This is a genomic window from Frankia sp. CcI156 (assembly GCF_001983015.1).
Taxonomy (GTDB): Bacteria; Actinomycetota; Actinomycetes; order Frankiales; family Frankiaceae; genus Frankia; species Frankia casuarinae.
Window position 1 is genome coordinate 57,672 of the sequence record NZ_MOMD01000021.1, and the last position, 85,539, is coordinate 143,210.

An 85,539-nucleotide genomic window follows, 5' to 3' on the forward strand; every position below is an offset into this window, starting at 1 on the left:
GGACGACTGGCGAGTAACTGCCCCAAACTCAGGAACTCATTACAGAAAGCCGGGAGTCCAGATGGAACGACCGTTGGYCTATGGATACTTCAGTCTCACCGCAGAGGATGACGACGAAGTCTCCCGCCTCAACAGGCAGGTCAAGGACTACGCCGACGCCGAGAGCTATGTCCTCGCCGAGATCTACGTTGACCGCAACATGCCACCGGGCCGACTCATTCGACCTGCGCTGACCACGCTGCTCGACTGCCTCCGCCACGATGACCGCTGTAGCGTCATCGTGCCTAGCGCCGACCACATCTCGCCCTGGCCGCTGATTAGAAAAGCGATAGCAATGGAAATCCAGCTTCTCGGCGCGAAGCTGGTCGTCGCCAGCAACACAGCTCACGAACCGCCCGGCGTCGCCGCATGGCGGGCCGAACGGGACACCGGGCAACAGCTGTGACCACATCTCACACCTCCAACATTGCGTTCGCCGGGCTCACGGCGGCCGGAAAGACGACCCACGCAAAGCGGCTGGCGGACGAACTTGGCTACCAGTACGTCTCCGCGACCGAGATCCTGTTGGAGATTCTCGGAATAGAGCAGACCGGCGAGTCCGTCTGGCTCACTCGACTCGGTGAGACCAACGCGGCCCGCAGCAACGGATCAGTAGACGCCGAGTTGGAGGAACGGCTCGTCTCGCTGAACCGGACCCGACAGAGAACCGTCTTCGACACGTGGGCACTCGCGTGGATCGGTGACAGCCCRCTCCTGCGTATCTGGATCGAATCCGACCTCGAATCGCGAGTCAGAAAATGTCTTGTCTCTCAGGGTGATCGAAGAACGAGCCCCGATCGGTGCAGATCCCTCCTCGACGAGAAGGACAGTTTCAACCGTCAGCTATTTCAGCGACGACACGGTTTCGACCTGTTCACCGACAGGCACCGCTATGACGCCGTCCTCGATAACAGCCATCTGATACCTAACCCTACAGAGTCCGCGGCCCGCTCCGGGATCGAGGCATTCGCGCCCGTCATCCATGCCGTAGCGACCTGCGTCATGGCCGACGACCAGGCGGAAGCCGAGCGCCTGATCCAGACCCATCCGCAGGAAGTTCGACGGATCACRCTGCCGAGCAGACCGCAGCCGCGCTGACGCCACGACGCCGGCCGCACAGCAGACACTTCGATCAGGTCACGGGGACCAGCCATGCACAGCCTTCTACACTGCCACTTCGAATCAGCCTTACGGGCGCTCGAAATCGCGAAACCCGAGAGGGTAGGTTACCTACGAGGCGTATACGAGACAGACGCCTACCTACAGTCAACGCCTGCGGAACGGCTAACCCTGCTCTGGCAGACGGTCATGAGCCTGACCGACGACGCGGACATCTTCACCGAGGYAACGTTCCGCCGAGTCGTCCGCCGCCTTCTGGACGAGATGCAGGCGTCGCGGATCGAACACATTGACCTCCGCATCGGTCCGTCCACAGGCCGCTGGCGATGGATGCACAGCGCCGGTGACGGCATCGACATCTTCCGCGAGGAGCTTTCCTACCGTACCGCTCTTYCCATAACGTTCCTCGCTGGCGTGAACATGACCAAAACCCAGGACCAGCTAGATGCGCTGTTTGACGTCCTATCCGAGCAGGATGACCTGACGACCCGCATCGCCGGCGTAGACCTCAATTTTCTGCCCTACGATCTCCCGAAGTTCAACCGCTATCTTCGGACTCTGCGGAATCTGCAAACCGGCGGAATGAAGGTAAACATCCACCTGGGAGAGTTGTTCAACAACGCGATCTCCCACTACGTCCTAGCCCGCATCACACCCGACCGGATCGGCCACGGCGTTCTGCTTCTCGACGACGAGGCGCTTGTGGACTTCGTGCGAGCCAACGGCATCTGTCTCGACATGTGCCCAACCAGCAACACATTGCTGGGAGTCGCCGATTGGAACCGAACGAGCCCGGCGAGGGTTGCACTCCAACTCGGCATACCAGTGTCCATCAACACCGACGACCCCGTTCTGTTCCGCACGAGTCTCGAAAGCGAGTTCAGCCTCGCTGGGCTGACYGGCGATGAATACGATCAGGTCATCGCCTGCGGAAGGAAGTACCGCTATGGCGACGCCTGAGACTACCATCCACATCGTCTACGGTATTCCGTGCGTTGGGAAGTCGACCGGAGCGGTAGCATTCGCGCATCACCGGGCTATCAGAACCGTCGTTCAGACTGACTACCTCAGAGAGGTCCAGAGAGCCTACGTGGACCTCGAACGCGTTCCGGTGCTCGCCAAGGTGACGCACACCGCCTGGGAACTCTATGGATCGCCGACCCAACACAACATCGTGACCGGATTCGCCGATCATGCCRCAGCCATCGCACCGGYCATCGGGCAAGTGGTCAGAAAGCTGGTCCTCGACGGATTCGACGCAGTAGTCGAGGGAGCGCACTTTCACAGCCCGATCATTGCCGCGCTGCGAGACGAGAACCGAACCGCGCACATACGCGCAACGCTACTGATCGTCCGGACCGCCGAAGAACTCAGGAAGCGCGTAGCCCAGAAGGGCCGAGACCGAGCGGACGGCAACCCGCTCAAAGAATGGCAGGACAACATCCCCTTCATGCTCACGATCCAGGACTACCTCATCGCCGACGCCCGCGGGAAGGACATCGAAGTCAGCACAGCCGACGAATGGAGGCGGTCGTGGAATCCGACCGACGTGCCCTCCTCGACCTAGACCACGTCGTAACCGAGGACGGCAAGATCTACCGAGTCCTCGGCAACCTCGACAGCCGGACTCATTTTCTCGGATACAACGTCTACTCGCCGCATCCAGAAGGCGACAGATTCTACYGCAACGCCCGGTACCGGAAGAACTTCATCGAAGACGAACGACTGCCAGCGGACGTACTCGATACCTACACGCTCGTCCCGGTGCAAGAAGTAGCCGAACATCACGACCCGATTCGGTCCGCAATCGCAATGGTCGAGACGTTCCGTTCAACCGTCTGGTTCGACCTCTACACGGAACTGGTCAAGCTCGTCGGACCCRAATCGGTGGGCATCTTCGGGTCATCGATGTTCGGTCTTCACCTCACCCCCAGAGGAACAGTGCGTAAAGACGTCGACTTCGTGATCCAAGACTTGGCCAACGTCGAAGTCCTCCGAAAGGAGCTGCCCGGTATTCGAGATCGGCTGGGTTTCACCACCGTCACAACCGAACGCCAAATCCAGCAGTACGAGCGCTACCGACGGGTATTTCGCAACGACAACAACTCCATCCGGTCGATCATCGCGCGACGGTGGACCGGACTGCAACTCTCCAACGACGTCGTCACCACAATCCGCGTGCGAGACCGGTCACAAACGACGCCCGCCGCGCTGATAGCCCCCACGCCACGGGCCGACCACGTGACCGTCTCTGGCCGCGTCACGAACGCGAGCAGAAGCAACCTCTTCCCCCGCCGATTCGACCTTGTAACCGGCAGTGGAATCGTCGAAATATACGTGCTGTGGTGGAAGTTCAGCACGCCGGTGCAGGACGGAGACGCTGTAACGGTACGTGGTAGCCTTCTACCGGCAAATCACGCACACGCCATCCGGCTCACCGACTACTCCCGGCACTGGCTCCGGATCGACGACTAACCAGGACCCCGCGGAAGGTAGAAAAGATGATCGACCATGTCTCTCTGATCACCGGCAACGAAGGGAAGGCCCGGGAGTACGCCGCGCTTCTCGGAATCGAGGTCAAGGCCGTCAAGGAAGACCTGATCGAGATTCAGTCCCTCGACGTCGAAAAAGTGGTGCGACGAAAGGCCGAGGACGCCTATTCAAAGCTGCACAGCCCGGTGCTAGTCGATGACACCGGCCTAACCCTGAGCGCCTGGAACGGGCTGCCGGGCGCACTGGTCGCCTGGTTCCTCGACTCGGTGGGCGCTCAAGGTCTGCTCGATATGGCCGCGTCGGTCACTGACCGCACGGCCACGGTGACCACGGCGCTCGGCTACGCCGACGCTGACGGCGTCCGCGTCTTCACCGGCACGCTACAAGGCGTGCTGACCACCGAACGGCGGGGGCAGGGAGGCTTTGGCTAMRACTCGATTTTCGCGCCGGACGGTGGCAACCTGACCTTCGCCGAGATGACCAGCGACCAGAAGAACGCCATCTCCCACCGACGCCTCGCCGTGGACGCGCTCCGGCAAGGACTCGGGCTGTAGTCGGACCTTGGCCGCGCGGTGAGCCGAAGTCCGACTACCGACTTCCCACGCGGACCGAGACCGGACCTCAGCGCCGCAAAGGCGGTCCGTCGTCCGCCTTCCCGAGGTGGGAGCGGTCGGCATCTGCCCGACCACTCCCACCTTCGGTCATAGCCGCGGCTTCCTCTGCCTGCCTCGCCGCTGCTCCCCCTGGTGGCGCAGGTCGGCAAGGAGGTGCGTGACGGCTTCGTCGCGAGTCCGGTAGCTGCGTCCTGGCGGGAAGACGGAGACGAGACCGGGAGCCTTCGGGAGCCATCCGCGCGGCCGGTTCCTCGTGGTGCCCGTGTAGTCGGGGCGCAGGGTGCCGGACTCCACGCCATCGACGAGGACGCGGTAGCCGGTCTCGATCCGTACCAGGGTGTATCCGGTGTCCTCGGTCATGGCCGCGACAGCGGCCACCGCAGCATCCATCGCGGACGGCAGCGAGCCTGCCCGCGCACGCGGCTGGTCCRCCGCCTTCTGCCGCCGGGAGGTGGCGGGCCGCCCGGCGGCATCCTCCGGGCCRCCGGTTCGGTCCGCCGTGGATGCGCCCGCACGCTCGACAACTGTGGTTGTCGAACCTGTGCGAGGCGCGGACGGGGCCGGTGTCCGTTCTGGCTTGCCGGTCGGTCGTTTCGCCGGAGCCACGGAGTCTGCCGCCGCCCCGGGCGCGACAACGACGGTTGTCGCCTCTGGCGTCGAGGCTGGCGGTCCGCCGATGAGATCCTCCGGGGGTCGGCTTCCAGCCGGCGCCGCTGTAGCGACAACGGAGGTTGTCGCTACAGGTGGGGTGGCGACCAGGCGCGGGAACCGCTTGCGCGCYCCTTGCCGCGTGATCCCCAGAGCGCGGCCGATGTCCCCGTAGCTCGCGCCCTCGGCCGCCGCCCGCGCCGCGAGTGTCCGAATCTCCGCTTCGATCGACCGTGCGCGTTCGCTCGCGTCCGCCAACTCGCCGAGCGTGGCCATGAGCGCATCGTCCGCCATGCGACAACCATAGTTGTCGCCACTGCAACGACAACCCTGGTTGTCGCACAAGATCGCTGTGCAGCCTTGCACGCCAGGGCRTGTAGTCACAATGGACTGGGCGGATAGGGCCATTGATCGCTGGCATGCCGCCCAGCGACACAGCGTCGCAGGTCAGCCCTTGGTAGGCCAGCAGGGCTTGACTTCGCCGGTCGCCGTGTTTCTGGTGGGCGCCGGGCTGGTCGGGACAGCCAACGCCGCCATCTGGCCAACGCTCGCCGCGGCCGCGCCGCCCACAACCTGCCGCCGCACCAGGCAGGCGCCGGGGCCGGGGCGTACAACGCGGTCCGGCAGTTCGACGCGGTGAGCAACCTCGCGTATCTCACCGCGGCGTTCGCGCTATGGCGCCTCCTGCGGCGCCATAGCGGCGTGCCGGCCAGCGTCGCGTTCATGCCGCCGCTCGCGGTGCTGATCGGGGTCGGCAGCTTCGCGTTCCACACGCTGGCGACCAGGTGGGCCCAGGTTCTGGACATCGCGCCCATCGGCCTGTTCGTGTTCATCTATGTCGGAAGTTTCCTGCGTTGGTTCTACCGGCTGCCTTGGACGTGGTGCCTGGCCGGCGTGGCCGGGTTCGCCTGTGTGACCGCCGCGTTCATCGCCCTCCTCGGCAGCCAGATCCCCAACCGTTCCGCACCGTACGTGCCGGTGTTGCTGCTCATGATCGGGCTGACCGTGGCACTGTACGGGTCACACCATGAGGACCGGTCCAGGTACTGGCGGGACTTCGCGACGGCCGCCGGGGTGTTCGCGGCAGGCCTGCTCGCCCGCACGATCGACGAGGAGGCCTGCGGGTCCTTCCCGATCGGCACGCACTTCATCTGGCACCTGCTCACCGAGCTGCTGATCTTCGTGGTCGGCCGCGCCCTCGCGCGCCGCTGGCACTCACTCGCCGAGGCTGGTGATACTCGGCTCCCGGCCACGCCCGCGGGCAGGTCCCGGTCGACTGACTATCGCGCATGATTCCTCTGAGCCAGGACGGCACCGGCCTCACCGCGCAGTCGATCCGCCCGCCGGCGAAGCTCGTCCGCCCGGGTGTCGAGAGCACGTCGCGCGGCGAGCAGTTCCCTTTCCGGCACGGCGTCGTCCCCCAGCAGGCCCCGCTCCCCCGATCGGGACCCGTTCGAGCCCACCTGCCCGGCGACCGGCCGCATCCGATCGTCGAACCGGTGCCGTTCGTCCACGAGGCTCGCCAGCTCCGCGCCGATGCGGTCGAGGTCCCGGCGCAGCCGGCGACGCGCGCGTCGCAACGCCGGCCCCGGGACGCCGGCCCGCCGGCTGCGGCGCAGGTCGGCGCGCAGCCGTTCCAGGTCATGGTGCACCTGTTCCTCCAGCCGGGACAGCCGCCCCTGGGCCTGCCTCGCCACCAGCCGCGACATCTGCCCGGTGATCAGCGGAGACGTCGCCAGCGTACGGACACCCGTGACCATCACGGCCAGGCCGAGCACCTCACCGACCAACGCGAGGGGCGCCAGCCGCAGGTCGCCGCCCAGCAGGGCCACCCCGATCACCACCCCGGCCAGCGGCTCGCTGCTCACCGCGGCGGGCAGCGACGCCGGCAGCGGGGCCATCTCGTAGGCGCTCTGCAGCAGCAACGCACCGACGATCGCCGTGGCCACGACCGACCAGGGCTGCCAGGACACCAGGACCGCATCGATCCCGCGGGTGGTCAGCAGGTGACCGATGCTGCTGGTCAGGGCGGCCTGCGTCGCGGACAGCAGGCCCACGGCCGTGGCCAGCATCGGGGCCCGCCGGGCGGCGGCGAGCCGCCGCGTCCCCCACACCGCACCGCACACCAGCCCGCCGACCACCGCGCCGGCGAGGACCCAGCCGAACGTCGAGACGGCCCCCGGATCGCCCGGATGCGGATCTCCGGCGATCAGGAAGAGCACGAGGCCACTGGCCGTCGCCGCGGCCGCCGCCCAGTCGCGGCGCGGCACCGCCCGCTGCGCCAGCAGGGCGGCGAGCGGCAGGGCGAACAGTAGCTGGCAGATCTGCAGGGATTMGACGAGGGCCACCGCGCCCCGGCTCAGCGCCGCCGCGGCCAGCACACTGCCGATCACCGCGACGGCGACCCCGACATCCCACCACGGTCGCCGCACCAACCACAGCAGCAGCCGCAGCCGCAGGACGTCATCGGGCGGCGCCCGGAAGGCAACCCGCTGCTGGATCACCGCGGCCACCGCGAAACACACCGCGGAACCAAGGCCGAGCAGATAGGTCGCCACTCCCCCTCGATCCCGCGATGTACCTTCCCGGGGAAGGTCAGGGCCTCACACGCCCGGCCCGGTGCGGTCCGGCCGTTCAGATCCCGCTCATCATGCCTGCCAGATCCAAGATCAGGGAAATGACCCCGGCCGGGCCCCCACCTTCGTCCGCCGCCGGGTACCACGCCCGGGCTCGGGAATCCGCGCGGGCGGGGAGGTMACCCACGGTCGACGGCATGGGCCTGCTTGTGGAGCTGGTAAATCCAGGGCGGGATCGTCGCCCAGAACACAATGATGTTACCGATGATCACCCCTTTGGCTCCGCCGAGGAGAAGGCCCGTGACCGGGCCGGCGAGCAGGAAGGGCGTGAAGAAAAGATTGATCCAGAAGGTGAGTCTGGTCCGGCCGAAGGCGTAGAGCACGGCGGCCGGTCCCACCGCCAGCGCCGGCCCGGCCTGCGCGATCATCGCGAGGAGAAGGAGTTCATGGGTCTGGCTCCAGGTATCGCCCAGCAGGGCCGTCCCGAAATCGTCGGGGAGGATCAGGAAGATGAGGGTCCACAGCACGCTGGAGGCGACCACCAGCGCGGACACGACGTAGGCGGCGCGGATGATCCGACGGGCCGGGGCACCCCTGCGGCGGGCGAACTCGGGGATCGCGAAGCTCATCAACGCGACGGCCAGGTTCGTCGTGGGGGCGAGCAGGGTCTGCAGACCGCGCAGAGCACCGACGAGCGCCGGCGAGCCGACCGCGGCGATGATCAGAGTCGACGTCTGCTGCGCCCCCTGGACCGTCACGAACTCGGCGGTCATGAAGCCGGTCGTCTCGCGGTGACCAGTGAACCAGGCGAGCGCCCGCCGCGGGGCGGGCCAGACCCGATGCTGCCCGATGCCGACCAGCACGGCCAGCGCCGCGGCGGCACCCCAGACGAGGACCATCACCGGCGCGCCGCCGGCCRCATCCGGCCCGCCGATGGCCAGCAGGACGATGCCCACGCCCATCCCGGCAGCCCAGACGAGATCGTTGACGACGGCGCGGAGGGGACGTCCCTGGGCGAACGACGTGTAGCGCCAGGCATCCTGCACCAGCAGGGCCGGCATGACCACACCCATCGCGATCAGGTTCGTCCCGACCACGCCCTTGAGGACGCCACCGACCGCCATCAGGCCGGCGCCCACGACGGCACCGAGTACCAGGGCCAGGCCGGACGCGGCGCGAGCGGCGGTGCGGAACGCGGCTGGGGCGGCGGYAGCATAGCTGATCCCCAGGGGCGCCGTGGCAGCGGCGCGCGACAGGCCGACGACGATCGCGAAGATCGTGTAGGCAATCGCGAACGCACCGAACTCGGTCGGGTCGACCCGGCGGGCGATGATGAAGTTGATCGCCGCGTTGGTGCCACTGGACACGACCTGGTCGACGATCGTCCACAGCGCGTTGATCCGGCCGCGGGACCGGGACGGGTACGGATCGGCCGCCGGTAGATCCGCCGCTGGAGCCRCCGCGATATGCTCACGCGTGGCACCGATGGTCAGACCGTCGGTGACGGCGGGGCCGTCAGGATACGCCCACCGCGATCCGCTCACGCCGACAACTCTACCGTGACGTAAGAGTCATCTCGGCGCATGCCGCACCCGGACAGGCACAACACAGGGCACGGGGCCCGCACAGTAAAGGCACAGGATCCGCGTAGCGCACAGGATTCACACAGTAAGGGCACAGGATCCGCGAAGCCGCCGGACCGATCGTCTACCCATGACGTACTTCCCGGTCCCGAGACGGCCTTCGAGATGACCATCGTTTCCCCCCTCGTGAACGCACCCGACGCGGACGTGCCCGTGCGGCATCCCGCGGGCCACCCATCCGGTCCGCCCCCGCCTTCCCGGTCCCGCGGCCGGATCGGCCGCCTGGTACGCGGCCCGGCCGGCGACCCCGCGTGGATCCGGCCGTCGCTGCTGGCCCTGCTGGCGGCGACTGCGGTCCTCTACCTGTGGGACCTCAGCGCGTCCGGCTACGGCAACGGCTTCTACGCCGCCGCCACCCAGGCGGCCACGCACAGCTGGAAGGCGCTGCTGTTCGGCTCGCTGGACTCCGGCAACGCCATCACGGTCGATAAACCGCCGGCCTCGCTGTGGGTCTCCGGTCTGTTCGCCCGGGCCTTCGGGTTCTCGAGCTGGACCGTGCTGGCACCGCAGGCGCTGGAGGGCGTCGCCGCGGTGGGGCTGCTGTATGCCACGGTGCGCCGGACCTCCGGTGCCGCCGCCGGCCTGCTCGCCGGCGCCGCCTTCGCGCTGACCCCGGTCGCGGTGCTGATGTTCCGGTTCAACAACCCGGACGCGCTGCTGGTGCTGCTGCTCGTCGCCGCCGCCTACTGCACGGTCCGGGCCACCGAACGGGCGAGCCTGCGGTGGCTGCTGCTGGCCGGCACCTGCGTGGGCTTCGGCTTCCTCACCAAGATGGCGCAGGCGTTCCTGGTCGTCCCGGCCCTCAGCCTGGTGTACCTGACGGCCGCGCCGACCGGTCTGCGCCGACGGCTCGCGCACCTCGCCGGCGCCGTGGCCGCGATCGTCGTCTCGGCCGGCTGGTACCTCGCCCTGGTCGAGCTGTGGCCGGCCTCGTCACGCCCCTACATCGGCGGCTCCACCAACAACAGCCTGCTGGAGCTCGCGATCGGCTACAACGGCCTCGGCCGCATCTTCGGTGGCTCCGCCGGTGGTGGCGCCAGCGGTGGCGGGGGTGGGGGTATGACTACCGGTTTCGGTGGCGCCACCGGCATCACCCGGCTGTTCGGGGCGAGCATGGGGGCGGAGATCTCCTGGCTGCTGCCCGCCGCGCTGATCGTTCTCGTGGCCGGCCTGTGGTTCACCCGGYGGACGCCGCGCACCGACCCGRCCCGGGCTGCGCTCGTGYTCTGGGGCGGTTGGCTGCTGGTCAGCGGGTTGGTGTTCAGCTTCATGAGCGRCATCACCCACCCCTACTACACGGTCGCCCTCGCCCCCGCCGTCGCCGCGCTCGTCGCGTCCGGTGGAACCGTGTGCTGGCGTGGACGGGCGCGGATCTCGCACCGCGCCACCCTGGCCGCGATGATCGCGGTGACCGGGCTGTGGGGCTTCGTCCTGCTGGACCGGGTGGCCTCCTGGCTGCCCGTGCTGYGCTGGATCATCCTCCCGGCGAGCGTGCTGGTGGCCGTCGCGCTGGTGGCCGGTGCCGCCCGGCTCACCAGGATCACCGCCGTGCTCGCGGCAGCGACCGTGATCAGCGCCTCGGCAGGCACCTCGGCCTATGCGCTTGCCACCGCGGCGAACCCGCACAGCGGCTCCATCCCGATCTCCGGTCCCGCGGTGGCCGCCACGGCCGGCGGCGCCGGGGGTGGGCCGGGCGGGGCCGCGGCGGGCGGCGGCCTGCCCTCCGGCGCTCCGGGTGGAACCCCACCGAGCTCGTCCAGCGGCTCGTCCAGCGGTTCCTCCGCTTCCTCCAGCGACTCGCCGGTGGCAAGGGGCACGGGGAGCACGGCTCTGGTCGCGCTGCTCAGGACGAGCACCACGACCTGGGCTGCCGCCACCACCGGCGGTGCGACCACCGCCGCCGAGCTGGAGCTCAGCAGCGGTAAGGCGGTCATCGCGATCGGCGGATGGGACGGCAGCGACCCGGCACCGACGCTGGCGCAGTTCGAGCAGTGGGTCAGCGAAGGCAAGATCCACTACTTCGTTGCCGGCGGGACCGGGATGGGCGGGGGGCGGAACTCCACCTCTGGCAACGAGATCGCCGCCTGGGTGGCGGCGCATTTCACCGCCACCACGGTCGGCGGGCAGACGGTCTACGACCTCACCACGTCCGGCATGAGCTGATCACACGATGTGCCGAGGACGGCACAAGTCGAGGACGGCACAAGTCGAGGAGGGCACAAGTCGAGGAGGGCACAAGGGGCAGGGCAGCATCAGGRGCAGGGCGGTTCCGCCGGGGCCGTCGCGGCTCGCCGCCCCGCACGGGTCGCCGCGGGCCGTCGGCACCTCACAGGCCGTCGGCGAGCTCGCGGATCTGCTCGATGAGACGCACCCGCTCCAGGTGCGTCGGCGCCACCGGATTGACGGCGAGCGTCGTGACCCCGGACTCCGCGAACACGGCGAGCCGTTCGGCCACCCAGCCGCGCGGCCCGATCAGGGAGAGCCTCTCCAGCAGGCCGGCCGGCACCGCGGCGGCGGCTTCCTCCTTACGACCCGCGAGGTAGAGGTCCTGGACAAGCTTCGCCTCCGCGGCGTAGCCGTAGCGGTGAGCCAGGTCGTTGTAGAAGTTGCGGCCCCGCGCGCCCATGCCCCCCATGTACAGCGCGAGCTGCGGCCGGTCGGTGTCGCGCAGCGCGGTGACGTCGTCGCCGACGGCCAGGGACGCCCCGGCCCAGACGTCCAGGGTGCCGAGCGCCGGGTCCCGCTTGGCCGTACCGGCCCGCACCGCCTCGCCCCACACCTCGTCCGCGCTGTCCGGCAGGTAGAAGGCGGGCATCCAACCCTCGGCGAGCTCGGCGGCGAGCTCGACGTTCTTCGGACCGAGCGCGGCCAGCACGATCGGGATCCGGTCCCGCACCGGTCGATTAATGATCTTCAAGGGCTTGCCGAGGCCGGTCCCCCGCCCCGCGGTGAGCGGGATGTCGTAGTGATGGCCGTGGTACTCGAGGACCTCCCGGCGCCAGACCTTCCGGCAGATCTCGATGGTCTCGCGGGTCCGGCCCAGCGGGGCATCGYAGGGGACGCCGTGGAAACCCTCGATGACCTGCGGCCCCGACGCGCCGATCCCGAGGGTGAACCGCCCGCGCGAGACGAAGTCGAGGCCCGCGGCGGTCATCGCGATGAGGCTCGGGGTGCGCGTGTAGAGCTGCATGATCCCCGAGGCGATCTCGACGCGTGAGGTCCGGGCGGCGAGGAACCCCAGCTGGCTGACCGCGTCGAAGCTGTAGGCCTCGGCGACCTGGACGACCTGGAGCCCGGCCTTCTCGTAGTCGGCGAGCCCCGAGACGGTCTCCTCGAAACCTCCGCTGTACCCCAGCGACATCGCGATACGCACGTACGCCACTCCTCCGGCCGGCTCCCGCCACGGCCCCTTCGACCCTGGCGTCTCACCCCCGAGTTTGACTCTGGCCGCGACTCAGGCACCACCGACCGGGGCTGGGAGCGTTGCTTTGTTCTTTTATGATCTTGGGTGTGGATGCTCGTCAACACCGTTGATTATCTTGCTGTCCTCGGGCGTCCGTCCGCGGCACCGCCGGCACCGCCGGCACCGCCGGGATCACCGGATTCGGCGTGGATGCGGCCGCGGGTGGCTCGCAACGGGCGGCCACTCCCGCCCCACCGGTTCTGGATGATTTCCGCGGCGATGGAGACGGCCGTCTCCTCGGGCGTGCGCGCACCCAGATCCAGTCCGATGGGTGAGCGCAGCCGGGCCAGGTCGGACTCGCTCACCCCGTCCTCGCGCAGCCGGCGCAGCCGGTCGGCGTGGGTGCGCCGCGACCCCATCGCSCCGACGTATCCGGCCGGGGAGCGCAGCGCCGCGCGCAGCACCGGGAGGTCGAATCTGGGGTCGTGGGTGAGGACGCAGATCACCGTGCGCGCGTCGACCTCGGTGCGGGCGAGGAACGCCGCCGGTCGCTCGCATACCACCTCGTGGGCGTCGGGGAAACGGCGAGGAGTGGCGAAGACCGGCCGCGCGTCGCACACCGTCACCCGGTAACCGAGGAAACGCCCGATGCGGACCACCGCGGCGGCGTAGTCGATCGCCCCGAAGACCAGCATCCGCGGCGGCGGCGCGAACGAACAGACGAACACCGGTACCGCGTCGAGTCGCCCCTGCCCGTGGAGACCCCCCTGCCCGTGGAGACCGTAGTGACGCAGGCCGCTGAGCCCGGCCGCGAGCATGCCACGGGCGTCGTCGACCGCGGTCACCTCGCACCCGGTCACCTCGCACCCGGACGAACCGAACGAACCGGCGGTCCGCTCCGGCCACACCGCGACCTGGCTGCCCAGCCGCTCGCCACCGACCACGGTCAGCAGCGCCACCGGCTCGTCGGCGGCGATCGCCGCAAGGACCGCGTCGAGCGGCAATGGCCCCGGGTCCGACTGACCCGGCGGGGGCGACAGATCTGACACGTCCGGCAGGTGCGGCAGGTGCGGCAGGTGCGGCGTAACAACCAGATCGATGACGCCGCCGCAGGTAAGTCCGACGGCGGCCACGTCGTCATCGCGGATCCCATAGGTCTCGAAGGCCGGCGTCCCCGTGCGGACCACCTCGGCGGCCGCCTCGTACACGGCGCCCTCCACGCAGCCGCCGGACACACTGCCGACGACCTCGCCATCGGCAGCCACAGCCATCGCCGCGCCCGGCTGGCGCGGCGCGCTGCCCCGGACATCGACGACCGTGGCCACCGCGAACGCGGTGCCCGCCGCCCGCCACCGGCGCAGGGTGCCGGCGATCTCGCGCACCACCCCCACCTCCCCCGCCGACCGGGCGAACCCGCGGGCACGCGCGCCCCCGAGCCCTGGCGTCACCCGTCACGATAGAAGCCGGCAAGGGCCGCACAGGGACCTGACAGTCGCGATCATCACCGGTGCGGGCGGCACGTTCCGCTCCAGCATGGCGGACGCCGCAACGCCGTGTCCCGATCCACCCGGCCCTGCTGGCTGCATCCCGCAACCCAAGCCGCCCCGCCACGCGTGTCCGCCTAATTACGACATCCACCGTAATTCGAAGAGCCGAACTGTTCCGCGTCCAGACCTGTCGTACGATGRATCCGCAACGAATTCTCCTTCTACGAGAAGGACCAGGAAACCGAGACCATGACCACTATTGCTACCGAGGAACGTATCTCCTGGCAGCGCGCGACCATCGAGGAGCACATCCGCCAGGAGAACGCCAAGGATTGGGAGAAGGTCTACGACACCTTCCTGCGCGACGAGCGTGCCTTCTACGACGTCGTCCCGATGAACGCCCGCTACGAAGGCATCCGCGRTGTGCAGGACTTCTACGAAATGCTCGCCCTTGCCCTACCGGACTTCATCATCACTGTTACCGGAGAATACGACCTCCCCGGTTACTCCTGGCGAGAGGTGACCCTGGTAGGGACACATCAGGGCGAGTTCGCCGGCATTGCCCCTCGGGGTCGTCCGGTTCGTTTCGAAGGCGTTGTGCTCTACATCTTCAGCGGCCAGGAACCGGGCAAAATCATTGCCGAGCGCGCGTACTGGGACAACGACTCGATCTTCCGTCAGATGAAGGGGGAGACCGACGCTCCGCGCGGCGGCGTGGGCCTGACCGACCGCGAACCCATCCGAGCGGCCATCGCCTGACCCAAAATCCGCGGGCAGGGCACGCCCTCGTCGCGAGCGCCGCCACACCTCTCCCTGAACCCGGCCCCTCAAACGCGACCCCTCCCTAAAACCGGCAGCATCCCCGCCAGGATGCCGCCAACCAGGCAAAACGGCGGCGTTCAGGGCACCGGGGGCGGCTCAGGGGGCCGGATGCAGCTCCGTGCGCAGCTCGTGGCTGCCGTCCGACCGGGAGGCCTCGTAGTACAGCCGCCGGCCGCCGTCCGGGAGCTCGACCACGCTGACGTAGCGCAGGGCGCCGTCCCCGTCCGGACAGACCGCGACCGGCTCGGTGCCGACCGCGTGGAACCGGTCGACGGTCACCCCGACGGCGAGACCGGTGCGTTCCGCCCAGTTCTCCGCCGCGGTGGCCCGACCGTCGTACAGGGCGACCGGCTGGGAGCCGCCCGTGAGCACGGAACTGATCCGCACGCCGCGGGCGTCCCAGCAGCCGGGGCGGGGCGCCAGCGCCGTTCCAGTCCAGGTCCAGGTCACGCCGTCCGGGCTCGTGGCGTGGCGGCTGTCCATCCGGTCCGTCGCCAGCGGGTCGTCGAGCAGATGGCAGGAGGCCCACAGATGCCACTGCCCGTCGTAATGGACCACGACCGGGTCCTTGACGGCGAGGCTGGCCGGATCGCCGGGCAGGACGGTACGGCGGCGGGCCGGGTCGAACGCCGCGGGGTCGTCGGCCTCCAGCAGGTCCACCCACCAGTGYGGGCTGCCCGCAGCCGCGCAGCTCACATAGAGCCGCCATGATCCCTGCGGGGTCACCACCAGAGCGGGCCGCTCCAGGCTCTCGGCTCCGAACGGGTCCCGGGGCACGACGGCGATCTCGGTGAAGTTCTCCCCGTMGGTGGAGCGGGCGATGACGACGCCGAAGCCCCGGCCGATCCCAACGGGACGGCGCAGCCGATAGGMCAGGTAAAATACGCCGCCCACCGCGATGGCGCACGGCGCGCCGGCCCAGTACCCCGGGCCGTCACCGGGCGGCGCGACCACGGTCACGGCGGGCCTCAGCCCGGGGAGCGGTACGGCCGTCGCCGCCAAGTGCTGTTTGCTCACTACCACGCGGCAACCCTACCGGCCGGGTAAGGATGACGAACGTTCCGTTCACGCCGTCCTGCCCTGACCGCTACTATCTTGAGGTCCCCGGTCGGATTACTGGAGTATGCGAGGTACGTACCCCGGGGCCGCCCACCGACCCCAGTCGCTTACCGACCCCAGTCGTCCAGGAGCGCCCGTCATATGGCCCTTCCCGACTTCCTCGTGATCGGCGTGCCGAAAGCCGGAACGACGGCGCTGCACGCGGCACTCGTCCGACACCCGGCGCTGTTCCTCCCGTCGGTGAAGGAGCCGAAGTTCTTCCTGTCGCAGGGGCCGCCGCCGGCCCGGGGCGGCCCCGGTGACGCCCAGACGTACCAGGAGCACGTGTGGCGGCGGGCCGACTACGAAGCGCTGTTCGATGCCGCTCCGGCGGGGACGCTCAAGGGCGAGGTCACTCCGTTCTACCTCTACGACCTGGACGCCCAGAACCGGATCAGGCGGCTCCTGCCGAAGGCGCGGATCATCGTCATGCTGCGCAACCCGGTCGACCGCGCACATTCGAACTGGACCCATCTGTGGGCGGCGGGGCTGGAGTCGGAACGTGACTTCGTCCGGGCCTGTGCTCTGGAGCGTGAGCGCCGGGACGCCGGCTGGGCCCAGTTCTGGCACTACGTCTCCCTCGGCCTGTACGGGGAGCAGCTCAGCCATCTGTTCACCCTGTTCTCCCGCGACCAGGTCCTGCTGCTGCGCTACCGGGACCTGCGCGACTCCCCCGCCGCCACGCTGGACCGGGTCTGCGAGTTCCTCGGCGTCGAGACGGGTCTGGTGGACCTGGTGCCCGCCGAGAACGTCACGCCGTTCGTCGCGGACACCCCCGTGAACAGCGTGCTGCGCGCGGCGCTACGCACCGGCGGGCGGATCGGGCACCACTTCCCGGTTCCCGCGCGYAGGACCTTCCGCGGTCCGCTGCTCACCGCGTTGCAGCGGCAGAAGGGCGGACGCCCGAAGCTCACCGCCGAGCAGCACCGCGCCGTGCTGCCGTACTTCGTCGACGACATCGCCCGCCTCGAAGAGATCACCGGCCTGTCCTACGTCGACTGGCTCACCGTGGGCCTCGAACCCGAGATCATCGACTGACGAGATCATCGACTGACAGGGCCGGCGACCGGCGGGGCCGGCCGAGGTCAGCCGAGTGATCGTGGGTCGGCGGGCACGTCAACGGCGTGGGCGCGCAGCGCCTCCAGCGGGATGACCTCCAGGGCGCGTTCGTGCGTCGAGGCCAGCACGACAGGCGCGGCGGCCCCCGCCTCATAGGCCTGCAGCCACCGTACCGCGACCACGCACCAGCGGTCACCCGGGCGCAGGCCGGGGAAGGAGTACTCGGGTCGGGGCGTCGACAGGTCGTTGCCGACCTGCCGCTGGTGCCGTAGGAACTCGGTGKTGACCACCGCGCACACGGTATGGCTACCGAGATCCTCCGGACCGGTGCTGCAGCACCCGTCGCGGTAGAAGCCGGTCACCGGATCGGTGCCGCAGGGCTCCAGTTCCCCACCGAGAACGTTCCGTTCATCTGCCACATCGACAGTTTCTCCCACTCGTCCGGTGGCGACACGGCAACCACCCGGATCGGGCCCGCGAGGTCGCTCACCGCAGCTGTGCGGGCAGCGCGTCGGCGTGCACGACGGTGAGGGCGCTCACGGCGCGGGTGAGGACGACATAGAGCCGGCGCAACCCCTGCAACAGCCACGCCTCACCCGCCACGATCGCGGCGGGTTCCACCACGATGACATGGTCGAACTCCAGTCCCTTGGCGAGCGAGGCGGGCACGAGGCAGGCCCGCCCGGGTGGGGTGTCCCCGTCGAGCGGGACGATCGGCATCGGCAGCCGCGCGGCGTCCAGCGCCGCCGCGAGTGCCGCCACCTCCCGGTCGGCGACGATGATCGCCAGCGAGCCGGGGTGCGGCAGGGTCCGGCGGGTGTGGTCGACCACCGCGGCGGTGAGCCCCTGCGGGGTGGTTGGGGCCGTCGTCAGCGCGCCGCGCGTGGTCCGCGCCGAGGTCGCCGGACGCAGATCCGGGGCGATGTGGCGCAGGAGCCGGTTCGCGAAGTCGAGGATCTCCGCGGGCACCCGGTAACCGCGGGTCAGCACCTCCAGGTGCGCCGTGGGTTTGCCGAGATGGGCCAGCAACGTCGGCCACGAGGTCGCGGCCCAGCTGGTGGTGCCCTGGGCGATGTCCCCGAGGACGGTGGCGGAGCCGTCCGCGCAGCGGCGGCCGAGCGCGCGGCACTGCATCGCGGAGAGGTCCTGCGCCTCGTCGATGATCACGTGCCCGAAGCCCGGTCCGCTCTCGATGAGGTCCCGGGCCTCATCGACGCAGAACGCGTCGGCGAGCGACCAGCGCGCCGTCCGGACCCCGCCCCGCGGTGCGCCGGTCAGCAGCAGGCGCTGTTCGTCGTCGGTGAGCACCCCGTCGGCCGCCGACGCCAGGAACGCCGGGTCGGTGAGCAGGCGGTGCACCAGGCCCGGCGCGTCGGCCCGCGGCCAGACCGCCTCGACGGCCTCGCGGACGGCCCGGCCGCGGGCGAGGGTGCGCAGCGCCCCGTCGGTGAAAAAGTGTCCGCTCGCCTCGGCCCGGCGACGGACAGACTCGGCGATCCGGCCGGCCAGGCGTGCCCGGGCGGTACCGTAGCGCAACGCGCCCGCGCCCAGCTGCGCGATCAGGTCGGCGGCCAGGTCCACGAACTCGTCGGCGCCGACCGTCCACCGGCCGACCCGGGTGTCCACGGAGACCGGCCGTGGTGGGCGGGCGGATCGCCCCGTGCAACGCCCGACGGATCACCGTCGCCATCCGGGCGTCGCCCTTGAGCGCGGCCACGTCGTCGGGGTCCGTGCCGCGCACGGCGACCGCGCCCACCACGTCGTCGAGGGTGCTGTGCCGCACCGTGAACTCCCCGAGGGAGGGCAGCACCGCGGCGATGTAGCCGAGGAAGGCGCGGTTGGGGCCGACGACGAGTACCCCGCAGCGCCGCAGCTGCTCACGGTGGGCGTAGAGCAGATAGGCGGCCCGGTGGAGCCCCACGGCGGTCTTTCCCGTCCCCGGGGCGCCCTGGACGCACACGCTCACGGCGAGATCCGCCCGGACGATCTCGTCCTGCTCGGGTTGGATCGTCGCAATGATGTCGCGCATCGGCCCGGTGCGGGGCCGTTCGATCTCCCGGTCCAGCAGGTCGCCGGCCGGCCCGGTCGCCTCCCCCGCCGGCTCTCCCGCCGCCGCCGGCTCTCCCGCCGCCGTCCCCGCCCCCGAGCGGCGGGGGATGAGCGGTTCGTCCTCGAACGCGGTGAGCTCCGCCCCGTCGTAGCCGAACCTGCGTCGGACCGTGAGCCCCATCGGGTCGCCCGGATGCGCCCGGTAGAACGGCCGGGCGACCTCGGTGCGCCAGTCGACGACCAGCGGATCGTCCCCGGCAGCCTCGCGCACGTGCCGCCGCCCGAGGTAGAAGCGCTGGCCGGGGCCCCGGGGCGCGTCGGGCCCGTAGTCGACCCGGCCGAAGAACAGCGGCGTCGAATGCTCCTGCTCGGTGAAGCTGGCGAGCCGCCGTTGCTTCGCCAGCTTCAGGTAGGCGTTCGTCACCTTGTCCACGACCGCGTCGCCCGCGGCAATCTCCGTTCCCTCGACCTCGGCCCGCATCCCCGCCAGCGCCCGCCGGCTGCGCCGGAGGTGCTCGCGTTCCGCGGCCAGCTCCGCGTCCGGTCCGGCCACATCGACAGCCACATCGACGGCCAGGTCGACCGGATCCGCATCCGGTTCGGCGTTCATGCCGTCAATCATCACCGAGCACCCCTTTCTTAACTCGGTAAGGAATACTATCCGGACGAAGGCGGCACTCCCCGCCGCAACCCGCGATCATGAAGGAACAGTCAGGACATGGCAGGCACTCAGGCGTAGTCGGGGAGGGCACGCCGCAGGGCGCGGAACGCCTGATGCGCGGCGGCAAGCGCGTCCGGGAACACCTGCGCGGCGGACCGTCCCTCCCCCAGCCGGGCCCAGTTCTCCCGGGCCAGCACCCGCYGGACGGCGATGATCTGCGCGGCAGCCAGCCGGGCCGCGAGCTCGCCGGCCGCCGGCACCGCCGCGGCCAGCGCGGCGGCGAGGGCATCCTCATCCTGCCCGGTGTGCTGGGCCAGCCTGCCGAGCAGACTCGGGGTGGAGAAGACCATGCCGTGGTAGGCGAGCACCTCGCGGTCGTCGTTCAGACCGGTGACCGGCTCCCGGCGCTCGAGCCCGGCGGCGAGATGTTCCTCGATGGCGGCCAGCGGCGAACTGCCCGCCGGGCGCTGCGCCACCACCCGGGCGAACTCCCCACGATGGTCGAGGATCCGGTGCAGGACCAGGTCCTCCTTGCTCGTGAAGTAGGTGAACAGCGTCGGCTTCGACACCCCGGCCGCCGCTGCGACCTCCGCCACCGACACCGCACCGAAGCCGCGGTCGAGGAACAGCGCGATGGCCGCCGCGGACAGCGCGTCGTGGGTGCGCCGCTTCTTGCGCTCACGCCGGCCGGCGGGCTCGCACATTCGATCAATCTAGCAAGGGCTGATCCGCCCCGCCGGGACGGACGGCACCGGCCRCCGGGCCCGGGAACAACGGGAACAACGGGAACAACGGGAACAACGGGACGCTACGCGACGTGGACGAAGGGGCGCCGCCGCGGGTCGCTCTCGGCCTCCCGCAGCACCTCGCGGGTGACGACGGCGGTCCGCAGGCGGGGCAGACTCGCCGGATGGAGGTTCTCAGTAGCCGCATCCTGCTCCGGCCCACGGATCCGCAGCGCAGTCATCACTTCTACCGCGAGACCCTCGGGCTGGCGGTCTACCGCGAGTTCGGGCCGCCGGAGGAACCCGGGCTGGTGTTCTTCCTCGGCCAGGGCCTGTTGGAGGTGTCCGGGCGCTCGCCGCGGCCGGCACGGCCGGTGGGCGCGGACGGGGAACCGGCGGGCACGGGCCGGGAACCAGTGAGGACGGCGCGGCTCTGGCTGCAGGTGCGTGACCTGGCAGCCGAACACGCCCGGTTGAACGCGGYGGGTGTCGTCATCACCCGGGAGCCGCGGCGTGAGCCGTGGGGACTCGACGAGATGTGGATCGAGGATCCGGACGGCGTCCCGATCGTGGTCGTGGAGATCCCGCCCGATCATCCCCTGCGCCGGGACCGGAGATCCCTCGCCGACGGCTGACGCGCGGGCCCGTCGGGACGGCGGGGCTCACCCGGACGACCCGGTGCACCCTCGCCGGCGGCGGACCGGGAGGCCAGGCTCGCCGACGGCGGACCGGGAGGCCAGGCGGTCGCAGGCAGGGTGACGGTGACGACCGCGCCRCCGTCCGGACAGTTGGCCGCCTCGACGGTGCCGCCGTGTGCACTGATGATCGCGGCGACGATCGCGAGACCCAGCCCGGCACCGCCGTGGTCCCGGGTGCGGGCGGTGTCCGCGCGACGGAACCGTTCGAACACGTACGGCAGGAACTCGGGAGGGAACCCGGGGCCGCGGTCGCGGATCTGCACGATGACGACCTCGCCCGGCCCGTCCACACCCACCCACGGCCCGACGACCCGCCGCGGTGTGCGGCATCCCCGCAGCTCGACGACGCTGCCCGCGGGTGCGTGACGCGCGGCGTTGGCAAGCAGGTTGTCGACCGCCCGCCGGAGCATGTCCCCGTCGCCGAGGACCTCCAGCGGCCGCTGCGCGTCGGCGACGCCAAGCCGGAGTCGTAGCCCGCGCGCCTGGAGAAAGCCCGTCGCTGCCCGGGCGGAGCGGGTGAGTACCTCGTCGAGCGCGACCCGCCCCTGTCCGACGAGACCACCGTCCATCCGGGCGAGCGTGAGCAACGACTCGGCCAGCCGGATGAGCCGGTCGGTCTCGTCCGAGACGTTGACGATCGCCTCGATCAGCTCCTCGCGCGTGCGACCGGGACGGGCGGCGAGCTCCAGCTCGGCCTTGAGCACGGTCAGGGGCGTCCGCAGCTCGTGGCCGGCGTCGGCGACGAAGGCACGGTCCCGGGCACGGGCCGCGTTCAGCCGGCGGAGCAGGTCGTTCATCGTTCTGGCCAGAGCGGCGATCTCGTCATGGGTCGCGGGCACCGCCAGCTCGCCGTTCCTGCCGGCGGTGACCGGGTCGCCGCCACCGGCGGCGACCGGACCGGCGGCGACCACCTCCGCGGCCGCCATGGCGGCCGCCTGCCGGCGCATCCGCTCCACCGGCCGCAGCGCCGCCCCCGAGAGCAGCCAGGCGGCGAGGCCGGCCAGCGCGATCGTCGGAGCCGTCGCCACCACCATCACGTTGCGGACCCGGTCCTCGGCCCTGTCGGTGAGGTGCGTCGGCGTGCCGACGACCGCGATCATGGTGGCCCGGCCCGTGTGCACCGCCACGGCCAGGACGCGGACATCTCCGGTCGGCCTGATCCCGGTGCCGGCCCGCACTTCCCGGGTGACCAGGGTCGGCTGCGCCCGGGCCCGGGCGAGCTGGTCCGCGGTCAGCAGCGGCCGCGACCCGGCGTCCGGCGACGAGACGATCGGCGTCCCGTCCGCCCGGAGCACCTGGGCGATCGATCCGCCGCCCACGAGCAGATCGGCCGCATCGGCTCGACCAACGCCCCCGGCGCCCCCGGGCCGGGCGGCATCAAACCGATCGGCGAGCCTGACCGTCAGCAGATCCGACCGGGTCCGCAGGTCGGCGTCAACGGAGTCCCGCAGGTTCACCCGGAGCAGCAGGTAGAACAGGACGCCAGCGACGGCGAGCACGATCGCGGTCCCCAGCGCGAACAGCAGGGTCAGCCTCACCCGGATCGGCACGTCGGGCTACGATCCCCCGTCGACGACCGGGCCGGGCGCGGCAGACGCACCGGGCGCGGCAGACACATCAGGTGTGCGGGACCTCCCGGGCGGCGTCTCGGCCGGGGTCCGTAGCCGGTATCCGACCCCGCGGAYGGTCTCGATGAGCGACGGACCGTCCGGAATGTCGATCTTCCGGCGGACGTAGCGCACGTACTGGTCGACGATGTTGGAGGTGCCGTCGAAGGCGAAGTCCCAGACGTGATCGACGATATAGGTACGGGTCAGAACCTCGTCGGGATGGCGCATGAGCAGGTGGAGGAGCGCGAACTCCTTCGCGGACAGGTCRAGTGGCGATCCAGCCCGCAGGACGCGGTGCTCGGCCGGGTCGAGGCGAAGATCCCCGATCCGCAGGACGGTGGGGCGTTCCACGGCCCCGCGCCGCACGAGCGCCCGCAGCCGGGCGGTCAGTTCCCCGAAGCTGAACGGCTTGGGCAGGTAGTCGTCGGCACCCGCGTCGAGACCGCGGATACGGTCGTCAACGTCCCCCCGGGCGGTGAGCATGAGCACCGGGGCCCAGCGGCCCGCCTCGCGCAGGCGGCGGCACACCTCGAATCCGTCGAGACCGGGAAGCATGAGGTCCAGGACGATCGCGTCGTAGCCGATCTCGGTCGCCTGCCAGACCGCGTCGGCGCCGTCACCGACGACGTCGACCGCGTAGCCCTCCTCGACCAGGCCACGGCGGAGCAGGGCGGCGGTGCGCGCCTCGTCCTCGACGACCAGTACCCGCATGGAACGGATCGTAGAGCTGCTGCGAGCGCAGAACCGCTCCGGTCTGCGGCCGGTGTCACGGCCGGTGGCGCCGCGGGACTCGGTCATCACACCATGTTCACATGATCGAAGGCGCACGGTGCCGGGCATGTCCTCGTTCAGCTACGCCGAGGCGGGCGTGATCGGTGCCCTGCAGGGCGCCACGGAGTTGTTCCCGGTGTCCAGCCTTGGTCACAGCGTGCTCGTGCCGGCTCTCATCGGCGGCCGATGGGCAGCGGACCTCGACGTCTCCGCGCCCGAGTCGCCCTACCTCGCCTTCATCGTCGCCGTGCACGTGGCCACCGCCGCGGCGCTTATCGTCGCCTTCCGTGACGACTGGCGGCGCATCATCACGGGCCTGGCCGTCTCGGTCCGGGACCGGCGGGTCACCACCGCCGACGGCCGGCTCGCCTGGCTGATCATCCTTGGGACCGTTCCGGTGGGCATCGTCGGGCTGCTCCTCGAGCATCCGCTGCGCACCCACCTGGGCCGGCCGCTGCCGGCCGCCGTGTTCCTCACCGTGAACGGCATGATCATGCTGCTGGGGGAGCGTCTGCGCCGCCGGTCGACGACCGGCGGCGCTCCCGGGCCGGCCGGATACCGGGACGAGCACACCATGCCGATACCACGCTCGGCGCCGGTCACGGGCCGCAGGGTCGGGACGCGCCCGGCCTCCGGTCCCCTGGTAGCTCACGGATCCGCACCCGGGTCCGGGCCCGGCAACCACTCGAAGGCCGTGACGACCGAGACGGCACTACCCGAAGCCGAGGATGTGACACTACCCGAAGCCGAGACAGCACTACCCGAAGCCGAGACAGCGGCCCGGCACGCCGACCGGCGGCTCGCCGCGCTGCCGCGCCTGGACGCCCTGCTCGTCGGGGTGGCGCAGACCGCCGCCCTGRCTCCGGGAATCAGCCGGTCGGGCGTCACGATGATCGCTGGCCTGTCCCGGGGACTCTCCCACCTCGACGCCGCCCGGTTCGCGTTCCTGCTCGCCACCCCGGTGATCCTCGCCGCCGGCCTGCTGAAACTCCCCGACCTCCTCGGCCCGCTCGGAGACGGTGTTCGCGGTCAGACCCTGTTCGGGGCGATCGTCGCCGGCGTCGTGGCCTACGTGTCCATCCGGTTCCTGGCCCGATGGTTCGAAACCCGCACGGCGACCCCCTTCGCCGTCTACTGCCTGGTGGCCGGTGCCCTGTGCGTCGTACGTTTCGGGATCTTCTGACGTTTCGGGATCTTCTGAACGGCACGGGACAGCAACGGGACAGCGCTGGAGGGCCCAGGACTCGGGTTCGTGCCACCAGCCGCAAAGTAGCTCTCTGTAGTGGCATGGTCCGTTTCGGAGTGGTTCGTAGTCGACGGTGACCCGGTCGACGGCGTCTTGGACGTCGTCGTCGGTGGGCAGGGTGTAGATCCGGACGGTGTCGACGCGGGCGTGGCCGAGGAGTTCGGCGACCAGGACGAGGTCGGCGCCGTCAAGGCACGAACCCGAGTCCCGGGCCCGGTAGCCGTCGTCGCCATGTTCGGATGGGCRCGGTGGGCATGGCGCGGGCCACCAGAGCGACGGCGAGAAGGTCGGCCTCGCGGCCCGGTGGGGCGACCAGGTGCAGGCCAACCGGTTCCCCGACACCGGTTAGGCCTGCTGGGATGCTGATCGCAGGATGGCCGGTGATGTTGAACGCCCAGGTGAGTGCCACGCTCATCGTCTCCCCGGGCCCCTGGTGGCCGTGCGGGGGGTTGGGTGTGGTCGGGGTGGCGAGCAGGTCGTGCCCGGCGAACAGGCCACCGAGAGAGCGCAGCAGGGCGGCCCGGGTACCGGCGGTGTCCTGGCCGCTGTGACGCAGGGACACCCAGCAGTCCGCCGGGTCGGGCAAGCACGGCACGGCATCGGTCACCGCGAGCGCGCCGGCTCGGGCGAGGGCGTCCAGGTGGGTGCGGGCCACCTCGGCGACCGCCGGGGCCGTATCGGCGAAACCGAGCGTGGCCGACCACGCCGTGCGCAGCGGCCGGTCGGGGCGGCGCAGCGCCGGCAGGGTCGCGGTGCCCGCGACGGCGTCGAGGTAGGCGGCCGCGTCGGCGGGCTCGCGGGCCAGCACGCCGGCAGCGTTGAGACCCGCGCGGTCGCGGGCGGGCACCCGGCCGCCCGTGAGTTTCAGGCCCACGACGCCGCACCACGCCGCCGGGATGCGCACCGAACCGGCGCCGTCGCTGCCGGTGGCCAAGGGAACCAGGCCGGCGGCGACGGCGGCGGCCGATCCGGCGGACGACCCGCCGGGGCTCCAAGCCGGGTCGTGCGGATTGAGAGTCGGGCCGCGGTCGGTGTGCCCCCAGGTCTGCCAGGTAGTGCCCGGGCCCGGGGCGGCGGTGGCACCGACCGGTACGCAGCCGCCCGCGAGCAGCCGGCGGGTCTGGGTCGAGGTCAGCCCCTCGGTAACCTTCACCCCCAGAGGCACCCCGGCCAGCGGCGGCCGTTCGCCCGCGCGGACCCGGCGGTCCACGTCGGCCGCGTGGGCGTATGCCTGCTCGGGCCACAGGGCGGCGAAGGCCCGCACCGCCGAATCGCCGTCCGCGATACGCGCAAGCGCGTCGCGGGTCATCTGCTCGGCGGATAGCTCCCCGGCGTGGACCAGGGCGGCGATGCGCAGCGCGGACAGTCCGCCGCTCACCGGGGCCGCCGGGGCGGGGTGGGGCTCGGTGGAGGAGGTGGCGGTTCCCGCCGGGGTGGGGTACGAGATGGGGACGGGTTGCGGGCCGGGAAGGCGGCGCGCGTCGTGGTCTGGGCGCGGGTCCGGGGCGACGCCGGGGCAGCGCCCAGGGGCGCAGGTTCGGGTCGGCCTCCTGGCGGACGATGCGTTCCATCAGCACGGCCATCTCGACCGGGCCGACCCCACCGGGCACCGGGGTGATCCGCTACGGGATCCCGACGGCGCTGGGGTGGATGCCGCCGGCCACCGACCCGTCGGCGCGCGGCATGAACCCGGAGTCCACAACGAGGCACTGGTGGGCGCCGATGTGCTCGCCGATGTGCTCGCCGGTGAGCAGGTGGGCTGCCCGGTGGCGGAGACCACGATGTCGGCCTTGCGGGCGGCCCGCAGGTCGTCGTGGAAGGCGCCATCGCGGTAGTCGAGGTCCACGCGGGTGAAGGTCTGGGGCCCGCCGTCGTCATCGGGGGAGGAGAACGGCCCGTGGTGAGTGATCCAGACCAGCGATGCGGGGTCCAGGGTGGCGTAGGGCCGCATGGCCGCGAGGAACGCCACGGCGACCCCGGCCATATCTCCGCTGATCCCGAGACGGTCGGGGTTGTCGGCCAGCTCGGACAGGACCGCGACCGGCGGTTCGGGTGCGGCGCGCAGCACCAGCCGGGCCAAGCAGTGCGCCTGCCCCCCGACGGCATGCTGCCAGGTGATCAGCGCTGCGACTCGTCTGGCCTGCGCGGAGTCGAGGACCAGAGTCCGGGTGTCATCGACGTGGCCCCGWCTGCGGGTCGCGGAGACCTTCGTGGTGAACCTGTTGTCCTCCCAGCAGGAGGAGGTCGCCCGGCGCTTCGCCCGCAGCGGGATCGACCGATTCGCCTCGCCGACCCGCTGGACCAGGCTGCCCACCGGCGAGCCCCTGCTCGACGGGGGACGGGCGTGGCTGCGCTGCTCCGCCCGGCCACCCGTCGAGGCCGGGGACCATTTCCTCGTCATCGGCCAGGTCCTTGAGGCGGACACCGACCCGGAGGCGTCCCCGCTCATCTACCACGACCGGACCTTCCACGTCCTGCCATCGTAACCCGCGGCCGGCCAGAGGAGCATGACCGGCTCAACCGGCTCGGCACCGCTCTCGACCCTGCCCTCGGCACCGCTCTCGGCACCGCTCTCGGCACCGCTCTCGGCACCGCTCTCGACATCGCCCGCCGAGCGGGGCTCCGGTCGCCGTGGCGCAGGCCCCGGCCGCGCATCGGCACACCACGGAACAACCCACCTGTTCAGCGCGCAGATGCGGAACTATCATGCACAGAGTTTCGTATCTGCGGATTAGATCAGCGACATGGTCCGCGGCTGCGGAAGCCGGACAACGGGTGAACGGGTGGAGGAACGGGACACATGAGATTTCRCAGGATGAAGACGGCGGCCCTGGCGGTGCTCGGCGCCGGGCTTCTCGCGACCGCCGGATGTGGCGGCAGCGACGGCGGCGCTGCCGCGACGCCCTCCGCCACGGCCAGCAGCGCCGCGAGCGGAGTACAAGGGACCGTCAAGGTGCTCGCCGCCGCCTCGCTGACGGGGTCGTTCACCCAGCTCGGCAAGGACTTCGAGGCCGCGAACCCCGGATCGAAGGTGACCTTCTCCTTCGCCGGCAGCTCGCAGCTGGCCCAGCAGATCACCTCCGGCGCCCCGGCCGACGTGTTCGCCGCGGCGAGCCCGGCCACGATGAAGACCGTCACCGACGCCGGCGACAACGTCGGCGCGCCCAAGGTCTTCGTCCGCAACCAGCTCGTCATCGCCGTACCGAAGGGCAACCCGAAGGGCATCACCGATCTGCCCGCCCTGACCAAGCCTGGGGTGAAGGTCGCGCTGTGCGCCGAGCAGGTGCCCTGCGGAGCCGCCGCGAAGAAGGCGCTCGCCGCCACCGGAGTGAACCTGACCCCGGTCACCCTGGAGCAGGACGTCAAGTCCGCGCTGTCGAAGGTCACCCTCGGTGAGGTCGACGCCGCGCTGGTCTACCGCACGGACGTCAAGGCGTCGGCGGGCAAGGTGGACGGCGTCGAGTTCCCCGAATCCGCCAAGGCGATCAACGACTACCCGATCGTCGCGCTGAAGAACGCGCCCAACGCCGTCGGCGCCACCGCGTTCGTCAACTTCATCCTGTCCGACAAGGCGAGCACCGTGCTGACCAACGCGGGATTCCAGGCCCCCTGACCCAGGCCCCCTGACCCAGGCCCCTGGCCGAGGCCCCTAGCCGAGGTCCGCCACGGCATCCCACGATCCGGCGAAGGACCTCTCCGCCTCGGGCCCGCGGGACGGTGTCCCCCTCCCGCGGGTTCGAGGCCGCCTCGGGGTTCGAGCTGTTCGAGCTCCCTCCGGGCCACCAGGTGTTAGGCGTTGTATGAACCGCTCCCTTCGGGGGCGTTGTGGCTGGCCGATGTACGGCGAGGACGAATTCGTGTTCGCCGCTCCACGCACCGGCGCCCGCGGCTACCTACTCAGTCGACGAGGGTCGCGATCTGGCTCTTGCCACCCTTGCCGATGATCAGATCGCCTTCGAGGTGGCCTTCGAKGTGGCCTGGGACGGCGCACCGCGCCTCCAGGTCAAGGGACACCACGTCCTATCAGATCCAGCCCTGTGACTGGATCCACACGTGGTGCACTGACCTATTGAGACCGCGCAGAAACACGCCATTAATGCTACACAATGCAACAGATGGTTACGCGGAAAGGCTCAGTAACGTGGTCGACGTCGATACCACTCCTGGTGAGCAGTTCCTCGGTATCCCGAGCGGACCGGGYCAATCGCGAGTACCACCGGAATCTTGCGAACTCTGGCACCGGCACCAACGGCCCGACGGCGCGGAGACATATCGGTCGATCATGCCGACCGCTTCCACCGACCCTGCCGCAACAGACCCGGCTCGGCCAATAGGGAGACGAAGCGGCGCTTCGCGTCGAGCCGTATCGCGGGCGCCAGGTCCTTATGGCAACCATACCCTTACGTTAATGATTAATATGGCCTGGATGGTCGGTCGCAAAGCCGTTCGTGTTAGATATGAACGGATCTGAACGGACCGGAGCGCGGTCACGGCTCCAATACCAGTGCCCGCCCGGGAGGCGCCATGACAACACCGCCCGTCCCTGGGGCCACTGACCTGGCTGGCGCGAGGAAAGGCCTGGCATGAGGAAAGGCCAGGTCACCCAGGCGGTGCCGGTACCGCCGCCGCTGCGTCCCGACGACCGGTTCGGAAACGTCGTCGACCGGATCCGCACCGTCGCCATGGTCTGCCACGACGTCGTGGCGGTCCGCGACGAACACCGTGCCGTTACCTTCGCCCAGCTCGTCGCCTGGGTGGACGTCGTCGCCGACCGCATCCTTCGGCAGCCCGCCGCGGCTGACCCGGACACGCCCGTCGCGGTGCTGTTGCCCCACGGCGCGAGCGGGATCGCCGCCGTCCTGGGCGTCATCGCGAGCGGCCGGCCCTGCGTGCCCCTCGACAGGATGCATCCCACCGACCGTCTCGCTCAGGTCGTGGGACTGGCGGGGGCCTCGGTGTGYGTCACCGGAMCGACTGGCTCCGCCGACCAGCGGACTRCCGCCGCGCTGCCGGGGATCGTGGAGACTATCGACGTCGGCGACGAGCGCGTCGCCGACTGGTCCCCGGCGCTGGCTGACCGGGTGGCGTCGACCGCGCCGCGCCGGGCCGATACCGATCCAGCCGTGCTCATCTTCACCTCCGGGTCGACCGGAGTACCGAAGGGTGTCGTGTGGCACCACCGCGCCCTGCTGGGCATCCACTACGCCATCCAGGTCCAGGACGTGATGCGGCTGGTTCCGGGCGACCGCCTGCCGCTCTTCCTGCCCTACTCCTTCATCTCGGGGATGAACCGGACGGTCGGTGGCCTGGTCTTCGGCACCACCCTCGAGATGTACGACCCTCGGGTCCGCGGCGTCCGAGACCTGGCCGACTGGCTGCSCGCCACCCGGCCGGCCGGCATCGTGGCCACGCCGGCGCTGATCCGGATCGTGTTCGGCTGCCTTGAGCCGGACGAGGTGCTCGACGACCTCCGATTCGTCATGTCGGTCGGCGAGGCGATCTACGCCCGCGACGTCGAGTTGGCCCGCCACCACCTACCGCCGGCCGCGGCGTTCCTGGTCTCCTACGGAGCCTCGGAGCTCGGCACGGCGACCTGTGCCCCGATCTGGTCGGACGACGACCTGCCCGACGGCGTGATGCCGGCCGGGCGGCCGGTGGTTGACGTCGCGGTGAGGGTGGTCTCGCCGGATGGCATCGAGATGCCGCCCGGTGAGACGGGGGAGATCGTCGTGATGGGCCACTTCATCACGGGGGGCTACTGGCGGGCGCCGGCGGCGAGCGCATCGCGGTTCGGCATCGGGCCGGACGGCACACCCACCTACCGCACCGGAGACCTCGGGCGCATCGACGCCAGCGGCCAGCTCAGGGTTGTCGGCCGCAACGACGCGGCCGTGAAGATCCGTGGGTACCTCGTCGAGCCGATCGAAATCGAGTCCGCCCTGCTGGCGAGCTCGGATGTGCTAGAAGCCGTCGTCGTGGCCGACAGGACCACGCAGCGGGCCCGCCTGGTCGCCTACGTCGTCCCCGTGACCGGCGCCCGGGTCTCACCGGCCTCGATCAGGCGCYTGCTACGGGCCAAGCTGCCGTCCTACATGGTGCCGGCCACCGTCATGCTGGTCACCGCGCTACCGAGGACCGACCGCAGCAAGGTCGACCGACTGAACCTGCCCCCCGCCGGTCCGAAACCCGGCCAGGACCCGCCCCGCGACCAGTGGGAAGAGGCCGTCGCCGGTGTGTGGGCCGCCGCCCTGCACCTCGACGACGTCGGTATCCACGACGACTTCGTCGAACTCGGCGGCGATTCCCTCATCGCCGAAGAGCTCCTCACCAGAGTCGCCGACGAACTCGGTGTCAAACTCCCCACCTCCACCGTCGCCGACGCCCCCACCGTCGCCGAGTTCACCGCCCGCCTGCGCAATGCCGGCACCGACGTCCTACGCCACCCCACCGTCRTCCCGCTGCGCACCACCGGCAGCGGCGGGCCCCTCTTCTGTTTCTGCGGCGCCGGCGGCCTCGCTGTCGGCATGCTTGGCTTTGCCCGCCACTTCGACGGCGAACGCCCCGTCTACGGCGTCCAAGCCCACGGCCTCGAATACCGCGGTCTCCCCGACTGGTCCATCTACGCCGCCGCCCGCCGTCACGCCCGCACCCTGCGCCTACTCCAACCCGCCGGCCCCTACTACCTCGCCGGCCACTCCTTCGGCGGCCTCGTCGCCCTCGAAACCGCGAGACTCCTCACCGAGGCCGGCGAGCACGTCGAACTGCTCGTCCTCATCGACAGCTTCCTGCCCGACACGTCCTCCGGCGTCTTCGCGGGAGGAGTGCAGCCCTCTCAGCTTCCAGTTCCGGGGGGCCCGACCAGGAGCTCGAATCCGGCCCCAGCCTTGGACCGTGCGAGGGGATCGGCTATGGGCCCGGCGCGCGCGGGGGCTGCCGCACGGGTCCTGCTCGGCTGGGCCCGGCAGGCGGCCCAACTCCCGTTGGCTGGCGTCGTTCAGTTCAAKGGCATGAACCAGTACGACGTCTTCTACAACCAGTCGCGGGTGCTCACGAGGTTCTACCGGCCCAAGCCCTGGAACGGGCGGGCGCTGGTCTACCTGGCGGCCGCCTCGCCGCCGCACCGTACGGAGGCCTGGCGCCCGCTGCTGACCGGCGAGACGACCTACCGCACCGTKGGCGGCGACCACGACACCGTGCTGCGCGAACCCGTCGTAAGCGAGATCGCGGYCGACATCCGGGCGGTCCTCGCTGGCTGTACCAGCTCCCGCAAGGCGTGAACGGCTGCCGCTTGAGTGCTTCCGGAGTGACTGGCAATCCTGGCGACCGGGAGAACGCGATCCCGTGGCCAGGCCGACAGCGAAAGGTCCGTGTTCGTGAGGGTGCAGGACGCAATCAATGTCGAGGACTTCCGGGAACTGGCGCGCCGCAGGCTTCCCCGGGCGGTTTTCGACGCCATGGAGGGCGGCGCCGGCGACGAGGTGTCGCTCAGGCGTAACCGCACGGCGTTCGACCGCATCGAGTTCCGCCCGCGGCCGCTCGCCGACGTCGCCACACGAGACCTCTCGACTACCGTGTTCGGCGAGCGGCTGTCGATGCCGATCATGCTGGCGCCCACGGGCGCGGGCCGCCTCGCGCGCTCGTCCGCGGAGATCGCTGTGGCGAGGGCCGCGGCGYGGGCGGACATCGTGTACATGCAGAGCACCGTGGCAGCCTTCCCGCTCGAGGATGTCGCCGCGCGCTCGACCGGCACGCTGTGGTATCAGCTCTACCTGCCCCCCAACCGCGCCGAGGTCGGGAACCTCGTCCGGCGGATCGCGGCGGCGGGTTACCGGGCCCTGGCCATCACCATCGACACGCCGGTCCTGGGCAACCGTGAACGCGACACCCGCAACAAGCTCATGAGTCGGCCGCCGCATCCCAAGATGCTGCTGCAGGGGGCCAGCAAGCCGGCRTGGGCGACCGATTTCATCCGCGGCAAATTCGACTTCATGCGCAAATTCGACTTCATGCGCGGCCAATTCGGCGCCGGCTGTCCCGGCGGCCCGTCCCGGCTAAGCCTCAACCAGACCCGAGCGACAATCAAATCGTCGTCGGACTGCGTCACCTGGGAGGACGTCGAGCGGATCCGGTCGTTGTGGGAAGGCCCGTTGCTCCTCAAGGGCCTGATGCGCGGGGACGAGTGCGACCGGCTCGTCGAGCTGGGCGTCGACGGTGTCGTGGTCTCGAACCATGGCGGGCGGCAGTTGGACGGCGTCCCCGCGACCATCGATATTCTGCCGGAGGTGGTTGACGCGGCGGCGCGCAGACTCACGGTGTTCCTCGACGGAGGTGTCCGGCGAGGCAACGACGTGGTCAAGGCGCTGGCCCTCGGCGCCGCAGGGGTCTTCGTGGGTCGGCCCTACCTGTACGGCCTCGCCGCGGGCGGCGAGGCCGGTGTCCTACGGATGATTGAACTGCTGCGCGTGGAATTCGACCACGCGATGGCACTGCTCGGCGCCGCGACCGTGGCGGACCTCGACCGCAGCCTCGTCTCGGGCGCACKTATCCCCAGCACCCTCTCACCGTCGACGCGATAGGCCATGCCTGTCGACGGCCGAGTCGGGCTACTTGGCGACCTTCCGTCACCGCCTGCTACCTTAACGGCATGCTCTCCGTGTCGTGGCAGGGACCCGGCACCGCCGGTCTCCGGACAGYCGTCAGCGAACGTTCGTATGCCAGAGGTGTGCACTACGCCCAGCAGAGCGCGGTCACGAGGATCGACTGGGACCCCGACGAGAACACCCTCCAGGGCCGGGTGCGTGGAAGCGGCGGCGAGGTCTACGCGACGAACGCGCAGTTCTCGGGTGACGGTCCGTCCTCTTGGACGTTCCAGTACGGCTCGTGCACCTGCCCGGTGGGCGCCGACTGCAAGCACGTCGTGGCGCTGGTGCTGACGGCCACGACAGGCGCGACGGCCACGGCGAGCGCGGCAACGGGTGCGGCGGCCCCCGGCCCATCGGCGCGGCGGTCCGGGTCCTCCCCGCGGTCGGCTCGGCCCCGGCCGGCTCAGCCGCGGCCGTCCCGGTCGGCTGCCTGGACCGAGGACCTGGGAGAGCTGCTGGGTTCCTCGCCCGCCGTCGGCGGCGGCCATGGCGGGGCCGCCGGGACGACGCCGTTGGCCGTCGAGCTGAGCTTCACGGCGGATCCGCCGGCCCACGGCGGCGGGTCCGAGCTGGGCCTGCGGGTCACGGCCCGGCTGGTGCAGCCGGGCCGGAACGGCTGGGTCAACGCCATCGGGTGGGACGCCCTCAACGCGGCGTACCAGACCCGCGAGTACCAACAGCCGCAGGTACGGCTGCTGCAGGAGTTCTTCGCCGTGTACCGGGCCCATGAGGAGCGGTATGGGTACTCGTACTACTCCTCCTACTCTTCCGGCGGCGCGAAACGACTCGATCTCTGCGCGTTCGAAAGCCGGCAGCTCTGGTCGATGCTCGACGAGGCCGAGGYGGTCGGCCTCCGGTTCGTGCATGCCCGCAAGAAGCTCGGCGACGTGAGCCGGTACGGTTCCGCGGAACTGTGCCTGAACGTCACCCAGGACGAGAGCACGCAGTCGCTGGTCGTGGCTCCCCTGCTCCACCTCGGCGGGACGGCGACGGACGCCGCCGTGTTCTCGTTCATCGGCCGCGACGGCCACGGCGTCGTGTACGTCGACCGGRCGGAGGTCCTGACCTCCGACGACCATCGGGACTGGCACGTCCGGCTCGCGCGGCTCGCCCAGCCGGTGCCGCCACGGCTGCAGCGGATGGCGGTCGGGAACCGGAGCCTGCGGGTGCCCCGCAGCGAGGAGTCCCGCTTCCGCGCGGAGTTCTACCCGCGCCTGCGGCGCCTGGCCCCCGTGGTGTCCAGCGACGGTTCCTTCGAGCCGCCGGAGGTGCCGCCGCCGGCCCTGGTGCTGCACGCCTCCTACGGCGATGACCACGAACTCGACCTCAGCTGGGGATGGGCCTACGAGGTCGGCGGCGAGCGGATCCACGTGCCGCTGTACGCGACGGAGCCGGACGGCACCGAACCGGACGGCACGATGCTGCCCGCCGCGACGCCTCCCGCCGCGGAACCGGACGGGTTACGGGATCCGCGCCAGGAGCAGGACGCGTTGCGGGACGTGCTGGCGGCGCTGGATCTGCCCTCCGGCACGGCCGCCCTGCTCGCCGGTGACCAGGGTTCCGGTCTGCGGCCACGGGTGCGGCTGCGCGGCGTCGACACGATGCGCGCGACGACGGAGCTGCTCCCGTTGCTGGCGGACCGGCCCGGGGTGGCCGTCGAGGTCAGCGGTGACCCCGCGGCCTACCGGGAGGCCGGCGACTCGCTGCTCATCGGCCTGTCCACCGACGATGTGGTGGGCGAGACCGACTGGTTCGATCTCGGGGTCACCGTCACCGTGGAGGGCCGGCAGGTGCCGTTCACGGACGTCTTCCTGGCGCTGAGTCAGGGGCAGTCGCACCTGCTCCTCGCCGACGGCGCCTACTTCAGCCTGCAGAAGCCCGAGCTGCAGTCGTTGCGGCGACTGATCGAGGAGGCGCGGGCACTACAGGACTCACCCGGCGGCCCGCTGCGGATCAGTCGGTTCCAGGTCGGGCTGTGGGAGGAGCTCGCCGGGCTCGGTGTGGTCGAGCGCCAGGCGCGGTCGTGGCGCCAGCAGGTGACGGGGCTGCTGGAGCTGGGTGCCGAGGGCCAGCTCGAACAGGAGCCGCCGGCGACGCTCGCGGCGACGTTGCGCTCCTACCAGCTCGACGGTTTCCGGTGGCTGGCGTTCCTCTGGAAGTACCGGCTGGGCGGGGTGCTCGCCGACGACATGGGCCTGGGAAAGACGCTGCAGACGCTGGCGCTGGTCTGCCACGCCCGGCAGGCCGATCCCGAGCTCGCGCCGTTCCTCGTCGTCGCGCCGACGAGCGTCGTGTCGAACTGGGCCGCGGAGGCGGCCCGGTTCGCGCCCGGGCTGCGAACGGTGGCGATCCGCGACACGCAGCGGCGGCGTGGCGAGGCCCTCGACGAGGCGGTGTCGGGCGCCGACCTGGTGATCACCTCGTACACGCTCTTCCGCCTCGAGCACGAGGAGTACGCGAGCCTGGCCTGGTCGGGCCTGATCCTCGACGAGGCCCAGATGATCAAGAATCACCAGGCGAAGGCCTACCGGTGCGCCCGGCTGCTGCCGGCGCCGTTCAAACTGGCCGTCACCGGGACCCCGATGGAGAACAACCTGATGGAGCTGTGGTCGCTGCTGTCGGTGGCCGCGCCCGGCCTGTTCCCGAACCCGATCCGCTTCCGCGACTACTACGCCCGGCCGGTCGAGAAGCAGAACGACGTCGAGCTGCTCGCCCAGCTCCGACGGCGGATCAGGCCGCTGATGATGCGCCGCACCAAGGAACAGGTGGCGCCCGAGCTCCCGCCAAAGCAGGAACAGGTCCTGGAGGTGGACCTGCACCCGCGGCACCGCAGGCTCTACCAGACCTATCTGCAACGGGAACGGCAGAAGGTACTGGGCCTGGTCGACGACATGAACCGCAACCGCTTCACGATCCTGCGCTCGCTGACCCTGCTGCGCCAGCTCAGCCTGCACGCCGGCCTGGTGGACGACCACCACGCAGACCTGCCGTGCGCCAAGATCGACGCTCTGTTCGAGCAGCTCACCGACGTCGTCGACAGTGGTCACCGGGCCCTGGTCTTCAGCCAGTTCACCGGATTTCTCGGCAAGGTACGCGAACGGTTGTCCGCCCTCGGTGTGGAGCACTGCTACCTCGACGGCCGGACCCKCGACCGGTCCACCGTGCTCGAGCGGTTCAAGACGGGGTCGGCCCCGGTTTTTCTCGTCAGCCTGAAAGCCGGCGGGTTCGGCCTGAACCTGACCGAGGCGGACTACTGTTTCCTGCTCGATCCGTGGTGGAATCCCGCGACCGAGGAACAGGCGGTGGACCGGACGCACCGCATCGGGCAGTCCCGCAACGTCATGGTCTACCGCCTCGTCGCCCGGGACACGATCGAGGAGAAGGTGATGGCGATGAAGGACCGGAAGGCACGGCTGTTCTCCAGCGTCATGGACGACGGTGACGTGTTCAGCTCGACGCTCGACGCCGACGACATCCGCGAGCTGTTCGCCTGACGCCCCCGGACCGCCTCTGCCTCGTGGCCGGTGGCCTGACGGGCGCGGGCGGGTTCACCCGGTTCCACCGATGGGCGCCCATCGGGGCCTGTGGCCGGGCCGTCGACCGGCAGTTAGGCGAGGTCAGGGCGTCGGCGCCTGTCAGGGTGACGACGTCGGGTTCCACACACCGGGGCGGACCTCTACGGTGATGCCTCGTGCGGGTCATCTGGGCGGCGTTGGCCGCGATCGTCGTGTCCGTCGGGGTACTGACCGGCTGCAACGCGTCCCCCGCGGCGGACGCGGCCGCGGGGGACGCGGCCGCGGGGGACGCGGCCGCGGGGGGGACATCGGTGAGCACGTCGGCGGTGCCGATCGCGGCCGCCGGGGAGYGYGGAGGCAGGGTGACCGACCTCGCCGGGGTCGAGAAGCTCCTCTCCGAACCRGTCGGCTGCCCGGGCGGCACGAACAGCTTCTGGCACGGCGAACTCGGMGACGCGTGGAYACCACCGCGGTTCGTCCCCTACCGGGACGGCCAGGTTCCGCAGGACGCCTGCGGCGCGCAGGTGAACGATCCCAAGCAGTTCGCGGACAACGCACTGTACTGCCAGCTCGACGACACCGTCGCCTACAGCGTCGACTTCATGACGGAGCTGTTCCAGGCGGGTGGAGCGTCCTACCCGCTGTTTGTGATCATGCACGAGCTGGGCCATCGGGGCGCCCGGATCGGCGGGACGATCGGCGTGGTGTCGCGCGCGGAGGAGAACCAGGCCGACTGCTTCGCCGGCCGCCAGGCCAAGAGCGCGCACGACGCCAAGCGCATCGCGTTCACCGACRCGCTGCAGGGCGCGCTGCTGTTCTACAGCATCGGCGACACCCGCGACAGTGGCTGGTTCGACCAGGAGGCGGCCTCCGCCCCGGGCGCCCACGGCACCCCCCGTCAACGCGCCCAGGCCTTCTCCTTCGGCTACCTGCGCGACAGCGACACCTGCCACCGGCTCGGCCAGTCCGAGAGCGGAAGCGTGCCGCTGTTCTGACCCAGCTACGCCAGTAGCGGGGTGATGTTGGCCGGCTGAGGYTGCCACCAGGGCGTGACCGGCACCTCGCCGCCGCCCTCGACCGGCTCGACGCCCTGCCCGCCGCCACCTGACAGCTGGCCGCCGAGCCCCCGCGCACCCGTCGCACCACCCCACCCCGACCTCACAGCCACCCCCACACCCCGGAAAGGACCCCGGCCCGCCCGGAGCAACATTCGGGCTCTCGGCGTACCCGAAACCGGCCGGGAAGCCCTCCCCACCGATTTCGATCACGAAACCGACCGGCAAACAATCACCATCACGCTACTGGCGGATTTGGGTCTGACCCCGGCGCCGCACCGGTCAAATCCATCGAATTATCTGGTCACGATCCGTTCCCCGGTCACGTCGCACCGACCGAGACGGCCAGCGCCGGACGGACCGGGGCGGGCAGCCATCCCGCTCCGGGCCGGTTCGGCACCTGACGCCAGCCCAGGCCGGGCACGAGCAGGGCCAGCTCTCCGGAGGGACGCCGGGCCAGYGGGATCCGCTCCTCCCAGCGTGCCGCACCGGCTCCCGTCGGCACGGTGAACCCGACGACGAGCTCGTCGGGCAGCGTCGCACCGGCGATGCCGAGCTCGTCCGGTCCGAGCGGGGTGCCGGTCGTCACCGTGAAGGTGTGCGTGATCCCGGGAGCGTCCGCGGGCCCGGCGTTCGCGGGCCCGAATTGGACGGTTCTGGTCGTGGCACCCAACCGGATGTATAGGGTGCCACCGGAGCCACCAGCACCACCGGGATCGCGCGCCGTCACCTGGACGCGGACGCGGTTGCCGGCGACTTGGCGCAGCGCGGTGAAGGACCCGAAGTAGCTCGCGGGCGCGGCCGGGTCGACGATCTCGTCGGGACGCAGCCGGTAGACCGCCCGGCCCGGCATCCGGTCGGGCAGGGTGGCCGTGCCGGCACCGATGTCGGCGGCGTACACCACCGGCCCGGCGAGGTCCGGGGTGTTCCGCAGCATCTGGTACGGCACCTGGGTGTAACGGCTCGGGACGCCGGGCGTCACGACGACCACCGCCGGGGCCGGGTAGCGGTCCGGCAGCAGGGCGTCGAGGAACGCGTTGCGGTCGTTCACCCATCGCTGGCCGGCGACCTTGTCCGGGATCGCGTCCACAGTGAGGAGGATCAGGCCCGCGGCGGCGAGGACCGCGATGACGGGTCTGCGCAGACCTGATCCGCGCAGAACGGGTCGCCGCGGGACGGGTCGGGCCGGCGGAGAGCCGGTGCCGGGCCACGGGGAGAACCACCGTTCGCTCATGGACCACACCCGGCGGGCGCCGTCGGCGGCGAGAATCATGATCGGGGCGAACGCGGCCAGATGGTAGTGCGGACCGAGACCGTTGAGCAGGCCCGGCATCGCGAACGCCGAACCCCACCAGAAGAAGTAGCCGCCACCGACGGCGGCGACGATGACGACCAGCAGGACGCGCTCGGGACGGCGGTGCGCCCGCAGCGCGCCGAAGATCGCGAGTACGAGGACCGCGACGCCCCCGAACACCCAGCTCGGGGCCGCCACGACGGTGCCGTGCAGGGCCTCGAGGGCGAGCCGGCGGGTGAACAGGAACGTCGGCTCCGAGGGCAGGATGCGACGCGGCCCGAAACCGAAGCGGTCCAGCGGATCGGAGGCCGACAGCGGCGCCCGGAGCGCAGAACCGGTCACCCGCCGGCAGTACGCCAGGAGCACGACAACGAACGGCGCCAGGCCGGCGAGTGCCCAGGCGGTCCGGTGCGCCACGGCACGCATGAACCGACCACCCGCGGACCGGCCACCCGCGGACCGCCACAGCCGCGCCAGCACGAACACCACGACGGGAACGGCGACGATCACCGCGTCGAAGGGCCGCAGGAGCAGGACGAATCCCAGGCCTGCCCCGCCGCCGATGAGCGACAGCCGCGCCCCGGTCCGGCCGCCACGCAGCAGCGCCGCGCACGCCAGGGTCAGCGTCGCGGCTCCGCACGCGTAGGCGAGGGGCAGCGAGGTGTGTACCAGGACGAGCGGGGACAGCGCGACGAACACCGCCGCCGTGACCGCGGTGACCGCGTCGTCGAAGAGCTCGCGGGCCAGCCGGTACGTCCCGGCCACCCAGCCGGCCGCCACCAGGGCCGGGGCGACRGCCATGGTGGCGAACAACGCCTGGGACGCGGCGAGCAGCGCCGGCCACCCGGGAAGGTACTTGGTGAACACCCGCCCGTCGTGCTCCCCGGTCAGCCAGGGCCGGAAGAACGGCTCGACGGTGTTCGCGTCCAGGGTGAGGCGGCCGTCGAGCAGCATGCGCGCCTGCAGGACGTAGGCCGCCTCGTCCGCGTCACCCGAGCCGTGCCGGTACAGCGTCGCCTGCAGGACCAGGCTGACGACAAACGAACACCCGCAGATGGCCGCGACGATCAGCGCCGGCGTGCGGCCCGACCGGCGGGCCCGGCGGCGGGCCGCCGTCGACCCGCCGTCCATCTGATGGACCGGCTTCGACGCACACCGACACGGCATAACAGACAACGGCATAACAGACATAAGCGTAGACAGCCGGTAACTGRCCATGACTGCCGGGTACCAGGTCAAAGGGTTCCGGTCACCGGGTTCCGGTCACCGGCGGGTCCCGACGTTGACAGCGGGTCAGCGCGGCCCGGTGCCGGGCGGGACGGCGTCCCCCCAGGAGGCCCGCCGGGCCCAGCGGTAGGCCTCCTTCTCGCTGCGGGAAACGACCACGTCACGCTGCCGCGGCATGACCACGTCACCCTGCCGCGGCGCCTCGCAGACCGTCAGGCGGACATGGCCCGAGCGGGCCCGCGGCACGCGCAGCACCCGACCGGCGGCGTGCGCGGGCGGCCGGCGCGACGCGACGAGGTAGGAGTACTTCTCGTCCTCGTACCCGAGCGCACCGTCCTTCATCGCCCGGTGCAGTGCGCTGCGCTCGACCCGCCGGCCGAAGTGGCACCAGTCCCCCGCCGTCATCGGGCAGTCGTCGTCGGCGGGGCAGGGCGCGGTGATGGTCGCGCCGGTCTCGACGAGCGCCGAGCGCGCGGCGCGGATCCGCGCGAAGCCGGCCGGGGTTCCCGCGTCGATGATGACCAACTCCGCCGCGGTGGCCCGCCACCACGCGGCCACGGCTGCGGCCCGGTCGCCGTCGGCGAGCTCGCCCAGCACATAGGCCGCCACTGTCAGGTCGGCCCGGTCCGCGCCGTCGCCGGGCGGGGTGAGCACGGACGTGCGCTGCCAGGTCGCGGTGCCCAGCGCCGGCGCGCCACCGCGGCGGGCCAGCCGGCGACCGACGTCGATCATCAGCGCGGACCGCTCGACCAGGACGGCCCGGGTCACGCCGGGGAAGACCGCCAGCGCGGCCCAGGTCGCCGTCCCGGGACCCGCGCCCAGGTCGAGGACGGACCCGGGCCGCCAGTCCGGGCGGCGCAGCGCCACCTCACCGAGAACCGCGCGGGTGACCGCCAGCGTCGCGGGCAGTCGGGCGGCGAGGTAGGCCTGGACGTGATCCGCCGTCAGCTCGCCGTCACCCGGTGTGGCGGTGTTCGCGCGATACCGGTCGGACAACTCCCGGTAGGCGCGGGACATCGCCCGCGCCGGYGGGGTCCCCACGGACGCGCCCGTCTCGGCCGCGGCCGCGGCGAGCAGACCGGCCACCACACCCTCGTGTCCCTCGTGTCCCTCGTGTCCCTCGTGTCCCTCGCGTCCCTCGCGTCCCTCGCGTCCCTCGCGTCCCGACCCGTACCGCACGGTCGAAGCGTAGCCGCGGTGCCACGGCCCCGAACGAAATACGCTGACGCGAATCCCGCCCGKGGTGCCGCCGGTGCCCGTGGTGGGGGTCACGTCCAGGTCGACACGTCCAGGTCGACAACGTTGACCGACGAGCCAGCCGGCGGGGCAAGCCGACGGGTCAGAGCGAGGGCCCCGCGGTGGCCGCGGGAACCAGCCCGGCCGAGACGGTGTCGATGACGGCGGCCTGCTGGTCCGACAGATAGAAATGGCCACCGGGAAAGACCTTCAGCGTGAACGCACCGGTCGTGTGCGCCCGCCATTGTTCGGCCTCGGCCACGGTGGCCTTGGCGTCGGAATCCCCGACCAGCACGGTAATCGCCGTACCGATCACCGCGTCCGACGGGGCAGAATACGTTTCGATCGCCCGGTAGTCCGCCCGGGTGGGCGGCAGGATCAGCTTCAGTATTTCGGGATCGGCGAGGATGCGCGGGTCGGTTCCACCAAGCGCACGGATTTCCCGCAGAAAACCCTCGTCGTCCAGGAGATGCACGGATTCGGCGCGGGAGGCCGACGGGGCTCTGCGGCCGGATGCGAACAGCACGAACGGCACCGGGCCGCCCGCCGCCTCCAGCCGGCGGGTCACCTCGAAGGCGACGGTCGACCCCATACTGTGACCGAAGAACGCCAGCGGGCGGTCGGTGAGGGGACGCAGCACGTCGGCAATGCGGTCCGCGAGGGGTTCGATGGCCGTCTCGGGCCTCTCCGTCCGCCGGTCCTGGCGGCCCGGATACTGCACCGAACGCACCTCGGCGACCGGCGACAATGCCCTGGATAGCGGAACGTAGAAGCTTGCCGCGCCGCCCGCATGGGGAAAACAGACAAGCCGCGGGGCGCTCGCCGACGCCGGATGGAAACRCCTCAGCCACAGATCGACGTCACTGGACACGGCCACCGCCGCGGTCGGATACTCGCATGATGATAGTACACCGCTCTCGTGATGGAATCGAATTATCCGGGGAATCCCTCAGTCTCCAGCTTAGGCGATGCAAGGGTTCCCGGGGCTCTTTTCCGCTCGGCGTTCGACTCGGCGTTCGACACATCACCTCCGGCAACAGGACCACTAGGTGGCGGGCGGCCCGGTGTGGGAAACGGGAAAGTGTGGCGGGTTAGCAATGGCGGAGACTGTGGACCGTGACTAACCCTCTACAGTTCGGGCGCCGGGCGCCGGGGCGCCGGGGCGTGGCGGGTCGTCGACGGCCGCGGCCCGCATGCGGTCCACCACCAGTGTGGCGATCGCGGCGGCGACCGAAACGAGACCTCCGATGTAGAACCCGGCGCGGGCGCCACGGTGCTCGGTGAGCCAGCCGACGAACAGGGCACCTAGCGGCGTCGATCCCTGCAGGATCAGGGTATAGATCGCCATCACCCGGCCTCGGTACTGYGGATCGCTGCCGAGCTGGATGCGGTGGTTCGCCGCCTGAGCGAAGTAGATCGTCGCGAAGCCGGTAGGGATCAGGAGCACGGCCGCCGTGGCATAGCTGGGCGCCCAGCCGGTCACCGTCTCCAGCAGGCCGAACGCGAGCGCGGATCCGATCACCATGCCGGCCGACGGGCGGGTGCGGCGGGCGGTCGTCACGAGGGCCGCRAGCAGCGATCCGGCGGCGAGCCCGCTGGTGAGCAGCCCGAAGGCCGCCGCGTCGGCATGAAATACCGTCCTGGCGAGCAGGGGCACGGTGAGCTGGAAGTTCAGGCCGAACAGCCCGATCGTCGCGACGAGTCCAAGCACGAGCACCAGGTCCTCCCGGCCGAGCACGTACCGCAGTCCGTCGACGACGCGGGTGGAGGTCGCCCGGCGCGCGTCGCGGTGCATCTCGGCCGGGCGCATCATCCGCAGACCCACCACCGTCGCGAGGTAGCTCACGGCGTTGAACATCATGACCGGGCCGGTACCGAAGCCGCCGATCAACGGGCCGGCGACGGCCGGGCCGGCGACCCGGGCGACGTTGAAGTACKCCGCGCTCAGCGCCGACGCGTTGGGGAGGAGTTCGGCGCCGACCAGCTCGCTCACGAATGCCATCCGGGTCGGCATCTCGACGGCGTTCACGAGACCGAGGCCCAGTGCGAACAGGCAGATGTGCCACAGCCGGACCGTGCCGGTTAACACCAGCAGCGACAGCGCCAGGGCGAGCAGTCCGGAGGCCAGGTTCGCGACGGTCAGTAGCCGGCGTTTGTCGTAGCGGTCCGCGAGCCTTCCGCCGTAGAGGGTCAGCAACAGCATCGGRGTGAACTGCAGGGCGGTCACGAGGCCCAGGGCTGTTCCCGAGTCGCCGCTCAGCGAAAGGACGAGCCAGTCCTGGGCCACGACCATCATCCAGGTTCCCGTCACGGACAACACCTGGCCACCCGCGAAGAGCCGGAAATTGTAGACGGACAAGGAACGGAAGGTGCCCTTGATGATGGTCTTCTCCTCGGGACGACGAAGTCATGAGGCGAACAGCGCGCCCGGCCCCACTGCCCACATCGACAATGATGGGGCGCGCGGCCGAGACTGTCCCCGTTCTCGTGTTCTCGCCGTTGGGACTGTTCTCACCATCGGTAGCGATTCTCACTGTCGGTAGCGATTCTCACCATCGGGAGCGCTGGGAAGATTCGCCCGGTCCCCGCCCACCGTGCGAGAAGCGACACTCACGGCGGCGCGGGCCGGTCAATGGTCAGATCGCGCGGCCCGGGTTGAGGATGCCGGCCGGGTCGAAGACCTGACGGAGCCGGAGTTGCAGGTCGTGGCTGCGTGAGCCGAGCTCCGTGGCGAGCCAGCGCCGTTTGAGCACCCCGACGCCGTGCTCGCCGGTCACCGTTYCGCCCAGGTCCAGCGCGGTGGCGAAGATCTGCTCGGCGGCGTGCCAGGCACGCTCGGGGATGGCGGGGTCGGCGGGGTCGACGGGGTCGACGGGGTCGACGGGGTCGACGGGGTCGACGGGGTCGACGGGGTCGACGGGGTCGACCACGATGATGGGATGCAGGTTGCCGTCGGCGGCGTGGGCCAGAGTGAAGATGTCCACGCCGGTGGCGGCGCCGATCTCGACGATGCGCGCGGCGGCCTGCGCCATCCGGCCGCGCGGCACGGCGATGTCCTCGATGAGCACCCGGCCGAGGCGCTCCAGCGCGGGTAGCGCCGAGCGGCGCGCGGCGAGCAGCGCCTCCGCCGTGGCCTCGTCCACCGACCGCCGGACCTTCCTCGCCCGCTCGGCGAGAATGCCCTCGACGGCATCGGCCTCCTCTCCCGCGCCCGACCCGTCGGTCTGGACGAGCAGGAAGACCTCGCCGGCGGAGGCAAGGTCGCTGCCGGTGGCGGCGTCGACGGCCCGCACCGTGCGGCCGTCGAGCAGTTCGGCCACGGCCACGACGATCCCGGCGACGCCAAGCGCGGTGACGGCCTCGGCGGCCTCGGCGAAGGTGTCGAAGAAGGCCGCCAGGGTGACCGTGGAGCGCGGCGCGGGCCGCAGCCGCACGGTGGCGCCGACGACCACCCCGAGAGTTCCCTCCGATCCGACGAACAACCCGGTCAGGTCGTAGCCGGCGACCCCCTTGACGGTTCGCCGCCCGGTGCTGATGCGCTCGCCGTCTGCGAGGACGACGTCCAGACCGAGCACCGACTCCCGGGTCACGCCGTACTTCGCACAGCTCAGGCCCCCGGCGTTCGTCGCGATGTTCCCGCCGATGGTGGAGATGGCCGCGCTCGCCGGATCCGGCGCGTAGCACAGGCCGACCTCGCGGGCCGCCCGATCGAGATCGGCGGTGATCACGCCAGGCTCGACGACCGCGACCGCGTCGGTGACCGACAGCTCGCGGATGCGGTTCATTCCGGACAGGTCGAGCACGACGCTGCCCGCCGAGGCCGCGGCTCCCCCGGCGAGGCCGGTACCGGCGCCGCGCACCGTCACCGCTACCCGCGCCGCGCTCGCCGCCCGCAGCACCGCCTGGACGTCGGTCACCTCGCGCGCGAACGCGACGCCGATCGGGCGGCCCGCGGGCTGCCAGCCGGACCGGTCCCACCGGTGGGCGTTGACGACGGCCGGATCGGTGCTCCACTGCCCGGCCGGCAGCGCGACCGCGAACCGCGCCGGGGTCATTGCGGACCCGTGGCGACGGGCCGGTCGGGGTCGGCCGACCAGGCCGACCAGGAACCCGGGTACAGGGCGGCGTCGATGCCGGCGACGGCGAGCGCGGCGATCTCGTGGGAGGCCGTCACTCCGGATCCGCAGTACACCCCGACCGGCCGCGCCCGCCCGCCGGCCCCGTTCCCGTCGCCGCCGACGCCGACGTCGCCGCCGCCGACGACGCCGAGGGCCGCGAACCGGGCCCGCAGCTCGTCCCGGGGCAGGAACCGGCCACTCGCGTCGAGGTTCTCCCCCGTCGCGGCGCTCACCGCTCCCGGGATGTGGCCGGCGCGCGGGTCGATCGGTTCCACCTCGCCGCGATACCGCTCGGCCGCACGGGCGTCGAGGAGGACACCCTCGCGGGCCACCCGGGCGGCGCCGTCCGCGTCGAGCACCGGCAGCTGACCGGCGTGCAGGACGATGTCGCCGGGCGCCGAGATGATCTCGCCGGTCTCGAGCGGGAACCCGGCCTCCTGCCAGGCCGCGAGTGCCCCGTCGAGGATGCGGACGTCGGCGACGCCCGCCCAGCGCAGCAGCCACCAGGCCCGGGCGGCGGACAGCCCGCCGACCGCGTCGTAGACCACGACCGCACGCCCGGCGGTCAGCCCCCAGCGCCGGGCGGCCTGCTGGAGGTTGACGAGCTCGGGCAACGGATGCCGCCCGGCGGTCCCGCCCGGTGCGGCGGCGAGCTCGGTGTCCAGGTCGACGTAGACCGCGCCCGGCAGGTGGCCCTCGCGGTAGTGGTCGTGCCCGTGGGGGTCACCCAGGGCCCAGCGGACGTCGAGCAGCAGCGGCGGGCCGGGCGAGAGCAGCTCGTCGTGCAGACGTCTCACGTTGACGAGGACCTCCCCGAGCGCCACGCCGGCACGTGTCCTGCCGGCATCCGGGGCCACGTCGGCATAGGGGACCACGCCGGCATAGGGGACCACGCCGGCAGGTGCCGAGGCCAGCAGGGCGGCGAGGTCGGCCTGGTCGAATCCGCCCGGCGGCGTGCCGGTGCGCGCCGCGGTGGCGATCCGCCGCTGCACCCCGGCGTTGACCGGTGCCGCCAGCCCGTGCAGGCGGGCCAGCAGCACGATCTCGCCGTTGAGGAAGTCCGACTCGACCGACCCGCCACGCGCCAGGCTCTGCCAGGTGGAGCTGCCCTCCCGGGAGAAGCCGGGGATCTCGTGCGGAACGAGGCCGGACAGGTCGAGCCCGTCGTCCGGACAGACGCCGGCGGTCTCCACGCCGGCCGCGGCGAACACCCGCCGYGCCTCCTCGACCAGCACGGCAGCCGCCGCGTCGCGCAGCTCGCTCGGAGCGTAGATCGCGTCGAGGTTGTAGGCCAGATTGCCCAGCAGCTTGCCGGCCTTGCGTCGGTCGATGTCCGCGACGACCGCGACGGCGAACGAGGCTCGGCGCAGGTCGGCCGCGACAGCCTCGGCGGTCGGGTCGTCAACGGCGCCGCGAGGGGCGCGGCCCAGGTAGAAGGCCGCCGCGAGCGGGRCCGCCGGGGACACGACCTCGCCGGGTCGCACGTGCGAGGAGGGGCTGAGGACGACCGCGTCGATCACCGTGGCGAACCGGCGCAACGCCGTACGGGCGTTCTCGATCCCGTTCTGAAGCAGCACGACGGGCAGCGCCTCCGCCGCCGTGCGCCGCGTGCCGTCAACGTCAACCGGCCGCCATGCCCACTGCGCGAGCAGCGCCTCGGAGTCCTGCGACTTGGTGGCGAGGACGAGCACGTCGTCACCACGCAGGTCGACCTCGTCCGGGCCGCCGACGACGTCGAGGGGGATCCGCCGCTCGTCGGGCTCACCGCCGGGCGTGGCCGGCGGTCGGATGTAGCGCAGCCCGCCCGCCCGCAGCGCCGCGAGGTTCGCGCCCCGGGCCACGACGACGACGTCGATCCCGGCGAGCCGCAGCTCCACGGCGACGGTCGCGCCGACGGCCCCGGCTCCGATGACGATGTACCTGCGACTCACCGTGCGTGCGTACCCGCGACTCACCGTGCGTGCGTACCTGCGACTCATCGTGCGTCCTTTCCTTGGGCGGCGGCGAGTGCGGCCGCGAACCGTTGCCCGGGAATCGCGCCGAGCAGCTCGCGGGTGTGGTCCTGCGTCGGCGCGGTGAGGACGTCGGCCGCCGGAGCACTCTCGACGATGCGGCCGGCGCGCAGCACCGCGACCTCGTGGGCGAGCTGGGCCACGACGGCGAGATCGTGGGAAATGAAGAAGTAGGCGACCCCGAGCTCCTGCTGCAGCCGCAGGAGCAGGGTCAGGATCTGGTCCTGCACCGACACGTCGAGCGCCGAGACGGGTTCGTCGAGGAAGACCAGCTCGGGTTCGATCGCGAGTGCCCGGGCGATCGCGACCCGCTGGCGCTGGCCGCCGGAGAGCTCGATCGGCCGGCGGCCGCGGAACGCGGCGGGCAGGGCGACCTGATCGAGCAGCTCGCGCACCCGGGCGGCGCGGCTGGCCCGGTCGCCGACGCGGAAGGAGAGCAGCGGCTCGGCGATGYTCTCCCCGACGGTGAACCGCGGGTCCAGTGAGGAGAACGGGTTCTGGTGGACAAGCTGGAACCGCCGCCGCAGCGGCCGCAGCTGCGACCAGCCGGCGGAGGTGATGTCCTGCCCGTCGAGGTGGATCCGGCCGCTGGTCGGCTTCTCCAGGCCCATCGCGATGCGCGGCGCGGTGGTCTTGCCCGACCCGGACTCGCCGAGGAGGCCCAGGGTCTGGCCCGCCCGCACCGACAGGGACACCTCGTCCAGCGCCCGGAAGACCCGCTCCCCGCCCCGGGTCCGGGGCAGCCGGAAGTCCTTCGTGATCCCCTCTAGCCGCAGCAGCTCGGGAGCCGGGGGCGCCTCGGGGAAGCGCGGGACGAGGCCGCCGGTGGACGACAACGCCGGCGCCACCTCGATGAGGTGGCGGGTGTAAGGGTCGCGCGGGGTGCGCAGGATCGACGCCGGTGCCCCGCGTTCGACGACCCGGCCGCGCCGCATCACGACGACCCGGTCGGCCTGGTCGGCCGCGACCCCGAGGTCGTGGGTGATGATGAGCAGCGAGGTGCCGGACTCGGCAACCAGGCGGCCGAGATGGTCGGGGATCCGCCGCTGCACGGTGACGTCGAGCGCGCTCGWCGGTTCGTCGGCGACGATGAGGCGCGGATGCGCGGCGATCGCGATCGCGATGAGGACCCGTTGCCGCATGCCGCCGGAGAGCTGGTTCGGGTACTGCCGGGCCCGCAGGACCGGGTTGTCGAGCCCGGCCCGGTCGAGCGCCTCGACCACCTCGGCGGAGACGAGCCGCTTGTCAACGCCGCTGCGGCGCACGGCCTCGGCCACCTGCCCGCCGATCCGCATCGTCGGGTTGAGCCCGACCATCGGGTCCTGCGGGACCAGTCCGATCACCGTGCCGCGGATCGTCCGCAGCACCCGCTCGGACGCGCCGGTCACGCCGGTGCCCGCGACGGACAGCCCGGTGAGCTCCACGATGTTCCGGCCCGCCACGGCGTCCGCCTTCGTGCTCACCGTGCTCACGGCATTCACGCGCTCACCGTGTTCACCATGTTCACCGCTGCACCTCTTCGATCGTGCGGGCAATGTGGTTGAGGCTGAACACGACCAGCCCGACGAACAGACCCGGCAGCAGCGACAGCCAGGGGCTGGTGATAAGGAAGTTGCGCCCGTTCGAGATGAGTGTCCCCCATTCTGCCGCCGGTGGCGGGGCACCGAAGCCCAGGAAGCTGAGCGAGGAGATGACGAGCACGGCCGTCCCGAAGTCGAGGACCGCGAGCACCGCCACCGGACCCCACGAGTTGGGCAGGATGTGTTTCCACAGCACCCGACCCCAGGATGCGCCCCCGGTGYGGGCGGCCTCGACGTAGGCCTGGCCCTTGACCTGGAACACCTGGGCCCGGCTGGTCCGCGCGAACTGCGGCACGAGGGCCACCGCCACCGCGACCGCCATCGGCACCAGGCCGAACCCGAGGGCGGTGACGATCGCGAGCGCCAGCAGCAGCGGGATCGCGAGCAGAACGTCCACCACGCGCATGAGGAACACGTCGATCCAGCCGCCGAAGAATCCGGCGAGGACACCGATCGCGAGACCGACGACGACCGCGATGAGCACGGACGCCCCGGTTGCCCGGACCGTCATGGCGGAGCCGTGGATGACCCGGGTGAACAGGTCCCGGCCGAGTTCGTCGGTGCCGAACAGGTGGTGGAGGCTCGGGCCGCGCAGCTTCTCGGTGGGCGAGGTCGCGATTCCTGGCGAGGATGTTCTCGGGCATCAGTTCCTGCCTAGTTGACCCGGGGCGTCCACGCGACGCGTGGGTCGAGAAGCGAGTAGAGCAGGTCGACGAGCAGGTTGACGGTGACGAACAGGGCCGCGGCGATCAGGACGATCGCCTGCACGACAGGCACGTCCTGGCTGAGGACCGACTGCTGGGCCAGGAGCCCGATGCCGCTGCGGGAGAAGACGGTCTCGACGACCACGGCGTTCGCCACCATGTGGCCGACGAGGACGCCGAACAGGGTCAGCGCGGGCAGCACCAGGCTGCGCCACCCGTCCGTGCCCGTGGCCGGGAACCAGCCGAGGGAGAAGGCGAAGATCTGGATGAGCAGCAGCCCCACGAAGAAGGGCGGCAGCGAGATGGCGACGGCGGGCAGCCGGGGCAGCAGCGCCCGCGCCGGCCCCCACTGGAGGTAGCTGGCGAGGTAGGCGACCGTGACGCCGAGCACCGCCATGAGCACGACGGCGACCGCCGCGAGGGCGAGGGTYGTGGGCAGCTTGTCGGCGAGCAGCGCGCCGACGGTCGTGTTCTGGGTGAGCGAGAGGCCGAAGTCGAGGTGCAGCGCGTCCCAGAGGGGGCGAAAGTACTGCCCGGGCACGGGATCGTCAAGGCCGACGCGGACGYTGTCCTCGGCGATGTAGGTGACGTCGATGCCGTCGAGGTGGGCGGCGCCCTTGAAGGCGACCTTCACCGTGGTGGGGTCGACGACCGTCGTCGCCTTGTAGTTCGCCAGGTAGCTCAGGCCCAGCGTCGACTTGGCGCCGAGCGCGTGCAACCCGTCAAAGGCCGTCTTCACCGCAGCCGCGTSGAGCGTGGTGCCGTCGCTGAAGGTCACACCTTTACGCAGCGAGAACGTGTACTCGCTGGCGTCGGGGCTCACCGTCCAGCTGTTGGCCAGCCAGGGAACGATCTTCCCGGTGCTGGGATCCTGATCGGTCAGTGAGTCGGCGATGTTCCGGTCGAGGCTGCGCGTCTCTATCCAGTACACCTGGTTGGGGTCGACGCAGTTCTGGAGGTCCGACCAGAAGGCGATCTTCAGCCGCCCGCCGGGGACGGGGGTCCCGCCCGACGCCGTGCTGCCGCCGCCGTTCCCGCAGGCCGCGAGCGTGACGGTCGTGAGGACGGAGACGGCCGCTGCGGCCAGCCTTCGCGTCGTTCGGTGCCGGTGCGGGGTAGTCGGGGTAGTCGGGGTAGTCGGGGTAGTCATGGTGATGGTGCTCCTGGAGGTGCTCCTGGAGGTGCTCCTGGAGGTGCTCCTGGACGAGACGACGAGGTCGGCGTCGATTCGGGTGGTGCGGGCGGGGCAGGGGACCGCACAGCGGGAGCTGCGGTGGCGAGGGTCCGGCGACCGGCGATCAGCAGCGCCGTGTCCTCCTGGGGGGATGGACGCGGACGCAGTGCACGTCGCGCAGGTGCCGTTCGAGCGGGTTGTGCCGCGTCAGGCCGGGGTTGCCGATGGCTGCGACGGCGGTCTGCACGGCGGTGATGGCGGCCCGGGCGACGAGGGGCTTCGCGAGCACCGCACGCTCCGCGGCGTCCGGCGCGCCCTCATCGAAGCGGCGGGCCACCCCGAAGGCGACCTCCTCGGCGGCGACGAGCTGCGCCTCGATCTCCCCGGCGATCGTCTGGATCCGCTCGGTGGTGGCGATCGGCCGGCCCAGCGACGTCGGAACGCGTTCGTTCGCGAAGCGCACGAAGAACTCCTGTGCGGCCCGCGCCGCCCCGACATACAGGGCGGTGGCGCCGATCGTGACGGCGGCCAGGCTCGTGTCGGCAGGCTGGGCGGAGCGGGGCACCCCCCGGAAGTTCCCGGTGGGGATCTCGACGTCGGTGTAGATCACGTCGTGGGTGCTGCTTGCCCGCAGCCCGAAGTGGTCCCAGGTGCGCACGATGCGGATTCCGGGGCTGTCAGCCGGCACGATCGCGTGTCCCAGCAACGGGTCGTCGTCCTCGGTCGCCGCCCATGCCAGGTGGTAGCTCAGGCCCTCCGAGCTCGTCGCGTAGCCTTTGTGCCCAGTCAGCACCCAACCGTCGGCGGTACGACGGATCTTCGTGGCGGGCAGTCCGCCGCGGACCGGGGCGCCCAGCTCCGGCTCGGCCCGGACGGCGTTGAGCAGGACCGGCCGGGTCAGCGAGTCGGCGATCATCGTCCGGTAAAGATCGTCGGGCCAGAAGGGATCGCGGGCCTRCCGCACGTRCTGGAAGACGGTCATCAGGGAGCGCAGCGCCGTCGGGAGCGCAGCGCCGTCGGGCCGGGYGGCGAGGACCGCGTCAACAGCAGCGACAGCAGGAGGATGCGAGGATCCCGAAGTCGACGACTCGCCGCCGCGTCAGCACGCACCGGCCGAGCGGGTCCCGCGCCCGACGGCAGGCCCCGGCCCGGGCCGTGACCAGCCCGTACGCCATGACCAGCCCATACTCGGATGCGCTCGACCTGCCGACCATGTTCCTGAGAGTGGTGCCTTTTCCAACCGATGTCCAACGCGGATTCGTGATCAAACTAATCACGAAACGTAATCAATTCGTGTTATAGTGCGCCCGTGTCCCCCGTGCTCGATGTAACGGCTTTGCGAAGTTTCGTCACCATTGCCGACTGCGGGGGCTTCCGCCGCGCCGCGCACCTGCTGTGTATCTCGCAGTCCGCCGTGAGCCAGCATGTCCGCCGGTTGGAGAAGGCGATCGGCCGCCCGCTGGTCGAGCCGGACGGTCGCGCCACCCGGTTCACTCCGGATGGTGAGCTGCTCCTGACCGCGGCCCGGCGGATCCTCGCCCTGCACGACGGCGCGCTCGAGCAGCTGGGGGTCGGCCGGCGGGAGGGCGGCGCGCCCGCGGAGCTTCGGACGATCACCGTCGGGGCGACCGAGCACGCCGCCGACCATCTGCTGCCGTTGTGGATGTCCACCCTGACCACCGGTTTTCCCGAGGCTCAGATCCGGTTCCGCCTCGACCGGGGAGCCCGGCTCACCGAGGCCCTCGACCAGGGTGCCGTCGACGTCGCCGTGCTCCTGGGAACGGCACGGGGCGCGGTGGCCCGCCCCGCCGGCTGCCTTCCCCTCGCCTGGTACGCCGCCGCCGGCTGGACTCCTCCGCCGCCGGACCGGCCGCTGCCCCTCGTGGCGATCAACGATCCCTGCACCATTCGCAGCCAGGCGTTGAGCACCCTGGCGCGGGTCGGGCGCACGGCATGGGTGGTCGGTGAGGCAGGCCATCTCGCCGGTGTGCTGCACGCCGCCCGCGCCGGGGTCGGGGTGGCTCTGCTCGCCGACGTCGGGCCGGTTCCCCCGGGGCTCGAACGGCGCCACGACCTGCCCGCCGTTGCGCCCGAACCCCTGCACGTGCGCGTGCGTCGCGGAGCGCCACCGCGGCTGGGCCAGCTGGTCGGTGACGCCGTCGAGGCCGCCCTGGCCTGAGCTCCGGCCCGGCATGACAGCGCTCCGGCCCGGCATGACAGCGGGTGGTTTCGGGCATGCCGAACATGGAGGTGGTCCGGATGACGGATGCGCTGTCGACGTTGGGCCCGCCGGCAGGCGTCACACAGCCGGACACAGTAGTGACGGATCTCCTCGAGATCCTGCGCCGGCATCTGCGGATGGACGTCGCGGGGCTGGCCCGGATCGACGGGGATCTGCTTGTCCTGCAGGTTCTCAGCGGGGACGCACGGGGGTTCAGGTTGGCGCCGGGTTCGACGATCCGCCGCGAGCATGCCCTGCTCGGGCGGGTGCTGTCCGGCGAGATACCGGAGATCGTCGCGGACACGCGCACCGATCCGCGCACCGCGGACGCGGGCGTCGTCCGCGAGTTGGGCGTCGGCGCGTACGCCGCGGCGCCGGTCGCCGACAACGACGGCGAGGTGTACGGCATAGTCGGCTGCCTCGCCCACGACGCGCTCCCCCACCCACGCGACCGCGACGTGCACTTCCTGCACCTGTTGGCGGCCTTCCTGAGCGACGCGGTCCTCGACCTGCACCGCCTGTGGGAACAGCGACGCCGCATCTGGCAGGAGGTGAGCGACCTCATCGACGCGGGCGGCCCAAAGATGATCTTCCAGCCGATCTTCAGGCTCACGGACGAGCGGATCGTCGGGGTCGAGGCGCTGTCCCGCTTCCCCCACACGACCGGCGATGCGCAGCAGTGGTACAACGACGCCGCAACCGTCGGCCTGAGCATCGAACTGGAACTCATGGCGATCCGCCACGCGCTGACCGTCCTGCCGACGCTCCCGTCCGACCTCACCCTCGCCGTCAACGCCTCGCCGTCCACCATCACCTCCGGCCTGGTCGACATCCTTCCCGACCGGGGGGCCGATCGCCTCATCGTGGAGATCACCGAGCACGAGCACATCGGCGACGACTCGGAGCTGCTGGTCGCCGTCGGCGTGCTGCGCCGCCGCGGGGTCCGCATCGCGATCGACGACGTCGGCACCGGCTACGCGGGCCTGGAACAGCTCATCCACCTGCGCCCGGAGATCATCAAACTGGATCGGGTCCTCACCCACGGGATCGACACCGATCCGGCCAGGCGCGCCATCGCGACGGGACTGGTGCAGGTCGCCGGCGAGATCGGCGGCTGCGTCATCGCCGAGGGCATCGAAACCCCGATGGAGCTCGACACGGCGATGGCGGCCGGGATCCCCTACGGCCAAGGCTACCTGCTCGGCCATCCCACCACGACCGCCGGGGCCGCCTGGGTGGAGCACTCCGCGCACCGGCCGACGGCCGCCGAACCGGAACCGGTGCCGGCCACCTCCTCCCGGCGGCTCGGCTGAGCCCGTGGCGGCTACCGGCTGGCCCCACAGYCGCAGCGCCAGCACGAGGTACCAGCCGGGGTGACGCCAAGGTGACAGTGTGGCTACCCGGCGGTTGCGCAGGCCATACGCTCACCAGCCATGACCGCGGTGGCTACGGGGGTACGGCGCCGGGCGGCGACCCCGCCGGGCCGGCTGCGCCTGCTGTCCGTGCTCGTGGTCCTCGCGCTCGTCGCACTGTGGGTCACCGCCCTCGGCGCCACGCAGACCCGCCGGCACGCGATCGACACCCTGACCAAGGACAGCGGCGCGTCCTTCATCGCCGCCCAGAGCCTGCGCGCCGAGCTCTGGGCGGCGGACGCCACGGCGGCCCGTGCCTTCCTCGCCGGCGGCGTCGAACCACCGGGGCAGCGTGCCGCCTACGCGCGCAGCATCGCCGCGGCGGGCGACCGCGTCGTCGATCTCGCCCGCGCCGGTGGTCCGCGCCAGCCCCTGGCCGTGCTCTGCGCGCAACTGCCCGTCTACACCGGCCTGGTCGAACGGGCCCGGGCGAACAACCGGCTCGGCCTCGCCGTCGGCGGGGCCTACCTGCGGCAGGCGTCCGCGCTGATGCGGGACACCATCCTGCCCGCCGCCGACGCGCTGGCCACCGCCGACGCCACCGACATCGACCACGGCTACCGGCGGGCGAGCTCCTGGCACCAGGTGTTCCTGGTCGGCGCCGTCGGCGCCGCGACGCTCGCCGGGCTCGTCGCGCTGCAGGTGCGGCTGTTCCGGCGCACCCACCGGATCCTCAATCTGCCGCTGCTCGCCGCCACGGCGCTCACCGCGATCATCCTCGGGTTGACGCTGACCGCGTTCGGCGTGGAACGTGGCCGTCTCGTCGAAAGCCGGGACCACGGGTACGTCCCGATGACGCTGACCGCGCAGGCCCGGGTGCTGGCATTACGGGCATGGGGTGACGAAAGCCTGTCGCTGGTCGCCCACGGCAACGGCGTGGAACTCGACGAGGACGCCCGCGCCGCGGCCGCCCGACTGGGCTACGACGACAGGGGGCGCCGGAGCGGGACCGGGGTTCTGCCGGCGACGGTGGCCCTGCGCGGCCCGGACGGCCCGGCCCGCGCCGCCCTGGAACCGGCCTGGCGCGGATACCAGGCGACAAGCCTGCGGGTCGGTAACCTGGTGTCCGATGTCGGCGGGTTCCAGCAGGCGGTGGCCGTGGCGCTCGGCGAGGGCACGACCTCCTTCACCCGGTTCGACGACGCCTCGGAAGCGGTGTTCACGACCAGCCGTACCCGCTTCGAAGCGCGCCTGTCCGCCGCCGGCGAGGCGCTGAACCGCCTGCCGCTCGGCGCCACCGTGGCGCTCGGGCTCGCCGCGGCCCTGGCCTTCGTCGGCATCCAGCTGAGAATCAACGACTACCGGTGAGCCGATGATGATCATCCGGGTCGCGACGGCGCGAGCGGTGACGGTACTGATTACCGTCGCCCTGGCGGTCGGCGTCACCGCCTGCGGCACGGTCGACAGTCCGCTGCCGGCCCAGGCCCGACCCCTGGCCCCCGCGACGCCGACGCCCCCGCGGCCCGCCGCCCTCACGCCTGCCGCCCTCACGCCTGCCGCCGCGGCCGTGACGCCGACACCCACCTGCGACGATCCGCAGGCCAGCTGGCGCCCGCCGGGCCGGCTGCCCTCGCCGGGCGCGATGCCCACGGGCACCGTCCTGGAGACGATCGAACGCCGCGGCTACCTCATCGCCGGGGTGCTGGCCGACGTCCCGCCCTTCGGGTCGATCAGCCCGTTCACCGGCCAGTTCGAGGGCTTCGACGTGGAGATCGCCAACCTGGTCGGCCGGAGGATCTTCGGCGCGGACGGACACGTGCGGTTCCGCGCGGTCACCTACGCCGAGCGCATCCCGGTCCTGCGCGACGGCGCCGTCGACGTCGTCGTGGCGACCATGACGACGAACTGCGAGCGGCGCGCGCTGGTGGACTTCTCCGCCGTCTACTACAACGAGACGCAACGGGTCCTGGTCCCCCGCGACTCGCCGTACCAGGGGATGGACGATCTCGGTGGGCGACGGGTCTGCACGGCGGCCGGCGCGGCGGCCGGCGCGGCGGCGACCATCCGGCGGGCACCGTCGCGCCCGGTGCTGCGCACCGTGCCGAACATCGCCGACTGCCTCGTGCTGCTCCAGGCCGGGGAGGTCGACGCCGTCATGACCACCACGGCCATCCTCAACGGGATGGCCGCCCAGGACCCGCGGCTGTACGTTGTCGGACCGGCCCTGTCGGACGAGCCGGACGCGGTCGCCGTCAGCCTCGACCATCCGGAACTGACCCGCTTCGTCAACGGCGTGCTGGCCCGCGCGATCGCCGACGGCACCTGGAAACGGCTGGCCCGGCGGTGGCTGTCGGCACCGTTCGCCCCGCCGCCGACGCCACCGGTCGCCCGCTACCGGGACTGACCGATGATGATCTCTCGGTGGGAGATGGACGCGGTCCTGACCCGGCTGCGTTCGGGGGGCGCTCCCCCTCGCCCACCCCTCACCTCAACCCCGATCTCAACCACGATCTCAACCACGATCTCAACCGAGGAGCGTGCGTGAACGCGGTCATCMCCTGCCCGGAGCCGGACTGCGGCGGCGTCGTCGAGGACGGGTCGCGGACCGCACCGAGCCGGCTGGGCGCGGGTCTGGTCGAGGTGCCCGAGCCCGACGTGCCCGAGCCCGACGTGCCGGACCCGGCGTCGATGCTGCTGGCGGACCCGCAGATCCCGGAACGGCGGCGGGCCTGTGCCGGGTGCGGCGCGCCGGTGGGACGCGCCCGGGGCCGCCGGCCCGCGCGTCCCGAGGGCTTCTGCCCGGGATGCGGCCAGCCGTTCTCGTTCCGTCCCACGCTGCACGCCGGTGACCGCGTCGGGCCGTACGAGATCGCGGGGGCCCTCGCGCACGGCGGCCAGGGCTGGATCTACCTCGCCCGGGACCCGAGCGTCGCGGAGGGCTCCTGGGTCGTGCTCAAGGGCCTGCTCGACTCCGGCGACCGCGAGGCACAGGCCGCGGCCATCGCCGAGCGCCGGTTCCTGGCCTCCGTCGACCATCCGGCGATCGTGCGGATCTTCACCTTCGTCGAGCATGCCGGCACGAGCTACATCGTGATGGAGTACATCGGCGGCACCTCGCTGCGGGAGGTGCTGTGCCGGCGTCGGGCCGACGCCGGCCGGCCCGACCCGCTGCCGGTCACCCAGGCCGTCGCCTACCTCCTCGCGGCGCTGCCCGCCTTCGCCTACCTGCACCGAAACGGCCTGGTGTTCGGCGACTTCACACCCGACAACGTGATGCTCGGCCGGGAGACACCGCGCCTGATCGACCTCGACGCGATCCGTCGCATCGACGACGGCGCAGTAGCCGGAGCCGGCTGCGGCACCCTCGGCTACCAGGCACCCGAGGTGCCCACCACCGGCCCCTCGGTCGCCTCCGACCTGTTCGCCGTGGGACGCACTCTCGCGACCCTCATCCTGGACTTCCGCGGTAACACCTCGACCTACCTGCACACGATGCCACCGGCGGCGGACCATCCCGTCCTCGCCCGGCACGAGTCGCTGTACCGGTTCCTGCTCAAGGCGACCGCGCCCGATCCCGACCGCCGCTTCACCGGCGCCGAGGAGATGCACGACGAACTGCTGGGGGTGCTGCGGGAGATCGTCGCGGCCGAACGCGGGACACCGGCCCCGGCGCCGGCGCCGAGCCGGCGGTTCACCGGCGACCTCCACCCCACCGGCGAAGGTGGCCTCACCGGCGAAGGTGGCCTCACCGGCGAAGGTGGCCTCACCGGCGAAGGTGGCCTCACCGGCGAAGGTGGCCTCACCGCGCTGCCGCCGTGGTCGGTGCTGCCCCGGCTACGGGCCGACCCCGACGACCCGGCGGCGGACCCGCTCACCGCCCTGCCGGACCTCGCGCCCGAGCAGCTCGCCGAGCTGCTCGGTGCGATGGGAACCACCAGCGTCGGGGCGCGCCTGCACCTGGCCGACCTGCGGATGCGCCTGGGCCGGACCGCCGCCGCCCGCGAGATGCTCGCCGAGATCGAGGCGGAGGACCCCTTCGAGTGGCGGGTGGACTGGCAGCGCGGGCTGCTGGCACTCGCCGACGGCGACACCGCCGCGGCCCGCGGCGCGTTCGACCGGGTCTACGACGAGGTCCCGGGCGAGCTCGCGCCGAAGCTGGCGCTGGCGCGCACCGCGGAGGCCGCCGGCGACCTCCCCCGGGCGCAGCAGCTGTATGACCTGGTGTCGCGCACCGACGACGCGTTCACCGGCGCGGCGTTCGGGCTGGCGCGGGTGCGGATCGCCGCGGGCAACCGCGACGGTGCGGTGGCCGCCTACCGCCGGGTACCACCGGCCTCGGCCGCCCACGTCGACGCCCAGATCCGGCTGGCCCGGGTACTCGGCACGGTGACCGTGGCCGGCGTCCCCAACCGGGCCGGCATCATGGCCGCGTCGGACGTGCTGGCCGGCCTGGACCTCGACTCGGGCCGCCGGGCCGCTCTCACCCGGGATCTGCTGACCACCGCGCTCGACCTGGTGGCGGCCGGCACGCTCCCGGTGGACCCGGGCGTCACGGTCGCCGGTGCCGCACTGCGGGAAGCGGACCTGCGCTTCGGCCTGGAACGCGCCTACCGGGAGCTCGCCCGGCTGGCCGCGACCACCGACGAGCGGTACGCCCTCGTCGACCTCGCCAACCGTGTCCGCCCGCGGACCCTGGTATGAACGCCGGACAGCGGCCGGGACCGGCGTCGGGGCCACGGGACCCCGGCCTGGCGGACCCCGGCACGGCGGACCCCGGCACGGCGGACCCCGGCACGGCGGACCCCGGCACGGCGGGACGCTGCCCCGGCTGCGCGGCGCCGGTCCTTCCCGACGACCGGTTCTGCGAACGCTGCGGCGTGGCCCTGACGGCGGCCGGCCGCGAGCCCGGCGACCGGATCGATGTCGACCTGACGATCGCGGCCGGCGTGTCGGACCGCGGCCTCGTCCACCGGAGCAACGAGGACGGGTTCGCCCTCGCCGTCGTCGGCCCACCCGGGCCAGCCGGCCCGGCCTATCCAGCCGACCTGCCCGGCCCGGCCCGCCCGGCGGTCGTGGCGGTCGTGTGCGACGGGGTGTCGACGGCTCCCGGCTCGGGACCGGCCGCCGTGGCCGCTGCCCGGGACGCCACCGCCTTCCTGGCCGACGCCGTGGGCACGCCGAGGTCTCCCGAGCCGACGGGCGGCGGCGTCCCCTGGGAGAACGCCGCGCTGCGGGCGGCGGCCGCGGCCGCCCAGCGCAGCGCCGTCGCCTCGATCACCAGCCCCGACGACGCGCCGGCCTGCACGTTCGTCGCGGCGATCGTGACGGCGGACCGGCTCGCCGTCGGCTGGCTCGGGGACAGCAGAGCCTACCTACTCGGCCCGCGGGGCGCGCACCTGCTGACCGAGGACGACACGCTGGCGGCCGAGGCGGTGCGGGCCGGCCTGCTTCCGGCCGAGCTGGCCGAGACGGCGCCCGGCGCCCACACCATCACCCACTGGATCGGGACGGGCAGCGGGTCGGCGGTACCGCGCGTCGTCTCGCTGCCCCTCACCGGGCCGGGACGGGTGGTGCTGTGCAGCGACGGGCTGTGGAACTACGCCTCGGCCGCCACGGCCCTCGCCGGTCACGTCGGGCGCCTGCCGGCGGACGCGCCCGCCGCCGCGGTCGCCCACCATCTCGCCTCGGTGGCGCTGGCCGCCGGCGGCGCGGACAACATCACCGTGGTCGTCATCGACATATTCTGACTCAGCTCCAGAATTGCGAGGTCTAAACCGACGGAATCAAGTGGTTATGGCGACGCATGCTTTGCCGGCAAATCCTGGCTCGACCGGATCCCCAGGGACACCGGTCGAGCCAGGGGCGTCACCGATCAGGTCGTTGATCAGGTCGTTGATCAGGTCGCCGATTAAGGTCGTTGATTAAGGTTGTTGATCAGATGGAGAAGTCCTCGCCGTGCCACACACCGGCCTGGGGCGGGCGGATCGTGGGACGGGCTGCGACCCGCCCGTCGGCGCGGCCGTCGGTGTTCCCGGTGTTCCCGTCGAGCACCGCCTCCAGCTGGTCGACCCGGGTGAGCAGGGACTTCAGGCTGACGCCGACGAGGTCGGGGAGCACGTCGTCCTGACCGGGCAGGGCGGTGGCCGGCCGGGGACGGCTGGGGGTGATGACCTGGCCGGGGACGCCAACGACCACTGAGCCGGGCGGCACGGGCCGCACGACGACGGCGTTGGCCCCGATGCGGCTGTCCGAGCCGACGGTGATGTTGCCGAGAACCTTGGCGCCGGCACCGATGATCACTCGGTCGCCGATGGTGGGGTGCCRCTTGGTCGGTTCCAGGCTGGTGCCGCCGAGGGTGACCCCGTGGTAGATCGTGACGTCGGCGCCGACCTCGGCGGTCTCCCCGATGACCACGCCGGTGGCGTGGTCGATGAAGACGCCGGGGCCGAGCGTGGCGGCGGGGTGGATCTCGACCCCGGTGAGCATGYGGGTGAGCGTGGCAACCACGCGCCCGGGCAGCCGCAGGTCACGGGTCCACAGCCAGTGGCTGATCCGGTGGCCCCAGACGGCGTGCACGCCGGGATAGCACAGGGCGATCTCGAGGGTGGAGCGGGCGGCCGGATCCCGTTCCTTCACCGTGCGCAGGTCATGGCGCAGCGTCGAGAGCACAGCCGGTCACCCGAGCCCGGCGAACAACGGTGTGCTCAGGTAGCGCTCGCCGAAGTCCGGAAGCACGACGACGACCAGCTTCCCGGCGTTCTCCGGGCGGCGGGCTACCTGCAGCGCCGCCGACACCGCCGCGCCCGAGGAGATGCCCACCAGGAGTCCCTCCTCCTGGGCCAGCCGGCGGGCCAGGTCGAAGGCGTCCTCACCATCGACCTGGATGATCTCGTCGACGAGGCCGGTCTCCAGGACCGGCGGGACGAACCCGGCGCCGATGCCCTGGATCGGGTGCGGTCCCTTCACGCCGCCCGAGAGCACCGGCGATGCCGACGGCTCCACGGCGACGAACCGGGCCTCGGGCCTGCGCTCCTTGATGACCTGGGCGACGCCGGTGATGGTCCCGCCGGTGCCGACTCCGGCGACGAGCACGTCGATCTGCCCGTCGGTGTCGCGCCAGATCTCCTCGGCGGTCGTGGCGCGGTGGATCGCCGGGTTGGCCGGGTTCTCGAATTGCTGCGGGATGAGGTACCGTTCGTCGTTCTTCGCGAGCTCCTCCGCCTTCGCGATGGCGCCGGGCATGCCCTCGGCAYCGGGGGTGAGCACGAGCTCCGCGCCGAGGGCCCGCAGCAGCATCCGCCGCTCGGTGCTCATCGTCTCAGGCATCGTCAGGACGCAGCGGTAGCCGCGGGCGGCGCACACCATGGCCAGGGYGATGCCGGTGTTCCCACTGGTGGGTTCGAGGATGACGGTGTCCGGCCCGATCAGCCCGGCCCGCTCCACGGCGTCGATCAGGGCCACACCGAGACGGTCCTTCACGCTGTGCGCCGGGTTGAAGGACTCCAGTTTGGCCACGACCTGGGCTCCCACTCCGTCCGTGACGCGACGCAATCGGACCAGCGGCRTGTTGCCGATCAGTTGCGTGATGTCTTCCGCGATCCTCATCGATGTTCTCCTCTGCCGGGCCCCGTGGTCATCCACTCTGCCAGGCCCGCACCTTCCCGWCCTTCCTGACGACCTCGACGGGCCTGCTGGTTCGTCCACGGCCGGGAAAGTTAGGCCCACAGGTCCCCCGGGCCAACATCCGGAAGCCCCGGCCCGCCGGGTCGTCGTACCTGTACCGGCGTACCTGTACCGGCGCCTCAGGCCAGGCRCACAGTAGCCAWCAACCCCCGGCAGCCATCAACCCCCCGGCAGCGAGTGCCTGGGTGGACTCCACGGTGACCATGCCGCTCAGCGAGTCACCGATCACTATTAGCCGTACATTATTCTCCGGACGGGTATGTGCGCCGCGGACACGGGCGATCCAGACACGGGCGATCCAGGTGTGGCCCCGCGCTGGCGGGAGTCGGGAGTTGTGGATGGAACCGACCGCCGAGACGTTGGCCCGGTGGGCGCACGACTACGCGCCGAGTGCCGCGGACCTCGACCTGGCGCAGCGCTCGCTGCTCGACACGATAGCGGTCACGCTCGCCGCCCGGCAGGACGATCTGGTGGCGCTGTCGGCCGGGCTGCCGGACGCGGCGCGCTGGGCGGCGGTCGGGCACGTCCTGGATTTCGACGACCTGCACCTGGAGTCGACCACCCACATCAGCGTGGTGTGCGTCCCCGCGACGCTGGCCGTCGGCGGGGACGCCCGCGCCTACCTGGCGGGGGCCGGGATGATGGCGCGGCTCGGGGTGGCGCTGGGCTGGTCGCACTATGCCGGCGGATGGCACGCCACCTGTACGGCCGGGGCGCCGGCCGCCGCCGTGTCCGCGTCGGTGGCGCTGGGCCTGTCGGCCGAGCGGATCGCCACCGCGATCGCGCTCTCGGTTCCCGCGGCCGGCGGGGTGCAGCGGGCATTCGGTTCCGCCGGCAAGTCCCTGCAGGTCGGCTTCGCCGCCGACGCGGGAGTTCGGGCGGCGAGGCTGGCCGCCGCCGGCGCCACCGCGGATCCGACCGCGCTGGATGCATGGCTCCGACTGGTCGGCGGCGACCCGGACCGCATCGACGTGACCGGCCCGGCGGTTCCCGGCGGGCTGGCGATCAAGATTTTTCCCTGCTGCTACGCACTGCAACGCCCGATCAGCGCGCTGCGCGAGCACCTGCCTGCCGACGTCGTCGCCTCGGGCATCACCGCGATCGAGGTGAGCACACCCGAGGGCGCGGTGCAGCYACTGATCCACCATCGGCCCCGCACCGGGCTGCAGGGGAAGTTCAGCCTTGAATATGCCATCGCCGCCGCACTGCTAGACCCCCATCCCGGCTTCGGGAGTTTCACCGACCTCGCCGTGACCCGACCCGAAGCCCAGCGTCTGCTCCAGCTCGTAGCCGTCACCGAGACCCCGGGCGGTGACGGGCTGCTCTCCGGCCGCATCGATATCACGCTCACCCTCAGCGGTGGCGCCCGGTACTCGGTGAGCCAGCGGCTGCCACCCGGGTCGCCCGGGCGGCCACCTTCGGACCAGGACCTGCGCGCCAAGATCGCCGACTGTGGCCCCGACGTTCCCGCGCTGCTGACCGGACTGGACTGGGCGCGTGCCGCGACGCTGCTGGCAGACCACCTGCCTGGCCAAAGGAGCGGCCTGACGTGACCGAGCACCACATGACCGAGCACCAGCGGCACCGCACTGCGCCGGGCGCCGCCCCGGACTCCCCTTCGCCGCACGTCCCGCTGCCGTTGGCCGGGGTGACCGTGGTCAGCCTGGAGCAGGCCGTCGYGGCCCCGTTCGCCACCCGCCAGCTGGCTGATTTCGGCGCGCGGGTCATCAAGATCGAACGGCCCGACGGCGGCGACTTCGCCCGCCGCTACGACGTGTCGGTGCACGGCCAGTCGAGCTACTTCGTGTGGCTCAACCGCTCCAAGGAATCCCTCACCCTGGACGTGAAAACCGCCGAGGGGCGCGCGGTTCTGGAGGAGCTGCTGGCCAGGGCCGACGTGCTGGTGCAGAACCTCGGCCCCGGCGCCGCCGCTCGCCTCGGCCTCGACGCCTCGTCCCTGGCCGACCGGCACCCTCGGGTGATCCCCTGCACGATCTCCGGCTACGGTACCGACGGGCCCTGGGCCGACCGGAAAGCCTACGACCTGCTCGTGCAGTGCGAGACCGGCCTCGTGTCGCTGACCGGTAGCCCGGACCAGATGGCGAAGGCCGGGATCTCGGTCGCCGACATCGCCGCCGGCATGTACGCCTACACCGGCATCCTCACCGCCCTCTACCGGCGCGCCACCACGGGGTCGGTCTCCGCGGTCGAGGTATCGTTGTTCGAGGCCCTYGCCGAGTGGATGGGTTCACCGGCCTACTACACCCGGTACGGCGGGCGGCAACCGGCACGGGTCGGCGCTCAGCACGCCACCATCGCCCCCTACGGCCCGTTCACCACCGCCGAGGACCAGACGGTGCTGCTGGCCATCCAGAACGAACGCGAATGGCACGCCTTCTGCCGGATCGTGCTCGACGACCCGACCCTGACCGAGGACCACCGCTTCGCGACCAACTCCGCACGCGTCGCCCACCGCGACGCCCTCAACGGGGTGATCGCGGACCGATTCGCCGCGCTCGATACCGGCACAGTGCTGGCGTTGCTGGCCAAAGCCGGTATCGCCAACGCCCGACTGAACTCCGTCGCCCACTTCCTCGACCATCCCGTCCTGACTGGCCGCGACCGGTGGCGCACCGTTGCCACCCCCGGCGGYGACATCGGTGCCCTCCTGCCTCCGGCCACCCTCACCGACCTGGACCCGGTGATGAACCCCGTTCCCGCCCTCGGCGAACACACCGACACCATCCTGCGCAGCCTGGGCCGCACCGATACCGCCATCGCCGCGCTCCGTGCCGACGGCGTCATCTGACCYCCGCCGACCCCCGGCCCCCCATCCAACGAGGACCAGCCATCCAAGAGCCATCCAAGAGGACCAGCCGAAGAGGACCCGGCGTGAGTACCTTGACCGCAGAAGAAAAAGCCATCGTCGACACCGTGCGCGACTTCGTCGATCGGGAGGTCCKCCCGGTCGCCCGGGACCTGGAACACGCCAACGACTATCCCGAGAAGCTCATCGAGCAGATGAAAAAGCTCGGCATCTTCGGCCTGACCATTCCGGAACCCTACAGCGAGGTTGCCGTCTCCACCCCCTGCTACGTCCAGGTCACCGAGCAGCTCGCCCGCGGCTGGATGAGCCTGGCCGGCGCGATGGGTGGCCACACCGTCGTCTCCACACTCATCCTCACCTTCGGCACCGAGCAGCAGAAGCTGCGTTATCTGCCCGCACTGGCCAGCGGTGAGATCCGCGCCACGATGGCGTTGACCGAACCCGCTGGAGGTTCCGACCTGCAGGCCCTCACCACCAGCGCCCGCCGCGCCGGTGAGCACTACGTGGTCAACGGGTCGAAGACGTGGATCACCAACGCCCGCCGCTCCCAGCTGATCGCGCTGCTGTGCAGGACCGATCCGAAAGCCGAGCCCAGGCACAAGGGCATCAGCATCCTGCTCGTCGAACCCGGCGACGGATTCACCGTGTCCAGAGACCTGCCAAAACTCGGCTACAAGGGCGTCGAAAGCTGTGAGCTGTCCTTCGATGACTACCATGTCCCCGTCGATGCGCTGCTCGGCGGTGAGGAAGGCCGCGGATTCGCGCAGATGATGAAGGGCCTGGAGATCGGCCGGATCCAGGTCGCCGCCCGCGCCCTCGGTGTCGCCCGCGCCGCGCTGGACGACGCACTGCGTTACGCCCAGGAACGCGAGGCCTTCGGCAAGCCGATCTGGAAACACCAGTCCATCGGCAACTACCTCGCCGACATGGCCACCAAGTACACCGCTGCCCGCCAGCTCGTGCTCCTGGCCGCCGACCGCTACGACGCCGGCGACCGATGCGACCTGGAAGCCGGGATGGCCAAGCTGTTCGCCTCGGAAACCGCGATGGAGATCGCRCTCAACGCGGTCCGGGTGCACGGCGGCTACGGCTACTCCACCGAGTTCGACGTCGAACGCTACTTCCGTGACGCCCCACTCATGATCATCGGCGAAGGCACCAACGAGATCCAGCGCAACGTCATCGCCGCCCAGCTCGTCGCCCGAGGGGGAATCACCCCTTGATGGGAATCATCCCTTGACCAGCATCGCCGCCGTCCGTACCCGGCGACGTCCGGCGATCCTCCCGATCATGGTGCCGGCTGAACCGCGGAGGGTCAGGCACGGTTCACGACCTGCGGGCCGTGCCGAACCCTCCACACTCAACCCTCCACACTTTTCCGTCGCGACGTCGGCCTCCTCCCTACACTGGTTCCCGTGACGGCGGCGGTGGRCAAACGGCAGGCCGTGGTCGCGGTGCTGCTGAGGGCCGGTCGCGTACTGGTCATCCGGCGTGGGCCGCAGGCGCGGAGACCGGGCTACTGGGCTCCGCTGAGCGGCCGGATCGAGCCCGGCGAGAGCCAGGCGGCGGCGCTGGTTCGCGAGGTCCGTGAGGAGGTGGGGCTGGCGGTCACCCCCCTTGCGAAGGTCTGGGAATGCGACACCGACGACGGCAGCTACCAGCTGCACTGGTGGACCGCCGAGGTCGGATCCGACGAGGAACTGATCCTCGACCCGGGCGAGGTGAGCGACGCCCGCTGGGTGACGCCGCACGAGTTCACCCGGCTGGAGCTCACGTTCGCCGGTCACCACGAATTCTTMGAACGGGTGCTTCCGACCCTCGGTTAACCGGCTGTCCGATGTCGAGGCGGACCTGCCGGCGGGTCATTGTGGGGCGGGTCATTGAGTGGCGTGGTGGCCGGCCGGTGGKGGTCCGGGGTTCGGGAGGCCGGCGGCGACGGCCCGGGCGCGGACGCCGATATCGGCCTGGTCGGTGAACAGCCCGTCGATGCCCGTCTTGAGATAGGCAACCTGTTCGTCGACGGCCCGGCCGAGGTCGCTGGGGTTGGCGCCCACCTGGTAGTCCTTCGGGAGGAAGGTGTTCTCCGCGCGGAAGGTGTACGGGTGCACCACCAACCCGGCGGCGTGGGCGTCGGTGACCAGGGAGGTCGGGGTACCCAGCGTCCCGTCCCCGGCCCGGGGGATGATCTGAAGCTTGTCCGGGCCGATGCCGTTCGCGTAGCGGGCGATCTGCCACAGCCCGGCCAGCGTCGACAGATCCTGGTACGTCCGCGGGTCGCCGGCATTGACGAGATCGAACGGTGCGCCCGTGGCGGACAGCAGCTGTACCGAGGCCGTGCGCAGGCCGAGTGTGCGCAGCTCGCAGAGATTCGTGGTCTCAAAGGACTGGACGTACACCGGCGCGCCCCGGTGGTTCAGGCCGTACCGGACCAGGATGTCCAGCAGCCGCCGCTCCAGGGGCAGGCCGGCCTTGGCGAAGTAGGTCGGGTKCTTGGTCTCCGGGTAGACGCCGATCTCGCGGCCGAGTTCCCGGGACAGCCGGGCGCGCAGGTCGAGCAGTTCGGTGAACGTCGGGATCTCGGACTGGCCGTCGTACCTGGTGTTCCGCGGGCGGACCTCGGGCAGCCGTTCCTTGGCGCGCAGCGTCTTCAGTTCGGCCAGGGTGAAGTCCTCGGTGAACCAGCCGGTGGTCGCGACGCCGTCGAGAATCTTCGTCGTCCGGCGGGCGGCGAACTCGGGATGCGCGACGACGTCGGTGGTTCCGCCGATCTCCGGCTCGTGCCGGCAGACCAGGACGCCGTCCCTGGTGGACACGAGGTCCGGCTCGACGAAGTCGGCACCCAACCGGGCGGCCAGTTCGTAGGAGGCCAGGGTGTGCTCCGGGCGGTAGCCGGCCGCTCCCCGATGCCCGATCACCAGTGTCGGGCGACGCTGGCCACCGCCGGAACCAAGGGCGCCCGCCGGGGCGACCGACGCGGCTACCGGGACGAGGAGAGGGACGGCGGCGAAAGGCGCTGCGACGATCCCCGCGAGCACGCGACGACGGTCCACAAGTCCTCCAGCGCAGCGGCGACGACCCTCGCCGACGGAGCGCCCATAAAGCCAACCGGAAACAGCCGACCAACGAACGGACCACGTGTTACCCGCCGTGGTCGCCCAGATGGCACTTTGATGAACCTGGCGCACGAACAGCCGGCCGTAACCATCAGCCGCGCGCAACGGTGACGACCTCGGTCAGCCCGCCTCCGTCAGCGTGCGGACCGCGGTGACACGAGCGGCCCTACAGCCGGCCGGTCGGTACGGGCCGCTACGGTGCTGTGCCGGGCAGCGGGGAACAGAACCCGCTCAGCCCGGGGCTGCCGGGGCGGCCGACACCCGGACACCGCAGGTGAGGTTGGCCAGGTAGACCTGGGTGCGTCCGCTCGGGTCCAGCAGCAACGGCGGACCGCCGCGGGCCGCGGTACCGAAGCTGATCTCCCGGCCGTCGGCGGCGTCGTGGAGCTGCAGCCCGCAGTCGTCCGAGCCGGCGAAGTCCACGACCTCGACCCGGACAAGGCCCGAGGCGACCTCGAACGCGTCGGTGTCGCCGGTGCCGGCCTRCTGGGCGAAGGGCAGGACGGCCGTCCCCGATCCGGAGCGGGCCGTCACCGAGCACCCGGGGTCGTTGGCCCGCCAGTGGAAGCCGCCGACAAGCGGTACCTGGAAGGTCTTCGCGCCGTAGACCTCCTTGATCGCCTTCTGCTCGCCGGTGCTGTCGCTGGTCACGGTGATCGTGCACCCGTTGTCGGTGCCCTCGATCTGGTCGATGATCGCGAGACGCCACGGCGCGTCGGCGGTGAAGGACTGCCGGCCACTCGCCGAGTTGTCCGCGCTCGAGTTGTCGCCCCCGATCACCAGCACGGCGGCGAGCGCCCCCGCGAGCGCGAGGATCACGACGGTGCCGGCGCCCACCAACAGCCAGCGACGGCGACGGCGTGCCCGCGGCTCGGATGAAGCCGGGATCTGCGGTGCAGCCGGGATCTGCGGTGCAGCCGGTGGGGTGGGTGTCCGGGCGGCGTCGGGAAGGACGCGCGTCACCGGGATCCGCGCCCCCCGGGCGTGACCGACGAGCCGCTCGCACAGGTCGAGCGCGGTGGGCCGTTGCGGCGGCTGGCGGTCGAGTGCCTCGCGGACGGGCGCGTGCAGCTCCGGAGCGAGYCGGTCGAAGTCGATCTGGAACTCGGCGGCCGCGATCCGCGACGCCACCGCGTCGGCGGAGCCGCTGCCGAACGGCGGCTGGCCGGTGGCTGCAAAGCAGACCAGGGCCCCCCAGCCGAACACGTCGCTGGCCGCGGTGACCTCCCCGCCTGTGGCCTGCTCCGGCGAGAGCCACCCGGGCGTGCCGACGACTCCGCCCACCGCGGTCAGCGGGCGCGCCTCGGCCGCCGCGGCGATCCCGAAGTCGATGACCTTCGGCCCGTCCGCGGTCCACAGCACATTGGACGGTTTGAGATCGCGGTGGATCAGGCCGGCCGCGTGGATGGACGCCAACGCCTCGGCGAGCCCGGCCGCCAGGATGATCTGCTCCCCGGTGGACAGGGGGCCGGCCGCCGCGACCTGGGCGGCGAGGTCCGGGGCGTCGACGAACTCGGTGGCCAGCCATGGACGTTCGGCCTCCAGCTCGAAGTCGACGAGCCGGGCGGTGTGGGCACCGCCGACCCGGAAACACGCCTGGACCTCGCGATGGAATCGCGCCCGGAACTGCGGATCGTCGGCGTACTCCGGTCGGATCAGCTTGACCGCGACCTGGCCGAGGGGACCCTCGGCCAGGTAGACCACACCCATCCCGCCGGCACCGAGCCTGCCCAGCACCCGGTGCCGGCCCAGCGACCCCGGATCCGTGGCCCGCGGCGGCTGCATCCTGACGCCGTGCGCGTCGCCCGGCACATCCACCCCCGTCTGCTCACCGCCGCCACCGAGCGGGTCGCCCCACTATCGCCGAGGCCTGCGACGGTGACGAGAGCACCCCGACGATCGCTACTTTTCGTAGTCGTCGCACGCGACGAGGGTGCGCGACCGCCCCGCCGACGGCCGTACCGGCCGGACAGCCGAGGCGACGGCGTCCATGACGGCATCCGCGACCGCGTCTGTGACGTCTTACTGGCCACCAGAGCTTGCACATGACGTCAACTTGGCGCCATTATGGCGTCATGGACCTTGCACCGTATGTCGAGAACCTCCGCCGGGAACTCGCGGCAGCCGCGGAAGCCGGGGGTGAGGACGCCCGCGCGCTGGCCGAGCGGCTCGCCCTGCCGCTGGACTCGGCCGTCAGGCTCGCCCTGCTGGAGGCGCTGTCGGCCGCCGCCGACGAGATCACCCGAGAGTTGGCACCGGGCTCGGTCGAGGTACGCCTGCGTGGGCGGGACCCTGATTTTGTCGTGACGCCACCGCCGGCCGACCACTCGGATGCGGACGACTTCGAGGCCGCCGTGGTCAGGCAACCGTCCGCCGCTCCAGAGGACGACGAGGGACGTACCTCGCGGATCACGCTACGCGTCCCCGAGCGTCTCAAACCGCGCATCGATGAAGCGGCCGAGCACGAAGGACTGTCCGTCAACGCCTGGCTGGTGCACGCCGTCTGCGCCGCGCTCGACCCCGGTGCCGCGGGGCGGCGCACCGGTCCGCACGCAGGCCAGCAGATGGGACTGCGTTACAGCGGCTGGGTGCGTTAGCCGCGCCGGCGTTCACCACGCCGGCGTTCACCGCGTCCGGGCAAGCCATGTCCAGGCTGACGACGTTACAAGGAGATCATCATGCCGACTTTCCGCACCCCCGAACCGATCCTCGCCGTCATCGAACTCGGGACCGGCCACGTCCGGATCAACGCGAGCGACCGCGCCGACACGGTCGTGGAGGTACGCCCGAGCGACCCGTCGCACGACACCGACGTGCGGACGGCGCGGGAGACCCGCATCGAATATGACAAAGGCAAGCTTCACCTCAGAGCGCCCAGGAAGACGGCCCGCTCGCTGTTCGGGTCGGACGGCTCCGTCACCGTGACAGTCGAGCTGCCCACCGGTTCGCGGGTCGAGGCGAGCTCGATGACCAACATCCAGAGCACGGGCCGCCTGGGCGATTCCAGCTTCCACACCGCCACCGGCGACATTGACCTTGACCAGACCGGCAGGCTCCGGCTGGGGACCGCCGACGGGAACGTGTCCGTGGGCCGCACGACCGGGCACGCCGAGATCAAGACCTCGAACGGCATGATCCGGATCCGCGAGATCGACGGCTCGGCGGTAGTCAAGACGGCCAACGGGGGCGTCACCATCGGTGAGGTGACGGGGGACGCACGGCTGATCACTGTCTCCGGTGCCATCACCGTCGACCGCGCGCTGGCGGGCGTCGAGGCCAGGACCGCCTCGGGCAGCGTGCGGATCGGCGAAGTGGTGCGCGGCACAGTCGCGCTCGTATCCGGTTCCGGCCGGCTCGAAGTGGGAGTACGGAAAGGTACCGCCGCCCTGCTGGACGTCCGCTCGGGATGCGGCGGTGTGCACAGCGAACTGACCGCCATCCACGCCCCCGCGCCCACCGACGAGACCGTCGAGGTGCGCGCCCGTAGCGGCGACGGCGACATCCTGATCCACCGTGCCTGACCGTTCCCGAAGCGCGAGCCGGCCCGGCTACGCCTTCCGCTCGATGGCGCCGTAGCCGCTGACCCGGGCGTCGGTCAGGTCAGCGGGCATGGTGCGTCGGGCCGCCAGCGGCGTGCCACCTGCACCCCCTCAAGGGCGGCCTTCGGCCGCCGGCAGGTCGGCCTGTCGGAGCGTTCCGCCCTCCCGTGTCCGGCTCAGCGGAGAAGGATGGCGTGGTCCGGGTTGTCGAGCCAGAAGGTTTGCCCGTCGGGAGTCACAGTGAGCCCGAACCGATCGCGGGAGGGCCGGCCGGAGTTCATCCACCAGTCGTAGGCCGTCTCCAGCTCGTCCCAGAGTCGACGCGGCCCGTACTGGGTGATCTCGTGCTCGTCCAGGCCTGCGGTCAGCGATGCCCAGGACTGCGACGGGCTGTGAGACAGCAACAGGGTGTTCGCGGGGCCGCCTTCGTCGATGTCCCCGGTCGTGCAGCCCRGCAGCCACAAGCCGACCGCGAACCMGGTCGCCGCATCATCGAAAGGCTCGCGGAGATACCGGCGGGTGGGCCTGACGTCCGCGTCGTCCTCACCCAGCCACCACACATGCGGGTCGCGCCGCTGGTTCCGTAGCCGCATGAACCCGGCCTCATCGTGGAACCGGCCGCGGGCCACACCATCGTCATCGACGACCAGAACCGCCAACGCCCCGTCGAAGGTACCGGCGAACGGGAACACGATCCGCCCCCCGGGCCGGGTCTGCTCCACCCACGAACAGGGGACCACCGACACTGACGCTGTTGCGATCACACGGTCGTACGGTGCGCCCGCCGGATAGCCCGCGGTCCCATCCCCTGCGATCACCCGCACGGGATGGCCGGTCCGGTCCAACGCCGCCCGTGCCTGTCCGGCTATCATCGGGTCGACTTCCATGCTGGTCACCTGACCGGAACCGGCCTGCACCGCGAGAAGCGCAGCGTTGTAGCCGGTACCTGTCCCGRTCTCCAGCACGCGCATTCCCGGGCGCACGCCGAGGAGATCAAGCATCCGGTCGACCACCCACCGCGCACTACACGAACTGGTCGGGATGATCCCCTTACCGTCGTACTTGTCCCTACCATCGTCTACCTGGGTGGTGATCGCCTGATCGCTACGGACCAGCGCCAACCACCCTTCCGGATCTTCGCTTCGACGGAGCGGAACCAGGAAGAATCCGTCATCACCGGTCACCCAGACCTCATCCGGGATGAAGTCCTCCCGGTTCACCACCCGCCCGCTCATGCCTTCCCGGTGCCCTTGCATAGCTGACAGGTTTTCTTCTCCTTCGTCCCGTCGTTGACAACTTCGACCGTCCCATCACCGGAACACCCAGGACAGGCCRCCGGCTTCGAGTGCTTCCCCACGCCGAACTGCCTCTCCCMCCTCGGGATCTACCAGCCGCCATAATCTCACCGGAGCAGACGCAGCCGAGGCACGATGCCCATCACCTGCTGGCCCTGTAACCACCGAAGCCACAGGCAGCGCCGTGGTCGGTATGCCTGTTGGGCTGCGATATCGTGGCGGGCGCTGGAACGTGGCTGGGTATTCGGGGGGCCCGTGGGCGTCGCCATTGTTGATGCGGTCAAGCTTGCGAAAGACAACAAGCGTTCGTACGAGCAGCTCGAAGCTCGCTGTCGGCTGCTGRCCGGGCGAATGGCTGCCGAGACAGAGGCTCAGCAGCGGGCCCGTGCTGAGCTGTATGACGTGGCGCTGGTGCCGTTCCAGGAGGTGTTCAGTCGGCTGAAGAACGTCGATCTGGCTGAGCTCGCGGAGATCGACCTGCTGGTCGGCGGGGAGCTGCCGGACGTCGAACTGCGTCGGCTACGGATCAGCGTGGTCCAGTCACTGGGGGCGCTGGCTGCTGGGGCGGTGGCCGGCGCCGGGGCGGGTGGTGCGACGTTCGCGGCGGTCGGGGCCTTGGCGACGGCCACCACTGGGACGGCGATTTCAGGGCTGTCCGGTGCTGCGGCGACGAGCGCGACGTTGGCCTGGCTGGGCGGCGGGCCGATCGCCGCCGGTGGTGGTGGGGTCGCGGCCGGGACGACCGTGCTGGCGGGCATCGTGGCGGCGCCGGTGGTCATTGCTGTGGGCGGGGTGCTCGAGTGGCAGGGGCGCAGGGCCCGCACCGGTCAGCGCGAGACAGCGGCGCAGATCGCCGAKGCGGCGGCTGACTTCGGACGGGCGCAGGCGCAGGCGGCCCTCGTGCGTCGGCGCAGCCGGCAGGTCCGGGACATTCTCAAGGACCTGCGCGTCGCGATGACCGTCCGGCTGCCGCTGCTGGATACGCTCGTCACCGCCAACCCGGACTATGTGACCTACACGATCGAGCAGCGGCAGCGGGTGGCACAGCTCGTCGGGGTCGCCTCGACCGCGGTGACGGTGATGAGTACGCCGATCGCCGGCGAGGACGGAACGGTGGATGTGCAGGTTCGCCAGGTCGTTCTCAACGCCAAGCAGCGGCTGCTCGCCCTGCCCCGGCCAGCGTGACCACCTCTCATTCTGCCCTGCCTCACGGCAGACGCGAGAGGCATATCAGGCTGCTTCCCGGTGGGGCGGACGCCGCGGTCTGGTCGATCATCGACCAGACGACCCGCCGGACCGCGGCGGAGGTGGTCGAGACACTGAACGGCCGCGACACTGTCGTCAAGCTGGCGCGGCGGTATGCCAACCATGGCAATCCGCAGCGTGCCGGGCACCTGTTCGAGGTGATGCACGCGGTCGGATTCAACCGGCACGCGGCCCGCGCGGGCTCGACGGTACGCGCCCAGGTCCTGGAATGGACACAGGGCGGTCCGCAGAAYGGTCCGGTCGACATCCGGCTGTCTGACGGTGGCCGGATGGTCGCCGAGGTGCAGGCCAAACTCGTCGACCGGGTGTCGGACACGACCCGCCAGATCTCGCGATCCGCATATCAGGGCATGGGGCGACTGGTCGCAGGAGACCGGGTCGACGCCGTCCACGACCTGCTCGACCGGCGGCTGGGCATGAACCAGGAGGGGATCTACTTCGAGGGCTACGCCGACGCGGCGGCTTTCAGCACCGACCGGCTCACGCACGGGTCGGTGCACAGCGATTCGATCAGCTACCGGCAGACGCAGGACGCCGCCCACAACCCGGCCCGATGGGCCAACCACCAGATCGCCGCCGCAGCCGGGCGAGACATCGCCACCTCCAGCCTCGCTGGAGCCGCCGCAGGCGCGCTCGTCGGCGCCATGGTCACCACGGCCAGCGAGACCGCCCGGATCCGTGCCGGCGAGACCTCCGCTGGCGCCGCAGTCATCACGGTCGCTGGYGGCACCGCCCGCAACGCCGCCCGCTCCGGTGCTATCGGCACGATCTCCGCTTCCGTCCGCACCGCGGCCAGCAGCGGTCTTCTGCCCAAGGCGCTGGGCAGCGGTACCGTGCCCGCCGCCATGGCTGACGCCGTGTGGGCCGTCGCCGACGCCGGCCTGGACCTGGCCCGCGGTCGCATCGACCCCGGCGAGTTCGCTGCCCGCAGCGTGACGGGGACCGCCAGGACCGGCCTGATGTGGGCCGGCGGCCTGGTCGGGCAGACCGTCGTCCCCGTCCCCGTCCTCGGAGCCCTCGTCGGTGGTGTCGTTGCGCAGGCCACCGCCGCCATCATCATCCAAGGACTCCGGCTCGCGATCGTCGCGGCCCGCGCCGACGGCGCCAGCCCCGAGCTACTCGCGGTCCTGGAAGCCGAGACCGTCACCACCGCGGCCACGGCCGCGCTGATCGGCCAGGCGACCATGACTCTCGGCGAGGATCAGCGCACTCAGGTCACCCGCGCCGCGCTACCCGACCTCGCCCACGTCCAGACGACGCTCACCACCAGCGATCCCAGCACCGCAATCATCGAACTTGCCACCGTTACCTGCCACCACGCCAACCAGCCGCTGTTCACCACCCTCGACGAATTCAACCAGTGGATGGCCGACACCGACGCTCCGCTCATCCTCAACCCGAACTGGTAACCCGAACTGGTAACCCACACCGAGCGCGCACCACGTTTCCCCGATCCGGCCGGTGGCACACCGGCCGGGTCTCGAGACCACGTCATCGGGAGACAACGAGGACCGGAACGRCATCGTCGATCTGGCCAGGTAGGGCATCACGGCAGACGACGGCGAAAGACCACCCAGATTGCCCACGTGCGCCCCGCCGGGTCAGTCGGCCGGGATGATCCGGTAGCCGACCCCCGCGAGCGTCTCGATGACGGGCGGGTCGCCGAGTTTGCGACGCAGCCGTCCAATGGTGACCGAGACGGTCTTGGTGAAGGGGTCCGCGTACTCGTCCCAGACCTGTTCGAGCAGCCGCTCGGCACTCAGCGGGGCCGGCATCGCGCGCAACAGTGCCTCCAGTACGGCGAATTCCTTGGCGGAGAGATCGAGTCGCCGCCCGTCACGGATGGCGGTGTGGCGCAGTGGGTCGAGTTCGACACCGCCGGCTTTGAGGACGCGTGGCTGCGCGGTGGGCCGACGCCGGGCCAGTGCCCGCACCCGTAGGACGAGTTCGGGAAAGTGGAAGGGTTTGGGGAGGTAGTCGTCCGCGCCGAGGCTCAGCCCGGTGACACGATCGGCGCTGGTGTCGGCCGCGGTGAGCATCAGAACCATGGCCGGGTCCTCGGAATCTATGATCATCCGGCACAACATGTCACCGTTCAGGCCGGGGAGGTCACGGTCGAGCAGCACGACGTCGTAGCGGTTGACATCGAGTTTGGCGGCGGCGTCGAGACCGTCGTAGCTGACATCGACGGCCATGCCGTGGTCACGGAGGCCTTCGGCGATGTCGTCGGCGAGGCGGTGCACGTCCTCGACGACGAGCACTCTCACCGCGACCCCCCGGGCCTCACCGCGACCCCGGCCTCACCGCGACCCCCCGGCACCCTCGGCACCCTCGGCACCCCCGACACCGGAGCGCGGCCGACGAGCGGCATGGTGATGACGGCCCGCAGACCGCCCTCGGGTCGGGCGCTCAGGTGCAGAGCGCCGTCATGGGCCGCGGCGATCGCGGCGACGATCGACAGCCCGAGCCCGACGCTGCCGGCGGTCGTGCGGTCGGCGGCCAGGCGGCGAAACGGCTGCCCGAGCTGCTGGACGTCGGCGTCGTCGAGCGGCGGCCCGGCGTTCTCGATCGTCAGGTGGGCAATCCTGGCGTCATCCGTGCCGCCGGTGGCGGGGTGGCAGCGGACCTGGACCTGGACGTGGACGAAGCCGCCGGGATGGTTGTAGCGCAGGGCGTTGTCGAGGAGGTTGTCGACCAGGCGCCGCAGCAGCGTCGGGTTTCCGATGATCTCGACGGCCGCGAGCTGACGGTGGATGTGCACGCCCAGCTCGGCGGCGTGAGGTTCGCGGGCTGCCAGCGCGGCGACGACGAGGCCGGTGAGCGAGACGGCGGCATCATTGCCGGGTGCCCCCTGATGGGCCCGCGCCAGGGTGAGGAAATTCTCGATCAGCCGGTCGGCCTGGTCGAGTCCCTCGCGAAGCTTGCCGGCGAGCACGGTGACCTCCCGCGGCACGGGCTGGGGTTTGCCCTCGGCGACATCGAGCGAGGTCCGCATCATCGTGAGCGGGGTGCGCAGCTCGTGGGAGGCATTGGCGACGAAGCGTCGCTGCGCCTCGAACGCGGTCTCCAGGCGGGCCAGCAGCCCGTCTATGGTGTCACCAAGGTCGGTGAGTTCATCCTGCGGGCCGGGTAGGTCCAGGCGCTCGTGCAGGTTCTCCTGGGAGATCCGCAGGGTGGTCGCGGTCATCGTGCGCAACGGGCGCAGCACCCGGCCCGCCACCAGCCAGCCGAGCCAGATCGACACAACCGCCATGATCGCCAGTGCGATCCCGGACTCGACGAGCAACTGGTGCAGGTAGCTGTGGTGGACCTGCGAGGCGACCGCCGACGAGGCCCGTGGCGGGGCCGGTTGCCCGTTGAGTGGGCCGCCCTGGGTTTCCGGCATGCCGGTCGGGGTGGTGGTGATCTGGATGGTGGCGGTGACGTGCAGCACCAGAAGATACGTGATCGCCAGCAGCGCGGCGCCGGACAGGACGAACAAGCTGCCGTAGAGCAGCGTCAGGCGCAATCGGACCGTGCGCGGGAGCAGCCTCGCCCACGGCCACCGACGGAGGCGGGCGACCAGCCCGCTGGAACGCGGGGCGGCAGCGGCGGCTGACACCGCCCGCCGAGCCGGCTCGGGCGGCTCGGCGGGTGTACCGGACGCCGCGGCAGCCGTCCTCGCCCGCTCGGCCAGGTCACTCACGCTTGGCTGCCACCTCTCGCAGATCCCGCACTGAAACCACCGTGCGCTGAAACCACCGTGCGCTGAAACCACCGTCGCCTGTTGGCGCATGCGAACGGGAACCGGCTTCGGTGCGACCTTCCGCCCTCCCAGGATCCCACCCGCGCGGGTAACAGGGCGGTAACAGCTGACGTTGACCCCGTGTTGCCGCCCCCGTCATATCAACGTCCCAGTAACCGGACGCAGCCGAGAATCGGACCGAGCGCCGATCCCGCACCTGACGAGGACGTGAGCGAGATGAACAACACACCACAGGCCACACCACAGGCCATGCCGCAGACCACACCACAGACCATGCCGCAGACCACACCACAGACCAGAGCCGCGGACCGGTACCCCGCGACGCCCGCAGCGACGCCCGCAGCGACCAGGTGGTCTTCGGCGGCGCGCAGGACGGTCGGCGCCGCGGCGGTTGCCCTGTGCCTGCTCGGCGCCGCCGCGTGCCAGGGCTCGAAGACGTCGCCCGATCCCGAGCCGGCTACCAGCTCGCCGGCTACCAGCTCGCCGGGCACCGGCTCGCCCGACCCGGGTCAGGTTCAGCAGCAGCAACAACAGCAGGCCCCGGGTGGTGGATCGCGGCCAGATCTGGGTACCCCGTTCACGCCGTCCGGGCATTCGTCGGCGAGCCTGCCCCCGCTGTCCGGAAACGGGTCATGACCGCGCTCGGYACCCACAGGCCGGCCCACGCACCGGCGACATCCTCGAGCAGGTTCTTCGTGACCTACCTGCTGCGCGGCCTGCGGGGACGGGCCCGRCAGACAGTGATCGTCGCGGTCGGTCTGGCGGTGGGGGTCGCTGCGGTGGTCACGCTGACCGCGGCGTCGACGGGCGTGAGCCGGGCGCAGACCACGGTGCTCCACTCGCTATACGGGGTGGGCACCGACATCTCGGTGACGACGGCGGCCACCAGCGGCTCGGGTTCGAGCGGTTCGGGTTCGAATCAGGGCCTGGTCACGTCCGGGGACGCGGGCAAGGAGTTCTTCCGGCTGCCGCCCGGCCTCGGGCTACTGGATTCCTCAGCCCTGGCCCCGATCTCGAAGATGTCCGGCGTGGCCGAGGTCGCGGGCGGCCTGAGCGTGGGTGAGACGGTCGTCGGCCCGACGCCGTCCACCGGCGGGCTGCCCAGCCTCACCTCGACCAGCATCGACGGGGTCGATGTCGCGCACCTCAAGCTCGGCCCGTACGCCTCCGGCACGCTCACCTCGGGCCGGTCCTTCACCACCGCGGACGCCGACGCCGACCGCGCCGTGATCGACGCGCGTTACGCGGCCGCGCACCACCTTGGGGTGGGCTCGACGATCGTGATCGCCAAGACCCGCTTCACCGTGATCGGCATCATCAGCCAACCAGCCGCCAGCGACCCGGAGGACGTCTTCATCCCGCTCGGCCGCGCCCGGGCACTCGCCTCCTCCGCCCGGYCCGACCTGGCCGGGAAGCTCACCGCGATCTACGTGGCCGCCGCCGGCGCGGCCGACATCCCCACCGTGCACGACGAGGTCGCCAAGCTGCTCCCGAGTGCCACCGTCACCAGCTCGTCGGACCTGGCCAGCAGGGTCAGCGGGTCGCTGGCCAGCGCCGCCGACCTCGCGCGCGACCTCGGCCGCTGGCTGGCCGTGGCGATGCTCCTCGCCGCATTCGCGCTGGCCGCCCTGCTGACCACCGCCGCGGTGCGGCGGCGGGTTCGCGAGTTCGGCACGCTCAAGGCACTCGGGTGGCATACCCGGCGCATCATCGCCCAGATCATGGCCGAATCGCTCGTGACCGGCCTGGCCGGAGCCGCGGTCGGAATCGGGCTCGGGTTCGCCGGCGCCGCCGTCATCGACGCGATCGCCCCCACGCTGACCGCGGCCGTCGCCCTGAACCCCGGCTCGACACCACCCCAGGGCGCGCTGATCAAGAACGGCAGCCTCGAGACGATGACGCTGCCCGGCGGGGTGCACACCCTCAGCGTCCACCTGCACGCCACCGTCGGGGCCGCGACGATCCTGCTCGCGGTCGTGCTCGCGATCGTCGGCGCGGTCCTCGCCGGCGCGCTCGGCAGCTGGCGCGTCGCCCGGCTGCGCCCGGCCCACGCCCTCGTCCGCGTCGCCTGACCAGCCCACCAGCACACCAGCACACCAGCCCCGGCCACCCGCACCCGCTTACCGCCCTTCCCGAGGTCGAACCGAGCTTTCCCGAGATCGAATCGAGAACCCGATGTATACCCTTACCGGCGTTTCCAAGACCTTCCGCGCCCGTGGCAGCACCGTCACCGCGGTGCGGGACCTGAACCTGTCCATCGCCGACGGCGAATGGCTCGCCATCCAGGGCCGCACCGGCAGCGGCAAGAGCACCCTGCTGCAGCTGTTGGGCGGCATGGACCGGCCCAGCACCGGCACCGTCAACCTCGACGGTCAGGACCTGGCCACGATGTCCGAGAAACAGCTCACCGAGATCCGTGCCGCCCGGGTCGGCTTCGTGTTCCAGATGTTCAACCTCATCCCCACCCTGTCCGCGATCGAGAACGTCGAAGCCGCCMTCGTTCCGCTGCGCACCCCCGCCGTCCAGCGCCGGGAACGCGCGGCGGCAGCGCTGGCGGCCGTGGGCCTGGCCGATCGAGCCGGACACCTGCCCTCCGAGCTGTCCGGCGGCCAGCAACAACGCGTGGGGATCGCCCGGGCCCTGGTCAAGGAACCCAGCGTGCTGCTCGCCGACGAGCCCACCGGCAACCTCGACGTCGACACCCGCGACGAGATCCTCACGCTGCTCGAACAGATCTGGACCGCCAACCAGCTCACGCTCGTGCTCGTCACCCACGACAGCGCCGTCGCGGCCCTCGCCGAACGTGTTGCCGTCATGCACGACGGCAAGCTGGACATCACCGGTACGCGGATCGGGTGACCGGCATGTCAAACGCACGCCGCCGGTCGGCGAAYGCACGATCGGAGCCCTCATGTTCGTCCTGACCTATCTTCGACGTGAACTGCGGCACCGGTCGCGTCAGGCGATGCTCGTCGCCACGGGGCTCGCCGTCGGCGTCGGGCTCGTCCTCGCCACGACGGCTACCGCCGCCGCGGTCGACGACGCGCAGACCGCGGTGCTACACACGCTGAACGGGATCGGCACCGACCTCACCGTCACCGCCACACCATCGGCCGACCGTCGCGCCGGCGCGACCGGCAGCGGCAGCGCGGACGGCAGCGGCAGCGCGGACGGCGCGAGCAGCACGGGCCTGTCGGTGGCCGGCGGGGCGGTGCTGGATTCGTCGACGGTGCGGGCCATCGCCGGGCTGGCGCACGTCGCCGGCGTCGCGGACTCGTTGGTCCTGAGCGAGATCACCCTCCCGCCGACCGGCTCGGGCGGCATCCCGACCAGCACGAGGATCGACGGGATCGACGTCACGCGCCTGGGCCTCGGGCCAGCCGCGTCCGCCACGCTTCGCTCGGGCCGTTCCCTGTCCCGGGCCGACAGCCGCGGCGACGTCGCGGTCATCGACACCCAGTACGCCGCCGCCCACCACCTTGGCGTCGGATCGACGATCACCGTTGCCGGGACCCGGTTCGCCGTCGTCGGGATCGTCTCTCAACCCACGGCCACCGGCGCGGCCAGCATCTACCTCCCGCTCGCTGCCGCCCAGCGGCTGCCCGCCGGTCAGCACTCGGAGCCGCTGGCGGGGAAGGTAAGCACGATCTACGTCTCGGCGAGCACCGCGGCCGACGTCGGCGCGGTCGAAACCGAGCTCGCCGCGCTCCTGCCCTCGGCCACCCTCAGCAGCTCACGCGACCTCGCCGAGGCGGTCAACGGCTCTCTCGCCAGCGCCACCACCCTCATGCACGATCTCGGCACCTGGCTCACCGTGGGCGTGCTGTTGGCCACCGTCGCCGCCGCCAGCCTGTTCACCCTCGCCTCCGTAACCCGGCGGACGCGCGAACTCGGAACCCTGAAAGCGATCGGCTGGACCAGCTGGCGCGTCATCACGCAGATCATGGCCGAGTCCGGCACGGTCGGCCTCGCCGGCGCGGCGCTCGGAGTAGCGGTCGGCTACGCCGGCATCGGTCTTGTCAACGCGGTCGCACCGACCCTGACCGCCACCGTCGGCACCGGCACGGGCGCGCACAACCTCGCCGTGCACCTGAACGCACACACCGAGCCAAGCACCCTCGCGGCGGCGGCCCTGATCGCCATCGCCGCGGCCCTGATCGCCGGCACGCTCGCGGCCTGGCGCACGACCCGGCTGCGGCCGGCCCACGCCCTGGCCGAGGTCGAATGAACGCCAAGGCTCCCACGCACCTCCATCACCGGCGGCCGGGGCTCGATGACGGAACGGGTCAGCCGTGTTGATTACCGCGGCACTACGTGACGATGACCTGACCGGGCACTGCGCCGGTCGTTTGCCGAGCAAAGAAGCCCAGAATGGCCGAGTTCACTTCGGTGGGGCGTTCCAGGTAGCCGTAGTGGCCGCAGCCCGGAATTTCTTCGTAGGTGGCTCCCGGGATGGCCTCGGCGACTTCGCGGCACAKCGGTGGACGGACTATCAGGTCGTCCTGGAAGCCGATCACCAGACAGGGGCACTGGATATGCGCGAAGCCCGGCCGGCGGTCGGGGATGAGTTCCAGGCCCAGTTGGCCGCGGGCCGCCGAGAGGGTCACCGCGGAGACMTCGAAGACGTCGAGCCAGTCCCTGATCTGCCGTTCGTCGTTGAGCGTACGCGGCGAGAGGCTCTGCAGCGCATGCATGAAAGCCGCATAACGCGCAGGTACCGTGACACCGCTGTCGTACAGCTCTATTTCGGCTAGGGACATGGCGGTGGCCAGCGCGTCGGACCTGCCGCGGGTCGCCATCAGCACGGCCTGCCCGACCAACCGGGGCCGGGCGACGAGCAGCTCCTGCACGATCATGGCGCCGAGTGAGAAGCCCACAACCCGGCAGCCCTCGACGCCCAGATGCTCGATGAGGGCGGCGGTGTCGGCCACCATGTCGGCCAGCGTGAACCCCTCAGGCCMGGCGTCGGAGGGCGGAATGCCCCGGTTGTCCATCGTGATGACGCGGTAGCCCGCGGCTCGCAGCGCCGGCACCTGGTGGGTCCGCCAGACGCGCCCGGGGGCTCCCGTCCCGGTGACCAGGAGGACCGGCGCTCCCACGCCGTAGTCATCGAAGCTCAGGTTGATCCCGTTGATCCGAGCCACCGGCATCGGCTAGTCCTCCATCGCGATTTCCGCTTCCAGCTCCTCAAGCTGCTGCTGGGCCAGGCTGAGCAGCGGAAAGTCGGACGGGCTGTGCCCGCCGGCCCCCGGGCGGCCCGCCTGAGCGGCCAGCCCGGTCAGCATCGCCACCCACCCGTCGGTCAGCTCCCGCACCGCGTCCGGCTCGAGAAGACCGGCAGGCCACGACAGCGACACGGTGAGCTCGGGCCCGTCGGGCCCGTCTTCGACGATCCCGTCCGCCTCCAGCGCGTGCGCGACGGGCATCCGCTCGGGCATGTCCCCGCCCAGCGCCACCGGCTGCCACTCCTCCTGCCTGGCCGAGGTGGTGAACCGGCCCAGGTAGTTGAACCCGATCTGCGGCACCGGTGGCGCGGCCAGCGCCGGTCCCGTGACCACGTTGAGATAGCGCAGCACGCCGAAGCCCAGGCCATCGCCCGGCACCGCCCGCACCTGCTCCTTCACCCGCTTGATCACCACGCCCGCGGCATCGCCACCCGCCCGTACCTCGGCGAAGTCCACCCGACCCGGGTCCAGCCGGACGGGATGGATCTCGGTGAACCAGCCGACCGTGCGCGACAGGTCCACCCCCTCGGCCAACGGCTCACGGCCGTGCCCCTCCACATCCACCAGCACCGGGCCTGGCACCCCGCGCCATTCGGTCACCGCCAGCGACAGACCTGTCAGCAGCACGTCGTCGATCCCGGCGTGGAACACCGCGGGTACGGTTGTCAGCAGCGCCGCCGTCACGTCACGCGGCACCGGGACCGACACCCGCCGTACGCTCGACACCGTGTCGCGAGCGGGGTCCAGGGGACGCCCGCCCAGCGGCGGCTCGGGATCGGCCAGCAACCGCTGCCACCCAGGCAGTTCCGCCACCCGCGCCGGGTCGTCCGCCGAGCCGGCCAGCAGCCCCGCCCACCGGCGGAACGAGGTGCCCACCGGCTCCAGCGAAGCCCCCGTACAGGCCGCCGCCAGGTCCGGCAGCAGCACCCGCCACGACACCCCGTCGACCACCAGGTGGTGCGCCACCAGCAGCACCCGGCCGGGGGCATCCGGCCCCCGATCCAGCCACACCACCTGCAGCATCACCCCGGCCTCCGGATCGAGCCGCCGCGCCGCCGACCGGCCCACCGCGGCCACCAGCGAGGTCAGCTCGGGCCCGGTCAGACCGGCGGCGTCCACCCGGTGCACCGACGAGGAGGCGTCCAGACCAGGCGGCGGAATGTCCAGCCGCCACGAGGCGACGTCCGGGCCGGGGCACACCAGCCGCGCCCGCAGCGCGTCGTGCCGGTCCACCAGAGCCTGGACCGCCGTGACCAACCGGCCCTCGCCCAGCCCAGCCGGCACGATCGTCAGCACCGACTGGGAGAACCGGCGCAGCCCGGTCCGCTCGGCCACCCAACGCATCACCGGGATCAACGGGACCTCACCGACGGCCAGGTCGTCGACCGCCGGTCCGGCGGGCCTGCTCTCCGCCACCAGCGCGAGGCGGGCGGGCGTCTTGTCCTCGAACACCTGCCTGGGCGTGATCACCATGCCCGCACGGCGGGCCCGGGCCACCAGCTGCATCGACATGATCGAGTCGCCGCCGAGGTCGAAGAAGCTGTCGTCGGCCCCGACGTACTCCAGGTGCAGCAGCTCGGCGAACAGCGCGCACAGCGCCTCCTCGACGGGCGTCCGGGGCTCCCGGCCACCGGCCAGGCCCGCGAAGTCGGGAGCCGGCAGCGCGTCCCGGTCCAGCTTGCCGTTGACCGTCAACGGCAACGCGTCCAGCAGCACTACCGCGGAAGGAACCATGTAGTCCGGCAGCCGCCCGGCCGCGAAGTCCCGGAGGTCCGAGCCGTCCCCGGCGGTTCCGGCGGTCCCGGCGGTCCCGGCGAGATAGGCCACGAGGTGCCGGTGGCCGGGCTGGTCCTCACGCATCACGACGGCGACCTGGTCGACGGCGGGATGCCCGGACAGCACGGCCTCGATCTCGCCGGGCTCGATCCGGAAACCACGGATCTTCACCTGCGCAT

At 71.3% G+C, this 85,539-nt stretch carries 68 protein-coding genes and 2 pseudogenes (1 of these 70 cut by a window edge); 37 read left to right on the forward strand and 33 right to left on the reverse strand.

Annotated elements, in window-relative coordinates:
• The 7 genes in view from CcI156_RS09640 to CcI156_RS09670 are tightly spaced (at most 56 nt apart) and all read left to right on the forward strand, a layout consistent with a single transcriptional unit that may run on beyond the window.
• Positions 1-17, forward strand: partial view of an ATP-binding protein gene (locus tag CcI156_RS09640; RefSeq protein WP_076805392.1) — the final stretch only. Its footprint begins 577 nt before the window's first position; 17 of the gene's 594 nt are visible here — the last part of the coding sequence; its start codon lies off the left edge, out of view; its stop codon occupies positions 15-17.
• A 56-nt stretch (positions 18-73) separates the two neighbouring features.
• Positions 74-445 carry a recombinase family protein gene (locus CcI156_RS09645; protein ID WP_217697687.1) on the forward strand — a complete coding sequence of 124 codons (372 nt, stop codon included), beginning with the start codon at positions 74-76 and terminating at the stop codon, positions 443-445.
• A complete protein-coding gene (locus tag CcI156_RS09650; RefSeq protein WP_023840296.1) occupies positions 442-1,137 on the forward strand; it encodes a cytidylate kinase-like family protein in 696 nt (231 codons plus the stop codon). The genes CcI156_RS09645 and CcI156_RS09650 overlap by 4 nt, the downstream gene beginning before the upstream one ends.
• A 54-nt stretch (positions 1,138-1,191) precedes the next feature.
• Positions 1,192-2,118 carry a hypothetical protein gene (locus CcI156_RS09655; RefSeq protein ID WP_083718405.1) on the forward strand — a complete coding sequence of 309 codons (927 nt, stop codon included), beginning with the start codon at positions 1,192-1,194 and terminating at the stop codon, positions 2,116-2,118.
• Positions 2,105-2,725 carry a mevalonate-3-phosphate 5-kinase gene (locus tag CcI156_RS09660; protein ID WP_076805353.1) on the forward strand — a complete coding sequence of 207 codons (621 nt, stop codon included), beginning with the start codon at positions 2,105-2,107 and terminating at the stop codon, positions 2,723-2,725. Before CcI156_RS09655 ends, CcI156_RS09660 begins: the two co-directional genes overlap by 14 nt.
• Entirely contained in the window at positions 2,680-3,633 is a 954-nt protein-coding gene (locus CcI156_RS09665; RefSeq protein WP_076805354.1) for a hypothetical protein, read from the forward strand. The genes CcI156_RS09660 and CcI156_RS09665 overlap by 46 nt, the downstream gene beginning before the upstream one ends.
• A 26-nt stretch (positions 3,634-3,659) precedes the next feature.
• Positions 3,660-4,205 (forward strand): non-canonical purine NTP pyrophosphatase, encoded by a 546-nt coding sequence (locus CcI156_RS09670; RefSeq protein WP_076805355.1) that lies wholly within the window; start codon positions 3,660-3,662, stop codon positions 4,203-4,205.
• Positions 4,206-4,352: 147 nt separating this feature from the next.
• Here CcI156_RS09670 and CcI156_RS24740 read toward each other — a convergent pair whose 3' ends face one another.
• Positions 4,353-4,643, reverse strand: coding sequence for a hypothetical protein (locus CcI156_RS24740; protein WP_085003624.1), 291 nt, complete (start codon positions 4,641-4,643; stop codon positions 4,353-4,355).
• A 906-nt stretch (positions 4,644-5,549) separates the two neighbouring features.
• Between CcI156_RS24740 and CcI156_RS09680 the strand changes: the two genes are divergently transcribed.
• Entirely contained in the window at positions 5,550-6,206 is a 657-nt protein-coding gene (locus tag CcI156_RS09680; RefSeq protein WP_023840293.1) for a ceramidase domain-containing protein, read from the forward strand.
• Here CcI156_RS09680 and CcI156_RS09685 read toward each other — a convergent pair.
• Together CcI156_RS09685 and CcI156_RS09690 are read right to left on the reverse strand one after the other, a co-directional pair.
• Positions 6,194-7,471 (reverse strand): DMT family transporter, encoded by a 1,278-nt coding sequence (locus CcI156_RS09685; protein WP_076805357.1) that lies wholly within the window; start codon positions 7,469-7,471, stop codon positions 6,194-6,196. The two genes, CcI156_RS09680 and CcI156_RS09685, sit on opposite strands and share 13 nt — an antisense overlap.
• The gene (locus CcI156_RS09690) at positions 7,414-9,033 is read right to left on the reverse strand and encodes a hypothetical protein (protein ID WP_254847351.1); all 1,620 of its coding nucleotides are present in this window, start codon (positions 9,031-9,033) and stop codon (positions 7,414-7,416) included. Before CcI156_RS09690 ends, CcI156_RS09685 begins: the two co-directional genes overlap by 58 nt.
• 204 nt (positions 9,034-9,237) lie before the next feature.
• Between CcI156_RS09690 and CcI156_RS09695 the strand changes: the two genes are divergently transcribed.
• On the forward strand, positions 9,238-11,295 hold the full coding sequence (locus CcI156_RS09695; protein WP_076805358.1) for a glycosyltransferase family 39 protein: 2,058 nt from the start codon (positions 9,238-9,240) through the stop codon (positions 11,293-11,295).
• A 163-nt stretch (positions 11,296-11,458) separates the two neighbouring features.
• Here the strand turns inward: CcI156_RS09695 and CcI156_RS09700 are convergent, their stop codons facing one another.
• A complete protein-coding gene (locus tag CcI156_RS09700; RefSeq protein ID WP_076805393.1) occupies positions 11,459-12,505 on the reverse strand; it encodes an LLM class F420-dependent oxidoreductase in 1,047 nt (348 codons plus the stop codon).
• Positions 12,506-12,666: 161 nt separating this feature from the next.
• Positions 12,667-13,917, reverse strand: coding sequence for an XdhC family protein (locus tag CcI156_RS09705; protein ID WP_035941167.1), 1,251 nt, complete (start codon positions 13,915-13,917; stop codon positions 12,667-12,669).
• Positions 13,918-14,271: 354 nt separating this feature from the next.
• Between CcI156_RS09705 and CcI156_RS09710 the strand changes: the two genes are divergently transcribed.
• Positions 14,272-14,781 (forward strand): ester cyclase, encoded by a 510-nt coding sequence (locus CcI156_RS09710; protein WP_076805359.1) that lies wholly within the window; start codon positions 14,272-14,274, stop codon positions 14,779-14,781.
• A gap of 159 nt (positions 14,782-14,940) precedes the next feature.
• On the opposite strand, the gene CcI156_RS09715 is transcribed toward CcI156_RS09710, so the two are convergent.
• Complete coding sequence (locus tag CcI156_RS09715; protein ID WP_076805360.1) at positions 14,941-15,867, reverse strand: hypothetical protein; 927 nt, start codon at positions 15,865-15,867, stop codon at positions 14,941-14,943.
• A gap of 177 nt (positions 15,868-16,044) precedes the next feature.
• Here CcI156_RS09715 and CcI156_RS09720 point away from each other — a divergent pair, with 177 nt between their 5' ends.
• Complete coding sequence (locus tag CcI156_RS09720; protein ID WP_011436807.1) at positions 16,045-16,980, forward strand: sulfotransferase; 936 nt, start codon at positions 16,045-16,047, stop codon at positions 16,978-16,980.
• 47 nt (positions 16,981-17,027) lie between these two features.
• Here CcI156_RS09720 and CcI156_RS09725 read toward each other — a convergent pair whose 3' ends face one another.
• The 3 genes and pseudogenes from CcI156_RS09725 to CcI156_RS09735 all read right to left on the reverse strand — a co-directional run bounded on the left by CcI156_RS09725 (position 17,028) and on the right by CcI156_RS09735 (position 20,415).
• Positions 17,028-17,420 (reverse strand): DUF2237 family protein, encoded by a 393-nt coding sequence (locus tag CcI156_RS09725; RefSeq protein WP_076805394.1) that lies wholly within the window; start codon positions 17,418-17,420, stop codon positions 17,028-17,030.
• 67 nt (positions 17,421-17,487) lie between these two features.
• Positions 17,488-19,660: pseudogene (locus CcI156_RS27690) on the reverse strand (ATP-binding protein).
• 119 nt (positions 19,661-19,779) lie between these two features.
• The gene (locus CcI156_RS09735; protein ID WP_076805361.1) at positions 19,780-20,415 is read right to left on the reverse strand and encodes a TetR family transcriptional regulator; all 636 of its coding nucleotides are present in this window, start codon (positions 20,413-20,415) and stop codon (positions 19,780-19,782) included.
• A gap of 206 nt (positions 20,416-20,621) precedes the next feature.
• On the opposite strand from CcI156_RS09735, the gene CcI156_RS09740 reads away from it, so the two are divergent.
• The gene (locus tag CcI156_RS09740) at positions 20,622-21,071 is read left to right on the forward strand and encodes a VOC family protein (RefSeq protein WP_076805395.1); all 450 of its coding nucleotides are present in this window, start codon (positions 20,622-20,624) and stop codon (positions 21,069-21,071) included.
• On the opposite strand, the gene CcI156_RS09745 is transcribed toward CcI156_RS09740, so the two are convergent.
• Together CcI156_RS09745 and CcI156_RS09750 are read right to left on the reverse strand one after the other, a co-directional pair.
• Entirely contained in the window at positions 21,029-22,672 is a 1,644-nt protein-coding gene (locus tag CcI156_RS09745; RefSeq protein WP_308726795.1) for a HAMP domain-containing sensor histidine kinase, read from the reverse strand. The genes CcI156_RS09740 and CcI156_RS09745 overlap by 43 nt on opposite strands.
• An 18-nt stretch (positions 22,673-22,690) precedes the next feature.
• Positions 22,691-23,455: a response regulator transcription factor gene (locus CcI156_RS09750; protein ID WP_175637566.1), complete on the reverse strand. Its 765-nt coding sequence runs from the start codon at positions 23,453-23,455 to the stop codon at positions 22,691-22,693.
• Positions 23,456-23,582: 127 nt separating this feature from the next.
• Between CcI156_RS09750 and CcI156_RS09755 the strand changes: the two genes are divergently transcribed.
• The gene (locus CcI156_RS09755; RefSeq protein WP_076805363.1) at positions 23,583-24,698 is read left to right on the forward strand and encodes an undecaprenyl-diphosphate phosphatase; all 1,116 of its coding nucleotides are present in this window, start codon (positions 23,583-23,585) and stop codon (positions 24,696-24,698) included.
• Between the two features lie 250 nt (positions 24,699-24,948).
• Here CcI156_RS09755 and CcI156_RS09760 read toward each other — a convergent pair whose 3' ends face one another.
• Both CcI156_RS09760 and CcI156_RS25590 read right to left on the reverse strand, forming a co-directional pair.
• A complete protein-coding gene (locus tag CcI156_RS09760; RefSeq protein ID WP_076805364.1) occupies positions 24,949-26,139 on the reverse strand; it encodes an amidase in 1,191 nt (396 codons plus the stop codon).
• A 192-nt stretch (positions 26,140-26,331) separates the two neighbouring features.
• Entirely contained in the window at positions 26,332-26,841 is a 510-nt protein-coding gene (locus CcI156_RS25590; protein WP_035732757.1) for a hypothetical protein, read from the reverse strand.
• Positions 26,842-26,929: 88 nt separating this feature from the next.
• On the opposite strand from CcI156_RS25590, the gene CcI156_RS09770 reads away from it, so the two are divergent.
• The 6 genes from CcI156_RS09770 to CcI156_RS09795 all read left to right on the forward strand — a co-directional run bounded on the left by CcI156_RS09770 (position 26,930) and on the right by CcI156_RS09795 (position 37,913).
• Positions 26,930-27,247 carry a flavin reductase family protein gene (locus CcI156_RS09770; protein WP_232235111.1) on the forward strand — a complete coding sequence of 106 codons (318 nt, stop codon included), beginning with the start codon at positions 26,930-26,932 and terminating at the stop codon, positions 27,245-27,247.
• 314 nt (positions 27,248-27,561) lie between these two features.
• Entirely contained in the window at positions 27,562-28,374 is an 813-nt protein-coding gene (gene modA / locus CcI156_RS09775; protein ID WP_076805365.1) for a molybdate ABC transporter substrate-binding protein, read from the forward strand.
• A 970-nt stretch (positions 28,375-29,344) separates the two neighbouring features.
• Entirely contained in the window at positions 29,345-32,038 is a 2,694-nt protein-coding gene (locus CcI156_RS09780) for an AMP-binding protein (RefSeq protein WP_076805366.1), read from the forward strand.
• A gap of 96 nt (positions 32,039-32,134) precedes the next feature.
• Positions 32,135-33,337, forward strand: a complete 1,203-nt coding sequence (locus tag CcI156_RS09785; RefSeq protein WP_076805396.1) for an alpha-hydroxy acid oxidase — start codon at positions 32,135-32,137, stop codon at positions 33,335-33,337.
• A 68-nt stretch (positions 33,338-33,405) separates the two neighbouring features.
• Complete coding sequence (locus CcI156_RS09790) at positions 33,406-36,897, forward strand: DEAD/DEAH box helicase (RefSeq protein ID WP_076805367.1); 3,492 nt, start codon at positions 33,406-33,408, stop codon at positions 36,895-36,897.
• 197 nt (positions 36,898-37,094) lie between these two features.
• A complete protein-coding gene (locus CcI156_RS09795) occupies positions 37,095-37,913 on the forward strand; it encodes a metalloprotease (protein ID WP_076805368.1) in 819 nt (272 codons plus the stop codon).
• Positions 37,914-37,918: 5 nt separating this feature from the next.
• Here CcI156_RS09795 and CcI156_RS25595 read toward each other — a convergent pair whose 3' ends face one another.
• From CcI156_RS25595 to CcI156_RS09845, 11 genes and pseudogenes are all read right to left on the reverse strand, one after another.
• Entirely contained in the window at positions 37,919-38,086 is a 168-nt protein-coding gene (locus tag CcI156_RS25595; RefSeq protein WP_157493410.1) for a hypothetical protein, read from the reverse strand.
• 209 nt (positions 38,087-38,295) lie between these two features.
• A complete protein-coding gene (locus CcI156_RS09800) occupies positions 38,296-40,398 on the reverse strand; it encodes a hypothetical protein (RefSeq protein ID WP_023840273.1) in 2,103 nt (700 codons plus the stop codon).
• A 162-nt stretch (positions 40,399-40,560) separates the two neighbouring features.
• Positions 40,561-41,673, reverse strand: coding sequence for a small ribosomal subunit Rsm22 family protein (locus CcI156_RS09805; RefSeq protein WP_160323920.1), 1,113 nt, complete (start codon positions 41,671-41,673; stop codon positions 40,561-40,563).
• A 160-nt stretch (positions 41,674-41,833) separates the two neighbouring features.
• Positions 41,834-42,607, reverse strand: coding sequence for a thioesterase II family protein (locus CcI156_RS09810; protein WP_076805370.1), 774 nt, complete (start codon positions 42,605-42,607; stop codon positions 41,834-41,836).
• Positions 42,608-42,850: 243 nt separating this feature from the next.
• Complete coding sequence (locus tag CcI156_RS09815; RefSeq protein ID WP_139341467.1) at positions 42,851-44,089, reverse strand: MFS transporter; 1,239 nt, start codon at positions 44,087-44,089, stop codon at positions 42,851-42,853.
• 277 nt (positions 44,090-44,366) lie between these two features.
• Complete coding sequence (locus tag CcI156_RS09820; protein ID WP_076805372.1) at positions 44,367-45,785, reverse strand: FAD-binding oxidoreductase; 1,419 nt, start codon at positions 45,783-45,785, stop codon at positions 44,367-44,369.
• Positions 45,782-47,827 carry a rhodanese-like domain-containing protein gene (locus CcI156_RS09825; protein ID WP_076805373.1) on the reverse strand — a complete coding sequence of 682 codons (2,046 nt, stop codon included), beginning with the start codon at positions 47,825-47,827 and terminating at the stop codon, positions 45,782-45,784. The genes CcI156_RS09820 and CcI156_RS09825 overlap by 4 nt, the downstream gene beginning before the upstream one ends.
• The gene (locus tag CcI156_RS09830) at positions 47,824-49,341 is read right to left on the reverse strand and encodes an ABC transporter ATP-binding protein (RefSeq protein WP_076805374.1); all 1,518 of its coding nucleotides are present in this window, start codon (positions 49,339-49,341) and stop codon (positions 47,824-47,826) included. The genes CcI156_RS09825 and CcI156_RS09830 overlap by 4 nt, the downstream gene beginning before the upstream one ends.
• A gap of 22 nt (positions 49,342-49,363) precedes the next feature.
• Positions 49,364-50,074: pseudogene (locus tag CcI156_RS09835) on the reverse strand (ABC transporter permease); the annotation flags it as partial.
• 20 nt (positions 50,075-50,094) lie between these two features.
• Entirely contained in the window at positions 50,095-51,294 is a 1,200-nt protein-coding gene (locus CcI156_RS26795) for an ABC transporter substrate-binding protein (RefSeq protein WP_083718407.1), read from the reverse strand.
• Between the two features lie 148 nt (positions 51,295-51,442).
• Positions 51,443-52,300, reverse strand: a complete 858-nt coding sequence (locus CcI156_RS09845; RefSeq protein WP_371681791.1) for an acyl-CoA dehydrogenase family protein — start codon at positions 52,298-52,300, stop codon at positions 51,443-51,445.
• 327 nt (positions 52,301-52,627) lie between these two features.
• On the opposite strand from CcI156_RS09845, the gene CcI156_RS09850 reads away from it, so the two are divergent.
• From CcI156_RS09850 to CcI156_RS09875, 6 genes are all read left to right on the forward strand, one after another.
• Entirely contained in the window at positions 52,628-53,497 is an 870-nt protein-coding gene (locus tag CcI156_RS09850) for a LysR family transcriptional regulator (RefSeq protein ID WP_011436832.1), read from the forward strand.
• Positions 53,498-53,577: 80 nt separating this feature from the next.
• Entirely contained in the window at positions 53,578-54,852 is a 1,275-nt protein-coding gene (locus tag CcI156_RS09855; protein WP_232235112.1) for an EAL domain-containing protein, read from the forward strand.
• 120 nt (positions 54,853-54,972) lie between these two features.
• Entirely contained in the window at positions 54,973-56,259 is a 1,287-nt protein-coding gene (locus tag CcI156_RS09860) for a hypothetical protein (RefSeq protein WP_011436834.1), read from the forward strand.
• A 4-nt stretch (positions 56,260-56,263) separates the two neighbouring features.
• On the forward strand, positions 56,264-57,295 hold the full coding sequence (locus CcI156_RS09865) for a glutamate ABC transporter substrate-binding protein (RefSeq protein ID WP_011436835.1): 1,032 nt from the start codon (positions 56,264-56,266) through the stop codon (positions 57,293-57,295).
• A gap of 137 nt (positions 57,296-57,432) precedes the next feature.
• Complete coding sequence (locus CcI156_RS09870) at positions 57,433-59,592, forward strand: serine/threonine-protein kinase (RefSeq protein ID WP_254847355.1); 2,160 nt, start codon at positions 57,433-57,435, stop codon at positions 59,590-59,592.
• Positions 59,589-60,638, forward strand: coding sequence for a protein phosphatase 2C domain-containing protein (locus CcI156_RS09875; RefSeq protein WP_023840262.1), 1,050 nt, complete (start codon positions 59,589-59,591; stop codon positions 60,636-60,638). Before CcI156_RS09870 ends, CcI156_RS09875 begins: the two co-directional genes overlap by 4 nt.
• 187 nt (positions 60,639-60,825) lie before the next feature.
• Here CcI156_RS09875 and cysE read toward each other — a convergent pair whose 3' ends face one another.
• Positions 60,826-61,560, reverse strand: a complete 735-nt coding sequence (cysE, locus tag CcI156_RS27480) for a serine O-acetyltransferase (RefSeq protein WP_076805377.1) — start codon at positions 61,558-61,560, stop codon at positions 60,826-60,828.
• A 6-nt stretch (positions 61,561-61,566) separates the two neighbouring features.
• Positions 61,567-62,496 carry a cysteine synthase A gene (gene cysK / locus CcI156_RS09885; RefSeq protein ID WP_076805378.1) on the reverse strand — a complete coding sequence of 310 codons (930 nt, stop codon included), beginning with the start codon at positions 62,494-62,496 and terminating at the stop codon, positions 61,567-61,569.
• Between the two features lie 416 nt (positions 62,497-62,912).
• Between cysK and CcI156_RS09890 the strand changes: the two genes are divergently transcribed.
• From CcI156_RS09890 to CcI156_RS09905, 4 genes are all read left to right on the forward strand, one after another.
• Positions 62,913-64,127 (forward strand): MmgE/PrpD family protein, encoded by a 1,215-nt coding sequence (locus CcI156_RS09890; RefSeq protein ID WP_076805399.1) that lies wholly within the window; start codon positions 62,913-62,915, stop codon positions 64,125-64,127.
• Positions 64,124-65,383: a CaiB/BaiF CoA-transferase family protein gene (locus CcI156_RS09895; RefSeq protein ID WP_217697688.1), complete on the forward strand. Its 1,260-nt coding sequence runs from the start codon at positions 64,124-64,126 to the stop codon at positions 65,381-65,383. Before CcI156_RS09890 ends, CcI156_RS09895 begins: the two co-directional genes overlap by 4 nt.
• An 83-nt stretch (positions 65,384-65,466) precedes the next feature.
• Positions 65,467-66,624 carry an acyl-CoA dehydrogenase family protein gene (locus CcI156_RS09900; RefSeq protein ID WP_076805379.1) on the forward strand — a complete coding sequence of 386 codons (1,158 nt, stop codon included), beginning with the start codon at positions 65,467-65,469 and terminating at the stop codon, positions 66,622-66,624.
• A 204-nt stretch (positions 66,625-66,828) separates the two neighbouring features.
• Positions 66,829-67,227: an NUDIX hydrolase gene (locus CcI156_RS09905; protein WP_076805400.1), complete on the forward strand. Its 399-nt coding sequence runs from the start codon at positions 66,829-66,831 to the stop codon at positions 67,225-67,227.
• A gap of 51 nt (positions 67,228-67,278) precedes the next feature.
• Here CcI156_RS09905 and CcI156_RS09910 read toward each other — a convergent pair whose 3' ends face one another.
• Entirely contained in the window at positions 67,279-68,436 is a 1,158-nt protein-coding gene (locus tag CcI156_RS09910; protein WP_254847357.1) for a glycerophosphodiester phosphodiesterase, read from the reverse strand.
• A 309-nt stretch (positions 68,437-68,745) separates the two neighbouring features.
• On the reverse strand, positions 68,746-70,332 hold the full coding sequence (locus tag CcI156_RS09915) for a serine/threonine-protein kinase (RefSeq protein ID WP_371681792.1): 1,587 nt from the start codon (positions 70,330-70,332) through the stop codon (positions 68,746-68,748).
• Between the two features lie 257 nt (positions 70,333-70,589).
• Here CcI156_RS09915 and CcI156_RS09920 point away from each other — a divergent pair, with 257 nt between their 5' ends.
• Positions 70,590-71,111: a toxin-antitoxin system HicB family antitoxin gene (locus CcI156_RS09920; protein WP_035732780.1), complete on the forward strand. Its 522-nt coding sequence runs from the start codon at positions 70,590-70,592 to the stop codon at positions 71,109-71,111.
• Between the two features lie 81 nt (positions 71,112-71,192).
• A complete protein-coding gene (locus CcI156_RS09925) occupies positions 71,193-72,035 on the forward strand; it encodes a DUF4097 family beta strand repeat-containing protein (RefSeq protein WP_023840256.1) in 843 nt (280 codons plus the stop codon).
• Between the two features lie 194 nt (positions 72,036-72,229).
• On the opposite strand, the gene CcI156_RS09930 is transcribed toward CcI156_RS09925, so the two are convergent.
• Positions 72,230-73,288 (reverse strand): methyltransferase domain-containing protein, encoded by a 1,059-nt coding sequence (locus CcI156_RS09930; RefSeq protein ID WP_076805381.1) that lies wholly within the window; start codon positions 73,286-73,288, stop codon positions 72,230-72,232.
• A 411-nt stretch (positions 73,289-73,699) separates the two neighbouring features.
• Between CcI156_RS09930 and CcI156_RS09935 the strand changes: the two genes are divergently transcribed.
• Both CcI156_RS09935 and CcI156_RS09940 read left to right on the forward strand, forming a co-directional pair.
• Positions 73,700-74,533: a hypothetical protein gene (locus CcI156_RS09935; protein ID WP_254847358.1), complete on the forward strand. Its 834-nt coding sequence runs from the start codon at positions 73,700-73,702 to the stop codon at positions 74,531-74,533.
• On the forward strand, positions 74,530-76,023 hold the full coding sequence (locus tag CcI156_RS09940; protein ID WP_023840254.1) for a hypothetical protein: 1,494 nt from the start codon (positions 74,530-74,532) through the stop codon (positions 76,021-76,023). The genes CcI156_RS09935 and CcI156_RS09940 overlap by 4 nt, the downstream gene beginning before the upstream one ends.
• A 192-nt stretch (positions 76,024-76,215) precedes the next feature.
• On the opposite strand, the gene CcI156_RS09945 is transcribed toward CcI156_RS09940, so the two are convergent.
• Both CcI156_RS09945 and CcI156_RS09950 read right to left on the reverse strand, forming a co-directional pair.
• Positions 76,216-76,881 (reverse strand): response regulator transcription factor, encoded by a 666-nt coding sequence (locus CcI156_RS09945; RefSeq protein ID WP_011436856.1) that lies wholly within the window; start codon positions 76,879-76,881, stop codon positions 76,216-76,218.
• Positions 76,878-78,299 carry a HAMP domain-containing sensor histidine kinase gene (locus CcI156_RS09950; protein WP_011436857.1) on the reverse strand — a complete coding sequence of 474 codons (1,422 nt, stop codon included), beginning with the start codon at positions 78,297-78,299 and terminating at the stop codon, positions 76,878-76,880. Before CcI156_RS09950 ends, CcI156_RS09945 begins: the two co-directional genes overlap by 4 nt.
• Positions 78,300-78,575: 276 nt before the next feature.
• Here CcI156_RS09950 and CcI156_RS24750 point away from each other — a divergent pair, with 276 nt between their 5' ends.
• The 4 genes from CcI156_RS24750 (at position 78,576) to CcI156_RS09970 (ending at position 82,587) form a co-directional block, all read left to right on the forward strand.
• The gene (locus tag CcI156_RS24750) at positions 78,576-78,995 is read left to right on the forward strand and encodes a hypothetical protein (RefSeq protein WP_139168514.1); all 420 of its coding nucleotides are present in this window, start codon (positions 78,576-78,578) and stop codon (positions 78,993-78,995) included.
• Between the two features lie 59 nt (positions 78,996-79,054).
• Positions 79,055-80,431, forward strand: coding sequence for an ABC transporter permease (locus tag CcI156_RS09960; RefSeq protein ID WP_217697689.1), 1,377 nt, complete (start codon positions 79,055-79,057; stop codon positions 80,429-80,431).
• 103 nt (positions 80,432-80,534) lie between these two features.
• Entirely contained in the window at positions 80,535-81,218 is a 684-nt protein-coding gene (locus CcI156_RS09965; RefSeq protein WP_076805384.1) for an ABC transporter ATP-binding protein, read from the forward strand.
• A 52-nt stretch (positions 81,219-81,270) separates the two neighbouring features.
• Entirely contained in the window at positions 81,271-82,587 is a 1,317-nt protein-coding gene (locus CcI156_RS09970) for an ABC transporter permease (RefSeq protein WP_023840251.1), read from the forward strand.
• An 82-nt stretch (positions 82,588-82,669) separates the two neighbouring features.
• On the opposite strand, the gene CcI156_RS09975 is transcribed toward CcI156_RS09970, so the two are convergent.
• Complete coding sequence (locus tag CcI156_RS09975; protein ID WP_076805385.1) at positions 82,670-83,509, reverse strand: alpha/beta fold hydrolase; 840 nt, start codon at positions 83,507-83,509, stop codon at positions 82,670-82,672.
• Between the two features lie 3 nt (positions 83,510-83,512).
• Positions 83,513-85,539: condensation domain-containing protein (locus CcI156_RS09980; RefSeq protein ID WP_254847359.1), on the reverse strand; the 2,027-nt coding region annotated here is incomplete at its 5' end.

What these genes read in the sequence shown, in the direction of transcription:
- CcI156_RS09855 (WP_232235112.1), top strand. Translation starts at nt 53,578, where the DNA reads ATGACGGATGCGCTGTCGACGTTGGGCCCGCCGGCAGGCGTCACACAG.
- CcI156_RS09860 (WP_011436834.1), top strand. Translation starts at nt 54,973, where the DNA reads ATGACCGCGGTGGCTACGGGGGTACGGCGCCGGGCGGCGACCCCGCCG.
- CcI156_RS09865 (WP_011436835.1), top strand. Translation starts at nt 56,264, where the DNA reads ATGATGATCATCCGGGTCGCGACGGCGCGAGCGGTGACGGTACTGATT.
- CcI156_RS09875 (WP_023840262.1), top strand. Translation starts at nt 59,589, where the DNA reads ATGAACGCCGGACAGCGGCCGGGACCGGCGTCGGGGCCACGGGACCCC.
- CcI156_RS09920 (WP_035732780.1), top strand. Translation starts at nt 70,590, where the DNA reads ATGGACCTTGCACCGTATGTCGAGAACCTCCGCCGGGAACTCGCGGCA.
- CcI156_RS09925 (WP_023840256.1), top strand. Translation starts at nt 71,193, where the DNA reads ATGCCGACTTTCCGCACCCCCGAACCGATCCTCGCCGTCATCGAACTC.
- CcI156_RS24750 (WP_139168514.1), top strand. Translation starts at nt 78,576, where the DNA reads ATGAACAACACACCACAGGCCACACCACAGGCCATGCCGCAGACCACA.
- CcI156_RS09970 (WP_023840251.1), top strand. Translation starts at nt 81,271, where the DNA reads ATGTTCGTCCTGACCTATCTTCGACGTGAACTGCGGCACCGGTCGCGT.